The following is a 103,651-nucleotide window of genomic DNA, read 5'->3' as shown; positions in this document are numbered from 1 at the left end:
AGAAACAAGTCCGTATGGACTTACGTCGATAATCTGAAGATGGCACAACTTGGGCCAGCCTTCTAAGAAGGCTGGCTTCACAGCCCCCTTATAGGGGGCTAAAAGCAAGTCTGCGTTCTAAGAACGCAGATGTTTACTCGACCGGCCCCCCGCAGTACCGGTCCCATGTAGGGTCGAATTCATTCGACCGGACGCCCGCAGTACCGGCCCCATGTAGGGTCGAATTCATTCGACCAGACGCCAGGAAAGTAGGAGTTAAGAAACATGAAAGCAGTGGTATGCAAAGAACACGGCATGGCCGACAAGCTGGCGCTTGCAACGGACTGGCCCGCCCCGGAAGTGGGTGACAAGGACGTGCTGATCGATGTCCGGGCCGGCGGCCTGAACTTTCCCGACGTGCTGATGATGCAAGGCAAGTACCAGACCCAGCCCGACATGCCCTTCGTTACCGGCGGCGAGTGCGCCGGCGTGGTGGCGGCGGTGGGCGACAAGGTCACCCGGGTCAAACCTGGCGATAAGGTGATCGCCATGGTCGGCCACGGCGCCTTCGCCGAGCAGGTGGCGGCCAACGAGATGGTGGTGTTCCCGATGCCCGAGGGCCTGAGCTTCGAGCAGGCGGCCGGTGTGGGCATTACCTACTTCACTTCCTATCACGCCCTGGTGCAGCGGGCCAATATCCAGCCGGGGGAGACCCTGCTGGTGCTCGGCGCCGCAGGCGGCGTGGGGGTGACGGCCATCGAGCTGGGTAAATTGCTGGGGGCGAAGGTGATCGCCGCCGCCAGTACCGACGAGAAGCTCGAGCTGTGCAAGCAACTGGGCGCCGACGAGGTGATCAACTACTCCGAGGGCTCGCTCAAGGACAGGCTCAAGGAACTTACCGGCGGCAAGGGCGTGGACGTGGTCTACGATCCGGTGGGAGGCGACTACGCCGAGCCGGCCCTGCGCAGCATGGCCTGGAAGGGCCGCTACCTGGTGATTGGCTTCGCCAGCGGCCCAATTCCGAAAATCCCCCTGAACCTGGCCCTGCTCAAGGGTTGCGAGATCGTCGGCGTGTTCTGGGGGCGTTTCACCATGGAGGAGCCGGAGGCCAACCTGGCCAATATCCAGGCGCTGTGGAAGTATTTCGCCGAGGGCAAGCTCAAGCCGGTGGTCACCGACCTGTTCCCGCTGGAACAGTACGAGGACGCCTATAATTGCATGATCGAGCGCCGTGCCCGTGGCAAGGTGATTCTCACGGTCCAGTGAGGGCCCTGAAACAGGCCGCGCAATGTCACGCACAGGGATGTGCCGCCGCGGACCTGTAAGCGGCCGGACGCCCGGTGGACGGCGCGCTTGCGACGCGGTATCAGGGTCGCGGACAAGGAGGAGAGAGCGATGCAGCCTTTCGTGTTTAACACCACCCCCCAAATCCAGTGCGCGCCCGGCAGCGCCCTGGAGCTGGCGCGGAGTTGCCAACGGCTGGGGGTGACTCGGCCGTTGCTGGTCACCGATCCTGGCCTGGTGGCGATCGGCCTGGTGGCGCCGGTGCTGGCGGCACTGGAGGCCGCTGGGCTGGCGGCGACACTGTTCGACCAGGTGAGGGAAGACCCGCCCGAGGCCACCGCACTCGCGGCCGCGGCCCAGGGGCGGGAGTCCGCCGTGGACGGGGTGATCGCGGTCGGCGGCGGCAGCTCCATGGACGTGGCCAAGGTGGTGGCGCTGCTGCTGGGCGGCGACCAGCCCCTGGCCGAACTGTACGGGGTGGATCAGGCGCGCGGCCCCCGGCTGCCGTTGATCCTGGTGCCCACCACCGCGGGCACCGGCTCCGAGGTGACGCCGGTGGCCATCCTCACCACCGGTGAAACCACCAAAGCGGGCGTGTCCTCGCCAGTATTGCTGCCGGATGTGGCGGTGCTGGATGCTGACCTTACCCTGGGTCTGCCGCCGGCGGTCACCGCGATGACCGGGGTGGACGCCATGGTGCACGCCATCGAGGCCTACACCTCCCGGCACAAGAAAAACCCCATTTCCGATAACCTCGCCCGGCAGGCGCTGAGACTGCTGGCGGGCAGTATCCGCACCGCGGTCGAGCGGGGCGACGACCGCGAGGCCCGGGGCAGGATGCTGCTGGGGGCCTGCCTGGCGGGCCAGGCCTTCGCCAACGCCCCGGTGGCGGCGGTCCACGCCCTGGCCTATCCCCTCGGCGGGCACTACCACATCCCCCACGGCCTGAGTAATTCCCTGGTGCTGCCCAGCGTGCTGGAGTTCAATGCTCCGGCGGCCGCCACCCTGTACGCGGAATTGGCGGAGCTGGTGACCGGCGCGCCGGTGGCGGGCAGCGACGAGGCCAAAGCCGCCGCCCTGGTGGCGGCGCTGCGCGGCCTGATCGACGACCTGGGGCTGCCGGCGACCCTGGCCCAGGCCAGGGTGCCCGAGGCCGACCTGGAAATGCTGGCGGCGGACGCCATGCTGCAGCAGCGGCTGCTGGTGAACAACCCGCGGGAGGTCGGCGAGGCCGATGCCCTGGGTATCTACCGCGCGGCCTATGGAGGCGCGGCATGAGCGAGCGTCCGTCCCGCGCCGATTACCGGTGTTTCTACCCCATCACCACCCGCTGGTCGGACAACGACCTCTACGGGCACGTGAACAACGTGGTCTACTATTCCTACTTCGACTCGGTGGCCAACCGCTACCTGATCGAGGAGGGGGGGCTGGACATCCACGGCGGCGACACCGTCGGCTTCGTGGTCAGCTCCGGCTGCGATTACCACGCCCCGGTGGCCTACCCGGAACGCATCGAGGGCGGCCTGCGGGTCGACAAGCTCGGCAACAGCTCGGTGCGCTACGGCATCGCCATCTTTCGCGAGGGCGAGGACCGCGCCCTGGCCCACGGCCACTTCGTCCACGTCTTTGTCGAGCGCGCCGCCAACCGCGCGGTCGCCATCCCGCCCACCCTGCGCCAGGCCCTCGAAGCCCTGCAAAAATAGAAAAAAATAGGGGTCGGATACCTATTTCAAAAATAGGGAAATAGGGGTCGGATACCTATTTCTCCGAATAGGTATCCGTCCCGAATGGTACTTACTTAAGTCAAAAACAGGGTATGTTGCCCTCTGTAGGGTCGAATTTATTCGACCAAAAACGGTGCTCAAAGCATCAATGGCCGAATAAATTCGGCCCTACAACGGTTGAGTAGGTGCCATTAGTATCCGTCCCCTATTTTTTTAGTGTTTGCGGTCGTGGAGGGTCAGTAGCACCAGCACCACGAAGAACACGAAGGCGCTGAACAGCGGTGCCAGGGGGCCGTGCAGCTGGTAGAGCAGGCCGCCGACCAGGGGGCCGACCACGAAGCCGAGTCCGGGGCAGGCGGTGATCAGGCCCGCCACCGAGCCCTGTTCCGCCGTGGATACCGCCAGCGAGGCTCCCGCGGCGGCGGCGGGCATGCCGAGACCCAGGCCGATACCCAGGCAGCCCATGCCCATCGCCAGTACGACAAAATTGGGGAAGCTGGCGATCAGCCCGGCGCCGACCAGCAGCGCGAGCATGGCCAGGCGCAGGAACTGGGTGGGGCTCAGGTTGAGCCGCTGCATCGCGGTCATCTGCACGGTGAAGGTGAATACCGCGGAAATCATCAGCGCCGCGCCGGTGAGCTGTGCGGTTTCGATGCCGTTCAGCCCCAGCTTGTCCTGCAACAGGAAGCCCAGGGTCTGCTGGATGCAGGAATAGCCCACGAACAGGCCCACGGTGCTGGTCAGGTAGTGGCGCACCCGCGGGTCGGAGAATTTCAGCCGGCTGCGATGTTGGCGGGCGGTGAGATCCTCGGGCGCGGTCGGGGGCAGCGCGCGCCAGATCAGCACGGCGGCCAGCGCCGCCAGGCCCGCGGCGAAGTACAGGGGCGCCAGCAGGCCGAAGGTGGCCAGGGCGCCGCTGACCGCGGGGCCGAGGATGGTGCCGAGGCTGTTGGCGGTGCCGAGCCGGGCCATGGTGCGGGTGCGGTGGTGGGGGCTGCTGTTGTCGGCGGCATAGGCGGTGGTGGCCGGCGCGGTGGCGGACATGATCACCGCCTGGCTGCAGCGCGCCAGCAGCAGGGCGGCGTAGAGCGTGAGTCCAGATAGCAGGCCGGCGAGACCGGCGTAGAACACGCTGGTGAACAGCAGCGTGCCCAGAGTGTAGCCCACCAGGCCGGTGATGATCACCGGCTTGCGGCCGACCCGGTCGCTGAAGCGGCCCCAGCGCGGCGAGACCGAGGAAAACACCAGCGCCGACACCGCGATGATCGACGTAATCTGCAGCTCGCCGAGGTTCACCTCGCGCCCCAGTGGCGCGAGAATGGCGAACACCAGCGATTGACCGATGGCGGTAGCCATCAGCGCGGTGATCAATACCGCCAGGCGCCCCGGGGCGAGTTTCCGTTCCGCCTCGTCCGCCGTCACTGCTGCCCCACGCTGCCGAGGCCGGGCAACAGGGCCGGGTAGTTGACCGGGAACAGGCGCGCCACCAGGTCGATGTAGCGGGCATCGCCGCCGATCAACAAGCGCTTTTTGCGTTTCTCGATCGCGCGCACGATCTTCGCCGCCGCGGTCTCCGGGCTGGTGCGGGCGAACTGCTCGAAGCGCGCGCCGCGCTCCTCGGCGGTCATGCCGCCGGCGCCGCCGCGCGCGCGGCGGGCGATGTTGGTGCGAATCCCCCCGGGGTGCACGCAGCAGACGTGCAGGCCGCTGCCGGCCACTTCCTGGCGCAGGGCCTCGGTGTAGCCCCGTACCGCGAATTTGGCGGCGTTATAGGCCGACTGGGTGGGGATGCCCACCATGCCGAAAATCGAGGAGATATTGACCAGGTGGCCGCCGCCCGAGCGTTGCAACAGGGGCAGGAAGGCCGTGGTGCCGTGCACCACGCCCCAGAAATTGATGCCCATCAGCCACTGCACATCCTCGTACCTGGCCTCGGCCACCGGGTCCGCCAGGGCCACCCCGGCGTTGTTGATCACGATGTCCGCGCGGCCCGCGCCGGCTGCCACGGCCTCGGCCCAGCGCGCCACCGCCTCCCGGTCGGCGACATCGACCCGGTCGGTGGCCACCGCCGCATCGCCGGCGAGCGAGCGCCGTGTCGCCTCCAGCCCGTCCTCGTCCACGTCCGACAGGTACAGCCGGCAACCCTCTCCGTGCAAGTGCCGGGCCAGGGCCCGGCCGATGCCCGAGCCGGCCCCGGTAATGGCGGCGACTTTTCCGCTGCAGTAGGACATGTAGGTCTCCTTTTGGTCTTTGGGCTTATTGTTCTGCGGGGCGCTTGGTTCCCGCTGCACCAGCGAGCGGTAATATCACCATTTGCCCCCGGCTGGGCCTTTGGAGGTCATGCCAGTCTGGACAGTCAGGGCCTCTTCACCTAGAATTGCCTGCCAGATTTCACACGTCCGGCCAGCGCCCCGGCTTCGTGCATTCCTGTGAAAAACCAGAGCTGATTGTATGACAAAAAGCGAGATGCGGTTGTCCCATCTCGCTTTTTTTGGGCGCGCGCGGCCGACTGTAACCCGGTGAATGTTTGGAGGTTCGCTTGTTAAGACCGGCCCTGTTAGCCCTTGAGGATGGCAGTATTTTCAAAGGCCTCGCTATCGGAGCCGAAGGTGCTTCCGTTGGCGAGGTGGTGTTCAACACGGCCATGAGCGGCTATCAGGAGATCCTCACGGACCCCTCCTACGCCCGGCAGATCATCACCCTGACCTATCCCCACATCGGCAATACCGGCACCAACGCCGAGGACGAGGAGTCTTCCGCGGTGTGGGCTTCCGGTCTGGTCATCCGTGACCTGCCGCTGCTGGCCAGTAATTTCCGTAGCGAGGAGGACCTCTCCAGTTACCTCAAGCGCCGCAATGTGGTGGCCATCGCCGATATCGACACCCGTCGCCTGACCCGTATCCTGCGGGAAAAGGGCGCCCAGAACGGCTGCCTGATGGCGGGCGAGGGCATTGACGAGCAGGCCGCCCTGGCCCGGGCTCGCGAATTCGCCGGCCTCAAGGGCATGGACCTGGCCAAGGAAGTGACCGTCGCCGAGCCCTACAGCTGGACCGAGGGCAGCTGGACCCTGGGCGAGGGGCACCGCGCGCGCGGCGCTGAAGAGCTGCCCTGGCACGTGGTGGCCTACGACTACGGCGTCAAGCGCAATATCCTGCGCATGCTGGTGGACCGCGGCTGCCGCCTCACCGTGGTGCCGGCCCAGACCCCGGCGAGCGAGGTGCTGGCCATGAACCCCGATGGGGTGTTCCTGTCCAACGGCCCTGGCGACCCCGAGCCCTGCGATTACGCGATTACCGCCATCCGCGAGATTCTCGACACCGACGTGCCGGTGTTTGGCATCTGCCTCGGCCACCAGCTGCTCGGCCTGGCCAGCGGCGCGCGGAGCATGAAGATGGGCCACGGCCACCACGGCGCCAACCACCCGGTGCAGAACCTGGACGACGGCACTGTGCTGATCACCAGCCAGAACCACGGTTTCGCGGTGGACGAAGCGTCGCTGCCGGACAACCTGCGGGTCACCCACAAGTCGTTGTTCGACGGCACCCTCCAGGGTGTCCATCGCACCGACAAGGCCGCGTTCAGCTTCCAGGGCCACCCCGAGGCGAGCCCCGGGCCCCACGATGCAGCGCCCTTGTTTGACCATTTTATTGAATTGATTGAAGCCAGAGCGGGAAAGCAGTAAATGCCGAAGCGTACCGACCTCCAAAGCATCCTGATCCTGGGCGCCGGTCCCATCGTTATCGGCCAGGCCTGTGAATTCGACTACTCCGGGGCCCAGGCCTGCAAGGCGCTGCGGGAAGAGGGTTACCGGGTCATCCTGGTGAACTCCAACCCGGCGACCATCATGACCGACCCGGCGATGGCCGATGCGACCTACATCGAGCCCATCGAGTGGCAGACCGTGGCGCGCATCATCGAGGCTGAAAAACCCGATGCCCTGCTGCCCACCATGGGCGGCCAGACCGCCCTCAACTGCGCCCTGGACCTGGCCAAGCACGGCGTGCTGGAAGAGCACGGCGTGCAGATGATCGGCGCCACCAAGGAGGCGATCGACAAGGCCGAGGACCGCCAGCTGTTCGACCAGGCGATGAAGCGCATCGGCCTGGAAACGCCCCGCGCCTCCACCGCCCACAGCCTGGAGGAAGCCTTCCAGGTGCTGGATTCGATCGGCTTCCCCTGCATTATCCGCCCCTCCTTCACCATGGGTGGCTCCGGCGGCGGCATCGCCTACAACCGCGACGAGTTCGAGGAGATCTGCATCCGCGGCCTGGATCTCTCGCCCACCAACGAGCTGTTGATCGACGAGTCGCTGATCGGCTGGAAGGAATACGAGATGGAGGTCGTTCGTGACAAGAACGACAACTGCATCATCGTGTGCTCGATCGAGAACTTCGACGCCATGGGCGTGCACACCGGCGATTCCATCACCGTGGCGCCGGCCCAGACCCTGACCGACAAGGAATACCAGATCATGCGCAACGCCTCGCTGGCGGTATTGCGCGAGATCGGCGTGGAAACCGGTGGCTCCAACGTGCAGTTCGGCATGGACCCGAAAACCGGCCGCCTGGTGATCATCGAGATGAACCCCCGGGTGTCCCGCTCCTCGGCCCTGGCCTCCAAGGCCACCGGCTTCCCCATCGCCAAGGTGGCGGCCAAGCTGGCGGTGGGCTACACCCTGGACGAGCTGCAGAACGACATTACCGGAGGCGCCACCCCGGCGTCCTTCGAGCCGTCCATCGACTACGTGGTCACCAAGATTCCACGCTTCGCCTTCGAGAAATTCAACGCCGCCGACCCGCGCCTCACGACCCAGATGAAGTCCGTGGGCGAGGTCATGGCCATCGGCCGCACCTTCCAGGAGTCGGTGCAGAAGGCCCTGCGCGGCCTGGAAGTGGGCTCGTCCGGCTTCGAGCACAAGATGGACGTGGACAATCCGGACCTGCGTGACGAGCTGATCGCCGAACTGGTCAACCCCGGTCCGGACCGCATTTGGTTCCTGGCGGACGCCTTCCGCGCCGGCATGGACGTGGAGGAGGTTTACGGCCACTCCGGCGTGGATCCCTGGTTCCTGGTACAGATCAAGGACATCGTCGACACCGAGAACAGCCTCAAGTCGGTCAACCTGGCCGATATCGACGCCGACGCCATGTTCCGCCTCAAGCGCAAGGGTTTCGCCGACAGCCGCCTGGCGGTACTGCTGGCGGCCACCGAGGGCGAGGTGCGCAAGCACCGCCACGGCCTGGGCATTCGCCCGGTGTACAAGCGCGTGGACACCTGCGCCGCCGAGTTCGCCTCGGCCACCGCCTACATGTACTCCACCTACGAGGAAGAGTGCGAGGCCGCGCCCTCGGCGCGCAACAAGATCCTGGTGCTCGGCGGCGGTCCCAACCGCATTGGCCAGGGCATCGAGTTCGACTACTGCTGCGTGCACGCCGCCCTGGCCATGCGCGAGGATGGCTACGAGGCCATCATGGTCAACTGCAACCCGGAGACCGTCTCCACTGACTACGACACCTCCGACCGCCTCTACTTCGAGCCGGTGACCCTGGAGGACGTGCTGGAAATCGTCGCCCTGGAGAAGCCCAAGGGGGTGATCGTGCAGTTCGGCGGCCAGACCCCGCTGAAACTGGCCCGGGCCCTGGAGGCGCAGGGCGTGCCCATTATCGGCACCACCCCGGACGCCATCGACCGCGCCGAGGACCGCGAGCGCTTCCAGCGAATGATCCAGAAACTGGAATTGCGCCAGCCCGCCAACACCACCGTGCGCAGCGTGGACGAGGCCGTCGCCGCGGCCGATAGCATCGGCTACCCGCTGGTGGTGCGGCCCTCCTATGTGCTGGGCGGCCGGGCGATGGAGATCGTCTACCGCGAGGAGGACCTGCTGCGCTACATGCGCGACGCGGTGCAGGTCTCCGAGGACTCGCCGGTGCTGCTGGACAGCTTCCTGTCGGCGGCGGTGGAAGTGGATATCGACGCGGTCTCGGACGGCGAGCAGGTGGTGATCGGCGCCATCATGCAGCACATCGAGCAGGCCGGGGTGCACTCCGGTGACTCCGCCTGTTCCCTGCCGCCCTACAGCCTGCCCGCCGAGGTGCAGGACGAGATGCGCGAGCAGGTGCGCAAAATGGCCCTGGAACTGGGCGTGCGCGGCCTGATGAACGTGCAGCTGGCCTGGCAGGACGACGAGATTTACGTGATCGAGGTAAACCCGCGGGCCTCGCGTACGGTGCCGTTCGTGTCCAAGTGCATCGGCATGTCCCTGGCCAAGGTGGCGGCGCGCTGCATGGCGGGGCAGTCCCTGGCCGATCAGGGCTTCACCAAGGAAGTGGTGCCGCCGTATTACTCGGTCAAAGAGGCGGTCATGCCCTTCAACAAATTCCCCGGGGTGGACCCCATCCTGGGGCCGGAAATGCGCTCCACCGGCGAGGTCATGGGCACCGGCGACACCTTCGCCGGCGCTTTCTCCAAGGCCCAGCTGGCGGCCGGCGACCCGCCGCCGCGCAGCGGCACCGCGCTGATCAGTGTGCGCGATGTCGACAAGCCCGCCGCCGTGCGGGTGGCCAGGGAGCTGGTGGAGCTGGGCTTCGACCTCGCCGCCACCGGTGGCACCGCCGACGCCCTGGAAAAAGCCGGGCTCAGCGTGCGCCGCGTCAACAAGGTGCTGGAAGGGCGACCGCACATCGTCGACATGATCAAGAACGACGAGGCGGATTTGATCATCAACACCACCGAGGGTCGCCGGGCGATCGCCGATTCCGCGCCGATCCGCGCCAGCGCCGAGCAGCACCGGGTGTTCTACACCACCACCCTGGCCGCCGCCGAGGCGGTGTGCATGGCGCTGAAACTGGAAAGTGACAAGACAGTACGCAGGCTACAGGACCTGCACGGGAGTATCGCAGTATGAACAATGTGCCGATGACGGTTTCGGGGGAAGCCGCGCTGCGCGCAGAGCTGGAGCGGCTGAAAAAGGTCGACCGCCCCCGCATCACCCAGGCGATCGCCGAGGCGCGCGAGCACGGCGACCTCAAGGAGAACGCCGAGTACCACGCGGCCCGCGAGCAGCAGAGCTTCACCGAGGGCCGCATCATGGAGATCGAGGGCAAACTGTCGGTGGCCCAGGTGATCGATGTGACCGCGCTGCCCAAAACCGGCAAGGTGATTTTCGGCACCACCATTGACCTGATCAACATCGAGACCGATGCCACCGTCACCTACCGCATCGTCGGCGACGACGAGGCGGATGTGAAGAACAACCTGATCTCGATCAGCTCACCCATCGCCCGCGCCCTGATCGGCAAGGAAGAGGGCGACGTGGTGGTGGTCAGGGCGCCAGGCGGCGACGTGGAATACGAGATCGACCAGGTCCATCACCTCTGATCCCCGCGCGGCGCCGCCCTCCGGCGGCGCCCGGCTTTCCTATAAATCCAGTGTCAGCTCCAGGCCGTAGGTCCGCCCGCGGGCGTACATCCGCGTCAGCGCGAAGGCGGTATTGGCGTTGGGGTAATAGTCCTCATCCAGCAGATTGTCGCCGTACAGCGAAGCGGTGAGTTCCGCGTCGCCCAGGCGAATCCCCGCCAGGCCCAACCGCGCGCCGACCCGCCAGTAGCCGGCCAGCTCGCGCGCGTCGTTCAGGGACGAGAGTTGGCCCTCCGGGTCGCGCAGGGTGTTGGCGGTCAGCATGGTATCGCCCTGGTAGACGCCGTCCACCCGCCCGAAGGCCTGCATGCCGTTGCCGAAGGTCGGCGCGTAGTACTGCGCCGAGAGCCGGCCCGTGGTTTTGGGCACGAACTGCTGGCTGACATCGTCGGTGATGTCGACAAAGGTATTGTCGGCGCTGCGCTGGAAGTATTCGTCATAGCTGTGATGGGTATAGCCCACTGACGCGGTGAGCGTCAGGCCGTCCGCCGGCAGCCATTCCAGCTCCGCCTCGGCGCCCTCGATACTGGCCTTGCCCGCGTTGTCGAAGAACTGCCGGCCGTTGAGGAAGGCCTGTATCTGCAGGTCCTCGTAGTCGCTGTAGAAGGCGGCGAGGTTGAGGCGCAGCCGGTTCTCCAGCAACTGTGACTTGAAGCCCAGCTCGTAGGAGGTCAGCGTCTCGGGTTCGTAGGGGATACCGCTGAGGAGACCGCCGGAGACGTAACCCGTGGAGACCTTGGCGTAGGTGGTGATGTCCGCCGTGGGGCGCCAGGTGATCGTGCCGGTGTAGGTCAGTTCCTCGTAGTCCACCTGGTAGTCGCCGGGGCCGAACACCGCGCCGGTGGCGCCGGCCAGCGAGTCGATACGCAGCTCGCGGTTGTCGGAGGTATAGCGCAGGCCGCCGGTGAGGTCGACGCTGTCGTTGAGGTACCAGGTGAGCTGCGCGTAGGCGGCGCTGGAGTCATTGTTGGCCTCGGTGATGGTGGTGCCGCTGCCGAACAGGGCGTCGAGGAGCGGGTTGGCCATTACCACGCCGTCCACCACCGGCTGGAACACGCCCAGCACATTGGTGGCCGGGGATTCCTCCTCGAAATAGAACAGCCCGGTCACCAGTTCGTAGCGCTCGGTGGATACCTGCAGCTGGAGCTCCTGCGAAAACTGCTCCTGCTCGGTGGAGCGCGCGGTCAGCAGGGAAAAGAAACTGTCGTTGGGGCCGGGTTGGGCCGCCGGGTCCAGGGCGCCGCCAATATTGCCGCCGAGCAGGGCGAACAGTTGCGCGCTGGAGAAGCGAACGCCGCCGGTGGCGGTGAGGTCGAAAATGTTCGGGTCCTGGTCGAGTTCGCGCCAGCCGCTGATGCTCTTGAGCGTGAGCGCGTCACTGGCTTCCCAGGTCAGGGTGAGGTTGTGGCCCAGGGTTTCGACATGCTCCACGCTGGAGGCGTTGGCCACCGGGTCCAGCCGCGCGGTGGACTGGTTGGTGACGCCGCCGGTCAAGGGCTGGAAAGCCAGTACGCCGCCCCACAACTGGCCGGTTTGATCCTCCAGCGGCCCCACGATTTGCACCGGATTGCCCACGGTGTCCGAATCGCTGTAGTCGAAGCGGTAATCGATGCTAAGCCGCTCGGTGGCGTCGTACTGGGCGGCGAAATGGAGGGCGTTAACCTCCTTGCCACCCAGTTGATCGGCATAGCGCAGTTTGCCGAAGCCGGCGGCGCGCGCCGACAGGTCGATGTTGCGACCGCCCAGCAGGTTGTCGGCGTAGCCGTCGATCTCGTCGTAGAGGTAGGACAGCTTGGTGCGCAGGCCCCGCCATTCGGGCAGGTTCAGGGTGAGTTTGCCGCGGCGCGCGTTGTCGCTGCCGAGAGAGGCGTCGGCCCGCAGGCCGAATTCGCCGGTGGGGGCCGCGGTGACGATGCTCAGGGCGCCGGCGGTGGCGTTGCGCCCGAACAGGGTGCCCTGCGGCCCGCGCAGGACCTCGACACGCTCGATGTCCGCCAGATCGAAAATGGCGCCCACGCTGCGGCCCACGTAGATGCCGTCCACGTAGATGCCGACCTTGGGGTCCACCGCATTGTCCGAGGTGCCGGAGACCACCCCGCGAATCGCCAGCGCCGGAATGGTTTGCTGGCCCTGGGGAGTGATGCTGAGGTTGGGCGCCAGGGAGGACAGGTCATTGATATTGGTGATGCGCAATTGCTGGATGTCGTGCGCGCCGAGCGCGGTGACGGCGATCGGGACCGACTGCAGGTTTTCCTCCCGGCGCTGGGCGGTCACCACGATTTCCTCGAGGGCCCCGGCGCGGCCGATCGCCGCGCCGGCGTCGCTGGCCTGCTGCGCCAGGGCGCCGGTGGCGACTCCAGGCCCCAACAGGCAGGCCAGCAGGGCGGTGTGTAGCGGATGGCGGCGTTGTAGCGATGTCATAGCGTCTGTCCTGTTGCCTTCGGCGAAGGCTGTTATCGTTGGCGTAGGCCGGGCCCCGCCGCGCGGTGGCGCGGCGTAAGCCGGTCGTTGTCTAGCGGAAAAGCGTGTCCCGCGTGGGTACGGCTCAGGCGGCGTCGAAGTACTCGCCCAGGGACCACATGGTGTCTTCGTAGTCGGGGCCGTGAACCACGCCCAGGTGTTCGCGCACCGCGTCCACGGTCCACTCGAACATTTCCTCGTAGCGCGGCATGAACAGCGGGCTGTTCAGCTGTTCGCCGATGCGGTTCCCCTCCCCGAGGGCCTTGTACAGCGGCGGCAGCAGCTGTGGATAGTGGCAGCCGAAGCGCGCGATTCCGGTGGACAGCAGCAGGTTGGACACCACCGAGATGTGCTCGCCCAGCTCCGGCCCCAGGTGCCTGAGCAGGTTGGTGGTGCGGGCCGCGATCAGCGCGAACTCGCCCAGGGGATCGTAGCGGTAGCCGATCACCAGGTGTTCGATATCGTGGGTCTGGCTGTGGCGGCGGTGGAAGTAATCGTAGTCGGTGGCGGTGCTGTCGAAGGGCAGGAAGTCCGCCTGCAGGCCCTGCTCGGCCAGCATTTTCTGGTACTCCCGGCCGAGGGTGCCCTCGGGCAGCCTGGCCAGCGCCTCGAGGTCGTGGGGAATCAGGAAGCGCGCCTCGAACCAGGCGTCCAGTTCCGCGTCGCGCTTGCGCGCCTCGGCGAACAGGCGGTTGATCTCGTCCCGGTCATCCAGCTCGCGGAAGATATCGATGATCTCCAGCGGGCCGCCGTAGTGGTCCATGTCCGGTCCGTTGCGGCGCAATGCCTCCACCGAGACCCAGTGGCGCAGGCGCGGGTCGTTGAGGTACTTGGAGGTGCTGCTGAGCATGGTGGTCGTGCCCAGCCGGCGCGGGTCCAGTAAACGCTGGCCGGCCGAGTAACTCGGTACATCGGTCATGGTGCGATCCTCCACTAACGGGACTGTTTTTAGGGCTTATGCGTGCTATTAAGACCCGCGGGGCAGCCGGGGGGAATGGAGAATCGGCCGCTTGCCTTGCACAATTGTCTGCGCCTTGGCGGCGGCCCGGAGAAACGGGGCGCGTGGTTTACTTCGTCGTACTGTCGCGGACCTGGGTCGGCGACCAGCCGGTCAGCTGCTTGAAGCGGCGTGAGAAAAACATCGGGTCGTCGTAGCCGACCTCGGTGGCGATCACCTTGATCGGCTTGTCGGTACCCTGCAGCAGTTCCCGGGCACGCTGCATGCGCAGCTGGTCCCGCCAGCGCATCAGGTTTTCCCCGATCTGGTTCTTGAACAGCGCGTTGAGCGTGGAGGGGGCGGCGTTGGCCGCCGCAGCCACCTGTTCCACCGTGGTTTTTTCCCGGTAGTGCGCCAACAGGTAGTCCCGGGCCGCCACCACCCGGCGGTCCAGCTGCTCCCCGTTGCCGCGCGGCCGCAATTCGTCACAGAGCAGCAACATCCGCTCCAGCAGGTTGAAATGCAGCGCCAGGGCGTGATGGGCCTGGGAGTGAGCGATATCGATAATGCGGCCCTGTGACTCCTTCAGGTCGGCGGCGATGTGTCGATCGCCGATATTCAGGGCCCGCGGTCCGGACTCGTCCTGGCCGGCCTGCAGCAGGGGCAGCCAGGTTTCGCGCGGGAAAAAGGCGTTGCTGAACAGGCTGCAGCGGGATGCCGCGTGACCGCGGCACAGTTCCACGCTGGATTCCGGCGGCAGCACCAGTACCGCGGGGCCATCGCTGCCGAATACCCGTCCGCCGGTGTCGCCGTTCACCAGGCATTCCCCGGATTCGATGAACAGCATCAACCAGGAGCCCGCGGGTGTAAACAGGGGGCGGGGATAGTCGGGCTCGGGGGCGGGAAGCAGCTCCACATGGGAGCTCACCGCCTGGTGGGTGTTGAGGAAGCGCCGGTAGAGGTATTGCCACACGCGGTTTTGGAACTGCACCGCCAGCTCGGGGTAGGCCGGCCAGTCCAGGTTGTCGAGACCCAGTCCGAGGTCCGCCAGCGTTTCCTCCAGCAGCTCCCGCCGCCCCTGCAGGTCCATGTGATCAAAGTTCAGGATCGCGCTGTAGGGCAGGCTGAGGGTGTCGCCGAGCAGGTCCACAAACTGGCCGCTCTCCTCCACGAAGGCCGTTTCCGCGTCCTCCGACTGCAGCGCCGCGACCAGGGCCTCGGTCAGCGAAATCAGCGGGGCCTGCAGCGGGCTGTCGACGGTGTTCATGAGGCCGGCGTGTCCGGGGACGGCACCTTGGCGCGGGCCGCGCGGAAGGCGATACCCTGGACGTTGAGGGCCAGGTCCATCTCCAGCCGTTCGCCCAGGGTTCGGGCCTGTTCGGCGCCGGCCAGCGGGGCCAGCCGCTCGCGGGTGTATTCGGTTACCGCGGCCTGCAATTGCGCAGTATCGCCCGCGCAGGCATCGCCGAGCCGCGCATATTCCCGCAGCTGGTCGTGCAGCAGGTCCACCTGGCGACCCTCGAAGGGCAACCTGCCGTAGTGCGTGAGGTACATGTACCGGGGCGCGCGCGCGGCCAGCGTGGCAACGGATTCGGCATAGGCTTCCGGGTCGAACTGGGTGGGCGTGGTGGCGGGCAGGACAAAGCTGCCGCCGGGCAGGCGCAGGTAATCGTAACTGATGCCGAACATATCGCCGCTGAACCAGCCCCGGGTCCGTTCGTCCCACAGGCACAGGTGGTGCTCCGCGTGCCCCCGCGTGTGCTGTACGAGGAGTTCCCTGTCGCCGATGGCCACTCGCTCGCCATCCGCCAGTTCGCGCACCCGCTCCGCGGGCACCGGGTCGATGGTGCCGTACAACGCCCGGAAGGCTTCTTCGCCGTAGACCTGTTGCGCGCTGGCAATGAGTCGTTCGGGGTCAATCAGGTGGCGCGCCCCCCGCGGATGCACCAGCAGGGTTGCCTGTGGAAACGCGCGCATATAGCGCCCGGCGCCGCCGGCGTGGTCGAGGTGCACATGGGTGGGGATGACGTAGCGGATCTGGCCGGGCTCGATGGACAGCGCCGCCAGCGTGCGCCTCAGGTTGTCGTAGCTGTGGGAGGTGCCGGTCTCGACCAGGGCGTACTCATCGCCGTCGCCAACCAGGTAAAAACAGGCGATGCCGGGTTGCACGTAGTCGGCGTCGATGCAGGTGATATCGCCCGGCAGCGACTGGAAGCGGGCGCCGGTCACGACGCCGGGCTCCGCACGGACCGGCCGGGCGTTCGCTGACCCGCGACCGGGGGCAGCGGGGCGGAGGGCGACTGTGGCGTGCGATGCCGTGGTTGGGGATTGTGTGGTATGCGCTTCATGGTCCGCTCCTGTACCTGCTGGTTGCCGCATGATAGCCCGTGTCGGCGGGCAGTAAACAGGTGTTGCAGCGGTCGGCGCGGCGAATTGGCGGCGATACTCCATGTCTTTTGGTCGATCCGACATGGCCGGGCCCGGGGCGCGGGCCTAGAGTGCGGCGTGTACCAGGAGGAATGACCATGTATGACCTGATCATAAAAAACGCCAGGATTTTTGACGGCACCGGCGAGCCGCCCTTTCACGGCGCGGTCGCCGTCAGCGAGGGGCGCATCGCGGCCATGGGGACCCGTCTCGACGGCGATGCCCGCGCGGTGGTGGACGCCGGCGGCCGGGCCCTGGCGCCGGGCTTTATCGATTCGCACACCCATTTCGATGCCCAGATCACCTGGGACGGGCTGGCCACGCCCTCCCTGGAGCACGGCGTGACCACGGTCATCAACGGCAACTGTTCGCTGACCATGGCTCCGGTGCGGGCCCGGCACCGCGAGTTTGTGGGCGCGGTGTTCCGCCAGATCGAGGAGATGCCGGCGGCGGCCTTCGACGCCGGCATGCGCTGGAACTGGGAGACCTTCGAGGAGTACCTGGCCAGCTTCCGCGACCAGCTGGGTATCAATGTGGCGACCCTGGCCGGCCACAGCATGCTGCGCCTGTGGGTGATGGGAGAGGCAGCCCGGGAACGCTGCGCCACCGACGACGAGATCGCGCGGATGCAGCAGCTGCTGCGGGAGTGCCTGGACGCGGGGGCCCTGGGGCTGTCCACCAGCTGGGTGGATATCGATCACGAACACCGGCCGGTGCCCTGCCGCCTGGCGGCGCCGGAAGAACTCGACGCACTGTGCGCGGTACTGGGGGAATACGGCGCGGTAATGCAGGTGGTGCCGGAGTTCTGGGACCCGGACCTGCTCTGCGTGCGTATCGACATCCTCGGCGAGCTGTCGCGCCGCCACGGTATCACCGTGAGCTTCTCGCCGCTGTTCGATTCCAATGCCACCCCGGACCTGGTGCAGCGCGCCCTGGCGCGCGTTCGCCTGCAAACCCTGCACGGCGCGCGGGTGGTGCCGCAGATGCAGACCCGGCCGATTGACGTCACCTTCGAGTTCGACATGCCCACCTCGGTGTTCAGCACCCGGCCCACCTGGTGGGCGACCATCCTCAAGCCCCACGCCGAGACCCTGCGCGACTTCCAGGACGCCGGGGTGCGCAAGCAGCTGGTGGAGGAGGCCTACAATGGCTTGCACCCCATCGCCATGGAGGTGCACTTCCCCGACTTCATCGTCAACCGCTGTCACCTGGCCCACAACAAGCCGCTGGAGGGGCGCTGTCTGCGGGATATCGCCGCCGAGCGCGACTGCGATCCGGTGGAGTTGATGCTCGACCTGGCGGTGGAGGAAGACCTCAAGACCTGCTTCACCGCGCTCGAAGTGGGCCACAACAACCTGGAGCGCATCACCGGTCCCATTGCCGACCCGCTGGTGCAGATCGGTTCCGGCGATGGCGGCGCCCATGTCACCCGTTTCGCGACCTATGGCGACACCGGTTACCTGTTCAGCCGCTTTGTGCGCGATGCCGGCGCGCTCACCCCGGAGCAGGCGGTGTACAAGTTGACTGGCCAGGTGGCCGCGAACTGGGGCCTGGTGGACCGCGGGCGCCTCCGACCGGGCCTGGCGGCGGACCTGGTGCTGTTCGACCTGGACACCATCGATCGCGGGCCGGAGATCGCGGTGGAAGACCTGCCCGCCGAGGGCTATCGCTACGTGCGCCGGGCCCGGGGTGTGGAGCAGGTGTATGTCAACGGCGTGCTGGCCTATTCCGCGGGCGATGGCTACAGCGGGGACCGCGGCGGGCGCATTGTGTCCAGTCCGCGGGTGGCGGCTTAATCAACAGGAGTATGCTATGAGTGCAACAATCGAACCACTGCGCCCCTGGGTGTATCCCCGCGAGGGCGATGACTGGCGCAGCATCGCCGCGCGGGAGTTTCCCGACCGCCCGGTGGACGAGGCCGTCGCCGACCTGCAGAGCTGGAACCTGTACCTGGTGTTCCGCCCCGCACCGGCGATGATGACCCGCTCCGACATTGTGTTTACCGGCCCGCCGGCAGCGTGACTGCCGGGGCAGGGGAGGCGGGGGGCGCGGTCATTTGCGCCGTGCACCTGGCCCCGACCCACGACGGCGAGGCCGCGATGGTGGTGGAATTGCGCTATCCCAACGGCGGCACCGCCACAGTGCAGGTGGCGGGCGGCGACACCGCGGCGGTGATGGCCCGGGCGGGGGTGGCCACCGCGGCCGGCCTGGTGGGCCAGCCCTGGACCGTGTTGCAGGTGCGCGAGGTGCGCGGATCGGGGTGATGCCGGGACTAGGCTATGGGGCGGGTTTCGGCTCCGGTCCAGGTCATCGTGTACTCCGGGTGTCCGGTGTGCGTATCGGCCTGTTCGCTAGTCACGCGGAAGCCCTGGGACAGGTAAAAACGGTAGCTCGGATCATTCGCCTGGTACACCGACAGGGTCAGCGAGGTCCGCTGCTGTTTTGCATGGGCCAGTAACTGCTTGCCGATACCCCGGCCCTGCAGCGTTGGCGCAACGAAAATGGCCGCCAGTGTGTCGCCGTGCAGCGCATAAAAGCCGGCGATGCCCGGGTTCTGGTCGTAGACATGGTTTTCCGATGCCGGCAGGTAGATGTCGCGCATACTCTCCAACTGGGACTCCCAGACACCGGGTTCAACGAAATCGTGGGCTTGAATGGATGCGTCCAGCCAGATGTCGAGCACGGCATCGATATCGCTGTTTTGGCAGGGTCTGATCACTCGGGTTTGCTCTCGTGTTGGGTGTAGGGGGAACGCGCCGGACACCGTCGCGCAGTGATGTCGCCGGCGGGTCATGTTGGCCGGCGAGGGCCTACCAGAGGGTTTTCCTGGCCCGCTCCGGCCACTGTGCATCGTACTCGCGGCCACCCTGACGGCCATCGCTCAGCGCGGCGAGCATTTGCCCCGGCGTGGGCAATTCGTCGGGGTCAATAAAGTTGCCAGGGTCCCACAGGCCCGACCGGACGATGGCGCGTGCGCAGTGAAAGAAGGCCGATTCGACCTTTACGATCACCGCTGTTCTGGGCAGCTTGCCCTCGACCGCAAAGGAGGCGAGCAGGTCCCCGTCGGTGGACACCGTTGCCGTGCCGTTGACGCGGAGCATGGTGCCATAACCGGGAATAAGAAATAGCGTCGCCACGCGATGGTCGCGCACGATGTTGCGCAGTGAATCGATACGGTTGTTGCCGCGCCGGTCGGGGAACACCAGGGTCCGTTCATCGACAACGCGCACGAAACCGCGCTTGTCCCCGCGGGGGGTGCAGTCCAATCCATTGGGGCCGGAGGTCGCCAGGATCATCATCGGCGACGCTTCGATCAGTGCCCGGTACTCGGCGCTCAGGTAGTTGATTTCCTTGACGATGGAGGGCTCCGCAGGCTCGCCATAAACGGCCTCCAACTCCTCGACGCTTGCTATCGTTGTCATAACAGGCTAACTCTCATTAATTTCAAGCTGCAAACACCCAGACCATCCGCTAGACCTCAATGCGGTAGGTATTGAATGCATGATCGTGAATCACGGTGGCGGCAATCGGGTCGCCCAGCAGCCCGGAAATTGCCCGGGTTTGCCGTCGGGTTGTGGGCAGATGTACGAACAAGTAAGTATGGCCCAGCTCCCGGGCCCATCCCAGTACCTCGTCCAACACTTTTCGCCCGTGTCCCCAATACTTGGGTGAGAGCACAATGGCCAGTTCATAACTATCCGATTCGCGCTGTATGCCGCACCAGCCCGCGAGTTCCGTGCCGTCGCGTATGGCTCGCACTCTACAGCCTGGTACCTGGTCCGTCCGGGACTTTGAGGTCAGCCAATCGTTGACAGACTTGGCAGTAAACCGTGGATGCGGGAGAAGATGCCTGCGAACCGTGGTGGAATTCAAGAGGGCAAGCCAGGCATCTGCTGGTGATGCCTGGAGGCTATGGTAGGTTAACTTTGGCATTTTTCGGTTCTGTCTATTCCTTCGTCGACTTGGTTCACACTTAATTCGGCATCGCGCATTAATCCAACTTCCGTTTCTGTTCGGTAACGGAGTCAACGAACTGAGCACCCGTCCGTACAGAGGCCGCGGCGCGGTGGGGTGCCCGTAGCGACCGTGTGCGACAGGGAAGTCGCAGACGAGCCCCCATGGATGGGTTCACGGCGAGTCGCGTAGGGCACCCCACCGTGTCGTGGCCGCATGGCGAAGTGCCACTAGGCGAAGTGCAAACCGGATGGCACTCAATCCGCAGCGGCAAAATGCGCCATCTGGTCGTCGTAGGCCTTGATGAATCCCGGGCGCGCGGTGGCGCGCGCGATGTAATCGCGACAGGCAGGGTAGTCTGCCAGTTCGCCGAAGCGATCGACAAGACGCAGCGCATCCGACATCACAATATCGGCCACCGAGAAGGTGCCGGCCAACCATTCGCGCTGCGCCAACACGTTCTCGAGGTGTTGGAGTCTGGAGGTCAGGAACTGGTTCAGGCTTTCCCGCCCCGGTGTATGCTCATTGTCGTTGGAGAACTTGAAAATCGACCACGGCACGCTGGCCATCTCGACCGAATTGAGCGCCGCGAACAGCCACTGGATTGCCTCGCTACGGCCGCGCGGATCGGTGGGCAGTAGCTTGTCGCTACGCTCTCCGAGGTGAAGCAGAATTGCGCCGCTCTCGAAAATCGACAGTTCGCCATCGGTCAGCCAGGGCACCTGGCCGAAGGGTTGGTGCGCAAAATGCTCCGCTGCGCGATCCGCAAAGGGCACGCCCTTCACCCGATAGGGCAGGCCCGCCTCCTCCAGGGCCCAGCGGATGCGTATGTCACGCACGTAGCCTCGCGGCATCTCTGGAACCCAGTCAAAGCTGGTGAGTACGATGTCGGTCATGCGGCGGCTCCTTGCCTGGTTTTGTACGGGGCTTGCGCGGGGACTACCCCGGCACTTGTGAGTGAGCGTCGACAAAAAGGCTCTTGATCAACGCCGAGAAACGCTCCGGGCTTTCCATGGGGAACATATGCCCTTCGCCATTGATCTGCCTAACGTCAATAAGATCCGACAGGCCGATTGTACTTGTCGAGGCCAGCCTGAACAAAGTGCGGGTGTTGGATCCATAGCCGATGGTCACAGGCACAGGGATCGCCGCGATATTCGCGCGGTTGATGTCTGGCTGCTCCTGCTGATTGAGTTGGTGTTTCAGTGTTGCAGCCTTGGACAGTTGTAGCTTTCTTGCTGCGGCACTTTGCCTGTTGAAGTATCCCCGCTCCTGGCCAGAGCCGTCTATCAGGGCTTCAACCGCCATCGCCAGATTTCCCTGGGAGAAGTGGTCGAATACCGCGCCAAACATGGCCTCCGCATCGGCTTGCCAGTCACTCATAACGGGTTCTTCCAGGCAGCCCGGAAACCCCGGCTCATACAGGAACACGCCGGAAACGTGCGGGTTGTGCCTGATAAGCGTATTGAGTAATACATCGGCGCCGTAGGACCAGCCTGCCAAATAGAGGGGTTTTTTGGTGTCGAGTTCGGCGATGAGGTTTGCCAGGTCACGGGCGTGGGAATTCAGGCCAAAACTACCGGTGTCTGCTTCGCCAAAGTGGCGCAATGTCGTGGTGATCACCTCAAAGTCTGGCTGCAGGTATTGCCTGTGTTCTGCCCACATCGTGGCGTCCGCGAGGGCGCCGTGAACCAGTAGCAGGGATGCGCCGGAGCCCGGCTGTATCTGTTTCATAGAGTGATAATCCAACAAGAATGGAGCCCGTTTGAGTGAATGGGGTGGGTTTTGCTCGCGTAGCCGGCGTCGCTACGGGGTTTCACCCAACATTCCGGCAAACATACATGCCGTAGCTATAGTAAGGGCTATACTTTTCGTAGAATGCGATTTCCTTTTGTTCCAGTTCCACTAGCCTGGCGGCTTCCTCGCTTTCGCTGTGGCGTTCAAGAAACGCGTCAAAACGGCTTTGCAAGGGCCGATAGTAGTTTTCCAGCCAGCAGCTCTGGGGCAGTGCGAAAAAGGCGATGGGGGAATAAGCGGCATGCTCGAGTACCTGCATCTTTGCGGATGCGGTGTCAATCTCCGGATACTGGGAATCCCAATAGGACTGTACTTCTTCGGGCCGGCTCTCGCTGAGCCAGGTGATTTCCGATACCACCAATAGACCGTTGGCCTTTAGCAAGCGTCTCCAGTCGCCTATGCCGTTTGCAAAGCCAATATTGTAGATAGCCCCTTCGGACCAGATCAGGTCGAATTCCCCGTCCCGAAAGGGGAGCTTGTCCATCGAGCAGACCAGGGTCGTTACTCTTTGTGCAAGCCCTTGCTCGTCGGCCCGGGCTTTGAGGACATCCAGGAATTCAGGAAACAGGTCAACGGCGGTAATCCTGGCATTGGGGAGCAGTCGTGCCAGTGCCAATGTGGAAGCCCCGGTGCCGCAGCCGATGTCCGCGACGTGCAGCGGCTTTTCCCGGCCCACCTGGGACAACTCCAGGGCTTGTTGTGTCGCCTTGTCACTGCCGGGCCCCTGTCGGAACCCTTGACGGTGCAGGTCGATGAGTAGCTCAATCTCGTCCATTGATGGTGTTCGCTATGTAGTGCCACAATGCAGCGGCGCGGTTTCCGTGGCGCCTGCCGCTTGACTGCTCGATCACCCCCAGCCCCTGAGCCTGGCCGCCCACCAGGGCGCGGCGGCAGTCACCAGCAGTACGACCGGCCAGATATTGCCGTCCTTGAAATCGTAGTTTTCAAGAATCACGGCCAGTGACTTACCTTGAAGCAGGCCGACGGCGGTTTCGAAGGTTAACGTTAGTAACAGCCAGCTTATTCCAATGAGCAGCCATTGCACCGGCCTGCGGGCACCCAGCCACGGCAGGAGCAGGTAGCTAAGCGCCAGAATGATACAGCACAGCAATATGCCGCTTAGCGCCAGGCCTGGGGCATCGCCCAGGCTGGGAATGAGGATAGCTTCCCTCAGCAAGCCGTTGACAATAGCGAGTGCCGCGATGGCCAGCCAGGCGACTAGCGCCCTGAGGGCTAACCCCGTGGCTGGATGAGGCATACAGCACCTTGCATGTGCTGGGTTCTGATCTTGGTGAGTGCGTACAAATACATGCTTTTGACAGCAGAGACCGCTACGCCGCGGACGGCTTTGCCTTGATCAACTGGTAGACGCCCAGGCCATAACAACTTCCCAACGCCAGGCAAATGACTGACGTCACAAGCAGGAACGTCATGTTGCCGGCAAGCTCGGCCATGTAGGGCGAGTCGGAGTAGACGGCCGCGGGAATAGCCAGCAGGCCCCGGGCGAGAAGTACGACGGTAATCAGTGACAATACGACCTTTGTCATTGGCAGCTTGTGCAATACCCCGGCGCCGGAAAAGGCATAGGCTGACCAGATGGCCAGTACCATCGCAATGGCTCCGGTGACGATGGCCGGATAGGCAGAACCCTGCTCGCTCATTGCGGCCATGTCTTCACCTGCTCCGAAAAAGCGGTACCAATCGCCACCCCCGAGGATGATCGCGATATGTACAAACGATGCAAGCGCGGTGAATGTGCCGGCCAGTTTGAGTGCTTTCATGGTTTTTGTTCGCTTGCCAGCCTGCCATAGAGTTCAGAATCCGACACAACGCCGTTGACCTCCCAACGCTGCCGCAAAAACCCTTCTTTGGTAAAACCGAGCTTTACCAGGGCTCTGGCGGACGATCGATTGGCCGGGTCGATCTCCGCCTCGATTCGGCGAAGCCCCAGTTCCTTGAAGCCATATTGTATCAATGCCTCGCCAGCTTCCTGGATAATCCCTTTTCCCCAGGCCTCCCGGCTCAGGCCGAAACCAATCTCGGCGCGCCTGGAGTCCATATCATAGCTAAATAGCATACATTTTCCGACGAGCTGATCGTTGGATTTGAGTCGAATAGCGAGAGTGATGGACTCCCGGCGTCGCATCGCCTCATTGCTTTGCTCGATGAAGTTACTGGCGTCCCGGGCTGAAGTCCACGGCGCGGTATTCCAGTATTTCATGACTTCGGCGTCGGAGAAAATGGCCAGAAGGCCGGCCGAGTCGTTGGTTGTCAGGGGACTCAGTAGAAGGCGCTCTGTCTCAATGGCTGGCGAAAACGGCGTGTTGGGCACAACAATCTCCTGGGTATCGGTCAATGGCGAGAGACGGCTGTTAATGGGGACATTGTTGCCAAAACAAAGGCCTGCTCCGGCGAGGTGATTCCTGCTTGACCTTCCAGCGATAGGAAGGTTTATCTTTCAGGGGTATCGCTATGAGACAGGTGCACAGGAGATAATTGATGGGCCCTCAGGTTGAGAAGAGTCCGGCCGCTATATCGGCGATAAGCCTGCCGATTACAGGCATGAACTGCGCCTCCTGCGTCGGTCGCGTGGAGGCTGAACTCAAAAAGGTCGATGGCGTTGAAGAGGTTGCCGTAAACCTCGCCAGCGAGCGTGCCGAGATCCGCTCCAGCGCGCAACTCGAACACAATGCGCTCGTCAGGGCCGTCGAGAAGGCGGGCTACTCGGTGCCTGTGGCAACCACCGAACTCGCCATCGAGGGAATGAGCTGCGCTTCTTGCGTCGGCCGCGTGGAGCGTGCCTTGCGGGCCGTTCCGGGCGTGGTTGAAGCAAATGTCAATCTGGCAACCGAGAGGGCAAGTATTCGCGGGAATGCCGACACTGAAACCCTTGTCGCCGCGGTGGCCGGCGCCGGCTACACCGCCCGTCAGCTGGATCGTTCCAGGGAGGACGCCGAAGAGTCGGAAACCCGAAAGGACGCCGAGCAGGCCGGGCTCAAGCGGGACCTGGCGCTCGCGGCGATCCTGACGCTGCCGGTCTTCGCCATCGAGATGGGCTCCCATGTCGTCCCCGCGGTGCACCACTTCGTGACCGAGACCATCGGCCTGCAGTTGAGCTGGTATATCCAGTTCGCGCTGGCCAGCCTGGTCCTGTTCGGACCGGGGCTGCGATTCTTCCGCCAGGGTGTGCCGGCGCTGCTGCGCGGCGCACCGGACATGAACTCGCTGGTGGCCCTCGGGACAGCGGCGGCCTGGGGCTATTCGGTTGTCGCGACGTTTTTCTCCGGCGCGCTGCCGCCCGGCACGACCAATGTCTACTACGAGGCGGCCGCGGTTATCGTGACACTGATCCTGTTCGGACGCTTCCTCGAGGCGCGCGCCAAGGGACGCACCTCGCAGGCGATCCAGCGGCTGGTGGGTTTGCAGGCCAGGACCGCCCGTGTGCGGCGCGAGGGCAAGGCTGTCGAGATCGCCATTGGCGAGGTCCAACCCGGTGATGTGGTGGAGGTGCGTCCCGGTGAGCGCGTGCCGGTGGATGGCGATGTGCTCGAAGGGCACAGCTACATCGATGAATCGATGATTACCGGCGAGCCGATTCCGGTGGCGAAGACGGCCGGCAGCGCGGTGGTTGGCGGCACCGTCAACCAGAAGGGCGCGCTTGCGATCACCGCCACCGCCGTGGGGGGCGCGACCGTGTTGTCGCAGATCATCCGCATGGTGGAGCAGGCGCAGGGTTCGAAACTGCCGATACAGACCCTGGTGGACAAGGTCACCCTCTGGTTCGTGCCGGCGGTGATCGGCGCGGCGCTCGTCACATTCCTGGTCTGGTTCCTTGCCGGCCCCTCCCCGGCGCTGACCTTTGCGCTGGTCAGTGCTGTCGCGGTGCTGATCATTGCCTGTCCCTGCGCCATGGGTTTGGCGACGCCCACCTCGATCATGGTGGGCACCGGGCGCGGCGCCGAAATGGGCGTGCTGTTCCGCAAGGGGGAGGCCCTTCAGTTGTTGAAGGATGCCGCGGTGGTCGCGGTCGATAAAACCGGCACCCTCACCGAGGGCAAGCCAGCGCTCACCGACCTGGAACTCGCCGAGGGTTTTGAGCGCGGCGCGGTGCTGGCTGCTGTCGCCGCGGTGGAGGAGCGGTCCGAGCACCCCATTGCCCGGGCGATTGTCGAGGCCGCGGCCGCTGGCGGACTAGAGCTGCCCGCGATCACCGGTTTTGAGTCCGTCACCGGGTTTGGTGTCAGGGCGGAGGCCGACGGCGTGGCCGTCGAGATCGGCGCCGACCGTTACATGAGCAAGCTGGGGCTCGATGTCACGGCTTTTGCCGATACCGCCGCGCGCCTGGGCGACGAGGGCAAGAGCCCGCTCTATGCCGCTATCGGCGGCAAGCTGGCGGCCATCGTCGCGGTTGCCGATCCGGTCAAGGAGGAAACGCCGGCGGCCATAGCGGCCCTGCATGAACTGGGTCTCAAGGTGGCGATGATCACCGGCGACAACAAGCGCACGGCCGATGCGATCGCGCGCCAGCTCGGCATCGACGAGGTGGTGGCCGAGGTGCTGCCCGAGGGCAAGGTCGAGGCGGTGAAGGCGCTCAAGGGCGAGTACGGCAAGCTGGCCTTCGTTGGCGACGGCATCAACGACGCCCCGGCCCTGGCGGAGGCCGATGTGGGCATTGCGATTGGCACGGGAACGGACATCGCCATCGAGGCCGCGGACGTGGTACTCATGTCCGGAAGCCTGAAAGGCGTGCCCAACGCCATCGCGCTCTCGCAGGCGACCATCCGCAACATCAAGCAGAACCTGTTCTGGGCCTTTGCCTACAACACGGCGCTGATCCCGGTGGCGGCGGGCGCCCTCTACCCGGCCCTTGGTGTCCAGCTCTCGCCGGTTTTTGCCGCGGGGGCCATGGCGCTGTCCTCGGTCTTCGTGCTCGGCAACGCGCTGCGATTGCGGACCTTCGGCACATCGGCCGACACCGAGCAGCGCTCTTCCCCCAGCCCGCTACAGGCCGCGTGAGGAGTTAACATGTCGCACTCACATTCCCATTCCCACGATCATCACGACCACTCCCACGCGCCGACCGTCACCGGCGACAACGAGCGCAAGGTGCTGCTGTCCTTCCTGTTGATCTTTGCGTTCATGATTGTGGAGGTCGTCGGAGGCCTCCTGTCCGGTTCGCTGGCCCTGCTCGCCGACGCGGGGCACATGTTGACCGACGCTGCGGCGCTGGCGCTGGCCTATGCGGCCTTCCGCTTCGGGCGTCGCGCGGCAGACGCCAAAAGGACCTTCGGTTACCTGCGGTTTGAGGTCGTGGCGGGTTTCATCAACGCGATTACCCTGTTCGCCATTGTCGCCTGGATCGTGTATGAAGCCTGGCAGCGTTTCCAGCAGCCCCAGGTGGTGCTCGCGGGGCCGATGTTCGGCGTTGCCGTGGCCGGGCTGCTGGTCAATATCCTGGTGTTCTGGATTCTCACCCGAGGCGACAGCGAACACGTCAATATCAGGGGCGCCGCGCTGCACGTCCTCGGGGATCTGCTCGGCTCGGTCGGCGCGGTCGCCGCGGCCATTGTGATCCACTACACGGGCTGGATGCCGATCGACCCGATTCTGTCGGTGATCGTGTCGCTGTTGATCCTGCGCAGTGCCTGGGGGCTGCTGGGCAAGTCGCTGCATATCCTGCTTGAAGGGGCGCCCGACAATGCGACGCCCGAGCAGATCGAGCACTACCTTACGGCCAACCTTCCCGGCGTGGCGGCGGTCAGCCACGTCCATGTGTGGTCGATCACTTCCGGCCGGACCCTGGCCACCTTGCACGTGCGGCCGGTGGACGACGCCCAGGCCCGCGCGGTCACCCGGGCCGTTGAGCGGGCCTTGCGCTCACGGTTTGAGATCGAACACGCCACCGTCGCCCTTGACTGGAATGATGACGCCGGGCCCTGTGCCCTGTCCCGGGGTACGGCCGCCCACGAGCACAATCACTAGCGCGCCCGTTCGTGCTGGAACAGCTTGACCTCGGCCAGTACCAGTTGCGCCACCAGGCGCACCATCAGCGCGTGGTTCTCCCGGCGCAGGCCCTCCAGCCCCTGGTCGATCTGTTCCCGCAAGGCCTCGCGCCGGCCGGGGTCGAGGCCGGGGGGGAGGGTGACGCTGAAGCTGTAGTGTTCGGAGCTGCTGAGTTCGGCGTAGATGCGGGTGAGCTGCGCCGCGGCGAAGTCGATCAATTCGGGGTCGGCGCCCTTGGCGGCGAGCAGGTCCCGCAACTGGTGGTCGAGGTAGGCCAGGCCCTGGGCCTGCCGCGACGGGAACTCGAGGACTTCCCCCATGCCACGCATCCTCCGGAGACGGCGAGGCTTCCATGATAGCCCCGCGGCGTGGGTCGGGAAAGGGGGGAGGCTACAGCGGCCGCTGCAGGTTGGACAGGCGGGGGTCCGGCTCGGCGGTGCGCCGCAGGACCAGGATGACGTTGCCGATCGCCTGCACCATCTCGGCGCCGGCGCGTTCGCAGATTTCCTCCGCCGTCGCCTTGCGGGCCTCTCGGCTGCCCACCGCCAGCTTGATCTTGATCAGCTCGTGGTCGTTCAGCGCCCGGTCGATCTCGGCGATCACGTTGTCGTTCAGGCCGTTGCCCGCCACCGTGACGATGGGTTTCAGTTTGTGGCCGATGGCGCGCAGTTGCTTGACGTCCGGCCCGGCTTTCTTGCTCATGATGATTCCAGTGAATTGGCTGCAATGCAGGGGGGCGTATTCTACACAAGCCGCTCTCTTAGCGACATCGCCGGCAAAATTCCAGGATTGTGCTAAACAAGATGGGTGTCCACTCGCAGCCACAGTCGGAGTCAACCATGCGGCCTACAACCCTGCTTGCCACCCTGTCGATGGCCCTCGTCCTGCCCCAGGCGGGTAGCGCGGCCGATTACCCGAAGCAGGCCCTGTTCGGCGATACCCATGTGCATACCGGCTGGTCCGCGGATGCCGGCATGGATGGCGCGGTACTGGACCCCTTCCAGGCCTACGAGTTCGCCCTGGGACGGGAGGTTGTCTCCAACTCCGGCATCAAGGCCAGGCTGGGGCGGCCCTATGACTGGTTCATGATCACCGATCACTCTGACGGCATGGGGGTGATCAATGAAATCGTGGCCGGCAACCCGGAGATGATGGCCGATCCCGTGCTCAAGCGCTGGAAGGCGGCCCTAGACGAGGGCGGGGAGGCCGCGGCCTCCGCCAAGAGTGAGCTGGTGCGCATGCAGTCCAATGGCGAGCTGCCGGCACAGGTGATGGACCCCAAGTGGATGCTGTCCGCCTGGGAGAAGACCATCCAGGCGGCCGAGCAGTACTACGCCCCGGGCGAGTTCACCACCTTTATCGCCTACGAGTGGACCGTGAACGCGGACGGGGGCGACAACCTGCATCGCAATGTGATCTTCCGCGACGGCGGTGACGAGGCGCGGCAGGTGCGCCCGCTGACCACTTTCGAAACCCAGGACCCGGCGAAACTGTGGGCCTGGATGCAGGGCTACGAGCAGAAAACCGGCGGCCAGATATTGGCTATCCCCCACAATGGCAACATGTCCAATGGCCGCATGTTTGAAGAAAAGCAGTTCGATGGCTCGCCGATGACCCGGGAGTGGGCGGCGATGCGCGCCCGCTACGAGCCGCTGTATGAAGTGACCCAAATCAAGGGGCAGAGCGAGTCCCACCCCCTGCTGTCCCCCGATGACGAGTTCGCGGCCTGGGACCTGTGGGACCGGGGCAATCTCATTCTCAAGCCGAAACCGCCGGGCTCCTATCCCCGGGAGTACTGGCGTCCCGCCCTCCAGGCGGGCCTGCGCATCGAGCGGGAATTGGGGGTCAACCCTTTCCAGTACGGCGCCAATGGCGGGACCGATACCCACACTGGCCTGTCCACCATCGAGGAAGATAATTTTTACGGCAAGTTCAAGACCCTCGAGCCGCGCAGGGACCGCTGGAATTTCCCCCTGCTCGAGGGGGAGTCGGACAACTACATGGGCTGGGAAATGGCCGCCTCCGGCACCATGGGCGTCTGGGCCACGGCCAATACCCGGGAGTCGATCTGGGACGCCATGAAGCGTCGCGAGACCTTCGCCACCACCGGGCCGCGCATCACCCTGCGCTTCTTTGGCGGCTTTGACTTCAGCGACGCCGATCTCGGCGCCGGACTGGCCGAGGCCGGTTACGCACGCGGCGTGCCGATGGGTGGCGTGCTGGCCGCCGATGACCGGGACCGGGCGCCGACCTTCATTGTTGCCGCCATGCGCGACCCGGTGGGCGCCAACCTGGACCGGGTGCAGGTGGTCAAGGGCTGGGTGGATGCCGATGGCAAGGCCCACGAGCAGATCTTCGACGTGGCCTGGTCGGGCGGGCGCCAGCCGGGCGCGGGCGGCAAGCTGCCGGTGGTGGGCGATTCGGTGGACCGCGACAAGGCCTCCTATACCAACGACATTGGCGCGGCCGAACTTGTCGCGGTGTGGACGGACCCTGACTTCGATTCCGCCGCGAGCGCGGTTTACTATCTGCGGGTGCTGCAGATTCCCACCCCGCGCTGGACCCTGTATGACCGCGTGCGCTTTGGCGCCGACATGCCGCCGGATGTCCAGCTGGTGCACCAGGAGCGCGCCTTCAGTTCGCCGATCTGGTACCGGCCCTAGTGGGCCATGTTGTGGCCGATGGCGGAATCAAGTACGCAAGTAATTGATTTTCGGCGCCTATCTTTGCGGACATGCGCCGCGAAGATGGCTTGCGAAAGCCGTGCAAGGCCTTTTCGGCACCCGCTCAAGGGCCCCGCGTGTCAACGCGGTGCGGTGATCGGCGCGGATTTCGCGGTACAATGGGGGCCTGTGGGGCGATTAGAGCCCATCATCCCGAACAACCCGTTACCCCGCCCGGACTGCCCATGCCCAAGAAACGCTCCTCCAGCCGCGCCTGGCTCAAGGAACACCGCGACGATCCCTATGTCCAGCGCGCCCAGCGCGAGGGCTACCGCTCCCGCGCCTGCTACAAACTGCTGGAGCTGCAGGACAAGGACCGCCTGATCAGTCCCGGCATGACGGTGGTGGATTTGGGCAGTGCGCCCGGCGGCTGGTCCCAGGTGGCGGCGGAGCTGGTGGGGCATCGGGGGCGGGTGGTGGCCTCGGATATCCTGCCCATGGACAGCCTGGCCGGGGTCGAATTCATTGAGGGGGATTTCACCGAGGACGCCGTGTTCGAGCGCATCCTCGCCGCCATTGGCGAGGCGCCGGTGGATCTGGTGATGTCCGACATGGCGCCCAATATGAGCGGAGTGAACGCGGTGGACCAGCCGCGGTCAATGTACCTGGTGGAGCTGGCGCTGGACATGGCGACCCGGGTACTCGCCCCGGGCGGGTCATTTGTGGCCAAGGTGTTCCAGGGCGAGGGTTTTGACGAGCTGTTCCGCGCCACGAGGGATGGTTTCGGAAAGGTATTGACCCGCAAGCCCAGCGCCTCCCGGCCGCGCTCCCGCGAGGTTTACCTGGTTGCCCGGGATTTCAGGGGCTGAACGGCGCCTTTTTGCAGCCCGGTTGTTTGATGGGGGCGTGCGGTTGAATTATGGAGCGGGGTCCCCATCTGTAGTACATTGGAGGCGACAATTCCCCCGCAGGTGTGCCGCCGGGGCGCGGTTCCACGCGGCACTACCCCGCATCAAACCCTGCCTGGCAGGACGGGTCCGGATTCCGGCTATACTGTAAGTAGACGTTTAAGGAGTTAGAGGCTGTCACGCCCGCCGGAGAGGCGGAGAGTTGGTGAGGTAACAGCGTTGAGTGATATGGCAAAAAATTTACTGCTTTGGCTGGTTATAGCCGCCGTCCTGTTGTCGGTGTTCAACAACTTCAACATGCAAAGTTCCACCGAGCAGGTGGGCTACTCGGAGTTTATCGAGCAAATCCAGCAGGACCAGGTCAAGAAGGTCGTGGTGGACGGTCTCAATATCTCCGGCGAGCGCTTCGACGGCTCCCACTTCGAAACCATCCGGCCCATGCTGGAGGATCCCAAGCTGATCGACGACCTGCTGGAGCACAACGTCGAGGTCGAGGGCCGCAAGCCCGAGCAGCAGAGCGTGTGGACCCAGCTGCTGGTGGCCAGCTTCCCGATCCTGATCATTATCGCGGTGTTCATGTTCTTCATGCGCCAGATGCAGGGCGGCGCCGGCGGCCGCGGCGGCCCCATGAGCTTTGGCAAGAGCAAGGCGCGCCTGTTGGGCGAGGACCAGATCACCACCACCTTCGCCGATGTGGCGGGCGTGGACGAGGCCAAGGAAGACGTGCAGGAGCTGGTGGAGTTCCTGCGCGACCCGGGCCGCTTCCAGAAGCTCGGCGGGCGGATTCCGCGGGGCGTGCTGATGGTGGGCCAGCCCGGTACCGGTAAGACGCTGCTGGCCAAGGCCATCGCCGGCGAGGCCAAGGTGCCCTTCTTCTCCATTTCCGGCTCCGACTTCGTGGAGATGTTCGTGGGCGTGGGCGCGTCCCGCGTGCGCGACATGTTCGAGCAGGCCAAGAAACAGTCTCCCTGCATCATCTTCATCGACGAGATCGACGCGGTGGGCCGCCACCGCGGCGCCGGCCTCGGCGGTGGCCACGACGAGCGCGAGCAGACCCTCAACCAGCTGCTGGTGGAGATGGACGGCTTCGAGGTGAACGACGGCGTGATCGTGATCGCCGCCACCAACCGCCCGGACGTCCTCGACCCGGCCCTGCTGCGCCCGGGGCGCTTCGACCGCCAGGTGGTGGTGGGGCTGCCGGACATCCGCGGCCGCGAGCACATCCTCAAGGTGCACATGCGCAAGGTGCCCCTGGCGGAGGACGTGGATCCCTCCAAGATCGCCCGCGGCACTCCCGGCTTCTCCGGCGCCGACCTGGCCAACCTGGTCAACGAGGCGGCGCTGTTCGCGGCGCGGGCCAACGTGCGCACCGTGGGCATGACCCAGTTCGAGCTGGCCAAGGACAAGATCATGATGGGCGCCGAGCGCAAGTCCATGGTCATGTCCGAGGACGAGAAGCGCAACACCGCCTACCACGAGGCCGGGCACGCCATCGTCGGCCGCCTGATGCCCGAGCACGACCCGGTGTACAAGGTGAGCATCATTCCCCGGGGCCGCGCCTTGGGCGTGACCATGTTCCTGCCGGAGGAAGACCGTTACAGCCACAGCCGGCGGCACATCATCAGCCAGATCTGCAGCCTGTTCGGCGGCCGTATCGCCGAGGAGATGACCCTGGGCAAGGAGGGGGTCACCACCGGGGCCTCCAACGACATCAAGCGGGCCACCGAGATCGCCCGCAAGATGGTTACCCAGTGGGGGCTTTCAGAGAAGATGGGCCCGCTGATGTACGACGAGGGCGACGAGGAGGTCTTCCTCGGCCGCAGCGCGACCCAGCACAACACCGGCATCTCCGGCGAGACCGCCAAGCAGATCGACCAGGAAGTGCGGCGCATCATCGACGAGTGTTACGACACCGCCCAGCACCTGCTCGAGGAACATGTCGATAAACTGCACATGATGGCCGATGCGCTGATGCTCTACGAGACCATCGACTCCGAGCAGATCGACGACATCATGGCCGGCCGCAAACCCCGTGAACCCCGCGATTGGGGCGGTCCCGGCGGCCGCGCGGAGCCGGCGGCCGGGGACAAGGGCGAGCAGCCCGCCAGTCCTATCGGCGGCCCCGCCGGCGAGCACTGACGCCTCGCTATCTTGGTTTCCCTGGCAAGCCAGTCACGCCCGGCGCTTAACTGCGCCGGGCGTTCCCTCGATGTATCCCGTCCCCAGGTGATGGGCATCATCAATGCCACTCCCGATTCCTTTTCCGATGGCGGCACCCTGTTCCGGGGGGCGAGCCTCGATCTCGACAGCGCCATGGCGCGTGCGCGGTGCATGTGCGAGCAGGGCGCCACAGTGCTGGATATCGGCGGCGAGTCCACCCGCCCCGGCGCGGCGCCGGTCGGCGAGGCCGAGGAACTGGAGCGGGTGGTGCCGCTGGTGGAGCGCATCGCCGGCGAGTTGGACGTGGTGATCTCGGTGGATACCAGCACCCCCGCGGTGATGGCGGCTTCCGCCGCCGCCGGCGCGGGCCTGATTAACGACGTGCGCGCACTCTCCCGGGAGGGTGCCCTGGCGGCCGCCGCGGCCACCGGTCTGCCGGTGTGCCTGATGCACATGCAGGGGCAGCCGGGCTCGATGCAGGACGCGCCCCGCTACGTGGATGTACTTGCCGAGGTGCGCGACTACCTGGCCGCGCGCATGGCGGCCTGCGAAGCGGCGGGCATCGCCCGCGATCGGATCCTGCTGGATCCGGGCTTTGGCTTTGGCAAGTCGGTGGCGCACAACCTCCAGTTGTTGCGCGGCCTGCCGCGGTTGGCGGAGCTGGGCGCGCCCCTGTTGGTGGGCCTGTCACGCAAGTCGCTGATCGGCAAGCTGATCGGCCGCGAGGTGCACGAGCGCCTGCCGGCGGGCCTGGCCCTGGCGGTGCTGGCGGTGGAGCGCGGCGCGTGGATAATACGGACGCACGATGTGCGCGAGACGGCGGACGCGCTGGCCATGTGCGTCGCCCTCACGGAGAGCGTATAAACAGGAGAATAACGAGTGAGCAAGCGCTATTTCGGCACCGACGGTATTCGCGGGGAGGTGGGCAGCAGCCCCATCACCCCAGACTTCATGCTCAAGCTGGGCTGGGCCTGCGGCCGGGTATTCGCCCGCTACAACGGCAACAGCGGGCACAAGACCGTGATCATCGGCAAGGATACCCGGGTCTCCGGCTACATGTTCGAGTCGGCCCTGGAGGCCGGCCTGGTGGCCGCGGGGGTGGACGTCAAGCTCCTCGGGCCCATGCCCACGCCAGCCGTGGCACTGATGACCCGCACCCAGAACGCAGTGGCGGGCATTGTGATTAGCGCCTCCCACAACCCTTTTTACGACAACGGTATCAAGTTCTTTTCCGCCGATGGCGCCAAGTTGCCCGACGATATCGAACTGGCCATCGAGGCGGAGCTGGAGGAAGAGTTGGTGGTGGTGCCCTCCCGCGAGATCGGCAAGGTCTTGCGGGTGGTCGATGCCGCCGGCCGCTACATCGAGTACTGCAAGTCCACCGTGCCCGAGAGCTTCAGCCTGCGCGGCCTGAAAATCGCCGTGGACTGTGCCCACGGCGCCACCTACCACATTGCCCCCAGCGTGCTGTCGGAGCTCGGCGCCGAGGTGGTCACTCTGGGGGTGCAGCCGGACGGTTTCAATATCAACGAGGGGGTCGGCTCAACCGACACCGCGGCTTTGTCGCGGCTGGTGGTGGAGCAGGGCGCCGACCTCGGCATCGCCTACGATGGCGACGGCGACCGGGTCTTGTTCGTCGACCGCGACGGTGAGTTGGTGGACGGCGACGAACTGCTGTACATCATCGCCCTTCACCGCCTGGCCAAGGGCCGCGCGGAGGCCGGCGTGGTTGGCACGCTAATGACCAATCTCGGCCTGGAGCTGGCGCTGCGCGAGGCCGGCCTGGAGCTGGCCCGGGCCAAGGTAGGGGACCGCTACGTCAAGGAGCTGATGGAACAGCGCGGCTGGAATCTGGGGGGCGAGTCCTCGGGGCATATCATCTGCGCCGACCACACCACCACGGGCGACGGCATCGTGGCCTCGCTGCAGGTTCTGGTGGCGTTGAGGGAGGCCGGCGGCGATCTGTCCTCCGCCCTGGGCGGCATGGCCAAGTGCCCCCAGACCATGATTAACGTGCCGGTCGCCGGCAAGGTGGACCTGGCGGCCTACCCGGCGGTGACCGAGGCCGTGCAGTCCGTGGAGCAGACCCTCGGGAATCGCGGCCGGGTGCTGCTGCGGCCCTCCGGCACCGAGCCCCTGGTGCGGGTGATGGTGGAGGGGCAGGACGGCGAGGAAGTCGCCGGCCTGTGCGCCGATCTGGCGCAGCGCGTACAAGCGGCGCTGAACTGAAGGCCTTAGGCCATGTTCGGCTTGTATCAACCCCGTATCTCGGGTAGGATTGCCGCCGTTTTCACCCCGGGGTAGCCAATGCGTCGTCCTCTTGTCATGGCAAACTGGAAGATGCACGGCTCACGGGCCAGCGTCGACCAGCTGATCGACGGCCTGGTCGCCCTGGAGAGCGCCAGCCGGCAAAATGTGGTGGTGTGCCCGAGCTATGTGCACATCCCGCGGGTGATTGCCGGCTGTGCCGACAGCGGCATCGGTGTCGGCGCCCAGGATTGCAGCCATATGCACGCCGGGGCCTATACGGGCGAGGTGGCAGCGGATATGCTGGTCGACCTCGGTTGCCAGTGGGTATTGCTGGGGCACTCCGAGCGCCGCCAGTACCACGCGGAGTCCGACGACCTGGTGGCCGCCAAGCTGGCCGCGGCGCAGGAAGCGGGACTCCAGCCGGTGCTGTGTATCGGCGAGACGCGGGAACAGCGTGAGCAGGGCGAGGCCTTCACTGTGGTGGCCCGCCAATTGCGCGGCGCCCTGGCCGACCAGGCGAGCCTTGCGGGACTGGTCATTGCCTACGAACCCGTGTGGGCGATCGGCACGGGCCTTACGGCCACGCCGGAGGAGGCCCAGGAGATGCACCGCTATATCCGGGGGCAGCTGGCGGAATTCGCCGGGCTCGACCCTGAGCAGACCTCGCTGCTCTACGGCGGCAGCGTGAAGGCCGCCAATGCGGCGGCGCTGTTTGCGCAGCCGGACATTGACGGCGCGCTGGTGGGGGGAGCTTCCCTCGACAGCGGCGAATTTGCGCAGATTATCGCGGCGGCCGCCTGAGGCCGCCACAACGAAACGGCCCGGGAAGGGGCATAGTAAGAATTTATGGAACAGATTATTCTGATAGTTCACCTGCTGGTAGCGCTGGCCATTATCGGCCTGATCATGCTGCAGCAGGGCAAGGGCGCCGACATGGGGGCCTCGTTCGGTGCGGGCGCGTCCCAGACCCTGCTCGGCAGCGCCGGCAGCGCCAACGTGCTGACCCGCTCCACCGCGTGGCTCGTGGTGCTGTTCTTCGCCACCAGCTTCGGCCTGGCCCTGATCGCCACCGACAAGACCCGTGTGGTCGAGGAACTGGACCTGCAGATCCCCGCCGCGGCGGAGACCCGGGTTCCGGCGGTAGAGGAGTCGGAACTGCCGCAGGTGGACAATGACGTACCGGAAGTCGGGCCCGTGGAGTCCGGCGACGCCAGCGACGAGGGCGACGTCCCGGAGCTGTAATCACCCGTTTATGCCGAAGTGGTGGAATTGGTAGACACGCTATCTTGAGGGGGTAGTGAGCTATGCTCGTGCGGGTTCAAGTCCCGCCTTCGGCACCAACTTGATACGAATGCCCGAACCGCAGTCTCGGTCTCTTCAGAAGGTATATTTTGGGTAGAGGCCAGCGCTGCGGCCAAATCGTTGCCCGACAGTTCCAATTGGGCATCATTTACCACGATCTTGGATACCAACTTTCCCAATAAAAGCTTCTTTGCTTTTACATCCAGAGAGACTGCGTTTCGTTTAATGTATTCGCAAAAATCCGCAATCTGCACTTTTCCAACGCGCCTTATTGGGACACTGAGTTTTGACTTGGTCAGAGCGATCTCGTTTTCTACAGCGTGGAATTGACGTTTCTTTTCTCGCAATGCCGAAAAATAGAAGCGGTCTTTCTCATCCTCCGGAATTCTGTCATATAGTTTAGCGATCCCTAGCTCTAGTTCTGCCTTCCTTTTATTCAGTCGAAGAAGTCGCGTACGATCGGTATGCTGCTCACCTTTTAACTTTGAGCGGGCTTCCCTGAGGACTGAGTGAAGTCTATCTGGCACAAAAATTTCTTTGACTACAGCGTCGAATACGGCAGATTCAATAATGGGTCTGCTGACAGTTCTGCCATTACATGCACTTCCCCCGACGGACTTTTTTCTGTAGCAGGTGTAATAATCGTAAGTCTTCCCGGAATGAGGGCTCTTCCCGCTCGATGTATTCATGTTTCGGCCGCACTTTCCGCACTTGAGCAAGGAAGACAGTAGAGATGTTCTCCTTTGGGGCGACTGCGCTTTGGTCATACGCTTGGGGTGTCTTGCATCCAATAGGGAGCGCACTTGATTGAACTCCTCTTCCGTGACTATCGCTTCAACTTTCGTTCTAATCCATTCATCTTCTGGGCAGTCGATTTTACGACCAAGACGGTCCTTACTCTTTCTACCACTGACATAAGTACCCGATACGACCGGATCAGAAAACAGAGTTGAAAGTCTTTGATTTGTCCAATCTCGGCCTCTTCGTCGGATACTTTTTTCGTGTAAGTGACGAGCAATTTCGGTAAGCGTCATTTTCATACCAGTCTCCTCCCCAAGAGCAAGTCTATATATGATCTTAACGTTCTCAGCTTCCTCAGGATTCACTACCAGGCGAGACCGTTTCTTTCCTCTACCTGGGCCGTCGACACGTTCAATTTCATAGCCATATGGTGGTACGGATCCGTTGTAATAGCCCAACTCAGCATTGGCGATACGGCATCGCTTAACGTTTATTGAGGTTTTCAAACTGTGACTTTCGTCCATGCCTCCAATCATTGCCAAGATAATTGGTGCCATTTCATTGTTCGCCAATGGCTCTGAAAGTGAGTAAATTCCCACCCCATTTGCTTCTAGTTTTTGATAATCAGTTAAAAACAGCGCGGCATTTCGAGAAAATCTCGAGAAGTCATTAACAGCTATTTGTTCGAATGGTCGATCTGGCGACAAGGCCATTTTTATCATCTGATCATAGACAGTTCGCCCTTTGCTCACGTACGCGGAATGCCCCTTGTCCTCGAAAATTTGAACAATGATATGACCGTTATTTTCTGCATATCTCATTAACCGATTTTTCTGGTCCACCATTGAAACTTCGTTGTCCGCTTGTACTCCGGTTGATACGCGAGTGTAGATAGCAATTTTCATTGGAATTTACTCCTATAACCAGTCAGTTAATCCCCCAGTAAATCAGAATAGAATTCAGTCTTCATTTCGGTTTATCTTGAGCGCGATAGTAAAGCGGGCCGGACTCTGACGAGTTATGCGCACGGTGGTTGTTAAGAAAGTCACGGAAAATCACGCAAATCAGGCGCTCCACCTCTAAGTCAAACTCAGCTAATGAGGCTTCGCTTGAACTGTGAAAATGGATATCCACTGCCAAGGGAGCATGCTCACCATTTGAAGGGCATTGAATATGAAATCTCACAATGGATTGGGTCATGATTGTCCTGATGATGTATCAAGAGAATTGACCCTAGACTGTTTCTGTTAGGGAATCAAAACAGAGATTTCATTTTTACCTTATAAATCAATAAGTTAAGGTGTTCTATTGCGCGCGATTCTCTCGACGTGGTTCGAATTTAATATTTTTAAATCAACGGCTTACGGAAGGCCTGCCTAAGCATGAAATTATTATAACATTTATTAATATATTGAATTTCTTATATAAATATAGGTTATATATAGAAAAGAAGTCTAATAAGTGTCCCCCACGGGCTTGTTAACGGGCTGGCTCCTACAGCGAATGCGATGGATTGTGGTCGAACGGCTTGTGGTCAATTCCAGTCATTCGTGTACAACCACCGGCTCGGATGGCTTGCCTGATTATCCGGGGCCGCATGGGACCGGGGTGTTTGTCCACTTCGGCAACGCTGCTTGTATGAAGCGCCCCGATTTAGCATTGGTTCTCGGTAGTTAGCGTCTGGTCCTCCAGTACTCTATATGAGGATGATGCATCATTATAATGAGAGCTCAATACGTAGCTGTACTACTTCAATTAGATTAAATATAATGATTCCCTGGAATTTCATGGTCATGCTCGCTGCTTGCGATTCATTGAAAATGATGTCATATATGTAGTATGGCTACCCAAAATGCCCAGAAAATAAAGAGATTGATGACGCAGCTCCGCCCGGGGGCTGTGTGTCTGGCTGCGTGGCTGGAGCAGCAGGGTATATCCCGCGATCTCCAGCAATACTATGTGCGTAGTGGCTGGCTGGAGGCGATAGGCCGTGGCGCTTACGCCAGGCCGGGGCAAAGTGTCGATTGGCAGGATGCTCTGGAAGCATTGCAGCAGCAGGCAGAGTTGGAAGTCCACGTTGGTGGTGTGACAGCACTGGTAAGCCGAGGCTATGGCCACTATCTCTACCTGGGTAAAGAGCGCGTTCAGCTATTCTCGCCGTTGGGAGTCGGTCTTCCGGCCTGGTTCACCAAAAAAGAGTGGGGCGCGAAGATAGAGCACACCAAAACCGGTTTTCTACCACGCCGAGAAGGGCTTAAAGATATAGAGAGTACATCGCGCGCGCTTAAGGAGTCCGCACCGGAGCGCGCCATGATGGAGTGTCTGTATCTGACACCCAAAACAATGGCATTGGTAGAGTGCTATCAGCTCATGGAAGGGCTCGCAAATCTCCGTCCGAATTTAGTACAGGCATTGCTGGAAAGCTGTGCGTCAGTGAAGGTGAAGCGTCTCTTCCTCTATATGGCGAGTAAAGCAGGCCACAAGTGGCTGAGTCATGTCGCCCTGGATCAGGTTGACCTCGGGAAGGGAGATCGCAGCATCACGCCCGATGGCGTATTCATCAAAGAATTCCATATCAGTGTGCCGGAGGAGCTTGCATCACTGTGATTGCCGAGGGCTATAGAAAACAGGTAGAACTGCTGCTCCATGTCTTACCCCATGTGGCCGAGGTGGAGTGCTTTGCATTGAAAGGCGGCACGGCCATCAATCTGTTTCACTATGAAATGCCCCGCCTCTCCGTAGATATCGACCTTACTTATGTGCCGGTTGAAGATCGGGCAACCGCCATGGCCGGTATCACCGCAGGATTAGAAGCGGTGCGGAAACGGCTTGTCGGAAGCGGGCTGCCAATACAGGCCAGTCTCATGCCGCAGACTGATGGGCAGGAAACCAAGCTCCTCTGCCGGAATGAACATGCCCAGATAAAGGTAGAGGTCAACACCACTATAAGGGGCTGCTTGCAGCCACCGGAAAATATGGCTGTGGTGCAGGCCGTGCAGGACGAATTTGGACTGTTCGCCGCCATCAATGTCGTTTCGAAAGGCGAGCTCTATGGCGGGAAGATTTGTGCGGCTCTTGACAGGCAACACCCGCGCGACCTGTTCGATATCCACCAGCTATTTCAGCATGGCGGCATAACCGATGAAATCAGGCTGGGTTTTGTTGCCATGCTGGCAGGCCATAACAGGCCTGCTCAAGAAATGCTTAATCCGAACTACCAAGACCAGCATCAACTCTTTGAAGAGCAGTTCCAGGGTATGACGCTTGCGCCGTTCACATACGCAGACTTTGAAGTGACGAGAGAGCAGCTAGTTACCGTCGTGAATAAATGCCTGACAGCAGAGGATCGTGCCTTCTTGCTAAGCCTAACGGCTGGAGAACCGGACTGGTCGCTCTATCCGATTGCCGAGCTAGAGGATATGTCAGCCATAAAATGGAAACTGCTTAACATTCAGAAGCTTAAAGGGAACAACCCAGAGAAACATGATGATATGCTGCGGGCGCTGCAAGCACAGCTCGACGCTGATTAAAAAGTGACCTTCCTTGGTTGACCTGTCCTTTGGAAGTACTTAGAAACAATAGATTGCATTGGGAACGAGCCAGATAAGAACTGCGGAGCAATGGATTGACTATGGCCACGCCAAATCAGAACCCGGAACAAAAGGCACGCGACAACATTGATGAAATGTTGTCCAAAGCCGGCTGGCATATTCAGAGCAACAAAGCCATTAACTTCAATGCAGGACTTGGCGTTGCCGTACGTGAATATCAGACCGATGTCGGTCCGGCAGATTATGTGTTGTTCGTTGACAAGGCCGCCGTCGGAGTCATAGAAGCGAAGCCCGAAAATTGGGGGCATAAAATCACCACGGTTGAAGAGCAGTCCGGTGACTATGCCAAAGCGAAGCTGAAATGGGTCAATAACAGCGAGCCGTTGCCTTTTGTCTACGAAAGCACTGGCGTTATCACGCGCTTCACAAACGGCAAAGACCCTAAGCCCCGTTCACGCGAGATATTCTCCTTCCACTCCCCTGAAACATTGGGGGAGTGGATTGGCAAAGCAAAGTCACTGCGCGGTCGGTTGCTTGATATGCCGGAGCTTAACCATGACGGATTGCGCGATTGTCAGATCGCCGCAATCGAGAACCTGGAAGAGTCGTTCAAGAAAGACCGTCCGCGCGCGCTGGTACAAATGGCGACTGGGTCGGGTAAGACCTTCACCGCCATCACTTCGGCCTACCGTCTGTTAAAGCATGCCGACGCAAAGCGCATTCTGTTTCTGGTTGACACCAAAAACCTCGGAGAGCAAGCCGAGCAAGAGTTTCTGAAGTTCGTCCCCAATGACGATAACCGGAAATTCACAGAGCTTTATAACGCACGGCGACTTTCCTCACGCCATGTTCCAGGCGATGCGCAGGTCTGCATTAGCACCATCCAGCGTATGTACTCCATCCTGAAGGATGAAGAGCTGGACGAGGCTGCGGAGGAAACTCCGCTAGCCGAACAGCTTACCAAACCCAAAGACCCCGTACCGGTCGGATATAACGAGAAAGTACCGCCAGAGTTCTTCGACTTCATCATCATCGATGAGTGTCACCGCTCTATCTATAACCTCTGGCGACAAGTACTTGAGTATTTCGATGCGTATCTCATTGGTCTGACAGCGACACCGGATAACCGCACGTACGGATTCTTCGAAAAGAATATCGTCAGCGAGTATGACCACGAAAAAGCTGTGGCCGACGGCGTGAATGTCGGTAATGAAGTCTATGTCATTGAAACCGAACACACCAATAAGGCCTCCACCGTCAAGGCCAATCAGCAGGTTGAGCGACGTGAAAAGCTGACCCGCAAGCGGCGCTGGGAGTTGCAGGATGAGGATGAGCATTACACCGCCAAGCAATTGGACAAGGAGATCGTCAAGCCCGACCAGATCCGCACCGTCATACGCACATTCAAAGAGAAGTTACCGGAGATATTCCCAGGCCGGAAAGAAGTTCCGAAGACACTTATATTCGCCAAAACGGATAGCCACGCCGATGACATCATTCAGACTGTGCGCAAAGAGTTCGGGGAAGGTAACGAATTCTGTAAGAAAGTGACTTACCAGTCTGAAGAGAACCCAAAATCCGTCCTTGCTCAGTTCCGCAATGACTACTATCCCCGCATAGCCGTTACCGTGGACATGATAGCCACAGGTACAGATGTGAAGCCGCTTGAATGTCTGCTATTCATGCGCGATGTAAAAAGCCGCAACTACTTCGAACAGATGAAGGGCAGAGGAACACGTACGCTCGAATATGATGATTTAAAGAAGGTTACACCCTCAGCGGCCAGTGCCAAGACGCACTATGTGATTGTCGATGCGATTGGCGTAACGAAGTCCCTTAAGACGGTAAGCCAGCCGCTAATCACCAAGCCCTCCGTGCCGCTGAAAGACCTGGCCATGGGCGTGATGATGGGCGCAACAGACGAAGATACAGTCAGTTCGCTCGCTGGCCGCTTATCGCGTCTCAACAAGCAGCTTGATGATAAAGACCTTGCGCACATCAAAGAGAAGTCTGGCGGTCGCGATCTGTCCGATATCGTGAGCGGTCTACTCGCCGCTATCGACCCAGACAATATCGATAAGAAGGCGCGCGAGGTAGAGGAATACTCAGAAGGGCAGGAAATCCCTTCGGAGAACCTAGATAAAGCGCGAGGTGAGTTGGTCAGTCAAGCCGCCAATGTCTTCACCGGTGAGCTAATTGAATTGCTGGACTCGATCCGGCGTGACAAAGAACAGACGATTGACCACAACGCTATCGACAACACCACTCGCGCGGAGTGGGACGGTGATGCGATAGAGAATGCTAAAACTATGGTGCAGGACTTCGAAGCCTTCCTGGAAGAAAACAGAGATGAAATCGAGGCCTTGACCATCTTCTATAAAACCCCGCACCGGCGCCAGACCGTGACATACAAGATGATAAAGGAAGTCATGGAGAAAATCCGGGAGGACAAACCCAAGCTTGCCCCACTTCGTGTCTGGCGTGCCTATGCGCAGCTTGACGACTATAAGGGCGAAAATCCTGTGAGTGAACTAACCGCCCTTATTGCGTTAATACGTCGGGCATGCGGCATAGATAAAACTGTGTCCCGCCACAGCGAAACAGTGCGGAAGAACTTCCAGGACTGGGTGATGAAAAAGCACAGTGGCGGCGGCAATAAGTTCAATGAAGAACAAATGGAGTGGTTGCGGATGATCCGAAATCACGTAGTGACCTCATTTCACTTCGAGAAAAGTGACCTCGAAGCGTCACCCTTTGATAGTAAAGGTGGTATGGGAAAGATGTACAAGCTGTTCGGTGATGATATGGACACGCTGATAGAAGAATTGAATGAGGTATTGGCAGCGTGAGTGAAGAGGTTGAGAGCAAAATTGAGAACTGGGTTCCGCCAACACCGGAAGTTCCTGAGTATTGGGAAATACCTGATTTCGATTCCTTGATTGATAGTATTTCAACGAATGGAATAAAAATCCCTCAGAAGTCATATTTGAAAGAGGGGAGTTTTCCCATAGTCGACCAAGGCCAAGGCTTGATTGGTGGCTTTACAGACGACGAGAGCAAAGTATTAAGAAACTCAGGTGAGGTGGTCGTGTTTGGTGATCACACGAGATGTTTTAAACTTATTAACTTCGATTTTGCGCCCGGCGCGGATGGAGTAAAAATTCTTAAACCAGGCAATAATCTTGATTGCAGATTTATCTACTATGCATTGACTGCTTTAAAACTACCCAATCGTGGATACTCTAGGCACTATTCCTTTCTAAGGAAAAGCAAAATTCCGCTACCACCCCTTAACGAACAAAAACGGATTGTTGAAAAGATTGAAGAACTATTCTCCGAGATAGATAAGGGAGTTGAAAGCCTAAAAACTGCGCGGGAGCAACTAAACCTCTATCGTCAAGCCATACTCAAACACGCCTTCGAAGGAAAGTTGACCGCCGACTGGCGTGAGGGCTTTCAAATTAGCCCCGATAGCTGGGGGATTGTTAGGGTTAAAGATGTCGCCGTTGTTGGCACTGGGGCAACACCAAAGCGCGGTCAGAAAAAGTACTATGAGAATGGCACGCATCCATGGATTACTAGCGGCGCATTAAATAGTGAATTTGTAACGGAACACTCTGAGTTGATAACTGATGCTGCTTTGAAGGAAACAAACTGTAAGCTATATAAGCCAGGAACAATACTTGTAGCCATGTATGGTGAAGGAAAAACCAGAGGGAAGTCGGCTGTTCTGAAAATTGAAGCCGCCACAAATCAAGCATGTGCTGCCATTACAATTAAATCAGAAAACGTTCTGCGCGACTATCTTTGGAGCTATTTTAAGTACAACTATGAGAATATTAGACTTCAATCATCTGGTGGTGTCCAGCCAAACCTGAACCTAACACATATTAAAAATATACGAGTACCGCTTCCAAGCTTGGCTGAGCAGAGAGTAATAGTAGAGGAGGTTGATCGTCAGATTTCAAAAGTGAAAAAGACCCAGATGGAGATCGACCTTAGTCTTTTAAGACTCAACAAGCTCCGTCAATCAATACTAAAGAAAGCTTTCTCGGGAAAGCTGGTTGCCCAAGACCCGAATGACGAGCCTGCCAGCGTGCTTCTTGATCGTATCCAGACCGAGAAAGAAAAGAATAGTAAAAAGAAGAAAGGAAAGGCCGCATGAGTGAGTATGAATTCTGGAGTCTCATCGTTGGCGCAGTTGCGGCAATCGGGACGCTGGCGGCAGTTTGTGTTTCTTTATGGGTAGTGCTGCGGAAGCCTAAGAAATTTGCAGTAGGTGACGTTCAGGTGTTCGTCGACGTGACTCTATTGGAGGATGGGCAGTCTGAGGCTAACCAGGGCACATTGCGTGTTGAAATAAAGAACATGATTGATGCCAAGATGCATGTTTTCTGTATTGATTTAGTATATGACGTTCCTGTTGATAACGGTGCTTACTTGGAAACTCTGAGGTTTCCCTGTGAACGCGTATTTATCCCTGCCCATAGCAAATATATCGTGCCCGCTGATCTTACGGGTACTCGTGTAGCGCCTGAAACTCTTGATAAGGCCGAAAATTTGAGAGTGGAGGTCTCAACGAGCTTCGGTGACGAGTCTATTCCATTTCCCAGCATGTATTTTGGGGCGCTTCGTAAGGCGCTTGAGAAAGGAGAGATCTCACAGGACTCCGCTCGCACTAGCATGACTATTAAATCGCCAAAGAATTTGAAAGGTAAGGCCGCATGAATACCGCAACCATTATTTCCAAAGTCTGGAGTTTTTGTACCACGCTACGTGATGACGGGGTTGGGTATGGCGATTATCTGGAGCAGCTCACCTATCTGATTTTTTTGAAGATGGCGGATGAATATGCCAAGCCGCCCTATAGTCGTGATGTTGGTATCCCCGCCGAGTATGACTGGCAGAGCCTGAAATCAAAGAAAGGGGCTGCGCTTGAAGTTCATTACATTGAGCTTCTGCGTGAGCTTGGCACAAAGAAGGGCATGCTTGGTCAAATATTCACCAAGTCGCAGAACAAGATTCAAGACCCGGCAAAGCTCTATCGTCTGATCGATATGATTGACGGCACTGAATGGGTGACCATGGAGGCCGACACCAAGGGCGATATCTATGAAGGGCTGTTGGAGAAGAATGCGGAAGACACCAAGTCCGGTGCAGGGCAGTACTTTACGCCGCGTGCGCTCATCAGGGCGATGGTGGAATGTGTAAGACCTGAGCCAGGCAAGACGATTGCAGATCCAGCCTGCGGTACAGGCGGGTTCTTCCTGTCAGCCTATGATTTTATAACCAACGCCGAAAACTATCAGCTCGATAAAGACCAGAAATCCTTCCTCAAGCACGATACCTTCTTCGGGAACGAGATTGTTGCCAATACACGCCGCCTGTGTCTGATGAATATGTTCCTTCACAATATCGGCGAGATTGACGGGGATAGCTCTGTATCCCCGAATGATGCGCTGGTAGCCGATGAAGGGAAGCGCTTTGACTATGTCTTGGCCAATCCGCCCTTTGGTAAGAAGAGCTCCATGAGTTTTACCAATGAGGAAGGAGAGCAGGACAAAGAGGATCTGACCTATAACCGGCAGGACTTCTGGGCGACCACTTCAAACAAACAGCTCAACTTTGTCCAGCATATTCGGACGATGCTGAAGATTACGGGTCAGGCCGCTGTCGTTGTACCCGACAACGTCCTCTTCGAAGGCGGGGCAGGGGAAACCATTCGCCGCAAGCTGCTGGAGAATACCGACCTGCATACCATCCTGCGCTTGCCAACGGGCATCTTCTATGCCCATGGGGTAAAGGCGAATGTACTTTTCTTTGATAACAAAGAAGCCAGCCCAAATCCCTGGACGAAAGAAGTCTGGTACTACGATTACCGCACCAATGTCCATCATACGCTCAAGAAGAAGCCTTTGCGGTATGAGGACCTGGACGAGTTTATCGCCTGTTTCAATCCTGAGAACCGCAACAAGCGGAAAGCGACCTGGGATGAAGACAAGAATCCAGAAGGGCGCTGGCGTAAATTTTCCTATGAAGAGTTAATGGCACGGGATAAGACCAGCCTCGATGTTTTCTGGCTGAAGGACAAGAGTCTCACAGACCTGGAGAACTTACCCGAGCCAGATGAGTTGGCAGAAGAAATTATCGAGAATCTGGAAGCTGGTCTGAATAGTTTCAGGGAAGTGCTAGCGGGTTTGGAAAAAGCGGGATGACACCATGCCAATAATTGCGTGATGTAAAGTTGAATAGTTCTCACACTTGAATTCGAAAAGGAATTTCTGAACGATGAATCAGCAATCTGTGCACAACCCCGATCGATATATGATCGATTTGAGGCAGATAATTTCTCAGGGAAAGAAACGTATTGGGATTCTTGTTGGTGCTGGTGCGCCAGTGTCCGTACGAGTAGATGAACAGGGCAAACTAGCTGATGATGGAAGTCCGCTAATTCCTGATGTTGCCGCCCTTACAAAATTTGTACTAGAGCAACTCGAGGAGGGTGACAAAGCAGTTATTGAAAAGTTGTTGCCAGAGCTTGATTCGGAACCAAATATTGAAACCATACTGACCCAAATCAGAAGACTTTCTCAAGCAATTGGAAGTGCTCAGGTGCATGGTATCGACGGTCAGGGTTACCACGATATTGCAGGAACGGTGTGTGAAAAAATTGGAGAACGAGTCGCTACCATTTTGCCAGAGGAACAAAATCCTTACACAGAGCTTGTGTCCTGGATTGGCGGAACACAACGCGAGCATCCAGTAGAAATTTTCACTCCCAACTATGACTTGTTATTAGAGGAGGCATTTGAACGCGCTCAACTGCCGTATTTTGATGGATTCTCTGGATCGCATAAGCCCTTTTTTGACCCGACTACGGTAACTGAAAATAGCCTTCCTGCACGTTGGTCTCGGCTTTGGAAGATTCATGGCTCACTCGGTTGGGAGATTGAGAACAATACGGTAATCCGAACAGGTGAACGAAAGGCCACACATCTAATTTATCCCGATCACTTAAAATACGACCAAATTTCCAGGCAACCGTATTCAGCGCTGTTCGAACGATTGCGAGAGTTCTTAACCACGCCTGATAGCCTACTATTGTGCACCGGATTCTCTTTCTTTGATGCACATATCTCGGCTGTTATAGATGAGGCTCTTGCAGCGAATACGCACACCGCAGTACTCGCGTTCCAGTTTAAAAAGTTAGAGGATGAGCCATACGCTGTGAAAATCGCAACACGTCGACCAAATATGAGTGTGTATGGCAATGACGGTGCTGTAATTTCAGGAATTTCCGGAAGATGGAAAGTTGGAGATCCCCCAAGTGATGAATGGATACGTATCCGGGAAACGTTTTGGGACGCTTCCAAAAATGATGGATCTGGCGCATTTGTGCTTGGCGATTTCGCCCGACTTACAAGGTTCTTCGCTCAGTCTCACGCTACGGACTTCTCTTCAAGGCAGGTTGAGGTAATAGACGTAGAAGAGCAATCTGACGATGAGGTTGATGATGTTAAGCCGTGACCCGACATTCTTAGGAACTGTAGCTTCTGTATCCGGGTCATCTATAAGCGTGAGGCTGGCGAAGTCGATAGCCTCTGGCTTATCTATTATCGAAGGTCGCGCCTATAAAATTGGTCAGGTTGGTAGTTTTGTACGTATCCCGCAAGGTTATCAAGATCTATTCGGCGTTGTGTCTGAAGTTGGTGCCAAAGCCATGCCTCTAGAACACGCCGACAACGAGGATGAGACCGGGAGGTGGATGCAAGTCCAATTAGTGGGTGAATCAATTGGCGGTACTTTTGAGCGTGGAATTAGTCAGTATCCGAATATTGGAGATAGCCTGCATATCACGACGGAGAGAAGCCTTGCTCGCATTTATGGATCCGATGGTGGTGGTCAGGTCACGTTTGGAACCCTTTCCAGTGCAGAGAGCATCCCCGCTAAAGTTTCTCTAAATGAATTGGTAACTAGACATTCTGCAATTCTTGGCTCGACCGGTTCCGGGAAGTCTACTACGACTGCGAGTGTTCTCCGTTCGATCTGTGGCGTATCCGAGGGAAACAATACGTATCCGAACGCACGCATATTGATGTTGGATATACATGGTGAGTACTCGGAGGCGTTATCGGATATTGCTCAAATATTCTCTGTTGACCCCAGGCCTGGTGAGCGTCCTTTGTTTATACCGTATTGGGCTTTGGAATCTAATGAGCTCCTTGAATTCTTGACCGGAGGAACGATAGAAGGTGCAAGGGAAACAGCGTTTACCGACAAGATATTTGGGCTAAAGATAGCTTCACACACCGCAATGAATTTCCCGGGTGTCGAGGAAAGCTCAATCACAGTCGATACACCCCTCCCATTTAGTCTCAAAAAACTGTGGTATGACCTGATTGATTTTGAAGTTACCACCTTTGAAGGGCAAAACAGGGATCAGCCGGCAAAGCTTGCTGATGGGAATGCCGAAACACTCGATCCGCCCAGATACAAACCACACGCTATGGGCGCTAACGGCCCATTTCTTAATCAGAATGCCATCGGTATCAGACGACAGCTCAACATATTGCGTTCAAGATTACTTGACCGTCGATACAACTTTTTACTTCATCCGGGGGATTGGGAGCCAGACCTTAACGGGGTTGTACAAAAGGACTTGGATGAACTGCTCCATGGATGGCTAGGTGGACAAAACCCTATCACAATTCTGGATTTGTCTGGTGTGCCGAGCGGTGTCCTTGAGCTTCTTGTAGGTTCGATTCTGAAGATTGTTTATGAGTCTCTTTTTTGGAGTAGAGAGAAATCAGAAGGTGGAATAGAACGTCCACTTCTGGTGGTTATGGAAGAGGCGCACCGTTATCTTTCATCAGACAAGGACAGTCTCGCCTCAGTAACCGTTCAGAAGATCGCCAAAGAAGGCAGAAAGTACGGCGTTGGGGCGATGGTGATTAGTCAGAGACCTTCGGAGGTAAACGAAACAATACTATCCCAGTGCGGTACGTATTTTGCCCTACGTTTGTCTAATCCAGCCGACAGATCGCGTGTTCAAGGGACATTGCCAGATGGGTTGGTGAGTTTGCTTGAAGTTCTCCCTGTTCTCCGAACAGGTGAGGTCGTTGTAATGGGAGAAGCCGCAAAGCTTCCGATGCGTTGCCGTGTAACTTTGCCAAATGAAGAACACAGACCAAAGAGCAGCGATCCAAAAGTTGCTAATCAATGGGCTATGGATAAAAAGCCGGAAGGTTATGATCGTGTTGTGGCTTCCTGGCGAGCCCAAAAGCCAAGAGCGGTCGTAAACCCAGTTGCGATTCAGCGGGAAAATGTCACAGACGAAACGGAAGGGAAGGATTGAACACTATGGATAGACAATATGTCGCGTCTTCGAATATCGCATCTATCGGTTACGACGAACCGTCACAGACCTTAGAGGTTGAGTTTCTTAATGGGACGGTATACCAATATTATAATGTCCCCCTGAATATGTACGAAAGCATGATGAAAGAGGGCTCTAAGGGGCGTTTCCTAAACACCTACATAAAGAATGCGTACCCGTTTTCAAGAGTGTAGAGACCACCACCATTTTTTTTTTGCCATGCTTTGGAGATAGATTTTGCCTTACGCCCTGATTAGACCGAGTGATGCCAAGGCCTGGACTGAGTGTTCCCGACGGGTCTGGCTGGATAATAAAGCGGAGATTACCCAAGCGCCGCTCGATCCGTTCGAGGAACTGGTGATTGAGCTCGGTCTTGCCCATGAGCGTGATGTGCTGGAAGGTTTGCGCGGTCAATACGATGTGCGTGAGGCGAGCTCTGTAGAGGATACCGCGCGTCTCATGGAGGAGGGCGTAGAGGTCATCTACCAAGCCCAGCTATTCGATGAAGCCGAGAATATCTCCGGTTATCCCGACTTTCTAATCCGTCACGAAAGCGGCGCATATCAGCCCGCTGATGCCAAGCTCTCTTTAAGCGCGGATAAGAAGGATATCCAGGTCCAGCTTGGTATCTATCGCAAGATGCTTGCCAATGGATTGCCAGGGATTGTCTTCTTGGGCGATGGCAGCCAAGACGAGATTGGCGCAGAAGTCGATGCGCTCACCACCAAGTTTGTGACCGAGATGCGTGCGTTACTCGCAAGCGATGATGAGCCGCTCGTACGCTATTCTCACAGCAAATGCCGAGCTTGCGTTTATTACGATCACTGCAAGCCCGGTTTTATGGCTAAGGAAGATTTATCGTTGCTCTATGGTGTGGATGGCAGGGCTGTGCCGCATCTGGAAGCGGCGGGGGTAGGTACAATAACGCAGCTTGCAGCTGCCGACCCGGAAGCAATTCCCAATGTGCCTTATCTCAAAAATGAAAAAAAGCATCGCGCTGTATTACAGGCAAAGTCTTGGTTTGACGAGCAGGTCTATCAAGTCGCTGATGTAATGCTGCCAGCCGGCCAGTGGGTTCATTTTGATATCGAGGATAATCCGCTTACCAATACCGGCGAAAAGCATGTCTATCTCTGGGGTTTTCTCGTACCGGACTATGGGGATGCATCCTTCGAATATGTCTGGACAGATAGCGAAGATCAGGACAGGGACGGCTGGCTTGGCTTCCTGGCGCAAATCGAGGCCTATCGGGCGCTTTATCCCGAGCTTGTGCTGGCGCATTACTCCAGCCACGAGAAGAGCACAATCAGGTCGTATGCCAAGCGTTACGCGATGGAAGATAACTCCACCGTAGAGTGGTTATTGGGGGGTGATTCCCCGCTCTTCGATTTGCAGAAACCGGTATTGGAGAGTCTGGTATTACCGTTGCAGGCCTATGGTCTCAAAGATATTTGTAAGCATCCCGGTCTAGTGAACTTCCAATGGGAAGATGATGAATCCGGTTCCCAGTGGTCTGTCGTGCAGTTCCATGAATTCTTACATGAGCAAGATGCGCCCGCTAAAGAAGCCTTGAAGCAAGCCATACTCGGTTATAACCGTGATGATGTGAAAGCAACGTTCTATCTGGAGCGCTGGTTACGCGCACGTTATTTGGGTTAGATGGGTTGCAGCGGTCGCCTAGCCTAAAGCGTCAGCTTAACGGCTAGGTTTACAGGCCGGCGACGATAGGCTCTTGGTTTTTGATTATATGCTGAGGACTAATTTCCAGTTCGGGCTTTCGTCCGGTACGGTGCACCATCTTAACGTTCGGGGAAATTCCCGGGCGTCTCTAAGGCCCAGTAAATACTGGGCTTTTTTGTGCCTGCTTGTCTTGTAGCGTCCCATGAGTGCGCTTGAAGTCCACGCAAAAGCTGGGTAACTTTCTGGGTAACTATTGAAAGTTACCCAGGTGGACACCGAGATGGCCACGCGAAAGCCCCTCACTCACGCGAGGCAGGCCGAAACCGCCAAGCCGGAAACCGCCAAGCCGGAAACCAGAGGTGGCCCCAGTTCTTTGAACAGCAACACCCGATTCTGTAAGTGGATTCCTGCCCTGGTTTTAAGCTGCCAGGGGTAGTGGCAACGCTTCGAAGTAGAACTGATCCGGAGTCTGTCGGCCAAGTCTGCTGTGGGGCCGACGGCTGTTGTAGAAACGGGGAAATGACGATTAAGGCCAGCCTTGGCCGCCGAGACAGTGTCATAGGCATGGAGGTAGACCTCCTCGTACTTCACTGATCGCCACAGTCGTTCGACGAACACGTTGTCCCGCCAGGCGCCCTTGTCATTCATGCTGATTTTGATGTCGTTGTCCTTGAGCAGGCCAGTGAATGCCATACTGGTGAACTGGCTGCCCTGGTGGTGTTCATGATCTCCGGCTTGCCACGCCGCTCCATGGCCCCCTCAACGGCTTCCAGGCAGAAGTGGGTATCCATGGCGTTCGAGACCTTCCAGGACAGTACACGCTGGGAGAACCAGTCCACAACAGCGGCCAAGTAGACAAACCCGCGAGCCATCGGCAAATAGGTAGTATCCATCGCCCACACCTGATTGGGCCGCGTTACCGCCAGATTTCGGTGCAGGTACGGATAGACCTTGTGCCCGCGATGCCGCTTCGTGGTCTTGGGTTTACGGTACAGGGCTTCAATGCCCATGAGCCGCATCTTTCGCTCAGCAATCCCGCCTTGTTGAGCGCGCCTTCTAAAAAGTCATTTTCCAAGGTCAACTCACCGATCTTGGCGTGGAGCGTCTTCACGTCTACCGGGGGCTCCTTGGATTCCTCGTCACCGGATACGTCGGCGGAGCGTTCCAGCAACTGTGTCTTCCACTGCGTGATCTGATTGGGGTGAACGTCGAAACGCTTGGCAAGTTCTGCCATGGCCTGTTCGCCCTTGAGGGCCTCCAGTGCCACCTTGTGCCACCTCGGCCTCGAACTGGGGTTTGTGATTACGGCGAGGCCTTCTAGCCATTTTGATCACCTGATATCGGGCAATACGATGTCCTATGTCAGCCAGGGAATCCACTTATAGCGCTGTTCAGATTTTTGGGACCACCTCTGTTGCGCGCCGGTCGTTGGCCCGCAGGGACGTTTCAGCGCCTGCAATAGTTTATTGACTCTATAACCAATTAACCGCTCCACGGGAAAGGCTACATTAGCGCCCGGGTCAAGCAACGCTGGTTCCTTGAATGACCAAGGCCAGTCGAGATACCTGTTTTACTTTGCAGCGCTATGTTACTTCACACTAAAAGGAGCACATTCATGAACCTTAAATCCCTGCTAGCGGCCTTCGCCGGCTTGATGTTTTCTTTCAGCGCATTGGCGTCCGACTTTGCACAGAGTACCCCCGCGGTTTGGGGCTATGACGTGGTGTCCTACCACGTCAACAAGCGACCCGTCCGGGGGTCCGGCCACTATGTCGTGACCCACGACGGCGCCACCTACCTTTTCAGCACGCTGGAGAACAAGGAGACCTTCGCCAAAAACCCCGCGAAATACGTGCCTGCCTACAACGGCTACTGCGCCTACGGCGTTGCCAAGGGCAAGAAGTTCGCGGGTGATCCGGAAGTCTGGCGCATCGTTGACGGCACCCTGTACCTGAATCTGGACAGCAAGATCCAGGATCTCTGGTTGAGCGAAACCGATACGATGATCAAGGACGGCGACAGCAACTGGAAACGCATCAAGAATGCCGACCCCGCCAATTTGTAGTACCGCTGGCGTTACCGCCGACGCCGTCGCCCCGGAAGGGACGACGGCGTTTTTGTTTTTGGTGAAGGGTCGGGGCGCGGCGAGCCACCACTAGCGCGTCGACTATTTCACAAACGGTAATTTTGTACTGACGTCGACACCAGTTATCCCGGCGTGTACGCATTTTACTATCACCTCGTCGGTTACCCGACCTCAGAACACTTTCACTCCCAAGGAGATCAACATGAAAAATCGCGTAGTAACAGCGGCCGCCCTGGCAGCCGTGGTGGCGGGCGCCCTGTCAGTGGCCCAGCCGACCTTCGCCGGCGACAAGGAAAAGTGCTATGGCATCGCCAAGGCTGGACAGAACGACTGTGCCAACCTGGCGGGTACGCACTCCTGCGCCGCGCAATCCACCGTCGACTTCGATATCGGCGAGTACAAGGTCGTCGAGGCCGGCACCTGCGAAGCCCTGGGTGGGTATTCCAAGGGCGAGGCGCAAAAGATGTACGACGAGCAGCAGGTCAACAAGCGCTAGCCGCGGGACTCATCGGGGGCCACCACCATGCAGGAACCACAGGGACAGGATACGCGCGACGCCGGTGTTGGTGTCGGCCTGCGCCACCCGCACTATCGCGACGCACTGGAGCGGCAAGCGCCGATTCAGTTTGTGGAAGTCCACGCGGAAAATTTCTACATGGATGGTGGCCCCGCGCTGTCGGTACTACACGCAGCGCGTGAACGCTTCGATGTGAGTATTCACGCGACCAGCCTGGGGCTTGGCGCCGAGACGCGCGTGCCGGAGCCGGAAATCCGGCGCCTGGCGCGGCTGGTGGAGGCGATCGATCCGATTCTGGTATCGGACCATGCCTGTTTTTCCTGGTCCGGGCAGGGCGCGGCCCTCCTGCACGGCGGGGACCTGCTGCCCATCGCACACAACCCCAGGGTACTGGAGCAGTTCTCCGCCAATGTCGATCGCGTGCAGCAGGCCCTGGGCCGCCAGCTGCTTGTCGAGAATCTCTCGGCCTATTTGTCGTGCCCGGACAGCACGATGTCGGAACTCGAATTCCTGCACCGCATGTGCCAGCGCACCGGGGCCGGTCTGTTGCTCGACGTGAACAACGTTTTTGTCAACGCCGTGAATAGCGGGGGTGCCGATCCACTGGCGGACGTGCAAGGTGTCATTGCCGGCATTGATGGTGACCTCGTCGGTGAAATCCACCTGGCCGGTAGTACGCCTCAGGCGGACGGGGATCTGCTGATCGACGATCACGGGGCCGAGGTTCCCGAACCTGTCTGGCGGGCCTACGAACACCTGCTCGCGGCGCTGGGTCCGAAGCCAACACTGATCGAGTGGGATACGAACCTGCCGAGCTGGTCGACCCTCGTCGGGCAGGCGCGGCTCGTCCGGCAACGGATGGGCGCGTACCGTGGCTAGGGAGAGCGGGGCGCCGACGGGACAGCGGGCTCTTCTCGAGGCGATCTTCACCGGCCGGCCGGCGGCCGGCCACGATCCCAGGGGCCTGGCTGTCTATCGCCGCAATCTGCTCGCAAGCGCCGCCAGGGCGCTGTCGATCAGCTACCCCACCGTGACCTGCCTGCTGGGCCGCGATCGCCTGGGGCGGCTCGCCGGAGATTTCCTGCAATCCGCTGGCCGCTCGGTATTCGATTGGGGCCTGTGGGGCGAGGGCTTTCCGGTGTGGCTGGAGGAGCACTCGCTCTGCCGGCAGTATCCCTACCTCGCCGACAGCGCGCGCCTGGACTGGCTCATGCATTGCGCCCAGCGCGCCGCCGACGCGCGGCCGGACCACGCGTCGTTTGCCAATATGGAGGGACTGGCGTCCCTCGACTTTTCTCTGGTGGCCGCCCCGGGTTGTTTTGTACTCGAGTCCGGCTTCCCCGTCGTCGCCATCCACGAGGCGCATCGGCAGGACCCTGCCAGGCCCGATTTGGGTGTGGCGGCGGCGATGCTCGAGGCGGGCCGGGGCCAGGCCGCGCTGGTATGGCGGCAAGGTCCCCGCACCTGTCTTCGCGAAGCGCGCGACGAAGAGCGTATCTGGTTGCAGCTGCTCAATGGCGGCGCCGCGACCGTGGCCGAGGCGCTTCGTCGTCTCCCGGCTGACAGCATGCCTCTTGAGCAGTGGCTCGACCAGGCAATCAGGGAGCAGCTCGTAATCGGGCTGTCCCATTCATCCCTAACATGACGAGGAAACGACCATGTACTCAACACTGGCAAGACTGAACGGCTTCAACGCCGTTATCGCCTACCCCGCGGAAAAACTGCAGAGCCTGAGCCTGCTCGGCCTGAGACTCTACGCCAGCTGGATGTTCTTTCCGGCGGGTTTGCTGAAGGTCCAGAACTGGGGCACCACCCTGTTCCTGTTCGAGGAGGAATACCAGGTACCGCTGCTGTCACCGGTGGTGGCGGCGTGGCTGGGGACGATGGGCGAACTGCTGTTTCCACTGCTGCTCACCCTGGGCCTGTTCAGCCGCTTTTCCGCGGCGGGACTGTTCATCGTCAACCTGATTGCCGTACTGAGTCTTGCCGTCGTCCCGCCCGCCGCAATGGGCCAGCACGTGCTCTGGGGATTGGCGATGTTTGTCGTGGTGGTGTGGGGACCGGGAAAGCTGTCCGCCGATCAGCTGCTGAGCCACTGGGTTGCCCGGCATCCCTCCTCCAGGGTGTGATCGACCGCGGGCGCGCCACTCCAGGCGCGCTCGCGGTTATTGCAGCCGGGCATTTTCGCTGTATTTGTCTTGTGCCCGCCGCCACCAGTGCGCCGTCGTGATGATGGGCATTACCAGCGTATGGGCAATATGTTCTCGAGAACCACGATGTCTTCGATGTCGACCCGCACCAGGCGCCGGGCGCCGGTGCGTTTGGCGACCTCGGGGGAGTCCCAGTCGATGCGCGCGCGGCCATTCAGTTGCAGCAGTCCCCCGCGTTCGAAGTCAATGAACAGCAGCCCCACATCGGGGTTCATGACCAGGTTTCCCAGGGTGTTGAAGAAGTTGTTGCCGGCGTAGTCGGGGAACAGCAGTTCCCGCTTGCCCAGCACCTCCACCAGCCCCGGGGCGCCACTGCGGTGCGACGCGTCCATTCCGCCAGCCGGTGAATGCGCGCGCGGATAGCCGCTGGCGACAAAGAACGTGTCGGCGCGACGTATCCACGCCGTCGTGGCGTTGTCGAGCGCGTGCGCGTGTTTGGCAACGGCTTCTTTGGGGCCCGGGGTGAAGGGGCGCCAGCTGCGCCGGGTGATGTACTGAGGGCAGTTGCCATAGGACTGGTGAACCGCGACGTCGATAATACCGTCGGCATTGCCGGTCACCGTGCCGTTCGCCCGATTGCGGCGCTTGCTGTAGAGGTCAATTCCCAGCAGTCCGATTTCCGCGTCGGCGCGGAAGCCCCGCTCGAGCGCATCCCCGGAAAGCGGCCGGGAGGCGATCCGCAGTGTGGTGCTGGAAGGGGACTGCGCGAAGCCGGGCGAGCCGGTCAGCAGCGTCGCCCAGTGTTTTTGCCGGTCGTCGCGTCCCGCCGCCACCAGGAAGGGTAACTGGCGAAACATTTCGCGATGCTGGTCCGGCATGTGGGAGCGGATCGCGCGAGGGGCCCAGGTATCGACCGTTTCACGTTGGCCGAGCCGCTCCTGCACCCACAGCTCTCCCGGATGGAATACCATCGTAGCCGGCTTCAGAAACCGAGGTCGGACAGGCCCGGGTGATCGTCCGGGCGCCGGCCCAATGGCCAGTGGAAGCGACGTTCCTCGCTGGCAATGGCGTGTTCGTTGATACTGGCTATGCGATGGCGCATGAGCCCGCGTTCGTCGAATTCCCAGTTTTCGTTGCCGTAGGCCCTGAACCACTGCCCGGAGTCGTCCCGGAATTCGTAGGCGAAGCGCACGGCAATGCGATTATCGGCGTGGGCCCAGAGTTCCTTGATGAGCCGGTAGTCCAGCTCGCGGGTCCATTTGCGTTCGAGCAGCGCCCGAATGGCGTCGCGGCCGGTGACGAATTCAGCGCGATTGCGCCAGCTGCTGTCTTCGGTGTAGGCGAGAGCGACCCTGGCGGGGTCGCGGCTGTTCCATCCGTCCTCCGCGAGTCGAACCTTCTCGATCGCCGTATCACGGGTAAAGGGGGGAAAAGGCGGTCTGTTCATCGGTATTGTCATCCTGTGGGCAGTTGCCGAAAGGGGGTGGCGGAAAACCCGCCACCCGGTCGCGTCAGTCGATCAGGTCGTTGACCTGGGGGAAGTCGATGGCTGTCGCCAGCGCCTCGTTGACATAATTGGTCAGTGTATTGAGGGCGACATGGCCGATGATCTCGACCACTTCCGCCGCGCTGTAGCCCGCATCCAGCACCGCCTGGACATCCCCGTGGCTCAGTGTTCCACGTTGCCGGACCAGTCGTACCGCGAACTCCACCGCGACCGCGGCTTTGCCGTCGCCGGATGAGCCGTGCCGGTTGGTGAGGATCTCGGCCTCGGTGAGTTTGGCGACGTGTTCGCCGAGGTAGCTGTGCGCGGCCAGGCAATACCGGCAACCGTTCACCTCGGCAACGGCGAGCGCGATGCGCTCCCGGGTCGCCACGTTCAGGTGGCCGTCCTCAAGGGCGCCGCTTAGGCTCATGTAGCCCTTGAGGGTTTCCGGACTGTTGCCGATCAGGCGAAACAGGTTGGGTACCGAGCCCAGGGCCGCCTGTACGGTGTGCAGTAGTGGCTGCGAATCAGCCGGGGCTTGTTCGATGGTGGCGGGGGTTGGAATGTGTGACATCGTGATCTCCTGTGTTGGTCAGTCAACGCCCGCTATTGTGGTTGTTTCTATAATGTAAATAACTGGCCTTAAATTAATTTCACTATTAACATAAATGCATCAATTCGGCGGCCGCGAAAGGACAGGCACAATGGCAATGGATAAGCTGGAGGCGATGCGCGTGTTTACCGCCGTCGTGGAGCAGGGCAGTTTCGTGGATGCCAGTCGCGCACTGGACCTTTCGGCGCCGGCGGTGACACGTTCGGTGGCGCGGCTGGAGTCGGCCCTGGGCGTTCCCCTGTTTCACCGGTCCACGCGACATGTCAGGCTCACCGACTCCGGACAGCGGTATTACACCCATGTCAAAGGCGTGCTCGAGAGCGTGCAGGAGGCCGAGGCGGCGGTAACCGGTAGCTACGCGGAGCCCCACGGACAGCTCACGGTGACCGCGCCGGCCCTGTTCGGGCACAAATATGTGGTGCCGATCATCACCGAGTACGTGATGACGCACGGCAGGGTGTCGGTCAACTCCCTGTTCCTCGACCGGGTGACAAACCTGCTGGAGGACAACCTGGACGTCGCTATCCGTATTGGTGCTCTCGCGGATTCGGGCTTGTTCGCCACCCATGTGGGGGATACCCACCGCGTGGTCTGTGCCGCGCCGGACTACCTGGCTGAGCGCGGCATTCCGCGGACGCCGGCCGACCTCGCGGAGCACGATATCGTCCACGCCACCGCCGTGGAGCCGCTGACCGCCTGGGCCTTTGGCAAGCAGAAAGTCAAGGTCGCGCCGCGTTTGCAGTGCAACCAGAACTCGGCCGCGGTCCGGGCCGCCGTGATGGGCATGGGAGTGACGCGGGTGATGTGCTACCAGGTGGCGGATGAATTGGCCGCGGGCACTCTGCAGCTATTGCTTGAAGATTTCGAGCCGCCAAGCCTGCCGATCCATGTGGTTTATCTCGAAGGGCGCAAAGCCAATGCAAAAATCAGGTCCTTTGTCGACCTTGCCGTGGAGCGTTTGAGGGCAAGCAGCCTGGCTTGCCCCATCTCCCTGACCGGGTAACTCGCGGCTTGGATTCAGGTCCGCTACGCCGTATTCCCAAAATGGTGGCTTCGCGCGACATCAATTCCCCACCCGTATTGGTGGGGGACTGCGCTGTTGTTCGAGTTGGACCTGGGAGAAGGCTACACTATTTGCATTTATCGTAATTGATCAATTGACGTGGCGGCACATGATTACTGTGCCGTGACCTCCTGTACACCGCCCAGCCAGCTGTCCATCAGGATGCAGGCGACCAGGTCGCCGGCCACGTTGACCGCGGTGCGACACATGTCGAGGATGCGGTCCACGCCCATGATCAGGGCAATGCCGGCGGCGGGGATGCCCGCCGTCTCCAGCACCATCGACAGGATCACAATACCCACCCCGGGGGTGGCGGGGGAGCCGATCGAGGCGCCCACCGCGGTGACCACGATCAGCGCCATGCCGCCCGGACCGACATCCACCTGGAACACCTGTGCCAGGAAGATCGCCGCCACGCCCTGGTACAGGGCGGTGCCGTTCATATTGATAGTGGCGCCCAGGGGAATCACGAACTGGGCGATGCTCGGACGGATACCCAGTCCCTCCTCCGCAGTCTTGATCGACAGCGGCATTACCGCCGCCGAGCTGGAGGTGGAGAAGGCCAGCAACAGTACATCGCGCGCGGCGCGCAGAAACGGCAGCGGGCGCTTACCGGCCATGATGTACAACAGCGCCAGGTACAGCGCCAGCAGCAGCGCCAGGCCGGCGACCACGGTGAACACGTAGGCCAGCATGCCGGTGAGGGCGTGCAGGCCGACCTTGGTGGTCAGTTGCGCCAGCAGGCCGAACACCGCGAAGGGGGCCAGCCACATGGCCCAGCGCACCACGGTCATGCACACCTCCTGCAGCGAGGCCATCAGCTCCAGTAGCGGGCGGGCCTGGCTGGGCGCCATCATGATCAGGGCCACGCCGACCACCGCGGCGAACAGCACGATCTGCAGCATCTGGCCCTCCACCATGGAATTGAGGGGGTTGCTCGGCAACAGGTTCACCAGCATGGCCGGCAGCTCGCGCAACTCGGGGGTCGCCGCCGCATTGGCCACCTGTGGCACCGTGCCGCCGAGGGTCGCCTGCACCCGTTCCGGGTCGATCAGGCGGCCGGGCTCGATGAAGTCGGCCATCGCGAGGCCGATCACAATGGCGATGGTGGTGGTGGCGAGAAAGAACAGCACCACCCGCAGACCCATCTTGCGCAGCTGCTCGACGTTTTCACTGGCGGCGATCCCGCGAATCACCGAGGCGAACACCAGGGGAATGACGATCATCTGGATCAGGGTCAGGAACAGGTGCCCGGGCAGGGCCAGCCAGTTGCCGATGGTGGCGGCGTTGCCGCGATCCATCAGCCCCGCGCTCGGCCCCAGCAGCATGCCCACTGCAATGCCGGCCGCCATGCCGATCAGCACCTTCAGCCACAGGCGCCCGCGCACCAGGCTGGACAGGTAGTCGCTGAGTTGCGACAGGGGCAGGGTGGCGTTCAGGGGGGATCGGGGCACGGCGGTTCTCCGTTGAGCGCGCTGTTCGAGTGTGCATCCATATACTCGCGCCGCTTTTGCTCCAGATCAAGGCGGTGCCTGGAATGCCCCCGCGCATCAGTGCCGTTGCCCGAGTGTCCCCGAGTCGGCCTTGCCCAGTTCGGCCTGGGCAATGGTATTCCGCCCCGCGGCCTTGGCGCGATACATGGCCTCGTCGGCGCGCTGGAGCATGGTTTCCAGGTTGGGCCTGTCCGCCGGCTCGCCGTTTACCACGCCGAAGCTGGCGCTGATGTGTTCCGATTCGGCGCCCGGGATGCGGATCGCCTCGATACCGCGGCGCAGGCGTTCCGCCTTGGCCATGGCTTCCGGCAGCGTGGTGTTGGGCATGAGCACCGCGAACTCCTCGCCGCCCATGCGCGCCACCACGTCCTCCAGGCGTGAATCCTGCGTCAGCGAGCGCGCGATGGCGCGCAGCGCCTGGTCGCCCGTGGCGTGACCCAGCCGGTCGTTGATCCACTTGAAGTGATCCACGTCGAGCATGATCAGCGACACCGGGGTGTGCTGGCGGCGCATGAGGGAGAAAATATCGGCGGCCCGCTCAAACAGGTAGCGGCGATTGTGGATCTCGGTGAGGGCATCCCGCGCCGCCTGGTTGCGCAGGTCCTCGCGGTCGTCGAGTACGTAGCTCAGGAACAGGCAGACGGCGAGGGCGGTCACGACGGGGAGCGCGAAAATCAGCGAGAGGGTCAGTTGCGGGGAGGCGTCGTCGGGCTTGCCCAGGCCGAAAATCGAGAACAGGCACGACGCCGACCAGGCGATGGCTGTTATCGCCATGCCGCGGTCCCCGAGATTGGCGCCGCCCCGCCGATACAGCAGCAGGGTCGCGCCCAGCAGGAACACGGACGCGGAATACAGCAGGCCCACTTGCACGCGGTAGGATGCGGCGGTCGCGCTGACGGCCAGGTATAGCGCCCCCCAAAGCACTATCACGCCCCGCGGGAAGGGGCGTTCCGAGCGGCGGATGACACCGAGAATGAACAGGCTGTGACAGGTGGCGAACACCAGGTCCAACAGCAGCGCCAGGGCCGGTCCGTCGCGGCGGATCGCCACCGTCAATAGCAGCAGGTAAAGGGATACCAACAGAAAGAACGCGCGGAACATCGGCCTGGCCGCGGTCTGCCCCCCGAACCCCTTCAGTTGCATCGATGCCGCGGTCAACACCAGTCCCAACAGGGCGCCCGACACGGCCGCGGCCGTCTGGGTGTCCATCAGATCCATGGCCTTGAGTATAGTTTCAGTTTGCCACCTGCGCTCTGCGCGTTCGTGTCACGCCTCAGGGCCACAGCAACAGCAGTGCGATACCCGCGGCGATGGCCAGGCTGCCCGTGGCCAGGATCCATTTGCGCAAGCCGGGGGAACCCAGCGCCACCGCGGCGCCGGTCTTGAACACCAGGTTGGAGAGGGTGGCGAGGAAAATGGCGCGCCAGGCGGTATCTTCGGACAGCTGTCCGCCGGCGTACAGTTGGGCGACGGACAGGGTCAGGGCGTCGACGTCGGTCAGGCCCGACACCGCGGCCACGCCGAAGATGGCGCGCTCGCCGATCAGGTCCCGGGCGATGGCCACCGCGAACAGGATCAGCACGTAGACCGCCGCCACCATCAGCGCCATGCCCAGCCCCGCGGGGTTGCTCTGGGGGGGAACCCTCACCGAGTCGACCCCCGTGCGCCTGAACACGAGCAGCGCCAGCAGTACCAGGAACGCGGCATAGGCCAGCAGGGGGGCGACGGCGTGTTCCACCAGGGCCGGCGCCACCACCGCGAGTTCCAGCAATACCCGGCCGTAGACCACGGCCGAGGCGACCAGGATCACCAGTGTGGCGGCGGCGTCGAAGCCGCGCTTGCCCTTGCTCTGGGTGGCGTAGCTGATGGTGGTGGCGGTGCTCGAGATCATTCCGCCCAGCAGGCCCGCCAGCCACAGCCCGGTGGTGGTCCTGGCAAAGCGCAGCAAGAGATAACCGGCGATATTGAGCCCGACGATGAGCACCACCAGCAGCCAGCTGCGGAAGGGGTTGAAGACCGCGTAGGGGCCGTAGGTGGTGTCGGGCAGCAGCGGCAGTATGACCAGGGCGATCAGGACGAAGCGCGCGATCACCTCGATATCGTCCGGCCCCATGCGCTCCACCCATTGGTGCAGGGGGCGTTTCCAGTGCAGCAACAGTAGCATCGTCGCGGCGACGAACACCGCCTCCAGCCACGAACCCGTTCCCGCCAGGGCGCCGACCAGGAAAGTGACGATCGCCGCCATGGCCGTGGTCATGCCCGGGGCGTGTCGGGAGCGCAGGCGGTAGAGGAAGGTGGCGATCAATACGCTGATACCCAACAGGGCCCCGGCGATCAGCAGCGCGCCGTACTGGTCCGCCAGCAGCGCCGTGGTCGCGCCGGCGGCGCCCAGCAGTGCGAAGGTGCGCATGCCCAATGGCTTGGCCTCTTCCCACTCGCGTTCAATGCCAATCAGCATCCCCAGCGCCACCGCGAGGGCCGTGCCGACCAGCCTGGGGTCAAACTGCTCGATCATGGCAGTCGCCTGTCGTTGGCAGGTCTGGCGATGGTACCGCGTCTGGGCGCCGCGGATAATGCCCCCGTTGCGGTAGGTGGCCCCGACGTGACCCCGCGAGCACTCAGTCCGCGGTGGATGCGGCCCCGGCGACAGGCCCGGGCTCCCGCGACGGGTTGCGGGAGCCGGGGGAGTCCTGGCGGCGCAGGAAGTCGCCGGTCCGCGCGGCCGACATCGGGCGCCCGAAATGGAAGCCCTGGATGTGGTCGCAGCCCAGCGTGTGCAGCATCTGTTTCTGGGCGTGTGTCTCCACGCCCTCCGCGACGCAGCGCAATCCGAGGCTGTGAGCCAGGCTGACCACCGTACCCACGATCACCCGGTCGTCGGTATTGTTGACGATGTCCCTGACAAAGCTCTTGTCGATTTTCAGCTTGGATATCCTGAAATGTTTGAGCTTGCTCATCGAGGAATAGCCGGTGCCGAAATCGTCGATGGTGAGGCTGACCCCCGCTTCGTGCAGCCGGTGGATCATGGAAGCCGCCTGCTCGGGGTCTTCCATGGTCATGCTCTCGGTCAATTCCAGCTCCAGACGGGAGGAGGGAACGTCGTACTCGTCGAGAATGGACAGGATCGTCTGCGGCAGGTCGGGCTGGTGGAACTGGATCGCGGACAGGTTGATCGCGATGCGCGGGGGCGCGATACCGGCGTCGAGCCAGTCGCGTATCTGCCTGGCCGCCTGTCGCAGGACCATTTCGCCGATCGGCAGTATCAGTCCGCTGTCTTCGGCGATGGGAATGAACTCCGACGGGGATATTCGACCCATCACCGGGTGTTCCCAGCGCAACAGCGCCTCCGCCCCCACCAGCGCGCCGCTGTGCAGGTCCTGCTGGGGCTGGTAGTACAACTGCAATTGTCCGGCGTCGATGGCGCGCCGCAGGGCGTTTTCCAGGGTCAGCTGCCGCAGTGACAGCGCCTGCATCTCCGAGGTGTAGAAGCTGTAGCGATTGCGGCCGCGCTGCTTGGCGCGGTACATCGCGGTGTCGGCATTGGTGTGCAGCTGCTTCAGGGTGTCGCCGTCGCCGGGGAACATGGCGATGCCGATGGAACAGGTGAGCGACAGCTCGTGCTCTGCGAGACTGAAAGTCTTGCCCACCTCGCGCAGGAAGTCCTGTGCGTAGTGGGCGGCCTCGCTGGCGTCGGTATCCGGTAGCAGCAGCGCGAATTCATCGCCGCCGAGCCGGCACAGCGTGTTCTCCTCGGGCATGTGCTTGCGCAGGCGCGCGGCGATGCGCTGCAGCAGGCGGTCGCCGGTTTCGTGGCCGAGGGAATCATTGATGTTCTTGAAGTTGTCCAGATCGAGCAACATCACCGCCAGTGACCGCTTGCCGTGCCGCGCCAGCTTCAGTGCGTACTCGGCGCGCTCCTCCAGCATGGCGCGATTGGGCAGGCCGGTCAGTGAGTCGTAGTAGGCCAGCCGCTGCACCTCCGCCTGACTCTGCTTGAGCTGGGAGATGTCGCTCAATACGCCGATATAGTGCGACACGGAGCCCTGTTCGTTGAGCACCTGGCTGATACTGGCGCGCATCGGCGCCACCTTGCCGCATTTGCGCTGGCTCCACACTTCCCCCTGCCAGAATCCGTCCCTGCTCACGTTGTCCACGATGGTGCGCAGGAAACCGGGGGTGTGCATGCCCTCGCTGAGCATCTTGGCTGGCCTGCCCAGGCACTCCAGCCGGGAATACCCGGTGATTTCCTCGAAAGCCCGGTTCACCGCGAGGATGCGCTGGTCGGCGCTGGCGATCAGCACGCCCTCGCGCACCTGGTTCAGCACGCGCAGGGACAGCTTGAGCTGGGCCCGGATGTTCACCAGGCCGCTGATGTCGATGTGGGTGCCCATGATGACGCAGGAGTCCCCGCAGCTTCCCTCGACCAGGGGGCGCCCCCGGCTGAGCACGGAAATCCAGTGCCCGTCGCGGTGACGAAGGCGCATTTGGACTTCGAGTGTTCCCCGGCAGCCGTTTTTCCTGTACTGCCTGTATTTGTCCCTGATGCGGGTGGCATCGTCCGGATGGATAAGGCGATTGCACAACGCCAGCGCATTGTCCCCCGTATCCAGCCCCAGATCCCCCGGCTTGTACCCCAGCATCTCGAAGTACTCGGCGCTGCATACCAGCTTGCCTTCCCCCGGGGTGAACTCCCAGGCACCGGTGCCAGAGCAGGAGATATAGGCGCGATAGCGCTGCAAGCTGGTGCGCAACTGCTCGGTGCGCTGGGCCACCTCGCGGGACAGGTGGGAGCGGTACCAGCGCAACTCGATAAAGGTTTTGGCGAGGAAGGCGAGCAGCAGGCTGAAGATCGCCGCCAGGCCCACCGCGGCGGGCAGCCACGGGGGCGACCGCCAGCCGTCGCGGGGGAGCACGGACAGTTGCCAGGCTACATTGGGGATATTCAGCGCAAGGGTGACGGCGTCGGTCAGCGGCGTCGGCGTGCTGGCGGCGATGACCTCGGGTGCGCCGGTCAGGGGGTGTTGGCGCCACAGCAGGAAGTCCAGGCCCTCATCGACCAGGCTGCCCAGCTGTAGAATTTCCTCCAGTTGCGACAGGCGAATGGTCACATTGGCGAAGCCCCAGAACCGTTCATTCCCGGCGGCGTCGGGCCGGAATACCGGCAGGCGCGCCACGATGCCCCTGCCGCCCTGGACCAAATCGAGCGGTCCGGCCACGGTCAATTGTTGTGAATCACGGGTCAGCTCGGTTTCGTGTCGCTGCCCCTCGCTGGCCAGCTGGTCGAAACCCAACGCCGCCTCGTTGCCCTCCCGGGGCATGACCTGGCTAATGACCCCGCCCGGTGATAGCGACAGCGCGGAGATCAGCGAGTGATGTCGTAGAAGGTCCGCGGCGAGGATCTGGAAGGCGTGTTCAGTGTGCTCGGCGTCGCGGGCGATGGTGGCCAGTGCGTGGGCGCTGGCGAGTGTGGCGTTGAGCCGGCTTTCGAGCAGGTTGCCGGTGTGCGCCGCCCTGGTGGTCACTTCCGCCCTGGCCTGCTGTCGATAGAGATCGCGGCTTTCCTCGATCCACAGGCCGCCGGCAACCAGGCTCGACAGCATGGCGGCCAGCGCGACAAGCCACGCGAGTTGGCGTTGTTGCGTCGGCAGAATCGTCCTGTGTTTGGTGGCCATGGCCTCCGCTGTCCCTACCAGTTAAATAGCGTGCGCGCACGACCCGCTGTGGGTCGCGCGCGAATTCTTCGTGCTACTGGCCTGTGGTTGCAGTGGGGTTTCTGTCCTGAGGGCGTGATGCACCCCGGGGAAACTTCTTCACTGGCGCCATTGGAGTTGTTGGAGAGCGCGACTGGCTGCAGCGTCGTCCCCGCGATCGCCAAAGTGCGATTTCGCGGGCGCGCGCGACTCGGCCATTCAAGCGAGTCGGTCGCGCTGGCTGCTACCGGTACAGCTGGTATTGATCTGCCCAGCCGCCGGGGATGCCGCGACTTCGTCCAGGGTGGTCCCCGCTCCCCGTGGCAAGGCTGCGTCATCGGGGGTCCAGGGGGCCTGGCGGAAGAGCTTCCACAAGCGGTGGGGAGGCCAGAACAGGCGGCGCGCAGCCTAGCAGGAAGCCGGTTCGCACACAAGCCCCGGCGATCATATCGGCCTCGACGGACTGCAGCCGGCGCGGATTTTACGGTAGAACCTCAATGGCCCCGCGCGTCGCTTCAGGCGCAAAGGTCAAATTGCGCCTGCCTGGCCCAGGCACAGGCGTGCCGATAGGCCACCTCGTAATAGCTCAGGCTGAGCCGGCCCGACAGGCGGTCGAACTGGCCGCGCTCGTAGAGCTCAACCTCCGACAGGATCTCGCCGTGAATACCTTCGCGGCGCAGCAGGGCGGCCTTGGCTTCGACACGCAGGGGCAGTTGCTGGACCAGTTCGTCCATGCCGATATCCATGAGCGCGTCCAGCTGGGACAGCAGGCCGACGATAAAGTGATTGACCGGAAATGGCTGGCTGTCCAGCTCCGCCAGGATTTCGCACATCCTGGCGCGTATCAGCATGTTGCGGGTCAGCTCCTCCGGCTTGCCGGGTTCGGCTTCCACCAGGAACAGGTTGACCCAGCGCCTGATTTCGTCGGTGCCGAGCAGGGTAATGGCCTGGGACAGGGTATCCACCTCCCGGTGCGCGCCCTGCCCCGCGGAGTTGACGATGCGCAGTATGCGATAGGTCAGGTTGGCATCGCGTATGGCCAGGGCCTCGAGGCTGGCGGCGGTGGCGTCGGGATCCTGCAACTTCGACAGCAGCTCCAGCAGCAGCAGTTTGTTGCCGCCAATCCGCTTGCCCGCCACCGGGCTCGCCTCGCTCAGGAAGGTGCCCTGGAAATAGGTCGCGCCCAGTTCGAGGCAACGGCGGAATTGCTGCTGGCTGTCGACACCGTCCACCAGGATATCGACGCCGTGGGCCCTGAGGATATCCACGGTGGGGCCGAGTTGTTGCGATGGCAGCGACCCGAGTTGCAGGCGCGCGATATGCACCTTGCCCAGCAGTGAGTCCAGGTCGCGGCGGGAAGGGGAGTAGCCGTGCAGGGCGAGCCGGTGTCCGTCGCCGGCCAGCGCGTCCAGGTTGTGGGTCAGCTCAGGGGTGAGGGCGGCGTTGGGAACCAGCTCCAGGATCAGGTGCTTGCGCGGGAGTTCGGGCAGGCGGCTGTCCAGCAGCATCTGCTGTGGAATCTTGAGGAAACTCGGCATCGACATGAGTTGGCCGTGCTGGAAGATCCGTGTGTACGACTCCACGATCATGGGCATCGCCGCCTGGATGTTTTCCAGGGTCACCGGCGCGCCCGCCCTGTTGTGGCGCAATTTCAGGTCGAAGGCGGCCACTTCCTGGTTGCGGTTGAACACTGGCTGGCAGGCCAATACCGTGTCCAGTTGCGGGGCCTCGGTGACGCATTGTTGTGCATTATGCATTGTCTGCTATCTCCGTAACGCGGCTCCGGCGTGTCACGGCGCAATGACCGTCGGTGGGCCCGGGCGAATGATCGATTGTGCGGGGCGCGTGGGCTGTCAGGCCCTGGAATTCACCTGCCCCTGATTCTTGCGGGATTGCCCGTCGGGGCCGTAAAGATGGCTGCCCGCCGCTTCCCGCAGGAAATTCAGCATGCGTTGATTGTGGTCCAGCCGCATGTGTACCAGTTCACCGTTGAGGGTGTTCAGGTGCGCGGCATCTTGCGCCAGGCGGTCGATGCCCTGCCACACGGGCAGGCAGCCGGCTTCGCGGGCGGCCTGCTCGGCGCCGGCGCGGCCCTGTGCATACCCCAGGCGCTGCTGCGCGGCGCGGCGCTGGGCCTCGAAACTGTCAATTGCCGCCAGTTGTTCCTGTTTTTCACCGGCGATGTGGCCCAGCCGCTCGCCATCCACCCGGTCGCGAGCCAGTAGTTGTTGCTCCTCGCGAAGCAGGGACACCAGGTGCTCAAGGCGTGCCCTCTGGCCCTGCAGATGGGCCGCCAGGCTCACGGCTGGTCCTGATCCAGCAGATCGCGGACGTTGTCGATCAGCTTGTCGGCGATACGCTCGGCATTGAATTCCAGGCGCCCATCGGCAATACCCTGGCGAATTTCCGCTACCCGGGCGGTGTCGACGTCCCGGCTGGTGTCGCTGCTGGTACCGTTGAGATGCGTGACCGCGGCCGGACCCGAGGAGCCACCGGCGCTCGCCTTGTCGGTGGCCTTGGCGTCGTTCCGGCCCTGCTGGGCCGGTCCGGCCTGGGACGGTGATGTGTAGCCGTTAATTTTCAAGGTGCTGATCTCCAATGGGTACTCTGTGGGTCTGTATCGGCCTCGTCGCCGACGACTTTAGCGCCCCGGTGAAAAAATTCTCCCGGCTTGGCCGCTACCAGTTTACCGCCACTCGCCCGGGGCCGACCACGGTTCCGCTCAGGGTCTGTCGGTCGGGCATGCGCACGCGCACGCGTTCCCCCCGGGCTCCGGCGTCGAGGGCCCGGCCCTGGCGGGCGATACGAAAGCCGCTGCCAGTCGCTTCCACCGAGACCGGCTGGCGCCGCTCGACCAGCGGCGGAGTCCGCAGCAGGGCCTGCTGGAGAACCGTGCCCTTGGCCAGCGGGCGGCCGGTGACCTGGCCGCGAATCGACTCGAGATCGCGAACCACTTCCCGCGGGAGCTCTCCCAGATCGCCCTGGCGAGCTTCGAGCATGGAGGCATCGATTGGGGTGTCGCTGTCCACCGCGCGCGCGGTGACCCAGTAGCGAACCGAGACCGACACCCGCGCCTGCAGGTATCTCACCTCGCCGGCACCGTCGCCGCAACGTACTCCGACCGTGACCCGGCCCCAGCGCCGCTGGCCGTTGCCGGGGAAAAACGCCCGCGGCTCGGCGCAGTGGCCGAAGCGGGCGCCCGACGGGTAGACCTCGACGTGGGCGTCGCCCCCCAGTCCGCGGCTCTGTTGCTCCAGGAAGCGCTGTGCCGCGGCCACCGCGGGATCCTCCGCCGCCGGCGCCGGCGCGCAGAACACCAGTAGCGCGGCAAGCAGTAGCCATACCGCTCCTGAGCCGCTTCTTTCTACTCTATTCATATCGTCCATGCTTGCGATTGGTGTAGGGCTGGCAGCGGGCCCCTCTTTTTGGTTTATTCATTCGGCCGGCGTGCTGGCTGTTCGGGACATCCAGGGCGCAATGAATCGCGCCCTGCCTGGCTACGCGCAGCCACCGCGCACACCCTTGCCGGGCCGGCTGTAACGAAACAGGAGACTCATAGTCTAGTGAAGTCGCCGCGCGGCGAAGAAAAGAAATAGGCGGCAAAAACGGGCTTGTTTGTGATTTTGCCTTGGCGGCGCCGGCCTTACTCTTGATCGTGCTCATATTCACGGCCGATTTGGAGTTGGAGCGATGATCGACAAGCTAGCGGGCGCGCTGGACTTTTACCAGCAGGCGCTGGGACTGCGGCACGAGCGCCAACAGGTGCTGGCGGCCAATATCGCCAATGCCGACACCCCGCACTACAAGGCGCGGGATTTTGATTTCGCCAAAGAGCTGGGTCGCGCCGTGGAGCAGGGCGGCGGCCTGTCGCTGGCCACCACCTCCGCCCGCCATATCCCGGGAGGTACTGCCGGCGGTGGCGTGCGCGATCTGCTGTACCGGGTGCCCGACCAGCCCAGCCTGGACGGCAATACGGTGAATATGGACCGCGAGCGTGTCCAGTTCGCCGACAACAGTGTGCGTTACCAGTCCGCGTTGACCATGGCCAACGCGCGAATCAAGGGGCTGAAGTCGGCCATGCAGTCCGAGTAATTCTGAAGGAGGCAGGGAATCGCCATGTCCATGTTCAATATATTCGATATCTCGGGTTCGGCGCTCACCGCCCAGGCCCAGCGCATGAATGTGTCCGCCAGCAACCTGGCGAACGCCGACAGCGTCGCCGGGCCCGACGGCCAGGCCTACCGGGCCAAGCAGGTGATGTTCGAGAGCGCCAGCCAGTACGGCTCCGGCGTTGGCGGGGTGCGGGTGAGCGAGGTGGTGGACGACCCCGCGCCCATGCGCCGCGAATACCGGCCGGAGCATCCGCTGGCGGACGCCGAGGGCTACGTGACCATGCCCAATGTGGAGCCGGTGCACGAGATGATCAACATGATATCCGCATCGCGTTCCTACCAGGCCAATGTCGAAGTCCTCAATACCAGCAAGCAACTGATGCTGAAAACACTGACCCTGGGAGAGAGCTGATGAGCGGCACCACGATTGACGGCAATGTGCTGAATGCGCTGAACGGCAAGATGCCCACCGGTGGCGGCGCGGGCGCCGACCTGCAGGACAGCTTCATGACCCTGCTGGTGACCCAGCTCAAGAACCAGGATCCGATGAATCCGATGGAAAACGCCGAGATGACCTCCCAGTTGGCGCAGATCAACACGGTGAGCGGCATCGCCGAGCTCAACGAGACCCTGGCGGGGATCAATAACCAGATCGATGCCGGCCAGACCCTGCAGGCCGCCGCGCTGATCGGCAAGGGCGTGCTGGTGCCCGGCAACCGGGTGCTGGCCGGGGAGGAGGGGCAAACCACCCCGATCGGTATCGAGCTGGCGACCTCCGCCGACGAGGTGAAGGTGTCCATCGTCAGCGAGAGCGGCGAGGTGGTGCGGACATTCGAGCCCTTCTCCATGTCGCCCGGGGTGGAAACCCTGCAGTGGGATGGTCGTCTCAGCGATGGTTCGCTGGCGCCTGAGGGTGCCTATCGCGTGGTGGTCAGCGCTTCGCTGGACGGCACCACCGTGCCCACCAATACACTCAATTACGCCCTGGTCAGCGGCGTCAGTCCCAGTGATCGGGGGCCGCTGCTGGATCTGGGGGGGATATCCGACCAGGTGACCCTGGACGATATCCGGCAGATTTTCTAACGACCGTTTTATTCGACCGCAGGCAATTACCAATCAAGGAGATGGAACATGGGGTTTTCACAGGCACTTAGCGGCCTCAACGCCGCCGCCACCAACCTCGACGTGGTGGGCAACAATATCGCCAACTCGCAGACCGTTGGCTTCAAGGGCTCGGGCGTGCAGTTCTCGGATGTGTACGCCGGCACCGGCGCCGGCCTCGGTACCCGGGTCGCGGGCATCCTGCAGGACTTTACCGAGGGCAACATCGACACCACCAACCGCAATCTCGACCTGGCGGTAAGCGGGATTGGCTTCTTCCGCTTTTCCCAGAACAACGAGACGGTTTACTCCCGCAACGGCCAGCTGATCCTGACCAAGGACGGCTTCCTGGAAAACGCGGTGGGCGCGCGCCTGATGGGCTATCCCGCCGGCACCGGCACCGGCGGCCAGCCGGTGGAGCTGAACATCCCCGCCAGCGGCCTGCCGGCGCAGGCCTCCACCGCCGTCGACGCCGCCCTCAACCTGGACGCCACCGCGCCGGGCCTGAATACCGCGGCCTTCGACCACACCGATGGCGATACCTACTCCTACGCCAATACCGGCACGGTCTACGACTCCCTGGGTGTGCAGCACTCGGTGACCATGTACTTCGTGAAGGACGTTGCCAACCCCAATCAGTGGCAGGTGCACGTGGGTATCGACGGCGCCGCGCCCACCGGTCCCCAAACCCTGGAGTTCGACGGCAACGGGGCGCTGATCAGCGGCGCCAGCGCCACCTACAACTTTGCCATGACCAACGGCGCCAACGCCCTCAACTTCGACCTGGACTTCACCGGCACCACCCAGTTCGGGCGCGACTTTGCCATGGACGACCTGAAGCAGGACGGTTACACCGCCGGCAGCCTGGTGGGTATTTCCTTCGATGAGGCCGGCAACATCGTCGGCAACTACTCCAACGAGCAGTCCCAGGTGCTGGGCACCATCGCGCTGGCTAACTTCCGCAACCCGGAAGGGCTGAAACCGGTGGGCGACAACGCCTGGGCGGCCACCGGGGCGTCCGGCCAGGAACTGCTGGGCCTGGCCGGTACCGGCCTGTTCGGCGGCATCGAGTCCGGCGCCCTGGAGTCCTCCAACGTGGACCTGACCCAGGAGCTGGTGGACCTGATCATTGCCCAGCGCAACTACCAGGCCAATACCCAGACCATCAAGGTTCAGGACGAAGTGCTGCAGAACGCGGTGAACCTGCGCTAGGGGCATTGACTCATGGACCGCATACTCTACACCGCCATGAGCGGCGCCAAGCAGAGCCTCGACCAGCAGTCGGTGGTCAGTAACAACCTGTCCAATGCCAGTACCTCGGGCTTTCGCGCGCAACTGCACGCGATGCGCGCGGTGCCGGTACAGGGCGACGGCCTGCTGCCCACGCGCACCTCGGTGGTGGCGAGCACCCCCGGGGCGGATTTCAGCGCCGGCCCGATGAACGCCACCGGCCGCGACCTGGATGTCGCCATGCAGGGCGATGCCTGGCTGGCGGTGCAGGGCGCCGACGGCGGGGAGGCCTATACCCGCCGGGGCGACCTGCAGGTGAACGGCAACGGCATGATCACCAGCGCGGGCCGCCCGGTGATCGGCGAGGGTGGTCCCCTGGTGGTACCCCTGGGGTCCGCCCTGTCGGTGGGCGCCGATGGCACCATCAGCGCCATTGGGCCTGGCGAGAGTCCCGACACCATTGTCGAGGTCGGCCGCCTGAAAATGGTGACGCCGGGCCCCGATGGCCTGCTGCGGGGCGACGACGGCCTGTTCCGGGCGCGACCCGACGCCGAGGGCGAGGTGGCCGCGCTACCCCGGGACGAGACCGCGCGCCTCCTCTCGGGGTCCCTCGAGGGAAGCAATGTCAGTACGGTGGAAGCCATGGTGTCGATGATCGACACCGCGCGTCGCTTTGAAATGCAGATGAAGGTGATTGGTGACGCCAACGATAACGCGCAGCGCGCCAACAACCTGCTGTCGCTGCAAGGCTGATTGCAGGGCGCGCTGAAACCGCAACACAAAACCAGAGGAACATAACGTGATCAAGTCCCTGTGGACGTCCAAGACCGGCCTCGAAGCCCAGCAGGTCAAAATGGACGTGATCGCCAACAACCTGGCGAACGTCAGCACCAACGGTTTCAAGAAGTCCCGTGCGGTGTTCGAGGACCTGTTGTACCAGAACCTGCGCCAGCCCGGTGCGCAAAACGACATCCAGAATACCCTGCCCTCGGGCATGCAGGTGGGTACCGGCGTGCGCCCGGTGGCCACCGAGCGCCTGCACACGCAGGGCAATCCGGAGCAAACCGGCAACTCCCGCGACCTGGCCATTAACGGCAAGGGCTTTTTCCAGGTGTTGATGCCAGACGGCTCCACGGCCTACACCCGCGACGGCAGCTTCCAGCTGGACCAGAACGGCCAGATGGTGACGTCCAGCGGCTACCCCCTGGAGCCGGCGGTGATCATTCCCGACAACGCCTTGTCGATCACCATCGGTCGCGATGGCATCGTGTCGATCACCGAGCCGGGCTCCACCCAGACCAACGAAGTGGGCCAGCTCACGATTTCGACCTTCGTCAACCCGGCTGGCCTGGAAAGCATCGGTGAAAACCTCTACCTGGAAACCACCGCGTCCGGTTTGCGCACCGAGAGCCTGCCGGGCATGAACGGCGCCGGGGTGCTGTACCAGTCCTACGTGGAGGCCTCCAACGTCAACGTGGTCGAGGAAATGGTCAACATGATCCAGACCCAGCGCGCCTACGAAATCAACAGCAAGGCGGTGAAGACGTCGGACGAAATGCTGGCCCGCCTGACTCAGCTCTGACCGGGGGACACCAGCCGTGAACCTGACTGACTGGCGTAGCGCGCGCCTCGCTGTTCTCCTGCTACTGGCGGCGGTGACCGGCTGCGCGCAGCTGCCGCGCTCGTCGGTGGTGGTCGAGCCCGCGCCGGTGACCATTCCGGAACCGCCGGTGCGCGCCGCCGATGGCGCCATCTTCCAGGCCCATGCGGGCTACCGGCCACTGTTCGAGGATCGCCGGCCGCGCATGGCCGGGGACGTGATCACTATCGTGCTCGAGGAAGAGGTCAGCGCCAGCAAGAACTCCCAGAGCAACGCCAACCGCAACGGTTCCACCGCCTTTACACCCGACGCGGTACCCAAGGGGCTGGAGGACCTGCTGGACTACGGTTTCGATCTGTCCGGCGACAATGAGTTCGAGGCCGGCGGCGGCTCCCGCGCCAACAACACCTTTACCGGTACCCTCACGGTGACCGTGACCGACGTGATGATCAACGGCAACCTGCGTGTGCGCGGTGAAAAGCAGATCGCCATTAACCAGGGCACCGAGTACATCCGTTTTTCCGGCGTCGTCGATCCCTATACGGTCACCACCAGCAACACGGTCTCATCGACCCAGGTGGCGGACGCCCGTATTGAGTACATCGGCGACGGCTATATCAACGAGGCGCAGAACATGGGCTGGTTGCAGCGCTTCTTCCTCAATATTTCACCGCTATAGACAGGGGACGACGCGGCATGGGATTGGCACGTTTGGTACTGACCGCGGCGCTCGCGATCCTCGCGATCCAGCCGCTGCGGGCGGAGCAGCTGCGCGAACTGGCGGATTTCGCCGGCGTGCGCGACAACGCCCTGGTGGGCTATGGCCTGGTGGTCGGCCTCGACGGCTCCGGCGACCAGACCATGCAGACGCCCTTTACGACCCAGAGCCTGGCGAATATGTTTTCGCAGCTGGGCATTACCATCCCGCCCGGCACCAATATGCAATTGCGCAATGTCGCCGCGGTGATGGTGACCGCCAACCTGCCGGCCTTTGCCCGCCCGGGCCAGCGCATGGATGTGGTGGTGTCCTCCATCGGTAACGCCCGCAGCCTGCGCGGCGGCACGCTGTTGATGACACCCCTCAAGGGCGCCGATGGCGGCACTTACGCCCTGGCCCAGGGCAACCTGCTGGTGGGCGGCGCCGGCGCCGAGGCGGGCGGTAGTAGCGTGCAGGTCAACCAGCAGGCCTCTGGCCGCATCAGTGCCGGGGCCACCGTGGAGCGCGCGGTGCCCACCGCGCTGGGCGCCAACGGCGGCGTGCTGGAACTGCAATTGCGCGAAGCGGATTTCAGCACCGCGCAGCGGGTGGTGCACGCCATCAACAACGAATTTGGCCACGGCGTCGCCACCGCCCTCGACGGCCGGGTTATCCGCCTGAGCGGGCCGCAGGACCCCGGCCAGCGGGTCGGTTTCATGGCGCGGGTGGAGCGCCTCGATGTCAATCCGGCCGCGGCGCCGGCGCGGGTGGTGCTCAACTCGCGCACCGGTTCGGTGGTGTTGAATGGCAGGGTCACCCTGCGCGCCGCCGCGGTGGCCCACGGCAACCTGTCGGTGGTGATCGACACCGCCTATGGCGTCAGCCAGCCCGCGCCCTTCGGCGGGGGAGAGACGGTCGTGGTGCCGGACAGCGATATCAGTATCGAGCAGCAGGCCGGCACCCTGCGCATGGTCGAGGGCGCCAACCTGCTGGAAGTAGTGGATGCGCTCAACGCTCTGGGCGCGACGCCACAGGACCTGATGTCGATCCTCGAAGCCCTCAAGGCCGCGGGATCCCTGCGCGCCGAACTGGAGATTATCTGATGAGCGCTATTGACCCCACTAGCAGTTTCGCCCTGGACGTGAACAGCCTCGAGCGGATCAAACAGCAGGGCGCCCGGGATCCGGAGGCCGGTCTGGAGGCGGCGGCCGGGCAGTTCGAGGCCCTGTTCCTCAACCGGCTGATGGAGAGCATGCGCGAGGCCACGCCCCGCTCCGGCCTGCTCGACAGCCAGCAGACCCGTTTCTACGAGTCCCTGTTCGACCAGCAGTTGTCGCAGCACCTGGCGGGCAAGGGCCTGGGGCTCGCTGAACAGTTGCTGCGGGACTTGAAAGGCTGATCCGGTAGCGCCTGGGGGGCGGCCCCGGCGGGCCCCGGCGTTTTTTCCAGCGCCTTGCGAAAAGCGCAAAATCGGGCTAAAGCCCGGTCGCCGGCAGCCGATAGTTTTTGCAGTTCACCGCGCTCGCCAGCTTTTCTGGCCGGACTCAAGGAACCGAAAAAAACATGAGTATCTTCTCCATTGGACTCAGCGGCCTGAACGCCGCCCAGAACGCGCTCAACACCACGAGCAACAATATTTCCAATGTCTATACCCCGGGCTACAACCGGGAGATCACCATTCTCGGCGAGAGCCGGGTGGGCGATGGGGTCAAGGTCAACGACATCCAGCGGCAGTTCAACAGCTACGTGGCGGAGCAACTCAACGCCGCCAACAGCAAGACCAGCGCGCTGCAATCCTACGAGACCCAGGTGAGCCAGATCGACAACCTGCTGGCGGACAGCGAGTCCGGCCTGTCGGCGCTGATGCAAAACTTCTTCTCCTCGCTGGAAGACCTGGTCAGCACACCCTCCGACCCGGCGGCGCGCCAGGGCGTGGTGGGCGCGGCGGAGGCCATGAGCGCCCAGTTCCGCTCTTTTGACAGCTACCTGCGGGACATGCAGTCCGGTATCGACGGCCAGATTCGTGACGAGATCGGCCAGATCAACAACACCGCCAGCCAGGTGGCCCAGCTCAACCGCGAAATCGCCCTGGCCAAGGCGCGGACCGGCGAAGCCCCCAACAGCCTGCTGAACCAGCGCGATCACCTGGTGGCGGAACTCAGTGAGCGCGTCGATTTGCGCGTGAACATCCAGGACAGCGGTTCCTACAGCCTGTCGATCGCCAATGGCCAGCCCCTGGTCGCCGGCACCAAGAGCTTCTCGCTGGAGGCCACGACCTCCGCCACCGACCCCACGCGCACCGTGGTTGGCTACCGCGATTCCGCCGGCAACCTGGTGGAACTCAACGAAAAGAATCTCAAGGGCGGCTCCCTCGGCGGCCTGCTCAGCTTCCGTCGCGAGACCCTGGACAAGACCCAGAACCAGCTGGGACAGCTGGCGGTCTCCATGGCGGCCGGGTTCAATGCCCAGCACCAGGCGGGTGTGGATCTCAACGGCAACCCGGGGGGCGATTTCTTCGCGATGGGCACGCCGCGGGCATTCTCCAATGCCAATAACGCGGGCGGCGGCACCATCAGCGCGGTCTTCGGCGATATGACGCAGCTGACCAGCAGTGATTTCGAGCTGACCGTGACCAACGCCGCCACCGGCGAATTTGAAATCAAGCAACGCGATACCGGCGCGACCTTTACCGCCACCCTGGACGCCAGCGACCAGCTCACCTTCGGCGGCGTGGTGGTCACCATCGGCAGCCCTGGCACGCTGGTGGATGGCGACAGCTTCGAACTCCAGCCGACGCGGGTCGCCGCGGGCGGCATGGAGGCCCTGATCAACGATACCAGCGAAATTGCCGCGGGCATGGGCCCGGGCAGTGGCGACAACGAAAACGCCCTGGCCCTGCAAAAATTGCAGGATGAAGCGCTGGTCGGCGGTATGTCCACCCTGAACCAGGCCTATGCGGCGATAGTGGGGGACGTTGGCAACCGCACCAATATCGTGCAGGTCAACCTCGAGGCCCAACAGGGGCTCAGCTTGCAGCTGCGCGCGCTGCAGCAGTCCGAATCCGGGGTGAACCTGGACGAGGAGGCCGCCAATCTCATTCGCTACCAGCAGTATTACCAGGCCAATGCCAAGGTCATCGAGACCGGCACGGTCATCATCGACGCCCTGTTGGGCCTGCGTTAACCGTTTTCGGGGAGACTTTGCGATGCGCATCAGCACCGTAACCATGTTTGAGCAAAGCATGACGTCCATGAACCGCCAACAGGGGGACTTCATGAAGGTCGGCCAGCAGATCGCCTCCGGCCGCCGCGTGGTGAACCCCTCCGATGACCCCCAGGCCGCGTCGCGCGCGGTGCGGGTGTCCCAGGCCCAGGCGGTGACCCAGCAGTACTCCGATGCGCGGGTCAGCGCGCGCAATGCGTTGTCGCAGCAGGAGAGCATCCTCAACAGCGTCAGCGACGCGATTATCAGCGCCAAGACCCGGATAGTGCAGGCGGCCAACGGTACCCTGAGTGACGCCGACCGGGATTCGGTGGCGAGCGAGCTGCGCGGTATCTACGAAACCGTGATCGGCCAGGCCAACGCCACCGATGGCAACGGCCGCTACCTGTTTGGCGGCTACCAGGATGGCAGCGAGCCCTTCGTGCGCACCCCCGGCGGCGTGAATTACGTCGGCGACAACAACAGCCGCGAGCAGCGCATTGACGCCTCGCGCCAGATGCCGGTGGCGGATAACGGTGTGACGATTTTCCAGAGCGTGCACTCCGGCGCCGGCTATATGGCCGAGGCGGATCCGGCCAATGCCGGCAGCGCTACCTTCAAGGGGCCGCAGGTCCTGGATGTTACCGACCCGGGCTACGGCAACGCCTTCACCATCGATTTCACCGTGGTCGGCGCCACCACCACCTATTCGGTGAACGGCGGGCCCGCGCAGCCCTACGGCGACGGCGCGCCGATCCAGTTTGGTGGACTGTCAATGACGGTGAAGGGCGCCCCGGCGGACGGCGACAGCTTCACCGTCGACCGGGCGGTGAACATGAATACCGACCTGTTCCGCACCTTCGAGAAGGCCCTGGCCGTGCTGGAGAACCCGGCCGCCACGGATGCCGAGGTCGCGGCGCTGAAAAACACCGTGAACACGGTGATGCGTGAATTCGACAACAGCCTGGACAATGTCCTGACCACCCGCGCGTCGGTCGGTGCGCGGCTGAACGAGCTGGACGTGCTGGATTCGGTGGCGGGCAATCGGCAGCTCAACTACGAGCAGACCCTGTCGGATTTGGTGGACCTCGATTACGTGGAGGCTATCTCGGAGTACGTCCTGCGCCAGGTCGGGCTGCAGGCGGCGCAGAAGTCCTTCGTGGATATCAAAGGCATGTCGCTCTTCGATCACCTGTAGTGTCGCAGGCGCCTTCCCTGGCGCGCGATGCGTTTACAAGCCGGCCCAGTTGCCGGCTTTTTTTTGCGCGCACGAAAACCGGCGCCTCCCGTGTAGGGTCGAATTCATTCGACCGAAAAGCGGCGCAATGAATTGCGCCCTACAGGGGGAAGGGACTGCGTCGTGTAGGGTCGAATTCATTCGGCCGAAAAGCGGCGCAATGAATTGCGCCCTACAGGGGGAGGGGCCGCGTCGTGTAGGGTCGAATTCATTCGACCGAAAAGCGGCGCAATGAATTGCGCCCTACAGGGGGAAGGGGCCGCGTCGTGTAGGGTCGAATTCATTCGGCCGAAAAGCGGCGCAATGAATTGCGCCCTACAAGGGGAAGGGACTGCGTCGTGTAGGGTCGAATTCATTCGACCGAAAAGCGGCGCAATGAATTGCGCCCTACAGGGGGAAGGGGCCGCGTCGTGTAGGGTCGAATTCATTCGACCGAAAAGCGGCGCAATCAATTGCGCCCTACAGGAGGGAGGGGCCGCGTCGTGTAGGGTCGAATTCATTCGACCGAAAAGCGGCGCAATGAATTGCGCCCTACAGGGGGAAGGGACCGCGTCGTGTAGGGTCGAATTCATTCGACCGGCTCACCGCTCCCAACCCTCAGGGCAGCGGCGCCAGCACTTCCACTAACTGCTGCATGAACCCCAGGCCCTGGCCGAACAGGCTCTGCAGGTAGCGCCCGAAATCGGTCATCAGCACCGCCAGCAGGAAAATACCGGCGGTCAGCGAGGTGGGGAAGCCCACCGAGAATACCGTCAGCTGCGGCGCGGAGCGGTTGAGAATGCCCAGCGACAGGTTGATTACCAGCAGCGCGCCCACCAGCGGCAGCGCCAGCAACATGCCGGATATGAAAATCGTACTGCCAAAGCGCACCAGCAGTTCCATGGCCCCGGCGTTCAGCCCCAGCATGCCGATGGGCAGGGTGGTAAAGCTGCTGGCCAGGGTCTCGATGGCGATCAGGTGGCCGTTGACGGCGAGGAACATCAGCAAGGTGATCATGTAGAGCAGGCGCGACAGGATCATGGTGTTGGCCCCGGTGTCCGGCGAAACGAACGTGGCGAAACCCAGGCCCATCTGCAAACCGATGTACTCCCCCGCCGCCTGCACCGCGGCGAACATGATTTTGACCGTGAGGCCCATGGCCACGCCGATAATAACCTGCTCGACCATGATGCCGACGCCGGCCCAGGAGTAGATGGGTACATCCGGCAGCGGCGGCAGGGTGGCGCCGAGCACGACGGCGATCAGGGCAGTCAGGCCCATTTTGACCTGGTTGGGCACGCTGGAGTGGCCCCACAGCGGCGAGGCCATCACGAAGGCGGATATCCGCATGAAGGGCCACAGGAATGCCGCCAGCCATGCGTGTAACTGGACGAAGGTAATGTCAATCACAGTGTCGGGCCCCGGCTCGCGCTGGCGTCAGAACAGCATCTGCGGGATATTCTGTATCAGGTCCCGGGTGAAGTCGGTGATCAGCTGGAGCAACCAGGGGCCCATCAGCACCAGGGCCCCGAACACGCCGAGAATCTTGGGGATAAAGGACAGGGTCATTTCGTTGATCTGGGTCGCCGCCTGGAACAGGCTCACCAGCAGCCCGATAGACAGGGCGGTCAACAGCAGCGGGCCGGCCAGGAACAGGGTGACCACCATGCCCTGGTAGGCCAGGCTCATAACGGTTTCCGGTGACATGCGATCAATCCTCCCGGGCGGTCGAGCCGGCGGTTATATATAAAAGCTCTGCGCCAGCGAACCCACCAGCAATTGCCAGCCGTCCACCAGTACAAACAGCATCAGTTTGAAGGGCAGCGAGATGGTTGCCGGGGGCACCATCATCATCCCCAGGGCCATAAGTACGCTGGCCACCACCAGGTCAATGATCAGGAAGGGAATGAAAATCGTGAACCCGATCTGGAAGGCGGTTTTCAGTTCACTGGTAACGAAGGCGGGTAACAATACCCGCAGCGGTACGTCCTGGGGCCCCTGCATCGCGCCGACGTCGGCCAGGCGGGCGAACAGCGCCAGGTCGGGTTCGCGGGTCTGGGCCATCATGAATTCGCGAAAGGGTTGGCTGCCCACGCTGAAAAACTGCTCGAGGTTGATCTCCTCGCGGGTCAGGGGCAGCCAGGCCTGGTCGTAGACCTCGGTCAGCACCGGCGACATGATAAAGAAGGTCAGGAACAGCGTCAGGCCGAGCATCACCTGGTTGGGTGGCGCCGACTGGGTGCCCATTGCCGTGCGCAGCAGGCCCAGCACAATAATAATGCGCGTGAAGCAGGTCATCATCAGCAGTAGCGCGGGGAGAAAGGCCAGGCTGCTCAGCAGCACCAGGGTCTGCAGTTTGATCGACCACTGCTGGCCGCCATCCGCGGTGGGGGTGGTGACGATGCCGGGCAGGGTCGCCTGGGCCAGGCTGGTTTCCGGCAGTGCGAACAGTAGCGGCAACAGGAACAGGGCGATCAGGCGCGGTGTCACGATTGGCTGTCTCCGCGGCCCAGGGTGCGGCCGGCGTTGTGTTTGAGTGCCTGGGCGAAGCGGGCGGGGAAGCCGCCCTCCGCCGGCGCGGCGCGCTCGCCCGGTGCACCGCCACTTTCCGGTGCCGGCAAACTGTGCAGTTTGTTGACCTGGCCGCTGGCGACGCCCAGCACCAGCCAGGTACCCTCGACTTCCACCACCACCACCCGTTCGCGCGTACCCACCGCGGTGCTGGTGACCACGCGCAGCGCGCCCGGCCGTCCGCCGCGACCGGGGCCCAGGCGCTTGATCAGGGCGGCGCAGAGAAAAATCAGGGCGATAATCAGCGCCAGGGCCGCGGCGGTCTTGCCCAGCGTGGCCAGGCCGATGATGGCCTCGCCGCCGGCCGCGGCGCCGGGAAGTGCGGCGGCACTCATCGGTTCAGTTTTTGCACCCGCTCGGAAGGGGTGATGATCTCGGTGATGCGAATGCCGTAGCGGTCCTCAACGACCACCACCTCGCCCTGGGCGATGAGGTAGCCGTTGATCAGGATGTCCATGGGCTCGCCGGCCAGGCCGTCGAGCTCCACCACCGAGCCCTGGGTGAGTTCCAGCAGCTGTTTGATGGTGATGCGGGTGCGGCCCAGCTCCACGGTGAATTTCACCGGGATGTCCATGATCATTTCCAGGTCGCGGGCACCGGGACTGGCGACGCCCTGGTCCAGCGGTTTGAACACCTGCTCGCCGGCGTTGCCGGCGGATGCCGGCGCCGCGGCGGCCGGTTCACCGGCTGACTGTTCTACAGCAGCCTGCTCATCGAGGGCCGCGGCCCAGGGATCGTCGTCGGCGCCGTCGGCGGCGTCATCGCCAGTCTGCTCGGCCATGGCCTCGGCCCAATCGTCCTCGGGCTTGTTCTGATCGGGGTTGTTGGGATCAGTCATTGTCGGATTCCTTCGAAGTCGGCATTGATCCTTTGACAAAGGTGTGTTCGGGAACGGGGCCGGCGGGGGTGTGATCAATCATCTGTAGCACCCGCAACGCGCGCTGGTCATCACGGCTGCCGTATTCGCATTCCATCACCGGCACGCCATCGACCCGGGCGATGACCGTGTCGGGCAGTTCCATGGGCAGTACGTCACCGATATTCAGCGACATTACCTCGCCGATGCTGCTGGGCAGGTGGATAAAATCGGCGATCAATTCGACCTCGGACTGCCGCAGCTCCCCGGCCATGCGCTGCGTCCAGTTGGCGTCACTGGCTCCGTCCAGCACCGGATTGGTGAGCAGGTCGCGCAGCGGCTCGATCATCGAGTAGGGCATGCAGATCTGGAAATCGCTGGCGAGGTTGCCCACTTCCAGGTGGAAGGTGGTGTTGACCACGATCTCGTTGGGCGAATTGGTGATATTGGCGAACTTGGCCTGGATTTCCGAGCGCAGGTAACTGATGTTCAGGGCGTAGACCGACTGCCAGGACTCCTGGTAGGCGTCGATGGCCAGGTCCAGTATGCGGCGAATGATACGCTGCTCGGTGTTGGTGAACTCGCGGCCCTCGGACTTGGTCAGAAACCGGCCGTCGCCGCCGAACAGGTTGTCGACCACCATGAAGACCAGGCTCGGCGGGAACACCAGCAGGGCGGTGCCGCGCAGCGGTTTCATGGCGATCAGGTTGATATTGGTCGGCACCGGGACGTTGCGCGCAAAGTCCTTGTAGCTCTGGTAGCGCACCGAGTCCACGGTGATGTCGGCGCTGCGCCGCAGCAGGTTGAACAGGCCCACCCGGAAGTGCCGCGCGAAGCGCTCGTTGATGATGTCGAGCGTGTGCAGGCGCTCGCGGATAATGCGCTGCTGCGAGGCGGGGTCGTAGGGTTTGATCCGGGGCTCGCCGTCCTTGCTGTCGCCGCCCTCGTCCTCGCCGCCGTCGCCGCTCAGCAGGGCGTCAATCTCTTCCTGCGATAACAGGTCATCCTGGGACATGTCTGCTGGTCCTGGGCGCTGGCTACTGTACGATGAATTCGGTGAACAAAACGTCGCGGACCGCCAGCTCCGGCTGCGGTACCGCCATGGGCTCCTCGAGCATGGCTAGCACGCTGTCGGCGAGCTGGCGCTTGCCCGGCGGGGAGATCAGCGCCTCCGCTTCCTGGCCGGAAAACAGCGTCAACAGGCGGCTGCGCAGCTGCGGCATGTGCTGCAGCAGGAACTCGCGGGTTTCCTCGTTGCCCACCTGCAGGGATACGCCGGTGTAGAGCAGGCGGTTGCCGTAGCCGTCGGTTTGCAGGTTGACGGTAAAGGGCGCTATTTCCACGAATAGCGGTGTTTCCGATTCCACCGGCTCGGCCTTTTCCTCGGTGCCGGCGACCTGGTCGCCGCGCGCCAGCAGGTAGACATTGGTGGCGGCCATGCCCGCGGTGATCACCAGCAGGAGAATAATCAGCCACCACAGTTTGCGGGAGTCGCTTTGTGTATTTGCCATTGTCTGTATCTTTTTACCGAAGCCAGGGTTTCTCGTTCAGCGGGCCCAGTATGCCCCCGGGGCCGCGCGGGTGAAGTCGCGAATAGGCCCGCTAAGCGTGCCTATTCTCCGGTTTTGCCCGGGACTCAGGCGTAGAGGTCCACACCGGGGCCCGCCATCAGCGGGGCTCCGGGCGCATCGTCGGACGCCGTATCTACCGCCGGTTCCGCGGTGGCGTCACGGGCGGCTGTGCGGTTTTGTTCGCCGTTGCCCGCCTCGCCGCCGGCCTGGCGTTGCTGTTCCCCGACCGAGGTCTCACCCAGCGAGATGCCCTGTTCCGCGAGGGCCTCGCGCAGTTGCGGGATCGCCTGTTCCACCGCCGCGCGCACGGTGGCGTGGGCCGACAGGAACTGGGCCTGGGCCCCCTGGTCGTCGACTTTCAGCGAGACCGACAGCGGCCCCAGGTCGGCGGGGTTCAGGTGCAGTTCTACCTGGTGGCGGCCGCGCTGGGTAATGCTGCCCAACTGCTGGCCCAGCTGCTGTTGCCAGGCCGGGCTGGCCACCGGCGCACTCAGGCTCATCTGGGCCAGGGTGGCGGCGCTGCCCGTGCCGGCCCCCGGGGTGTTGGCGATACCTGTCGGGCGGTTGCCCCCCACTGCATCCGTCGGCCCCGGGGAGTCGGTGGCGTGCCGGGGCAGCTCGGTGTCCGCGTGCTGCGCGAACCGGGGCATTTCGGCCGGTGCCCGGCTGGCCGTGTCGGCGGCGGGATTCGCCGTTTGCGCGGCTTCGCCGATGGCGGGCGTGGCCGCCGTCAATGCCGGCTGTAGCGGCGCGTTGCCGGCGCCCGCTTGGGCGCCGCTCGGCAGGGCGTTGTTCGCCGGGCCCGCCTGGACCGTGCCGGCACTATTCACGCGTGTGGGCCGGTTCTCGCCGCCGCTAGCCAGTTGCTCGATCGCGCTGGCGACCGGTGGCGTCGCCACCGCGGCCAGGGCCGGGTTGTGATTCGCGGGCAGGGTCGTCTCCGGCGCGGGTGCGATTGCGCCCCGCACCTCCGGGGCATCGGTGTTGGCGGCCACGTCATCCCGCGGCAGCTGGGCTCCCGGCGCCGCAATGGCGGCGATGGGGGGCTGCGCCAGCGCCATGGCCGCCAGTTCCGGGTCGTTTTGCGGGTTGGTCGTCGCCGCTGGCTCGCTTTCGGTTTCAGTCGCGGGCCCGATGGGCGCCGGTTGGTCCGCCGTGTTCCGCGTCAGTGGCGGTACCTGCGCCAGCAGGGAGCGCGGCGGCAGGGGGGCATCGAGGGGGCGGGCGCCGCCGGTGCCCAAGGCCTTGGCCAGGGGCTTGGCGCCAACCGGTGGCGCGGGCAACTCGGCCTGGCCGGCCTTGGCCAGCAGGTTGCCCATGACATCGGCGAAGTCTCCCCCTTCGGCGGAAGCCGTGTTCCCGGTCGGTCGGGTCAACAGGTCCGTCGAGAGCAGTGCGGTGATATCCATGTGATCTCCTACTGGTCTGGTTGCTGTGACTGCAGGCGCGTCCGCGCGCTGAGGTTGGTGACGAATTCGTCGTTTTGCAGCATTTCACGCCGCTGTTCGCTACTGCGCTCGCGCTGTGCCCGCCGCTCGGCGAGGGTGTCGTAGGACGACAGTTTGCGCTGTTCCTGGCGCCAGTGTTCGCGCCGGTTGTCCACGCGTTTTTCCTGCTGCTCCAGGGCCTGCCCGGCGCGCTCGATGGCCGCGTCCAGCGACTGCAGGAAATCCCGGTAATTGGCCAGCGTGGCGGCGTCGGTGCCGCCCTGCAGCACGATTTGCATCTGGCTGGCGTATTCCCGCCGGTACTGGCGCAGGGTGTCCAGCTGCATGGCGGTCTGCCGGCTCTGCTGGCGCTCTTGCGCCAGCGCCTTGCCGGCGCCGTCGCGCGCCTTGCGCGCCAGTTCGATAAGGGTATCGAGCGGTTTGCCCCGATTCATAACGGTACTCCCACCGCGGCGGCCATCGCGGCGCGGGCGTCGTCGATGGTCGACTGCTCATCCATGGTCTGCTGGAGAAACTGCTCCAGGTGCGGGTGGAGCGCCACGGCGCGATCCAGTTGCGGGTCGTGCCCGGGGCTGTAGGCGCCCACGCTGATCAGGTCGCGGTTGCGCTGGTAGCGCGAGAAGTGCTGTTTGAACTGCTGCGCCGCCTGCTGCTGCTCGCGGCCGACGATGGCGCTCATCGCGCGGCTGATGGAGGCCTCGACATCGATCGCGGGGTAGTGGCCGGACTCCGCCAGCTGTCGCGACAGGACGATGTGGCCATCGAGGATGGCGCGCGCGGCGTCGGCGATGGGATCCTGCTGGTCGTCGCCCTCGGTGAGCACGGTGTAGAACGCGGTGATCGAACCGCCCCCGGGGCGGCCGTTGCCCGCCCGCTCCACCAGTGCCGGCAGCTTGGCGAATACCGAGGGCGGATAGCCCTTGGTCGCCGGCGGCTCGCCGATGGCCAGCGCAATCTCGCGCTGGGCCATTGCGTAGCGGGTCAGCGAGTCCATGATCAGCAGGACATTGCGGCCGCTGTCGCGGAAGTACTCGGCCAGGCGCGTGGCGTAGGCGGCGCCCTGCAGGCGCAGCAGTGGCGAGGTGTCCGCCGGTGCCGCCACCACCACGGCGCGGCGCCGGCCCTCCTCGCCGAGGATGTTGTCGATGAAGTCCTTGACCTCGCGCCCGCGCTCGCCGATCAGGCCGACCACGATGACGTCGGCGCTGGTGAAGCGCGCCATCATCCCCAGCAGCACCGATTTACCGACGCCGGAGCCGGCGAACAGCCCCATTCGCTGCCCGCGGCCGACGCTGAGCAGGGCGTTGATGGCGCGGATGCCGACGTCGATCTGGGTGTCGATCGGGGCACGATCGAGGGGGTTGAGGGGCGTGCAGGTCAGCGAGCCGCGCGCCGTGTCCTCGAGCGAGCCCTTGCTGTCCAGGGCCTGCCCGCAACCGTTTACCACCCGTCCGAGCAGGGCTTCACCCAGGGGAAAGCTGCGCTCGAGGCCGTCGCCGGCGTTGTTCAGGGGAAATACGCGGGCGCCCGGGGTGAGGCCGCTAAGCTCCACCAGGGGCATCAGGAACACCTTGTCGCCGGAGAACCCCACCACTTCCGCCTCGGCGAAGCGCTCCCCGTCAAGACCGGGGGCGAGTTCGATGCGACAGCCCGCGCCGAGGGGAACCTTGAGGCCGACCGCCTCGAGCACCAGGCCGGTGGCGCGCACCAGGCGGCCGCTGACCAGGTAGTCGGGGCTCGCCGCGATACGCTCGCGGACCTTGCCCAGGGTGCGGCCCCACTGGGCCCGGTGCGGGTTGCCCGCGAGGCCGGCGTTCACTGCTGCTGTCCCCCCGCCGTGGTGCGTCGCGAACGGGGGCGGCGCACGCGCGAAATCACTGACTGCCAGCGGCTCTCGCGGGTGGCGTCCAGTTCGCCGCTGGTACAGGTGACGCGGCAGCCGCCGCGGCTCAATTGGTCGTCCGGTTGCAGGGCCCAACCGGCGGCGGCGAATTCGTCGCCGAGTTCCTGCACGACCAGCTCATGGTCCAGGGGGTGTAGCCACAGACGCGGTTGTCCGGTCAGTAGCGGTTCGTCCTGGAGCAGTTTGTGGACCAGCTGCACCACCTGGTGCGGCCGCGCCTTGAGCGCCTCGCCGGCCAGTTGGCGACCGGTTTCCAGGGCCAGTTCCACCAGCTCGTCGGCCACCAGGTCGTCCAGGTCCTGCAGGGCATCGTGAAAGGTTTGCAGCAGGCCGGACATCGGTCCCAGCGCGTCCCGGGTCTGTTCCCGGAGCTCTTCCCGGCCCGCCTCGCGGCCCAGTGCCAGGCCCTCGGCGTGGCCCGCCTCGCGGCCGGCCGCCAGCCCCTGCTCGTAGCCCTCCTGGCGGGCCTGTTCCAGCGCGTGCTGGCGTTCGAGTTCGAACTCGGCGCGGCGCTGCAACTCGCGCCGGTGCTCGGCCTGGCGGCGTCGCTCCTGGGGGTCGGCCGCCACCTGTTTGCGCTGGCTGAGCTCGCCCATGCGCCAGCGTCGCCACTGGCCCTCGTCCTGCTCCGCTTGCATCGGCTGGAACTCAGACATAGGTGTCGTCCCCGCCGGTCAGTACGATCTCGCCGCTGTCCGCCAGGCGGCGCACCACCTGGAGAATGGCTTTTTGCTCGTTCTCCACGTGGGACATGCGGATCGGCCCGGAGGCGGCCATGTCTTCGCGCAGCAGGTCCGCGGCGCGCTGGGACATGTTGTGCAGGAACTTTTCCACCACGTCCTTGGGCGCGCCCTTGAGCGCCACCATCAGGGAGTTGGTGTTGATCTCCTTGAGGATCAGCTGGATCGCGCGGTCGTCCAGCTCCACCAGGTTCTCGAACAGGAACATCTCGTCGATGATTTTCTGTGCCAGGTCCTCGCTGTGCGCGCGCACCGTATCGATGACCGCCTCTTCCTGGCTGGAGTTCATCAGGTTCAGAATCTCCGCCGCGGTGCGCACCCCGCCCATCTTGCTGCGCTTGAGGTTCTGGCCGTTGAGCATGTTGCCCAGGACCTCGGTCAGTTCCTGCAGCGCGGCGGGCTGTACGCCGCTGAAAGTGGCGATGCGCAGCACCACGTCATTGCGCAGCTTTTCGTCGAACAGCTCCAGAATGTCCGCCGCCTGGCGCCGCTCGAGGTGGACCAGGATGGTGGCGATGATCTGCGGGTGCTCCTCGCGAATCATCTCGGTCACCAGGGTCGGATCCATGATGTTGAGGGCGTCGATACCGGAATTGGTGCCGCTGTGCTCGAGAATGTCCTCGATCAGGCTGGAGGCGCGCTCGCTGCCCAGGGCCTTGGTCAGGATGGCGCGGATGTGGTCGCTGGTGTGCAGGTTGAGGGCCGCGTACTCTTCGGCTTCGCTGTGAAAGGCGTCGAGTACCTGCCGCATCTCGGCGTGCGACACCTGGCCCAGGCTGGCCATCTCCTGGCCCAGGTCCTGGACCTCGCGGGCCGACAGGTGCTTGAACACTTCCGCGGCGGCGTCCTCTTCCAGGGCCAGCAGCAGGATGGCGGCGCGGCGCGGGCCGCTGATCTTGATCGATTCGTTATTCATACTTGGCGATCCAGTTGCGTACGATCATGGCGATAATGGCCGGTTCTTCCTCCGACATCGCCTTCAGGTCGGCCAGTTTCTGCTCGTAGCCGGAGGGCTTGCGGCGGCGGCCCCGGGGCATGTCGTAGGTGCCGTCCCCGGCGTCGCCGGCTTCGTCAGCCTCCAGTTCGTCGTCGCCGACCATGGCGCGAATCCGGGGTTCCTCCCTGGCCTCTTCCTGGGGCGGCGCGGTGTAGCGGCGCAGCAGTGGCCGCAGCAGCCAGCGATACAGCAATACCGCCAGAATCAGCACCAGCAGGTAGCGGCCGAGCTGCAGTACCAGGCGCTGGATGTCCGGTGATTGCCACCATTGTTGCTCGACGATGACGGGGCGCTGTTCGGTAAAGGGACTGTTCACCACTTCCAGCTCGTCGCCCCGGGCCTCGTCGTAACCCATGGCCTGGCGCACCAGGCGGGTGATGCGTTCCAGTTCTTCCGGCGGCAGTGGTTCCTGCACGGTTTCGCCGTCTTCGTTGGTGGCCTCGCGGTAGTTGACGACCACCGCGACCGACAGGCGCTGGACGCGTCCGCGGCGGTGCTGGGTATGGGTGACGTTGCGGTCGACCTCGTAGTTGACCACGTCCTCGCGCTGCAAGTTGTCCGGGCGACCGTCATCGGTGTTGTCCTGCGGCTCGCCGTTGTCGTCGGCGGGGGGCAGTTCGACCGGGGAGGGCGCGGCGCCGGGTGGCGTGTTGCTGAGCGCCCCGGGCACGCCGCGGGCCACTTCGTCGCCGCCGGTGAAGGAGGTGCGGGTCTGCGCGCTGCGCACCGCGGCGGCGTTGTCGCCCTGGTTGGGGCCGTAGCGCTCGGCGGTTTCCTCGCGGCTGGTAAAGTCGATTTGCGCCGCCACCTGGGCGCGCAGGTTGGCGTTGCCGAGGATGGGGCTGAGGATGCTCTCGATGCGCTGACGGTAGCTGTGCTCGACTTCCTGGATGTAGTCGAGCTGGGTGCCGTCCAGATCGCGTCCGCCGGCGGCGCCCGGGCGGGACAGCAGGCTGCCGTTCTGGTCCACCACGGTGATGTCCTCGATCGCCAGTTCCGGCACGCTGCTCGATACCAGGTGGACGATGGCGTTGACCTGGCCCTCGCCGAGGCTGCGACCGGGCTGCAGCGTCAGTACCACCGAGGCCTTGGCCGGCTTGTGCTCGCGCACGAAGACCGAGGGGCGCGCCATTGCCAGGTGCACGCGCGCCCGGGATACCGGGCCGAGGGATTCGATGGACGAGGCCAGCTGGCCCTCGAGGCCGCGCTGGAAGTTCACCTGCTCGTTGAACTGGCTGACGCCGAAGGCCTGGTTGTCCATGATCTCGAAGCCGACGTTGCCGCCCCGCGGCAGCCCCTGCTCCGCCAGGCGCAGGCGCAGGTCGTGCACTTGCTCCCCGGGCACCAGCAGGGCCTGGCCGCCGGGGCCGAAACGGTAGGGAACGCCGCGCTGGTCGAGTTCGGCGATGATGCGCCCGCCGTCGGCTTCGCTCAGGTTGCTGAACAGCACCCGGTATTCCGGGGCGCTGGCCCAAAGGAACAGTGCGGTGACAATAGCGATGACCGCCGCGCCGCCAAAGAGCAGGGGGATCAGGGGGTTGTCGCGCAATTGCGCCAGCCACCGCGGCTGGCTGTTGCCCGGCGCGGTGGTTTCCTGTTGTTTGCCGTCAGTGGCGGACGGGCCGTTGCTCATGTATCTCCCTCTGGGCAACAGTGCCTTAAAAGTTCCGCGGATATTGGCCGATAGTTGGGCCATCGCCGCAGCGTTGGTTCGTGAGAGCCCGCCCAGTCATTGAGCGGAACCATGACAGCAGCCATTATGCGGAGGGCTCGCAAGAGCAAAGGCAAGAAAAGCTCGTTTTTTTGCCGTCAATTGGTCGCTTGGGCGCGGCGCGCGGCTTGCTACCATGCTCGCTACTTCAGCACTATGGGAAGGAGCAGCGCATGAGCACTCCCGGGATTCAATCGGCCCTCAACCAGATGCAGGTCCTTGCCGGCCAGGCCGGCGGCGCGCCCGACAAGGGCGCCAGGGTATCCGCGACAGTGGGCGAGGGCGGTTTCGCCGACACCCTGTACGGCGCCCTGCAGCGCATCAATCACTTGCAGCAGGTGTCGGGGGACCAGGCCAAGGCCTTCCAGGCCGGCGCGCCCGGCGTCTCCCTGCACGACGTCATGATGGACGGCCAGAAGGCCAGCGTGGCCTTCGAACTCGGCGTCCAGGTGCGCAACCGCCTGGTCACCGCCTACAAAGACATCATGAACATGCAGGTGTAATGAAATGGGCGACGGATACCTGTTTCAAAAATTGGTATCCGTCCCGAATGGCACTTTCTCTAGTCAAAAACAGGGTATGTTGCCCTCTGTAGGGTCGAATTTATTCGAACAAAAGCGGTGCACACGGCCTCAATGGCCGAATAAATTCGGCCCTACAGCTGTTAAGCATGCGGCATTCGTATCCGCTCCCTTTTCTCTAGTGTCTGTCATGCCCAAACGCTTTTATCGGGGATCTATAGCCGTCACGCGCCGTCGTTCAGCAGCAGGCCCCGCAGCTCATCCAGGCGCTCGACGAAGGCCAGGACTTCCTCGGAGGGGATCTGGCGGATGACGTCCCGCGTTTCGAGGTCGACGATCTGGGTCACCGTCTGGGGCGGATCGCCGGTGATCTCGAATTCCACGCCGTAGCTGCGCAGTACGCTGTTGATGCGTCGCGCCTGGTCCTGTAGTTCTTCCCGCCCGAGGGCCTGGGCCTGTTGCACCGCGCGCTGGTCGGCGCTGCCGGTGGGGAGTTGGGCCAGCACTTTTTCCACCTGCTGGCGCGGCGTGGCGTAGCTCGGCGTGGTTGATTGCGCGCGCGCGGGGTGCGCGCCTTCGAGAGGGGAAGTCATATGCATACGTCCTGTACTAACGAAACCGGCCCGCACAATGCAGGCCCCTGTGCAGGCTATCGGCGAAAAGTTAGCGATCTTTAACAGACGGGCCGGCGCGCCCCCTCCCGCTCGGCCGGCGCGCCCCGGTATCAGCCCGGAACCCGGGCGTACTCTCGCCAGGTCTGGTCGACCTGCTCCAGCTTCACATCCGGCTTGATCCTGAACACGCCGGCGCTCTCGCACTGCTGCAGTGGCTCGAGGAAATTCAGCACGACGTGGTATTGAGGGCGGTTCCAGAAGTCGTGAATGAAAATCCTGGTCGTGTCGACAGGCGCATTGCGCGCCAGGCAGTGGCGGATCGCCGACATTGCGCAGGCCACCCGAAAGCGGCCATCCACCAGAATAAGGTCGAAATTCGCGTCGTGCCGGTCGATGGCCAGGCTGTAGTCGGGGAAGCGTTCCTGGTGCTCCATGGAAATCGGGAAACCCCATTCCTTGGTGGGTCCGATATCCACCACGTCTACCTGGCAGGGCTCGCCGAGGCGTTCCTTGAGCGCGCCGACCCACTGGTGATCGCTCTCGACGCCTCGCACCGTGAGGCCGCGTTCGACGGCCCAGACCGTGGAGCCGCCAGAGCCGTATTCAAAGTAGCTGGTGGCCTGCTCCAGGCAGCGCCTGAAGAGGTCGGCCTCGCCGGGGCTCATAAAGGGCGCATCGGGCACCTGAACAGTGTCACCCGGGTTGGCCGGAGCAGGCGTTGGCGCTGGCGCCGTCCGGGGCTTTTCGCCAGTGCCGACGGATAGCGATTCCAGGTAGCGCGCGGCCAGCGCCGGGTCAATGGCCTGCAACTGGGCGTGACAGAGGTCGTGTATGCCGAATACGGTATGCAGCAGGAAGGCGAGCTTCATGCGCCGCGGCGCCTCCAGTGCGGCCAGGCGCGCCTGCGAGGGAATGAACAGGGCGTCGGCACTGCTGAGCTCGCTTGCCTGCCGGTTGCGCAGCTCGCAATCCTCGGGGAACTGGCTGGCATGGGTCGGGTCATTGAGGCGGTAGAAGCGGAAGTCGTGGCGCTTAGCCCAGTGTTCCAGCTCCGCCAGGCTCGACTGCCGCTCATGGCTGTGCTGGAAAGGAGCCCGCACCTGCAAAAGCAGGGTGTCGCGCAGGGCCCGTGCGCCGTTGTCGAGAATCGCGATATTGTCCGCGCGGTGATCCAGAACCAGCCAGTCGATGGCGCCAAGGCCCTCGATGTGGTCCAGGGCCACGGTGTTGATCGGCAGTTCGGCCAATACCCGGGCACCGCGCGCCTGGCCCGCGCCGAGTTGGGCGTCCGGCAGGGGCTTGAGGGTCGCGCTCATGGCGGGGTCCAGGCAGGCGTAGAGCGTGGCCGGGCGGCCGTCGCCAAGCGATGCGTGCGGGAAAAGCTGGACGCTGTCCTGCCCCGGGGCAAAGCGCTCGGGGCCGGCGACCTCGCTCAGGGGGTCGAAGCCGACGACGGTAAACGCGTCGAGTGCCCGCAGGCTGTCGAAACCGCTGTCCCGGAACAGCTTGGCGCCGTTGTCGATGGCCACCACGCGCCCTTCCAGTTGCCAGGGGAAGCCACTGTTGCCATCGGCGTCGTTGGCGGCCTCGGGCCGCAGCGCGGGCCCGATAGGTTCCATGTCGCCCTCGAAGCAGGCCTGCCCCTCGCGGTTGAAGTGTAGCGCGGCGGGGGGCTGCTGGCGGCAGTAGCGTTGCCAGATGCCGCGCAGCGCGGTGGCCAGGTGGCCGGCGAAGCGCTTGTAATCGCACACCGGCGAGGCCTTGAGCTGTTGCCGCAGGCTGCGTCGGATCAGGGCCAGGTTGTCGGGGTCGGAGGCCAGTTCCAGGGCCAGCGAATGGTACTGTTCCCAGGATTCGGCGACCAGTTCCGGCAGGCCGGCATGGGTCAGGTGGCTGGCCGAATGGCGGCCGGCAAAGCTGGGGCCGGGGAGGGTGACCACCGGTACGCCCATCAGCAGGGCCTCGCAGGTGGTGAGCCCGCCCGAGTAGGGCCAGCAATCGAGCGCGATATCCACCCGGTTGTAGGACTCCAGCAGGGTGTAATGGTTCGAGTGGCCTTCTAGAATTAGTCGTTCGCGGGGGATGGCGCCGTGTTCAAAATGCGCCAGTAGGCGCTCCTGAAACTCTTTGCTGTCGAATTGCATGCCTTTCAGAAAAAGTCGGCTGTCAGGCACTTCGTGCAAGAGCTTGATCCATTGATCCAGTAGCTCTTCATTAAGCTTGGAGGGATTATTGAAACAGCCAAAGGTGATGTAGCCGTTCTCCGAGACCGGGGGCAGCGTGAGTTCCGGGGCATTGCCGCGCGGCATATAGCATATGTAGTCGTTGGGCATGCGAATTAGTTTTTCCACATACCAGTCGTCGACTCCCTCCGGCGTTTCCACCTTGTCCGAGATGAGGTAATCCATGGAGGCCAGGCCAGTGGTATTGATCAGCCCGCCGACCCATTTGACCTGCAGCGGTGCAGGCCGCGCGGCAAAGGCCCGCAAGCGGCTGCCTTCCGTGTGACCACAAAGATCCAGCAGGATATCGATGTTGTCCTGGCGGATGCGCTCGCTAAGACGGGATTCGCTTAGGTGGGTGATGGACAGCCAGTGGTCGACGCGATTGCGCATTCGCTCGGTGAGAGCGTCGTCCTGGTCACTCATGCTGTAGGCGAAGAGTTCAAATTGCTCATGCGGAAGGGCCTCGATGGCAGAGGTGATCATCTGACCCACCGGGTGAATGCGAAAGCCCGCCGACACCATGCCGATGCGCAGGCGCCGATGCTCGAAACGGTCCTCTGGTTCCGGGGCAATTGGTGCTGGGTTGGGGCCGAAGCGGCTATCCCATTGGCGATGGGCTTCGTACAAGTCTTGGGCCGAGTGCGCTGGGTTATAGTGCATGGAGGCGAGGTAGTTCGAATAGATTTTGTCGCTATCCGGTGCCAATTCTAGGGCTCGCCAGTAGTTCCGCTCCGCTTCCTCGAAGCGGCCAACGTTGCGGTAGGCGTTGGCCAGGTTAGATAAGTGAACTGGGTCGTCGGGGAAGCTGGCTACCAGTTTTTCGTGGGTGGCAATGCTTTCGCCGAAGCGGGTGAGTTTAGCGAGGGCGTAGGCCTTTCGCGACAGTACGGCATCGTCGGAGGGGTAGTGCTTCTCGGCGATGGCGATATGTTCCAGGGCTTGTTTATAGCCCGCGGCATCGTTGTAGAGCTTGATCAGTAGCAGTCGCGCCTGCTTGAAGCGAGGCTTGAGGCGCAGCGCTGTTTCCAGATGATCTACTGCCTCGTTTGCGCGGCCAAGCCGATACAGGGCTTGGGCCCGGGTGTTGTGGAGTTCCGGGTCGTTGGCATCCAAGGCCTGGGCCTTGTCGAGTGCTTCCAGAGACCTGATCCACTCCCCCGACTCCAGCAGTACCGAGCCCATGGCCTTCCAGGAGAAGGTGTCCGCAGCGTAGTCGCGAATCAGGGTTTCGCTCAGGGTTAGGGCATCCGGCCAGGCGCGCTGCTGGTACAAGGAGACCAGCCGTTCCCGGAGTTTGTCCGGCACGAGTGGCCTGCGGTGCCTCGCTTTGATCCTGTGTGCCTGCTTACCCATGCTGATATCCAGTGTGAACAGTGTGTAGTTGCCAGCCTAGCGTATGACGATCTTGTCCAATCAAAAAAAAAGGGCGCCAAAAGGCGCCCTATTCGTGAGGCCGAAGGCCTCGACTGTTTACGGGGGGGTTAGCCCAGCAGAGACAGGACGTTTTGCGGGACCTGGTTGGCTTGAGCCAGTACGGAAGTGCCGGCCTGCTGCAGGATCTGCGCGCGGGTCATGTTGGATACTTCTGCCGCGTAGTCCGCGTCTTCAATCCGTGAGCGTGCCGCGGACAGGTTGGTTTCGTTGGTCTGCAGGTTGGTGATGGCAGATTCGAAACGGTTTTGGATCGCACCCAGGTCAGAGCGCAGTTCGTCGACTTGCTTCAGGGCGGCGTCCAGCTGTGCCATCGGGTTGGAGGTGCGTTCGGTGCTCAGGGCGGACAGGCTCAGGTTGTTCGTGTCGATGGTGAAGGCCGCAGTTGTGCTGCCAGCTGCCGTAGCGGCTTTACTCGGCTCGAGAGCAATGTAGTAAGTGCCAACGTCGGAGCGGTCTAGGTCGAAGCCGAGGGCTTTCAGGGAGTTGGATTCTGCGGTGGTGGTGGCGGTGATGGTGACTTCCGCGTACCAGTTACCAGAGTTATCCACGAACGCGTCGGCTGCTTCAAAGACGACACTGCCAGTGGCAACGCCCAGGCGGGTGGCCAGTGCATTGGGTGTGGATTCAACAACGGTGGCGTTGTTGACGGAAGTGGTGGTGCCGTATGCATCCTCGTAGTTGGCTGCAGCGGCAGAAACGGGGGCACCATCGGGGCCTGCGACGTTGAAGCTGGACAGGTTCAGGGTGCTGGCGGTGATTTCCTTCAGGCCCACGTCGATGGATTCGCTGTCGTTGGCGCCAACCTGGATGTTCAGGGTTTGGTCATCGGACAGTACTTTCACGCCGTTGAAATCGGTCTGCTCGGAGATGCGGTCGATCTCGGTCAGGCGCTGGTCGATTTCAGCCTGGATGGACTTCAGGTCGTCCGCGGAGTTGGTGCCGTTCTGGGATTGTACAGTCAGCTCACGAATGCGCTGCAGGTTGTCGTTCACCTGGTTCAGGGCGCCCTCGGCGGTTTGCGCAACGGAGATACCGTCGTTGGCGTTACGTTGGGCCTGGGACAGACCGGTGATCTGTGCGGTCATACGGTTGGCGATGGCCTGGCCGGCGGCATCGTCCTTGGCGCTGTTGATACGCAGGCCGGATGACAGCCGTTCCATAGCGGTTTGCAGAGCGCTCTGGGACTTGCCCAGGTTCTGCTGACCGATCATAGCGGTAATGTTGGTGTTGATTACTGACATAACGATGTCCTTCTCTATTCGACCGTTTCGTTAGGATTTCCGGCGGGTCCGTGTCAGTCGAGCTGATTGCGTTACCGCCGCAACGGCGCCATATGCCGTTAGCCTCAGTTTCGGCGGTTTGGCGATTAGCTTTAGGGTTTATTGAGAAAGAATCGCCGATTGTGCCGGCCCCCGGGTCTCCCGACGGGTCTTGCCGCCTTATATAGGCGCGCTGTCACCGGCCGCAAAGCCTAAAGCGAGCCCCGCCGTGGCCGATAGGGCGGAAGAGGTGTTGGTGCCCTGCCTGCTCCAGCGCCGCCCAATCCGATCGAGGCCAGTGAATGAATGAAAGAAGAAGCGGCTGATTTTATCCGTATCGACAACCCGGTGGAGGTCGGCGAGCTGGTGGTCAGCCTCACCGAGCCGGGTGCCGCGTCGATCGCCCTGGACCGGGCGGGTTTCGAGCCCCAGCCCGTGGTGGTGGTGGATGTCATCCCCGGCGAGTGCGTTGTCCTGGATGTGACCGCCAGCGGCGCGAGCGTGCCGCAGGTGCGGCGTGCCGGCGAGCTGCGCCTGATTGGCCAGGGGGTGGATGGCATGCTGAGCACGCCCCTGCTGGCGGTGCGGGAGTGGCTGGACGTGGACGGCAGGGTGCACTGCCGCTGTGACTATCCCGCCGAGATGAAGCACTACCAGCGCCGGGACGCCTACCGCGCGCCGCTGCGCCTGGGGATGCAGGTGGGTGTGCTGGTGCGCGGGGCGGCGGCCGACAAAGTCACGTTCCAGGGAGACCTCCGCAATCTTTCGCTCAGCGGCTGCCTGGTGGATTTGCCCCCCAATGCCGCCGGCATTGTCGAGGGCGCGAAACTGGAGCTGGAGCTGTGTTTTCCCAACGGCACCCGCTTTGTGGTCGAGGCCGAGCCCCGGCACCGGGATCCGGACGGGGAGCGCTGCGTGCTGGCGGTGGGCTTCGCCTTTATACCCACGACCCAGGAACAGGATCGCTTGCTCTGGTTCTATGTGCGGGAAATCGAGCGCGAGAGCGCCAGGGGGGGCGCCGGCGAGGTCTCCTCGCTGCAGCCTTCGGCGCTGTTTGAATCGCGGGCCGACGAGCCCGAGGTCGGCCTGCGCAACGCGCTGCCCTACGCCACCCCCATGGCCCGGCGCCTGGCGCGGGTGGCGGGCTACCTGGACAGCCTGGTGATGGAGTTGCGCGAGGGCAACCGGGTCGACCCGGTACTCCTGTCGCGGGCCGCGGATCGCCTGCTGGGCCTGCACGCCGAGGACCGCGAGGCGCTGTTGTTCGCCACCGTCTGCCTGTGGCACGACCCCCAGGTGGTGCAGCACGCGGTGGCGGTGGCGGTGCGCCTGGTCGATATCGGGCAGGCCTTCAAGATGCCGCGCGACCTGCTCAAGGCGATGGCCGCCTGCGCCATGGTGCACGACCTGGGCAAGGTGCTGCTGCCGCCGGAGGTGTTGACGGCGGCCAGCCGCGACGACGAGCAGGAGCGGTCCTACCGCGAGCATGTGAAGCTGCTGCTGCCGCGGCTGGAATCCTGCCACTGGCTGTCGCGCACGGTGCGCGACGCGGTGGTCAAGGGCGCCAACGAGCGCGTCGATGGCAGCGGCTACCCCCATGGCTGGCGCGGCGCGCAATTGCATGAGCTGACCCGCCTGGCCGCGGTGGTAGTCGAGGTCGATCGCCTCGGCCGCTATTCCCGCGAAGGGGAGGGGCTGTCGATCGAGGTGATTCACCGCCGCCTGACCCGCAATGCGCCGGGCTTCGATCCGCGCTGGGTGGCGCGCTATTTCGAGCACTTCGGCCGCCTGCCGGTGGGCACCCTGGTACGTTTCCCGGGCGGCGAAATGGGCTGGGTGCTGGGTCTGGACGAGGCCGGCGAGCCCGGCCGGGTCCAGCTGACCGGGCGGCGGGAACCCCCGGGCGAGGCGCTGGGCGAGATCGTCGGCGACGACCCGCTGCGGCAACTGGGCCCGGCCGAGGCCCTGGTGTCGCCGGGGCGAAAAGATGCGCCCTATGACTAAAGTTTTGTGGCTGCGCGGCCGAAAGCTTCAATTAGGGTGATCTCCGCGTGCTGTTCCAGCCTTCGGTTGGCCGCGCGAAGCGCACAATACAGTCATCAATGAGAAGAGAAGCAGCATGGCAAGCATCGCATCACTGGGAGTCGGGTCCGGGCTGGATTTGAGCGGTCTTTTGAACCAGCTGGAGGCGGCGGAGCGCAAGCAGTTGGTGCCCATCGTGTCCCAGCAGAAATCGCACCAGGCGAAAATCTCCGCCTTTGGCGTGTTGGAAGGCGTGCTCGAGCAGTTCCAGACCACCGCGGCCAAACTGAGCGAGGCCGATTTCTTCTCCTCGGTGACTTCCAGCGTCACCGGCGATGCCGCGACGGTCAGCGCCGGCAGCGAGGCGATGCCGGGCAGTTACCAGATCGACATTACCCAGCGTGCGCGCGGCTACAGTATTGCCACCGCGGGCGTGGCCGACCGGGAAGCCAATCTGGGCGCGGGGACGATTACCCTCGACCTGCAAAACGGTGAATCGATGAGTGTCGACATCGGCGCCGGGGACAGTTCCCTCGAGGCGATTCGCGACGCCATCAACGATGCCCAGGGTCCGGTGGCGGCGTCCATCGTGAATGACGGCAGCGGCACCCCCCACCGACTGGTACTCTCGTCCCGCGAAACCGGCACCGACAACGCCATCGCCGCGGTGGACTTCGGCGCGCTCGCCGGCAGCCTGGCGGTGGACGCCGGGACCGAGGTGACCGCCCGCAACGCCGAATTGACGGTCAACGGCATCGCCATCCAGAGCCAGAGCAACACGGTGGAGGGCGCGATCCAGGGGGTTACCCTGGAGGTCGAGGAAACCGGTCAGGTCGAAGTGGAGTTGCGCCGCGACGACAGCGCCATCAAGTCCGCGGTTACCGCCTTCGTCAACAACTACAATGCCCTGCAAAAGACCATCAACACCCTGACCTCCTACGACGCGGACAGCGGGACCGCCGGGACCCTGCTGGGCAACAACACCCTGCGCTCCATCGAGTCGCGCCTGCGCAGCGGCATGAGTCATGCGGTGGAGGGCGGCGATATCGCGCTGCTCAGCGATATCGGCATTGAGCTGCAGAAGGACGGCACCCTGAAGCTGGATGACGAGGCCCTTGGCGAACTACTGGCGGACAATCCGGCCGGCCTGGCGGATTTCTTCGCCGGCGAAGACGGGTTCGCCGTGCAAATGGATTCGGTGGTCGAGGCCATGGTCGAGGAGTCGGGGCTGATCGAGAAGGCCACCGAGGGCCTGAGCAGCAGTATCGAAAGGCTGGGCCAACGCTACGATCGCATGGAGCAGAGCATCGCCACGACCATCGAGCGCTATCGCAGCCAGTTCGGCCGCCTGGACAGCATGATCGCCAGCATGAACTCCACCAGTGCCTATCTGACCCAGCAGTTCGACATGATGAATGCCCAACTGGGCCGTAAATAGTTTGTGCGGGGGGCTGGTTTTCCCCGCCCCGCACCGATTCGGGAGGCAATACCATGAGTAGTATGCGCGGCGCCGCCGCTTACAGCCAGGGAGGAGTCAGCAGTTACGCCAGGGTGGGCGTGGAAAGCGGGGTCATGTCGGCCAGTCCGCACCAATTGATCGTGATGTTGTTCGACGGCGCCCAGGTGGCCATGCGCACGGCGCGCATCCACATGCAGCAGGGCAATGCGGCGGCCAAGGGCCAGGCCCTGTCCAAGGCCCTGGATATTGTCAACAACGGCCTGCTCGCGGCGCTCGACCGCGACAAGGGCGGGGAGTTGGCTGATCATCTGGCCTCATTGTATGATTACATTGCGCGGTTATTGCTGGCAGCCAATTTACACAATGACGAAGCCAGTCTGGAGGAGGCCTCGCGCCTGTTGGGTGATATCGGTTCCGCCTGGCAGGAAATCGGGCGAGGCGACGTGAGTCGCGATGAAGTTATCGGCGACGCTTAATCAGGGCCCCCCGCGGGCCCGGGACCAGATATGAGTAAATCACCGGAACGGTGTACCACTGCGTCAATGTCTGCGGAAGATGTGCTGCTGGTGTATGAGTCACTGCTGGCGGCCACCCAGTCGATGCTCACCCTGGCGCGGGAAGGCGACTGGAGCGCGCTGCTGGAAAGCGAGTCCCGCTACGTTGTGGATGTGGAATCCCTGGCCCGCATAGAGGCCGAGGTTGTCCTCGACAAACGCCAGCAGGCGCGCAAGGCCGAGTTGCTGGAGAGCATTCTGTACAATGACGTGCAGATTCGCAAGTACCTTGTGGCCCGCCGCGACGAACTGGGCGAAAAGATGGGCGTCAGCCAGCGCAAGCGCGACCTGAACCGGGCCTATCGCCCCGCCGGAGCCGTTGTCACCAGGCTTGATGACATTTAGTCGCTGTATTTGAAGACCCGGTCGTGAGCGGTATCACACCCATACTCGATACCCTGCTGCACCAGGTTCTGGGCAAGCGGGTGGATCTGCCGCCACCGCGGGATCTCAACGAAGCCGTCAAGCCCCTGCAGGCGGGTACCGCGCCGCAGGCCGTGCACAGCGACTCCCGCCTCGACCCGCGCCCCCTGCCAGCTGCCGCCACCACGGAGCAGTCCCTGGCGCGGCCCGCCGCGCCAACGGCGCCCCCGGTATCCGGCCCGGGTTCCACCGCCACCCATTTCAGCGCGGCCGCCCGCGATATCGCCGAGGTGCTGGCGCGCTTCCCCGCGCCGCCCTCGACCCTCAAACTGGTCGCGCCCCTGCTCGCGGCGGGCGCGGAAGGCGCCTCGCCCACCGACGTGGCGGCCCGACTGAAATCCAGCATCGACAGCAGCGGTCTGTTTTACGAGTCGCACCTGGCCCGGTGGTACCGGGGCGGACTCGGGCGTGAGCAATTGGCTCGGGAGCCGCAGATGTCGAGCGGCGCCCGACCGCCGGCGGAGGGGGCGGGGCCG

At 62.7% G+C, this 103,651-nt stretch carries 96 protein-coding genes, 1 tRNA gene and 2 pseudogenes (1 of these 99 running past the window's edge); 52 read left to right on the top strand and 47 right to left on the bottom strand.

Going from position 1 to position 103,651, the window contains the following annotated elements:
• Positions 1-264: 264 nt before the first annotated feature.
• The 3 genes from JYP50_RS04895 to JYP50_RS04885 all read left to right on the top strand — a co-directional run bounded on the left by JYP50_RS04895 (position 265) and on the right by JYP50_RS04885 (position 2,966).
• Positions 265-1,245, top strand: coding sequence for an NADPH:quinone oxidoreductase family protein (locus JYP50_RS04895; protein WP_206559350.1), 981 nt, complete (start codon positions 265-267; stop codon positions 1,243-1,245).
• Between the two features lie 129 nt (positions 1,246-1,374).
• The gene (locus tag JYP50_RS04890) at positions 1,375-2,541 is read left to right on the top strand and encodes an iron-containing alcohol dehydrogenase (protein WP_206559349.1); all 1,167 of its coding nucleotides are present in this window, start codon (positions 1,375-1,377) and stop codon (positions 2,539-2,541) included.
• Complete coding sequence (locus JYP50_RS04885) at positions 2,538-2,966, top strand: acyl-CoA thioesterase (protein WP_206559348.1); 429 nt, start codon at positions 2,538-2,540, stop codon at positions 2,964-2,966. Before JYP50_RS04890 ends, JYP50_RS04885 begins: the two co-directional genes overlap by 4 nt.
• Positions 2,967-3,200: 234 nt before the next feature.
• Here the strand turns inward: JYP50_RS04885 and JYP50_RS04880 are convergent, their stop codons facing one another.
• Entirely contained in the window at positions 3,201-4,409 is a 1,209-nt protein-coding gene (locus tag JYP50_RS04880; RefSeq protein ID WP_347136721.1) for an MFS transporter, read from the bottom strand.
• Complete coding sequence (locus JYP50_RS04875) at positions 4,406-5,218, bottom strand: SDR family NAD(P)-dependent oxidoreductase (RefSeq protein ID WP_206559347.1); 813 nt, start codon at positions 5,216-5,218, stop codon at positions 4,406-4,408. The genes JYP50_RS04880 and JYP50_RS04875 overlap by 4 nt, the downstream gene beginning before the upstream one ends.
• Before the next feature lie 308 nt (positions 5,219-5,526).
• Here JYP50_RS04875 and carA point away from each other — a divergent pair, with 308 nt between their 5' ends.
• The 3 genes from carA to greA are packed head-to-tail and all read left to right on the top strand — an operon-like array spanning position 5,527 to position 10,364.
• Positions 5,527-6,669, top strand: a complete 1,143-nt coding sequence (gene carA / locus JYP50_RS04870; RefSeq protein ID WP_206559346.1) for a glutamine-hydrolyzing carbamoyl-phosphate synthase small subunit — start codon at positions 5,527-5,529, stop codon at positions 6,667-6,669.
• Positions 6,670-9,891: a carbamoyl-phosphate synthase large subunit gene (carB, locus tag JYP50_RS04865; protein ID WP_206559345.1), complete on the top strand. Its 3,222-nt coding sequence runs from the start codon at positions 6,670-6,672 to the stop codon at positions 9,889-9,891.
• A complete protein-coding gene (gene greA, locus JYP50_RS04860) occupies positions 9,888-10,364 on the top strand; it encodes a transcription elongation factor GreA (protein WP_206559344.1) in 477 nt (158 codons plus the stop codon). The genes carB and greA overlap by 4 nt, the downstream gene beginning before the upstream one ends.
• 39 nt (positions 10,365-10,403) lie before the next feature.
• On the opposite strand, the gene JYP50_RS04855 is transcribed toward greA, so the two are convergent.
• The 4 genes from JYP50_RS04855 to JYP50_RS04840 form a co-directional block, all read right to left on the bottom strand.
• Positions 10,404-12,824, bottom strand: coding sequence for a TonB-dependent receptor (locus JYP50_RS04855; protein ID WP_206559343.1), 2,421 nt, complete (start codon positions 12,822-12,824; stop codon positions 10,404-10,406).
• A gap of 124 nt (positions 12,825-12,948) precedes the next feature.
• Positions 12,949-13,782 (bottom strand): Coq4 family protein, encoded by an 834-nt coding sequence (locus tag JYP50_RS04850; protein ID WP_206559342.1) that lies wholly within the window; start codon positions 13,780-13,782, stop codon positions 12,949-12,951.
• A gap of 148 nt (positions 13,783-13,930) precedes the next feature.
• A complete protein-coding gene (locus tag JYP50_RS04845) occupies positions 13,931-15,067 on the bottom strand; it encodes a helix-turn-helix domain-containing protein (protein ID WP_206559341.1) in 1,137 nt (378 codons plus the stop codon).
• A complete protein-coding gene (locus JYP50_RS04840) occupies positions 15,064-16,029 on the bottom strand; it encodes an MBL fold metallo-hydrolase (RefSeq protein WP_206559340.1) in 966 nt (321 codons plus the stop codon). Before JYP50_RS04840 ends, JYP50_RS04845 begins: the two co-directional genes overlap by 4 nt.
• A 296-nt stretch (positions 16,030-16,325) precedes the next feature.
• On the opposite strand from JYP50_RS04840, the gene JYP50_RS04835 reads away from it, so the two are divergent.
• Genes JYP50_RS04835 through JYP50_RS04825 form a run of 3 tightly spaced genes read left to right on the top strand, consistent with a single transcriptional unit; the run spans position 16,326 to position 18,491 of the window.
• Entirely contained in the window at positions 16,326-18,023 is a 1,698-nt protein-coding gene (locus JYP50_RS04835; protein ID WP_206559339.1) for an N-acyl-D-amino-acid deacylase family protein, read from the top strand.
• Between the two features lie 16 nt (positions 18,024-18,039).
• Positions 18,040-18,249, top strand: coding sequence for a hypothetical protein (locus tag JYP50_RS04830; protein ID WP_206559338.1), 210 nt, complete (start codon positions 18,040-18,042; stop codon positions 18,247-18,249).
• Positions 18,246-18,491, top strand: coding sequence for a hypothetical protein (locus JYP50_RS04825; protein ID WP_206559337.1), 246 nt, complete (start codon positions 18,246-18,248; stop codon positions 18,489-18,491). Before JYP50_RS04830 ends, JYP50_RS04825 begins: the two co-directional genes overlap by 4 nt.
• A gap of 8 nt (positions 18,492-18,499) precedes the next feature.
• On the opposite strand, the gene JYP50_RS04820 is transcribed toward JYP50_RS04825, so the two are convergent.
• The 9 genes from JYP50_RS04820 to JYP50_RS04780 form a co-directional block, all read right to left on the bottom strand.
• Positions 18,500-18,946, bottom strand: a complete 447-nt coding sequence (locus JYP50_RS04820; protein ID WP_206559336.1) for an N-acetyltransferase — start codon at positions 18,944-18,946, stop codon at positions 18,500-18,502.
• A gap of 91 nt (positions 18,947-19,037) precedes the next feature.
• Entirely contained in the window at positions 19,038-19,649 is a 612-nt protein-coding gene (locus tag JYP50_RS04815; protein ID WP_206559335.1) for a pyridoxamine 5'-phosphate oxidase family protein, read from the bottom strand.
• A 49-nt stretch (positions 19,650-19,698) separates the two neighbouring features.
• Positions 19,699-20,160: a GNAT family N-acetyltransferase gene (locus JYP50_RS21715; RefSeq protein WP_241262827.1), complete on the bottom strand. Its 462-nt coding sequence runs from the start codon at positions 20,158-20,160 to the stop codon at positions 19,699-19,701.
• Positions 20,161-20,438: 278 nt separating this feature from the next.
• On the bottom strand, positions 20,439-21,077 hold the full coding sequence (locus tag JYP50_RS04805) for a glutathione S-transferase family protein (protein WP_206559333.1): 639 nt from the start codon (positions 21,075-21,077) through the stop codon (positions 20,439-20,441).
• Between the two features lie 43 nt (positions 21,078-21,120).
• Positions 21,121-21,915 (bottom strand): alpha/beta fold hydrolase, encoded by a 795-nt coding sequence (locus tag JYP50_RS04800; protein WP_206559332.1) that lies wholly within the window; start codon positions 21,913-21,915, stop codon positions 21,121-21,123.
• An 82-nt stretch (positions 21,916-21,997) separates the two neighbouring features.
• On the bottom strand, positions 21,998-22,753 hold the full coding sequence (locus tag JYP50_RS04795) for a class I SAM-dependent methyltransferase (protein ID WP_206559331.1): 756 nt from the start codon (positions 22,751-22,753) through the stop codon (positions 21,998-22,000).
• 72 nt (positions 22,754-22,825) lie between these two features.
• Positions 22,826-23,236 carry a hypothetical protein gene (locus JYP50_RS04790; RefSeq protein WP_206559330.1) on the bottom strand — a complete coding sequence of 137 codons (411 nt, stop codon included), beginning with the start codon at positions 23,234-23,236 and terminating at the stop codon, positions 22,826-22,828.
• Between the two features lie 73 nt (positions 23,237-23,309).
• Complete coding sequence (locus tag JYP50_RS04785; RefSeq protein WP_206559329.1) at positions 23,310-23,759, bottom strand: hypothetical protein; 450 nt, start codon at positions 23,757-23,759, stop codon at positions 23,310-23,312.
• Complete coding sequence (locus tag JYP50_RS04780) at positions 23,756-24,310, bottom strand: GNAT family N-acetyltransferase (RefSeq protein WP_206559328.1); 555 nt, start codon at positions 24,308-24,310, stop codon at positions 23,756-23,758. Before JYP50_RS04780 ends, JYP50_RS04785 begins: the two co-directional genes overlap by 4 nt.
• A 167-nt stretch (positions 24,311-24,477) precedes the next feature.
• Here JYP50_RS04780 and JYP50_RS04775 point away from each other — a divergent pair, with 167 nt between their 5' ends.
• Both JYP50_RS04775 and JYP50_RS04770 read left to right on the top strand, forming a co-directional pair.
• Positions 24,478-26,994, top strand: a complete 2,517-nt coding sequence (locus JYP50_RS04775) for a heavy metal translocating P-type ATPase (RefSeq protein ID WP_206559327.1) — start codon at positions 24,478-24,480, stop codon at positions 26,992-26,994.
• 9 nt (positions 26,995-27,003) lie between these two features.
• Complete coding sequence (locus JYP50_RS04770; protein WP_206559326.1) at positions 27,004-27,960, top strand: cation diffusion facilitator family transporter; 957 nt, start codon at positions 27,004-27,006, stop codon at positions 27,958-27,960.
• Here the strand turns inward: JYP50_RS04770 and JYP50_RS04765 are convergent.
• Together JYP50_RS04765 and yhbY are read right to left on the bottom strand one after the other, a co-directional pair.
• The gene (locus tag JYP50_RS04765; protein ID WP_206559325.1) at positions 27,957-28,301 is read right to left on the bottom strand and encodes a hypothetical protein; all 345 of its coding nucleotides are present in this window, start codon (positions 28,299-28,301) and stop codon (positions 27,957-27,959) included. The genes JYP50_RS04770 and JYP50_RS04765 overlap by 4 nt on opposite strands.
• A gap of 70 nt (positions 28,302-28,371) precedes the next feature.
• Positions 28,372-28,683 (bottom strand): ribosome assembly RNA-binding protein YhbY, encoded by a 312-nt coding sequence (yhbY, locus tag JYP50_RS04760; RefSeq protein WP_206559324.1) that lies wholly within the window; start codon positions 28,681-28,683, stop codon positions 28,372-28,374.
• A 137-nt stretch (positions 28,684-28,820) separates the two neighbouring features.
• On the opposite strand from yhbY, the gene JYP50_RS04755 reads away from it, so the two are divergent.
• The 8 genes from JYP50_RS04755 (at position 28,821) to JYP50_RS04720 (ending at position 37,302) form a co-directional block, all read left to right on the top strand.
• Positions 28,821-30,644, top strand: coding sequence for a DUF3604 domain-containing protein (locus tag JYP50_RS04755; protein ID WP_241262825.1), 1,824 nt, complete (start codon positions 28,821-28,823; stop codon positions 30,642-30,644).
• Positions 30,645-30,889: 245 nt separating this feature from the next.
• On the top strand, positions 30,890-31,513 hold the full coding sequence (gene rlmE / locus JYP50_RS04750; protein ID WP_206559322.1) for a 23S rRNA (uridine(2552)-2'-O)-methyltransferase RlmE: 624 nt from the start codon (positions 30,890-30,892) through the stop codon (positions 31,511-31,513).
• A 267-nt stretch (positions 31,514-31,780) separates the two neighbouring features.
• Positions 31,781-33,691, top strand: a complete 1,911-nt coding sequence (gene ftsH, locus JYP50_RS04745; protein WP_206559321.1) for an ATP-dependent zinc metalloprotease FtsH — start codon at positions 31,781-31,783, stop codon at positions 33,689-33,691.
• A gap of 90 nt (positions 33,692-33,781) precedes the next feature.
• The gene (gene folP, locus JYP50_RS04740) at positions 33,782-34,576 is read left to right on the top strand and encodes a dihydropteroate synthase (protein WP_206559368.1); all 795 of its coding nucleotides are present in this window, start codon (positions 33,782-33,784) and stop codon (positions 34,574-34,576) included.
• Between the two features lie 15 nt (positions 34,577-34,591).
• Positions 34,592-35,941 (top strand): phosphoglucosamine mutase, encoded by a 1,350-nt coding sequence (gene glmM / locus JYP50_RS04735; protein ID WP_206559320.1) that lies wholly within the window; start codon positions 34,592-34,594, stop codon positions 35,939-35,941.
• 78 nt (positions 35,942-36,019) lie between these two features.
• Positions 36,020-36,763, top strand: coding sequence for a triose-phosphate isomerase (gene tpiA, locus JYP50_RS04730; protein WP_206559319.1), 744 nt, complete (start codon positions 36,020-36,022; stop codon positions 36,761-36,763).
• A gap of 45 nt (positions 36,764-36,808) precedes the next feature.
• Entirely contained in the window at positions 36,809-37,204 is a 396-nt protein-coding gene (gene secG, locus JYP50_RS04725) for a preprotein translocase subunit SecG (protein ID WP_206559318.1), read from the top strand.
• Between the two features lie 12 nt (positions 37,205-37,216).
• Positions 37,217-37,302: transfer RNA gene (locus JYP50_RS04720), tRNA-Leu, on the top strand.
• A gap of 516 nt (positions 37,303-37,818) precedes the next feature.
• Here the strand turns inward: JYP50_RS04720 and JYP50_RS22235 are convergent.
• Together JYP50_RS22235 and JYP50_RS04705 are read right to left on the bottom strand one after the other, a co-directional pair.
• A pseudogene (locus JYP50_RS22235) lies at positions 37,819-38,910 on the bottom strand (recombinase family protein); the annotation flags it as partial.
• A gap of 61 nt (positions 38,911-38,971) precedes the next feature.
• Positions 38,972-39,205 carry a hypothetical protein gene (locus tag JYP50_RS04705; protein ID WP_206559317.1) on the bottom strand — a complete coding sequence of 78 codons (234 nt, stop codon included), beginning with the start codon at positions 39,203-39,205 and terminating at the stop codon, positions 38,972-38,974.
• Positions 39,206-39,844: 639 nt separating this feature from the next.
• Here JYP50_RS04705 and JYP50_RS04700 point away from each other — a divergent pair.
• The 10 genes from JYP50_RS04700 (at position 39,845) to JYP50_RS04655 (ending at position 52,591) form a co-directional block, all read left to right on the top strand.
• A complete protein-coding gene (locus JYP50_RS04700; RefSeq protein WP_206559316.1) occupies positions 39,845-40,612 on the top strand; it encodes a type IV toxin-antitoxin system AbiEi family antitoxin in 768 nt (255 codons plus the stop codon).
• A complete protein-coding gene (locus tag JYP50_RS04695; RefSeq protein ID WP_206559315.1) occupies positions 40,609-41,535 on the top strand; it encodes a nucleotidyl transferase AbiEii/AbiGii toxin family protein in 927 nt (308 codons plus the stop codon). Before JYP50_RS04700 ends, JYP50_RS04695 begins: the two co-directional genes overlap by 4 nt.
• Before the next feature lie 101 nt (positions 41,536-41,636).
• The gene (locus tag JYP50_RS04690; RefSeq protein WP_206559314.1) at positions 41,637-44,405 is read left to right on the top strand and encodes a DEAD/DEAH box helicase family protein; all 2,769 of its coding nucleotides are present in this window, start codon (positions 41,637-41,639) and stop codon (positions 44,403-44,405) included.
• A complete protein-coding gene (locus tag JYP50_RS04685; RefSeq protein WP_206559313.1) occupies positions 44,402-45,721 on the top strand; it encodes a restriction endonuclease subunit S in 1,320 nt (439 codons plus the stop codon). The genes JYP50_RS04690 and JYP50_RS04685 overlap by 4 nt, the downstream gene beginning before the upstream one ends.
• On the top strand, positions 45,718-46,284 hold the full coding sequence (locus JYP50_RS04680; RefSeq protein WP_206559312.1) for a hypothetical protein: 567 nt from the start codon (positions 45,718-45,720) through the stop codon (positions 46,282-46,284). The genes JYP50_RS04685 and JYP50_RS04680 overlap by 4 nt, the downstream gene beginning before the upstream one ends.
• Entirely contained in the window at positions 46,281-47,771 is a 1,491-nt protein-coding gene (locus tag JYP50_RS04675; protein ID WP_206559311.1) for an HsdM family class I SAM-dependent methyltransferase, read from the top strand. The genes JYP50_RS04680 and JYP50_RS04675 overlap by 4 nt, the downstream gene beginning before the upstream one ends.
• Positions 47,772-47,844: 73 nt before the next feature.
• Complete coding sequence (locus JYP50_RS04670) at positions 47,845-49,083, top strand: SIR2 family protein (RefSeq protein WP_206559310.1); 1,239 nt, start codon at positions 47,845-47,847, stop codon at positions 49,081-49,083.
• 49 nt (positions 49,084-49,132) lie between these two features.
• Positions 49,133-50,911, top strand: coding sequence for a helicase HerA domain-containing protein (locus JYP50_RS04665; RefSeq protein ID WP_206559309.1), 1,779 nt, complete (start codon positions 49,133-49,135; stop codon positions 50,909-50,911).
• Positions 50,912-50,916: 5 nt separating this feature from the next.
• Positions 50,917-51,126, top strand: coding sequence for a KTSC domain-containing protein (locus JYP50_RS04660; RefSeq protein ID WP_206559308.1), 210 nt, complete (start codon positions 50,917-50,919; stop codon positions 51,124-51,126).
• A 43-nt stretch (positions 51,127-51,169) separates the two neighbouring features.
• Positions 51,170-52,591, top strand: coding sequence for a TM0106 family RecB-like putative nuclease (locus JYP50_RS04655; RefSeq protein ID WP_206559307.1), 1,422 nt, complete (start codon positions 51,170-51,172; stop codon positions 52,589-52,591).
• A 439-nt stretch (positions 52,592-53,030) separates the two neighbouring features.
• Here JYP50_RS04655 and JYP50_RS04650 read toward each other — a convergent pair.
• Positions 53,031-53,937 (bottom strand): annotated as a pseudogene (locus JYP50_RS04650) (IS3 family transposase).
• A gap of 290 nt (positions 53,938-54,227) precedes the next feature.
• On the opposite strand from JYP50_RS04650, the gene JYP50_RS04645 reads away from it, so the two are divergent.
• From JYP50_RS04645 to JYP50_RS04625, 5 genes are all read left to right on the top strand, one after another.
• Entirely contained in the window at positions 54,228-54,677 is a 450-nt protein-coding gene (locus JYP50_RS04645; RefSeq protein ID WP_206559306.1) for a YHS domain-containing (seleno)protein, read from the top strand.
• A gap of 223 nt (positions 54,678-54,900) precedes the next feature.
• Positions 54,901-55,194: a BufA1 family periplasmic bufferin-type metallophore gene (locus JYP50_RS04640; RefSeq protein ID WP_241262823.1), complete on the top strand. Its 294-nt coding sequence runs from the start codon at positions 54,901-54,903 to the stop codon at positions 55,192-55,194.
• 27 nt (positions 55,195-55,221) lie between these two features.
• Positions 55,222-56,094, top strand: a complete 873-nt coding sequence (locus JYP50_RS04635; protein ID WP_206559305.1) for a DUF692 domain-containing protein — start codon at positions 55,222-55,224, stop codon at positions 56,092-56,094.
• Complete coding sequence (locus tag JYP50_RS04630) at positions 56,087-56,860, top strand: HvfC/BufC family peptide modification chaperone (RefSeq protein ID WP_206559304.1); 774 nt, start codon at positions 56,087-56,089, stop codon at positions 56,858-56,860. Before JYP50_RS04635 ends, JYP50_RS04630 begins: the two co-directional genes overlap by 8 nt.
• A gap of 13 nt (positions 56,861-56,873) precedes the next feature.
• Positions 56,874-57,344 (top strand): DoxX family protein, encoded by a 471-nt coding sequence (locus JYP50_RS04625; RefSeq protein WP_206559303.1) that lies wholly within the window; start codon positions 56,874-56,876, stop codon positions 57,342-57,344.
• A gap of 110 nt (positions 57,345-57,454) precedes the next feature.
• Here the strand turns inward: JYP50_RS04625 and JYP50_RS04620 are convergent, their stop codons facing one another.
• From JYP50_RS04620 to JYP50_RS04610, 3 genes are all read right to left on the bottom strand, one after another.
• A complete protein-coding gene (locus tag JYP50_RS04620; protein ID WP_206559302.1) occupies positions 57,455-58,336 on the bottom strand; it encodes a pyridoxamine 5'-phosphate oxidase family protein in 882 nt (293 codons plus the stop codon).
• Between the two features lie 11 nt (positions 58,337-58,347).
• Entirely contained in the window at positions 58,348-58,812 is a 465-nt protein-coding gene (locus tag JYP50_RS04615) for a DUF1348 family protein (protein ID WP_206559301.1), read from the bottom strand.
• Positions 58,813-58,876: 64 nt separating this feature from the next.
• Entirely contained in the window at positions 58,877-59,425 is a 549-nt protein-coding gene (locus JYP50_RS04610) for a carboxymuconolactone decarboxylase family protein (protein WP_206559300.1), read from the bottom strand.
• Positions 59,426-59,555: 130 nt separating this feature from the next.
• On the opposite strand from JYP50_RS04610, the gene JYP50_RS04605 reads away from it, so the two are divergent.
• Complete coding sequence (locus tag JYP50_RS04605) at positions 59,556-60,467, top strand: LysR family transcriptional regulator (protein ID WP_241262822.1); 912 nt, start codon at positions 59,556-59,558, stop codon at positions 60,465-60,467.
• Positions 60,468-60,640: 173 nt separating this feature from the next.
• On the opposite strand, the gene JYP50_RS04600 is transcribed toward JYP50_RS04605, so the two are convergent.
• The 8 genes from JYP50_RS04600 to flgA all read right to left on the bottom strand — a co-directional run bounded on the left by JYP50_RS04600 (position 60,641) and on the right by flgA (position 71,087).
• On the bottom strand, positions 60,641-61,981 hold the full coding sequence (locus JYP50_RS04600; RefSeq protein WP_347136720.1) for a dicarboxylate/amino acid:cation symporter: 1,341 nt from the start codon (positions 61,979-61,981) through the stop codon (positions 60,641-60,643).
• A gap of 96 nt (positions 61,982-62,077) precedes the next feature.
• The gene (locus JYP50_RS04595; protein WP_206559298.1) at positions 62,078-63,229 is read right to left on the bottom strand and encodes a GGDEF domain-containing protein; all 1,152 of its coding nucleotides are present in this window, start codon (positions 63,227-63,229) and stop codon (positions 62,078-62,080) included.
• Positions 63,230-63,293: 64 nt separating this feature from the next.
• Positions 63,294-64,535, bottom strand: a complete 1,242-nt coding sequence (locus JYP50_RS04590; RefSeq protein ID WP_206559297.1) for an MgtC/SapB family protein — start codon at positions 64,533-64,535, stop codon at positions 63,294-63,296.
• A 103-nt stretch (positions 64,536-64,638) separates the two neighbouring features.
• A complete protein-coding gene (locus tag JYP50_RS04585; RefSeq protein ID WP_206559296.1) occupies positions 64,639-67,692 on the bottom strand; it encodes a bifunctional diguanylate cyclase/phosphodiesterase in 3,054 nt (1,017 codons plus the stop codon).
• A 533-nt stretch (positions 67,693-68,225) separates the two neighbouring features.
• A complete protein-coding gene (locus tag JYP50_RS04580; RefSeq protein ID WP_206559295.1) occupies positions 68,226-69,467 on the bottom strand; it encodes an EAL and HDOD domain-containing protein in 1,242 nt (413 codons plus the stop codon).
• Positions 69,468-69,563: 96 nt separating this feature from the next.
• On the bottom strand, positions 69,564-70,013 hold the full coding sequence (locus JYP50_RS04575; RefSeq protein WP_206559294.1) for a flagellar export chaperone FlgN: 450 nt from the start codon (positions 70,011-70,013) through the stop codon (positions 69,564-69,566).
• Positions 70,010-70,294, bottom strand: coding sequence for a flagellar biosynthesis anti-sigma factor FlgM (gene flgM, locus JYP50_RS04570; protein WP_206559293.1), 285 nt, complete (start codon positions 70,292-70,294; stop codon positions 70,010-70,012). Before flgM ends, JYP50_RS04575 begins: the two co-directional genes overlap by 4 nt.
• 94 nt (positions 70,295-70,388) lie before the next feature.
• Positions 70,389-71,087, bottom strand: a complete 699-nt coding sequence (gene flgA, locus JYP50_RS04565) for a flagellar basal body P-ring formation chaperone FlgA (RefSeq protein WP_206559292.1) — start codon at positions 71,085-71,087, stop codon at positions 70,389-70,391.
• Positions 71,088-71,400: 313 nt separating this feature from the next.
• On the opposite strand from flgA, the gene flgB reads away from it, so the two are divergent.
• The 11 genes from flgB to flgL all read left to right on the top strand — a co-directional run bounded on the left by flgB (position 71,401) and on the right by flgL (position 80,849).
• Entirely contained in the window at positions 71,401-71,802 is a 402-nt protein-coding gene (flgB, locus tag JYP50_RS04560; RefSeq protein WP_206559291.1) for a flagellar basal body rod protein FlgB, read from the top strand.
• Between the two features lie 24 nt (positions 71,803-71,826).
• Positions 71,827-72,234 (top strand): flagellar basal body rod protein FlgC, encoded by a 408-nt coding sequence (flgC, locus tag JYP50_RS04555; protein WP_206559290.1) that lies wholly within the window; start codon positions 71,827-71,829, stop codon positions 72,232-72,234.
• Positions 72,234-72,905, top strand: coding sequence for a flagellar hook assembly protein FlgD (locus JYP50_RS04550; RefSeq protein ID WP_206559289.1), 672 nt, complete (start codon positions 72,234-72,236; stop codon positions 72,903-72,905). Before flgC ends, JYP50_RS04550 begins: the two co-directional genes overlap by 1 nt.
• Before the next feature lie 48 nt (positions 72,906-72,953).
• Positions 72,954-74,135, top strand: coding sequence for a flagellar hook protein FlgE (gene flgE / locus JYP50_RS04545; RefSeq protein ID WP_206559288.1), 1,182 nt, complete (start codon positions 72,954-72,956; stop codon positions 74,133-74,135).
• Between the two features lie 12 nt (positions 74,136-74,147).
• Entirely contained in the window at positions 74,148-74,906 is a 759-nt protein-coding gene (locus JYP50_RS04540) for a flagellar basal body rod protein FlgF (protein WP_206559287.1), read from the top strand.
• Positions 74,907-74,952: 46 nt separating this feature from the next.
• On the top strand, positions 74,953-75,735 hold the full coding sequence (flgG, locus tag JYP50_RS04535; RefSeq protein WP_206559286.1) for a flagellar basal-body rod protein FlgG: 783 nt from the start codon (positions 74,953-74,955) through the stop codon (positions 75,733-75,735).
• Positions 75,736-75,751: 16 nt separating this feature from the next.
• A complete protein-coding gene (locus JYP50_RS04530; RefSeq protein ID WP_206559285.1) occupies positions 75,752-76,432 on the top strand; it encodes a flagellar basal body L-ring protein FlgH in 681 nt (226 codons plus the stop codon).
• Between the two features lie 17 nt (positions 76,433-76,449).
• On the top strand, positions 76,450-77,553 hold the full coding sequence (locus tag JYP50_RS04525; RefSeq protein WP_206559284.1) for a flagellar basal body P-ring protein FlgI: 1,104 nt from the start codon (positions 76,450-76,452) through the stop codon (positions 77,551-77,553).
• A complete protein-coding gene (locus JYP50_RS04520) occupies positions 77,553-77,849 on the top strand; it encodes a rod-binding protein (protein WP_206559283.1) in 297 nt (98 codons plus the stop codon). The genes JYP50_RS04525 and JYP50_RS04520 overlap by 1 nt, the downstream gene beginning before the upstream one ends.
• Before the next feature lie 164 nt (positions 77,850-78,013).
• On the top strand, positions 78,014-79,633 hold the full coding sequence (gene flgK, locus JYP50_RS04515) for a flagellar hook-associated protein FlgK (protein ID WP_206559282.1): 1,620 nt from the start codon (positions 78,014-78,016) through the stop codon (positions 79,631-79,633).
• 22 nt (positions 79,634-79,655) lie between these two features.
• Positions 79,656-80,849, top strand: a complete 1,194-nt coding sequence (gene flgL, locus JYP50_RS04510) for a flagellar hook-associated protein FlgL (protein ID WP_206559281.1) — start codon at positions 79,656-79,658, stop codon at positions 80,847-80,849.
• A 636-nt stretch (positions 80,850-81,485) separates the two neighbouring features.
• Here flgL and fliR read toward each other — a convergent pair.
• The 13 genes from fliR to fliF form a co-directional block, all read right to left on the bottom strand.
• Entirely contained in the window at positions 81,486-82,277 is a 792-nt protein-coding gene (fliR, locus tag JYP50_RS04505; RefSeq protein WP_206559280.1) for a flagellar biosynthetic protein FliR, read from the bottom strand.
• Positions 82,278-82,304: 27 nt separating this feature from the next.
• Entirely contained in the window at positions 82,305-82,574 is a 270-nt protein-coding gene (gene fliQ / locus JYP50_RS04500; protein WP_206559279.1) for a flagellar biosynthesis protein FliQ, read from the bottom strand.
• Between the two features lie 33 nt (positions 82,575-82,607).
• On the bottom strand, positions 82,608-83,357 hold the full coding sequence (gene fliP / locus JYP50_RS04495) for a flagellar type III secretion system pore protein FliP (RefSeq protein WP_431311287.1): 750 nt from the start codon (positions 83,355-83,357) through the stop codon (positions 82,608-82,610).
• Positions 83,354-83,773, bottom strand: coding sequence for a flagellar biosynthetic protein FliO (gene fliO / locus JYP50_RS04490; protein WP_206559278.1), 420 nt, complete (start codon positions 83,771-83,773; stop codon positions 83,354-83,356). The genes fliP and fliO overlap by 4 nt, the downstream gene beginning before the upstream one ends.
• Positions 83,770-84,276 carry a flagellar motor switch protein FliN gene (fliN, locus tag JYP50_RS04485; protein ID WP_206559277.1) on the bottom strand — a complete coding sequence of 169 codons (507 nt, stop codon included), beginning with the start codon at positions 84,274-84,276 and terminating at the stop codon, positions 83,770-83,772. Before fliN ends, fliO begins: the two co-directional genes overlap by 4 nt.
• Positions 84,269-85,309, bottom strand: a complete 1,041-nt coding sequence (gene fliM, locus JYP50_RS04480; protein ID WP_206559276.1) for a flagellar motor switch protein FliM — start codon at positions 85,307-85,309, stop codon at positions 84,269-84,271. The genes fliN and fliM overlap by 8 nt, the downstream gene beginning before the upstream one ends.
• A gap of 22 nt (positions 85,310-85,331) precedes the next feature.
• Positions 85,332-85,805 (bottom strand): flagellar basal body-associated protein FliL, encoded by a 474-nt coding sequence (gene fliL, locus JYP50_RS04475; RefSeq protein ID WP_206559275.1) that lies wholly within the window; start codon positions 85,803-85,805, stop codon positions 85,332-85,334.
• 125 nt (positions 85,806-85,930) lie between these two features.
• On the bottom strand, positions 85,931-87,274 hold the full coding sequence (locus tag JYP50_RS04470; protein WP_206559274.1) for a flagellar hook-length control protein FliK: 1,344 nt from the start codon (positions 87,272-87,274) through the stop codon (positions 85,931-85,933).
• A gap of 8 nt (positions 87,275-87,282) precedes the next feature.
• The gene (gene fliJ / locus JYP50_RS04465) at positions 87,283-87,747 is read right to left on the bottom strand and encodes a flagellar export protein FliJ (protein ID WP_206559273.1); all 465 of its coding nucleotides are present in this window, start codon (positions 87,745-87,747) and stop codon (positions 87,283-87,285) included.
• Positions 87,744-89,081, bottom strand: a complete 1,338-nt coding sequence (fliI, locus tag JYP50_RS04460; RefSeq protein ID WP_206559364.1) for a flagellar protein export ATPase FliI — start codon at positions 89,079-89,081, stop codon at positions 87,744-87,746. Before fliI ends, fliJ begins: the two co-directional genes overlap by 4 nt.
• A 47-nt stretch (positions 89,082-89,128) precedes the next feature.
• Positions 89,129-89,872: a flagellar assembly protein FliH gene (locus JYP50_RS04455; protein ID WP_206559272.1), complete on the bottom strand. Its 744-nt coding sequence runs from the start codon at positions 89,870-89,872 to the stop codon at positions 89,129-89,131.
• Positions 89,865-90,872, bottom strand: a complete 1,008-nt coding sequence (gene fliG, locus JYP50_RS04450) for a flagellar motor switch protein FliG (RefSeq protein ID WP_206559271.1) — start codon at positions 90,870-90,872, stop codon at positions 89,865-89,867. Before fliG ends, JYP50_RS04455 begins: the two co-directional genes overlap by 8 nt.
• Positions 90,865-92,586, bottom strand: a complete 1,722-nt coding sequence (fliF, locus tag JYP50_RS04445; protein ID WP_206559270.1) for a flagellar basal-body MS-ring/collar protein FliF — start codon at positions 92,584-92,586, stop codon at positions 90,865-90,867. Before fliF ends, fliG begins: the two co-directional genes overlap by 8 nt.
• A 251-nt stretch (positions 92,587-92,837) precedes the next feature.
• Here fliF and fliE point away from each other — a divergent pair, with 251 nt between their 5' ends.
• Complete coding sequence (fliE, locus tag JYP50_RS04440) at positions 92,838-93,167, top strand: flagellar hook-basal body complex protein FliE (RefSeq protein WP_206559269.1); 330 nt, start codon at positions 92,838-92,840, stop codon at positions 93,165-93,167.
• A gap of 242 nt (positions 93,168-93,409) precedes the next feature.
• Here fliE and JYP50_RS04435 read toward each other — a convergent pair whose 3' ends face one another.
• The 3 genes from JYP50_RS04435 to JYP50_RS04425 all read right to left on the bottom strand — a co-directional run bounded on the left by JYP50_RS04435 (position 93,410) and on the right by JYP50_RS04425 (position 98,699).
• Positions 93,410-93,778 (bottom strand): flagellar protein FlaG, encoded by a 369-nt coding sequence (locus tag JYP50_RS04435; protein ID WP_206559268.1) that lies wholly within the window; start codon positions 93,776-93,778, stop codon positions 93,410-93,412.
• Between the two features lie 131 nt (positions 93,779-93,909).
• Complete coding sequence (locus JYP50_RS04430) at positions 93,910-97,329, bottom strand: tetratricopeptide repeat protein (protein ID WP_206559267.1); 3,420 nt, start codon at positions 97,327-97,329, stop codon at positions 93,910-93,912.
• A gap of 176 nt (positions 97,330-97,505) precedes the next feature.
• Positions 97,506-98,699 (bottom strand): FliC/FljB family flagellin, encoded by a 1,194-nt coding sequence (locus JYP50_RS04425; RefSeq protein ID WP_206559266.1) that lies wholly within the window; start codon positions 98,697-98,699, stop codon positions 97,506-97,508.
• A 324-nt stretch (positions 98,700-99,023) separates the two neighbouring features.
• Between JYP50_RS04425 and JYP50_RS04420 the strand changes: the two genes are divergently transcribed.
• The 5 genes from JYP50_RS04420 to JYP50_RS22075 form a co-directional block, all read left to right on the top strand.
• On the top strand, positions 99,024-100,721 hold the full coding sequence (locus JYP50_RS04420; protein WP_206559265.1) for an HD domain-containing phosphohydrolase: 1,698 nt from the start codon (positions 99,024-99,026) through the stop codon (positions 100,719-100,721).
• 115 nt (positions 100,722-100,836) lie between these two features.
• On the top strand, positions 100,837-102,177 hold the full coding sequence (fliD, locus tag JYP50_RS04415) for a flagellar filament capping protein FliD (protein ID WP_206559264.1): 1,341 nt from the start codon (positions 100,837-100,839) through the stop codon (positions 102,175-102,177).
• A gap of 53 nt (positions 102,178-102,230) precedes the next feature.
• Complete coding sequence (gene fliS / locus JYP50_RS04410; protein WP_206559263.1) at positions 102,231-102,674, top strand: flagellar export chaperone FliS; 444 nt, start codon at positions 102,231-102,233, stop codon at positions 102,672-102,674.
• A 66-nt stretch (positions 102,675-102,740) separates the two neighbouring features.
• Positions 102,741-103,097 (top strand): flagellar protein FliT, encoded by a 357-nt coding sequence (gene fliT, locus JYP50_RS04405; protein ID WP_206559262.1) that lies wholly within the window; start codon positions 102,741-102,743, stop codon positions 103,095-103,097.
• Positions 103,098-103,120: 23 nt separating this feature from the next.
• Positions 103,121-103,651, top strand: partial view of a flagellar hook-length control protein FliK gene (locus JYP50_RS22075; RefSeq protein ID WP_206559261.1) — the 5' end (the start) only. 876 nt of this gene lie beyond the right edge of the window; 531 of the gene's 1,407 nt are visible here — the first part of the coding sequence; its start codon is at positions 103,121-103,123; its stop codon lies off the right edge, out of view.

The organism is Parahaliea mediterranea (assembly GCF_017255185.1).
Classification (GTDB): Bacteria; Pseudomonadota; Gammaproteobacteria; order Pseudomonadales; family Halieaceae; genus JAFKCZ01.
Note: the sequence above shows the minus strand (reverse complement) of the source record. Positions and strands in the feature narration are given on the sequence as shown.

Bases quoted from the DNA above. Each gene is read 5' to 3' on its own strand.
- fliE (WP_206559269.1), top strand. From the start codon at position 92,838: ATGAGCACTCCCGGGATTCAATCGGCCCTCAACCAGATGCAGGTCCTT.
- fliD (WP_206559264.1), top strand. From the start codon at position 100,837: ATGGCAAGCATCGCATCACTGGGAGTCGGGTCCGGGCTGGATTTGAGC.
- fliJ (WP_206559273.1), bottom strand. From the start codon at position 87,747: ATGAATCGGGGCAAACCGCTCGATACCCTTATCGAACTGGCGCGCAAG.
- JYP50_RS04420 (WP_206559265.1), top strand. From the start codon at position 99,024: ATGAAAGAAGAAGCGGCTGATTTTATCCGTATCGACAACCCGGTGGAG.
- JYP50_RS04855 (WP_206559343.1), bottom strand. From the start codon at position 12,824: ATGACATCGCTACAACGCCGCCATCCGCTACACACCGCCCTGCTGGCC.
- flgC (WP_206559290.1), top strand. From the start codon at position 71,827: ATGTCCATGTTCAATATATTCGATATCTCGGGTTCGGCGCTCACCGCC.
- JYP50_RS04700 (WP_206559316.1), top strand. From the start codon at position 39,845: ATGGCTACCCAAAATGCCCAGAAAATAAAGAGATTGATGACGCAGCTC.
- JYP50_RS04615 (WP_206559301.1), bottom strand. From the start codon at position 58,812: ATGAACAGACCGCCTTTTCCCCCCTTTACCCGTGATACGGCGATCGAG.
- JYP50_RS04805 (WP_206559333.1), bottom strand. From the start codon at position 21,077: ATGACCGACATCGTACTCACCAGCTTTGACTGGGTTCCAGAGATGCCG.
- secG (WP_206559318.1), top strand. From the start codon at position 36,809: ATGGAACAGATTATTCTGATAGTTCACCTGCTGGTAGCGCTGGCCATT.
- JYP50_RS04425 (WP_206559266.1), bottom strand. From the start codon at position 98,699: ATGTCAGTAATCAACACCAACATTACCGCTATGATCGGTCAGCAGAAC.
- fliQ (WP_206559279.1), bottom strand. From the start codon at position 82,574: ATGTCACCGGAAACCGTTATGAGCCTGGCCTACCAGGGCATGGTGGTC.
- JYP50_RS04785 (WP_206559329.1), bottom strand. From the start codon at position 23,759: ATGAAAGCACTCAAACTGGCCGGCACATTCACCGCGCTTGCATCGTTT.
- JYP50_RS04435 (WP_206559268.1), bottom strand. From the start codon at position 93,778: ATGACTTCCCCTCTCGAAGGCGCGCACCCCGCGCGCGCGCAATCAACC.
- JYP50_RS04885 (WP_206559348.1), top strand. From the start codon at position 2,538: ATGAGCGAGCGTCCGTCCCGCGCCGATTACCGGTGTTTCTACCCCATC.
- JYP50_RS04770 (WP_206559326.1), top strand. From the start codon at position 27,004: ATGTCGCACTCACATTCCCATTCCCACGATCATCACGACCACTCCCAC.
- JYP50_RS04585 (WP_206559296.1), bottom strand. From the start codon at position 67,692: ATGGCCACCAAACACAGGACGATTCTGCCGACGCAACAACGCCAACTC.
- JYP50_RS04690 (WP_206559314.1), top strand. From the start codon at position 41,637: ATGGCCACGCCAAATCAGAACCCGGAACAAAAGGCACGCGACAACATT.
- JYP50_RS04890 (WP_206559349.1), top strand. From the start codon at position 1,375: ATGCAGCCTTTCGTGTTTAACACCACCCCCCAAATCCAGTGCGCGCCC.
- JYP50_RS04640 (WP_241262823.1), top strand. From the start codon at position 54,901: ATGAAAAATCGCGTAGTAACAGCGGCCGCCCTGGCAGCCGTGGTGGCG.
- JYP50_RS04815 (WP_206559335.1), bottom strand. From the start codon at position 19,649: ATGACAACGATAGCAAGCGTCGAGGAGTTGGAGGCCGTTTATGGCGAG.
- JYP50_RS04470 (WP_206559274.1), bottom strand. From the start codon at position 87,274: ATGGATATCACCGCACTGCTCTCGACGGACCTGTTGACCCGACCGACC.
- flgL (WP_206559281.1), top strand. From the start codon at position 79,656: ATGCGCATCAGCACCGTAACCATGTTTGAGCAAAGCATGACGTCCATG.
- JYP50_RS04645 (WP_206559306.1), top strand. From the start codon at position 54,228: ATGAACCTTAAATCCCTGCTAGCGGCCTTCGCCGGCTTGATGTTTTCT.
- folP (WP_206559368.1), top strand. From the start codon at position 33,782: ATGGGCATCATCAATGCCACTCCCGATTCCTTTTCCGATGGCGGCACC.
- JYP50_RS04455 (WP_206559272.1), bottom strand. From the start codon at position 89,872: ATGTCTGAGTTCCAGCCGATGCAAGCGGAGCAGGACGAGGGCCAGTGG.
- flgB (WP_206559291.1), top strand. From the start codon at position 71,401: ATGATCGACAAGCTAGCGGGCGCGCTGGACTTTTACCAGCAGGCGCTG.
- flgE (WP_206559288.1), top strand. From the start codon at position 72,954: ATGGGGTTTTCACAGGCACTTAGCGGCCTCAACGCCGCCGCCACCAAC.
- JYP50_RS04875 (WP_206559347.1), bottom strand. From the start codon at position 5,218: ATGTCCTACTGCAGCGGAAAAGTCGCCGCCATTACCGGGGCCGGCTCG.
- greA (WP_206559344.1), top strand. From the start codon at position 9,888: ATGAACAATGTGCCGATGACGGTTTCGGGGGAAGCCGCGCTGCGCGCA.
- JYP50_RS04800 (WP_206559332.1), bottom strand. From the start codon at position 21,915: ATGAAACAGATACAGCCGGGCTCCGGCGCATCCCTGCTACTGGTTCAC.
- flgA (WP_206559292.1), bottom strand. From the start codon at position 71,087: ATGAATAGAGTAGAAAGAAGCGGCTCAGGAGCGGTATGGCTACTGCTT.
- JYP50_RS04755 (WP_241262825.1), top strand. From the start codon at position 28,821: ATGCGGCCTACAACCCTGCTTGCCACCCTGTCGATGGCCCTCGTCCTG.
- JYP50_RS04680 (WP_206559312.1), top strand. From the start codon at position 45,718: ATGAGTGAGTATGAATTCTGGAGTCTCATCGTTGGCGCAGTTGCGGCA.
- tpiA (WP_206559319.1), top strand. From the start codon at position 36,020: ATGCGTCGTCCTCTTGTCATGGCAAACTGGAAGATGCACGGCTCACGG.
- fliS (WP_206559263.1), top strand. From the start codon at position 102,231: ATGAGTAGTATGCGCGGCGCCGCCGCTTACAGCCAGGGAGGAGTCAGC.
- JYP50_RS04765 (WP_206559325.1), bottom strand. From the start codon at position 28,301: ATGGGGGAAGTCCTCGAGTTCCCGTCGCGGCAGGCCCAGGGCCTGGCC.
- JYP50_RS04595 (WP_206559298.1), bottom strand. From the start codon at position 63,229: ATGGACACCCAGACGGCCGCGGCCGTGTCGGGCGCCCTGTTGGGACTG.
- flgK (WP_206559282.1), top strand. From the start codon at position 78,014: ATGAGTATCTTCTCCATTGGACTCAGCGGCCTGAACGCCGCCCAGAAC.
- JYP50_RS04835 (WP_206559339.1), top strand. From the start codon at position 16,326: ATGTATGACCTGATCATAAAAAACGCCAGGATTTTTGACGGCACCGGC.
- fliG (WP_206559271.1), bottom strand. From the start codon at position 90,872: ATGAATAACGAATCGATCAAGATCAGCGGCCCGCGCCGCGCCGCCATC.
- JYP50_RS04620 (WP_206559302.1), bottom strand. From the start codon at position 58,336: ATGGTATTCCATCCGGGAGAGCTGTGGGTGCAGGAGCGGCTCGGCCAA.
- JYP50_RS04610 (WP_206559300.1), bottom strand. From the start codon at position 59,425: ATGTCACACATTCCAACCCCCGCCACCATCGAACAAGCCCCGGCTGAT.
- fliT (WP_206559262.1), top strand. From the start codon at position 102,741: ATGTCTGCGGAAGATGTGCTGCTGGTGTATGAGTCACTGCTGGCGGCC.
- JYP50_RS04520 (WP_206559283.1), top strand. From the start codon at position 77,553: ATGAGCGCTATTGACCCCACTAGCAGTTTCGCCCTGGACGTGAACAGC.
- rlmE (WP_206559322.1), top strand. From the start codon at position 30,890: ATGCCCAAGAAACGCTCCTCCAGCCGCGCCTGGCTCAAGGAACACCGC.
- JYP50_RS04625 (WP_206559303.1), top strand. From the start codon at position 56,874: ATGTACTCAACACTGGCAAGACTGAACGGCTTCAACGCCGTTATCGCC.
- yhbY (WP_206559324.1), bottom strand. From the start codon at position 28,683: ATGAGCAAGAAAGCCGGGCCGGACGTCAAGCAACTGCGCGCCATCGGC.
- JYP50_RS21715 (WP_241262827.1), bottom strand. From the start codon at position 20,160: ATGCCAAAGTTAACCTACCATAGCCTCCAGGCATCACCAGCAGATGCC.
- JYP50_RS04850 (WP_206559342.1), bottom strand. From the start codon at position 13,782: ATGACCGATGTACCGAGTTACTCGGCCGGCCAGCGTTTACTGGACCCG.
- JYP50_RS04895 (WP_206559350.1), top strand. From the start codon at position 265: ATGAAAGCAGTGGTATGCAAAGAACACGGCATGGCCGACAAGCTGGCG.
- JYP50_RS04670 (WP_206559310.1), top strand. From the start codon at position 47,845: ATGAATCAGCAATCTGTGCACAACCCCGATCGATATATGATCGATTTG.
- JYP50_RS04705 (WP_206559317.1), bottom strand. From the start codon at position 39,205: ATGACCCAATCCATTGTGAGATTTCATATTCAATGCCCTTCAAATGGT.
- fliO (WP_206559278.1), bottom strand. From the start codon at position 83,773: ATGAGTGCCGCCGCACTTCCCGGCGCCGCGGCCGGCGGCGAGGCCATC.
- JYP50_RS04660 (WP_206559308.1), top strand. From the start codon at position 50,917: ATGGATAGACAATATGTCGCGTCTTCGAATATCGCATCTATCGGTTAC.
- ftsH (WP_206559321.1), top strand. From the start codon at position 31,781: ATGGCAAAAAATTTACTGCTTTGGCTGGTTATAGCCGCCGTCCTGTTG.
- JYP50_RS04540 (WP_206559287.1), top strand. From the start codon at position 74,148: ATGGACCGCATACTCTACACCGCCATGAGCGGCGCCAAGCAGAGCCTC.
- JYP50_RS04525 (WP_206559284.1), top strand. From the start codon at position 76,450: ATGGGATTGGCACGTTTGGTACTGACCGCGGCGCTCGCGATCCTCGCG.
- JYP50_RS04635 (WP_206559305.1), top strand. From the start codon at position 55,222: ATGCAGGAACCACAGGGACAGGATACGCGCGACGCCGGTGTTGGTGTC.
- JYP50_RS04590 (WP_206559297.1), bottom strand. From the start codon at position 64,535: ATGATCGAGCAGTTTGACCCCAGGCTGGTCGGCACGGCCCTCGCGGTG.
- fliF (WP_206559270.1), bottom strand. From the start codon at position 92,586: ATGAGCAACGGCCCGTCCGCCACTGACGGCAAACAACAGGAAACCACC.
- JYP50_RS04845 (WP_206559341.1), bottom strand. From the start codon at position 15,067: ATGAACACCGTCGACAGCCCGCTGCAGGCCCCGCTGATTTCGCTGACC.
- JYP50_RS04605 (WP_241262822.1), top strand. From the start codon at position 59,556: ATGGCAATGGATAAGCTGGAGGCGATGCGCGTGTTTACCGCCGTCGTG.
- JYP50_RS04550 (WP_206559289.1), top strand. From the start codon at position 72,234: ATGAGCGGCACCACGATTGACGGCAATGTGCTGAATGCGCTGAACGGC.
- fliM (WP_206559276.1), bottom strand. From the start codon at position 85,309: ATGTCCCAGGATGACCTGTTATCGCAGGAAGAGATTGACGCCCTGCTG.
- JYP50_RS04580 (WP_206559295.1), bottom strand. From the start codon at position 69,467: ATGCATAATGCACAACAATGCGTCACCGAGGCCCCGCAACTGGACACG.
- fliN (WP_206559277.1), bottom strand. From the start codon at position 84,276: ATGACTGATCCCAACAACCCCGATCAGAACAAGCCCGAGGACGATTGG.
- JYP50_RS04795 (WP_206559331.1), bottom strand. From the start codon at position 22,753: ATGGACGAGATTGAGCTACTCATCGACCTGCACCGTCAAGGGTTCCGA.
- fliL (WP_206559275.1), bottom strand. From the start codon at position 85,805: ATGGCAAATACACAAAGCGACTCCCGCAAACTGTGGTGGCTGATTATT.
- JYP50_RS04675 (WP_206559311.1), top strand. From the start codon at position 46,281: ATGAATACCGCAACCATTATTTCCAAAGTCTGGAGTTTTTGTACCACG.
- carB (WP_206559345.1), top strand. From the start codon at position 6,670: ATGCCGAAGCGTACCGACCTCCAAAGCATCCTGATCCTGGGCGCCGGT.
- JYP50_RS04790 (WP_206559330.1), bottom strand. From the start codon at position 23,236: ATGCCTCATCCAGCCACGGGGTTAGCCCTCAGGGCGCTAGTCGCCTGG.
- JYP50_RS04830 (WP_206559338.1), top strand. From the start codon at position 18,040: ATGAGTGCAACAATCGAACCACTGCGCCCCTGGGTGTATCCCCGCGAG.
- JYP50_RS04775 (WP_206559327.1), top strand. From the start codon at position 24,478: ATGGGCCCTCAGGTTGAGAAGAGTCCGGCCGCTATATCGGCGATAAGC.